The organism is Paraburkholderia sp. CI3 (assembly GCF_050436505.1).
GTDB classification, from domain to species: Bacteria; Pseudomonadota; Gammaproteobacteria; order Burkholderiales; family Burkholderiaceae; genus Paraburkholderia; species Paraburkholderia tuberum.
This window is the reverse complement of sequence record NZ_JBNDMI010000002.1, coordinates 687036-802378: the sequence shown is the minus strand read 5'-3', so window position 1 is coordinate 802378 and position 115343 is coordinate 687036. Positions and strand designations below refer to the sequence as shown.

General features: G+C 63.3%; 99 protein-coding genes and 10 pseudogenes (1 of these 109 only partly in view). 52 read left to right on the top strand and 57 right to left on the bottom strand.

Features of this window, described 5'->3' with window-relative positions; genetic code table 11:
• Window positions 1-375 precede the first annotated feature (375 nt).
• The 4 genes from OKW29_RS06540 (at window position 376) to OKW29_RS06525 (ending at window position 4865) form a co-directional block, all read left to right on the top strand.
• A complete protein-coding gene (locus OKW29_RS06540) occupies window positions 376-852 on the top strand; it encodes a response regulator (protein WP_429290403.1) in 477 nt (158 codons plus the stop codon).
• A gap of 190 nt (window positions 853-1042) precedes the next feature.
• A complete protein-coding gene (locus OKW29_RS06535; protein ID WP_090809927.1) occupies window positions 1043-1603 on the top strand; it encodes a (2Fe-2S)-binding protein in 561 nt (186 codons plus the stop codon).
• Window positions 1600-2607 (top strand): FAD binding domain-containing protein, encoded by a 1008-nt coding sequence (locus tag OKW29_RS06530; RefSeq protein WP_429290402.1) that lies wholly within the window; start codon window positions 1600-1602, stop codon window positions 2605-2607. Before OKW29_RS06535 ends, OKW29_RS06530 begins: the two co-directional genes overlap by 4 nt.
• Complete coding sequence (locus OKW29_RS06525; RefSeq protein ID WP_429290401.1) at window positions 2604-4865, top strand: xanthine dehydrogenase family protein molybdopterin-binding subunit; 2262 nt, start codon at window positions 2604-2606, stop codon at window positions 4863-4865. The genes OKW29_RS06530 and OKW29_RS06525 overlap by 4 nt, the downstream gene beginning before the upstream one ends.
• A gap of 71 nt (window positions 4866-4936) precedes the next feature.
• On the opposite strand, the gene OKW29_RS06520 is transcribed toward OKW29_RS06525, so the two are convergent.
• Entirely contained in the window at window positions 4937-5359 is a 423-nt protein-coding gene (locus OKW29_RS06520) for a PRC-barrel domain-containing protein (protein ID WP_429290400.1), read from the bottom strand.
• A 295-nt stretch (window positions 5360-5654) separates the two neighbouring features.
• On the opposite strand from OKW29_RS06520, the gene glgX reads away from it, so the two are divergent.
• Together glgX and OKW29_RS06510 are read left to right on the top strand one after the other, a co-directional pair.
• Entirely contained in the window at window positions 5655-7868 is a 2214-nt protein-coding gene (glgX, locus tag OKW29_RS06515; protein WP_187628050.1) for a glycogen debranching protein GlgX, read from the top strand.
• Window positions 7869-8019: 151 nt separating this feature from the next.
• Window positions 8020-8196, top strand: coding sequence for a DUF2934 domain-containing protein (locus OKW29_RS06510; protein ID WP_184035182.1), 177 nt, complete (start codon window positions 8020-8022; stop codon window positions 8194-8196).
• 264 nt (window positions 8197-8460) lie between these two features.
• On the opposite strand, the gene OKW29_RS06505 is transcribed toward OKW29_RS06510, so the two are convergent.
• Window positions 8461-8634: a hypothetical protein gene (locus OKW29_RS06505; RefSeq protein WP_184035179.1), complete on the bottom strand. Its 174-nt coding sequence runs from the start codon at window positions 8632-8634 to the stop codon at window positions 8461-8463.
• A gap of 63 nt (window positions 8635-8697) precedes the next feature.
• Window positions 8698-10308, bottom strand: coding sequence for an FAD-dependent oxidoreductase (locus OKW29_RS06500; protein WP_429290399.1), 1611 nt, complete (start codon window positions 10306-10308; stop codon window positions 8698-8700).
• A 251-nt stretch (window positions 10309-10559) separates the two neighbouring features.
• Here OKW29_RS06500 and OKW29_RS06495 point away from each other — a divergent pair, with 251 nt between their 5' ends.
• The 4 genes from OKW29_RS06495 to OKW29_RS06480 all read left to right on the top strand — a co-directional run bounded on the left by OKW29_RS06495 (window position 10560) and on the right by OKW29_RS06480 (window position 14341).
• Window positions 10560-12719, top strand: coding sequence for a response regulator (locus OKW29_RS06495; RefSeq protein ID WP_429290398.1), 2160 nt, complete (start codon window positions 10560-10562; stop codon window positions 12717-12719).
• Window positions 12707-12889 (top strand): hypothetical protein, encoded by a 183-nt coding sequence (locus OKW29_RS06490; protein ID WP_429290768.1) that lies wholly within the window; start codon window positions 12707-12709, stop codon window positions 12887-12889. Before OKW29_RS06495 ends, OKW29_RS06490 begins: the two co-directional genes overlap by 13 nt.
• Before the next feature lie 281 nt (window positions 12890-13170).
• The gene (locus OKW29_RS06485) at window positions 13171-13827 is read left to right on the top strand and encodes a hypothetical protein (protein ID WP_429290397.1); all 657 of its coding nucleotides are present in this window, start codon (window positions 13171-13173) and stop codon (window positions 13825-13827) included.
• Window positions 13828-13855: 28 nt separating this feature from the next.
• Window positions 13856-14341 carry a hypothetical protein gene (locus OKW29_RS06480; protein ID WP_429290396.1) on the top strand — a complete coding sequence of 162 codons (486 nt, stop codon included), beginning with the start codon at window positions 13856-13858 and terminating at the stop codon, window positions 14339-14341.
• Window positions 14342-14633: 292 nt separating this feature from the next.
• On the opposite strand, the gene OKW29_RS06475 is transcribed toward OKW29_RS06480, so the two are convergent.
• The 3 genes from OKW29_RS06475 to OKW29_RS06465 all read right to left on the bottom strand — a co-directional run bounded on the left by OKW29_RS06475 (window position 14634) and on the right by OKW29_RS06465 (window position 16506).
• A complete protein-coding gene (locus OKW29_RS06475) occupies window positions 14634-15653 on the bottom strand; it encodes a class I fructose-bisphosphate aldolase (protein WP_184035168.1) in 1020 nt (339 codons plus the stop codon).
• A 97-nt stretch (window positions 15654-15750) separates the two neighbouring features.
• Window positions 15751-16170, bottom strand: a complete 420-nt coding sequence (locus OKW29_RS06470; RefSeq protein ID WP_429290395.1) for a secondary thiamine-phosphate synthase enzyme YjbQ — start codon at window positions 16168-16170, stop codon at window positions 15751-15753.
• 15 nt (window positions 16171-16185) lie between these two features.
• Window positions 16186-16506 carry a thioredoxin family protein gene (locus OKW29_RS06465; RefSeq protein WP_429290394.1) on the bottom strand — a complete coding sequence of 107 codons (321 nt, stop codon included), beginning with the start codon at window positions 16504-16506 and terminating at the stop codon, window positions 16186-16188.
• Window positions 16507-16678: 172 nt separating this feature from the next.
• On the opposite strand from OKW29_RS06465, the gene OKW29_RS06460 reads away from it, so the two are divergent.
• From OKW29_RS06460 to OKW29_RS06440, 5 genes are all read left to right on the top strand, one after another.
• On the top strand, window positions 16679-16975 hold the full coding sequence (locus OKW29_RS06460) for a DUF2628 domain-containing protein (protein ID WP_184062253.1): 297 nt from the start codon (window positions 16679-16681) through the stop codon (window positions 16973-16975).
• Between the two features lie 78 nt (window positions 16976-17053).
• Window positions 17054-17551, top strand: a complete 498-nt coding sequence (locus OKW29_RS06455) for a hypothetical protein (protein ID WP_429290393.1) — start codon at window positions 17054-17056, stop codon at window positions 17549-17551.
• 244 nt (window positions 17552-17795) lie between these two features.
• Window positions 17796-19139, top strand: coding sequence for a sugar efflux transporter (locus OKW29_RS06450; protein ID WP_429290392.1), 1344 nt, complete (start codon window positions 17796-17798; stop codon window positions 19137-19139).
• 216 nt (window positions 19140-19355) lie between these two features.
• Window positions 19356-20390, top strand: a complete 1035-nt coding sequence (gene gnd / locus OKW29_RS06445; RefSeq protein ID WP_429290391.1) for a phosphogluconate dehydrogenase (NAD(+)-dependent, decarboxylating) — start codon at window positions 19356-19358, stop codon at window positions 20388-20390.
• A gap of 74 nt (window positions 20391-20464) precedes the next feature.
• Window positions 20465-21163, top strand: a complete 699-nt coding sequence (locus OKW29_RS06440; RefSeq protein ID WP_184062245.1) for an HAD family hydrolase — start codon at window positions 20465-20467, stop codon at window positions 21161-21163.
• 51 nt (window positions 21164-21214) lie between these two features.
• Here the strand turns inward: OKW29_RS06440 and OKW29_RS06435 are convergent, their stop codons facing one another.
• Together OKW29_RS06435 and OKW29_RS06430 are read right to left on the bottom strand one after the other, a co-directional pair.
• The gene (locus OKW29_RS06435) at window positions 21215-21745 is read right to left on the bottom strand and encodes an ankyrin repeat domain-containing protein (RefSeq protein ID WP_429290390.1); all 531 of its coding nucleotides are present in this window, start codon (window positions 21743-21745) and stop codon (window positions 21215-21217) included.
• 114 nt (window positions 21746-21859) lie between these two features.
• Window positions 21860-21988, bottom strand: coding sequence for a hypothetical protein (locus OKW29_RS06430; protein ID WP_260335472.1), 129 nt, complete (start codon window positions 21986-21988; stop codon window positions 21860-21862).
• 220 nt (window positions 21989-22208) lie between these two features.
• On the opposite strand from OKW29_RS06430, the gene OKW29_RS06425 reads away from it, so the two are divergent.
• Together OKW29_RS06425 and OKW29_RS06420 are read left to right on the top strand one after the other, a co-directional pair.
• The gene (locus tag OKW29_RS06425) at window positions 22209-24602 is read left to right on the top strand and encodes a phosphoketolase family protein (RefSeq protein WP_429290389.1); all 2394 of its coding nucleotides are present in this window, start codon (window positions 22209-22211) and stop codon (window positions 24600-24602) included.
• Window positions 24603-24615: 13 nt separating this feature from the next.
• Entirely contained in the window at window positions 24616-25767 is a 1152-nt protein-coding gene (locus OKW29_RS06420) for an acetate/propionate family kinase (protein WP_429290388.1), read from the top strand.
• A 15-nt stretch (window positions 25768-25782) separates the two neighbouring features.
• On the opposite strand, the gene OKW29_RS06415 is transcribed toward OKW29_RS06420, so the two are convergent.
• Entirely contained in the window at window positions 25783-26037 is a 255-nt protein-coding gene (locus tag OKW29_RS06415) for a BON domain-containing protein (protein WP_429290387.1), read from the bottom strand.
• A 195-nt stretch (window positions 26038-26232) separates the two neighbouring features.
• Here OKW29_RS06415 and OKW29_RS06410 point away from each other — a divergent pair, with 195 nt between their 5' ends.
• Window positions 26233-26928, top strand: a complete 696-nt coding sequence (locus tag OKW29_RS06410) for a YceH family protein (protein WP_187629109.1) — start codon at window positions 26233-26235, stop codon at window positions 26926-26928.
• A gap of 49 nt (window positions 26929-26977) precedes the next feature.
• Here OKW29_RS06410 and OKW29_RS06405 read toward each other — a convergent pair whose 3' ends face one another.
• From OKW29_RS06405 to OKW29_RS06380, 6 genes are all read right to left on the bottom strand, one after another.
• A complete protein-coding gene (locus OKW29_RS06405; protein ID WP_429290386.1) occupies window positions 26978-27496 on the bottom strand; it encodes an SLATT domain-containing protein in 519 nt (172 codons plus the stop codon).
• 22 nt (window positions 27497-27518) lie between these two features.
• Window positions 27519-28562: a rod shape-determining protein gene (locus tag OKW29_RS06400; RefSeq protein WP_013091688.1), complete on the bottom strand. Its 1044-nt coding sequence runs from the start codon at window positions 28560-28562 to the stop codon at window positions 27519-27521.
• 146 nt (window positions 28563-28708) lie between these two features.
• Window positions 28709-29566, bottom strand: a complete 858-nt coding sequence (locus tag OKW29_RS06395; RefSeq protein ID WP_187616728.1) for an IclR family transcriptional regulator — start codon at window positions 29564-29566, stop codon at window positions 28709-28711.
• Window positions 29567-29656: 90 nt separating this feature from the next.
• The gene (locus OKW29_RS06390; RefSeq protein WP_018425118.1) at window positions 29657-30385 is read right to left on the bottom strand and encodes an SDR family NAD(P)-dependent oxidoreductase; all 729 of its coding nucleotides are present in this window, start codon (window positions 30383-30385) and stop codon (window positions 29657-29659) included.
• A 13-nt stretch (window positions 30386-30398) separates the two neighbouring features.
• Complete coding sequence (locus OKW29_RS06385) at window positions 30399-31700, bottom strand: MFS transporter (protein WP_184062229.1); 1302 nt, start codon at window positions 31698-31700, stop codon at window positions 30399-30401.
• Between the two features lie 106 nt (window positions 31701-31806).
• Window positions 31807-32328, bottom strand: a complete 522-nt coding sequence (locus OKW29_RS06380) for a 2,4'-dihydroxyacetophenone dioxygenase family protein (RefSeq protein ID WP_429290385.1) — start codon at window positions 32326-32328, stop codon at window positions 31807-31809.
• A 328-nt stretch (window positions 32329-32656) separates the two neighbouring features.
• Here OKW29_RS06380 and OKW29_RS06375 point away from each other — a divergent pair, with 328 nt between their 5' ends.
• A complete protein-coding gene (locus tag OKW29_RS06375; RefSeq protein WP_429290384.1) occupies window positions 32657-34075 on the top strand; it encodes a trypsin-like peptidase domain-containing protein in 1419 nt (472 codons plus the stop codon).
• Between the two features lie 63 nt (window positions 34076-34138).
• On the opposite strand, the gene OKW29_RS06370 is transcribed toward OKW29_RS06375, so the two are convergent.
• The 7 genes from OKW29_RS06370 to OKW29_RS06340 all read right to left on the bottom strand — a co-directional run bounded on the left by OKW29_RS06370 (window position 34139) and on the right by OKW29_RS06340 (window position 45022).
• Complete coding sequence (locus OKW29_RS06370; RefSeq protein ID WP_429290383.1) at window positions 34139-35620, bottom strand: efflux transporter outer membrane subunit; 1482 nt, start codon at window positions 35618-35620, stop codon at window positions 34139-34141.
• Entirely contained in the window at window positions 35613-38810 is a 3198-nt protein-coding gene (locus OKW29_RS06365) for a multidrug efflux RND transporter permease subunit (RefSeq protein WP_429290382.1), read from the bottom strand. Before OKW29_RS06365 ends, OKW29_RS06370 begins: the two co-directional genes overlap by 8 nt.
• Before the next feature lie 11 nt (window positions 38811-38821).
• Entirely contained in the window at window positions 38822-40030 is a 1209-nt protein-coding gene (locus tag OKW29_RS06360; RefSeq protein WP_429290381.1) for an efflux RND transporter periplasmic adaptor subunit, read from the bottom strand.
• 367 nt (window positions 40031-40397) lie between these two features.
• A complete protein-coding gene (locus OKW29_RS06355; protein ID WP_429290380.1) occupies window positions 40398-41864 on the bottom strand; it encodes an amino acid permease in 1467 nt (488 codons plus the stop codon).
• Between the two features lie 361 nt (window positions 41865-42225).
• Window positions 42226-42954 carry a hypothetical protein gene (locus OKW29_RS06350; RefSeq protein WP_429290379.1) on the bottom strand — a complete coding sequence of 243 codons (729 nt, stop codon included), beginning with the start codon at window positions 42952-42954 and terminating at the stop codon, window positions 42226-42228.
• A gap of 316 nt (window positions 42955-43270) precedes the next feature.
• Window positions 43271-44713 (bottom strand): ISNCY family transposase, encoded by a 1443-nt coding sequence (locus OKW29_RS06345; protein ID WP_429290378.1) that lies wholly within the window; start codon window positions 44711-44713, stop codon window positions 43271-43273.
• 120 nt (window positions 44714-44833) lie between these two features.
• Window positions 44834-45022 (bottom strand): hypothetical protein, encoded by a 189-nt coding sequence (locus OKW29_RS06340; RefSeq protein WP_429290377.1) that lies wholly within the window; start codon window positions 45020-45022, stop codon window positions 44834-44836.
• 171 nt (window positions 45023-45193) lie between these two features.
• On the opposite strand from OKW29_RS06340, the gene OKW29_RS06335 reads away from it, so the two are divergent.
• On the top strand, window positions 45194-46216 hold the full coding sequence (locus OKW29_RS06335) for an oxidoreductase (RefSeq protein ID WP_429290376.1): 1023 nt from the start codon (window positions 45194-45196) through the stop codon (window positions 46214-46216).
• A 227-nt stretch (window positions 46217-46443) separates the two neighbouring features.
• On the opposite strand, the gene hydA is transcribed toward OKW29_RS06335, so the two are convergent.
• The 5 genes from hydA to OKW29_RS06310 form a co-directional block, all read right to left on the bottom strand.
• Window positions 46444-47901, bottom strand: a complete 1458-nt coding sequence (hydA, locus tag OKW29_RS06330) for a dihydropyrimidinase (RefSeq protein WP_090811231.1) — start codon at window positions 47899-47901, stop codon at window positions 46444-46446.
• A gap of 42 nt (window positions 47902-47943) precedes the next feature.
• Window positions 47944-49446, bottom strand: coding sequence for an NCS1 family nucleobase:cation symporter-1 (locus tag OKW29_RS06325; protein ID WP_429290375.1), 1503 nt, complete (start codon window positions 49444-49446; stop codon window positions 47944-47946).
• Window positions 49447-49499: 53 nt separating this feature from the next.
• Window positions 49500-50780: an NAD-dependent dihydropyrimidine dehydrogenase subunit PreA gene (gene preA, locus OKW29_RS06320; RefSeq protein WP_429290374.1), complete on the bottom strand. Its 1281-nt coding sequence runs from the start codon at window positions 50778-50780 to the stop codon at window positions 49500-49502.
• Window positions 50781-50819: 39 nt separating this feature from the next.
• Entirely contained in the window at window positions 50820-52214 is a 1395-nt protein-coding gene (locus OKW29_RS06315) for an NAD(P)-dependent oxidoreductase (RefSeq protein ID WP_429290373.1), read from the bottom strand.
• A 127-nt stretch (window positions 52215-52341) separates the two neighbouring features.
• Complete coding sequence (locus OKW29_RS06310; RefSeq protein ID WP_429290372.1) at window positions 52342-53607, bottom strand: Zn-dependent hydrolase; 1266 nt, start codon at window positions 53605-53607, stop codon at window positions 52342-52344.
• Window positions 53608-53951: 344 nt separating this feature from the next.
• Here OKW29_RS06310 and OKW29_RS06305 point away from each other — a divergent pair, with 344 nt between their 5' ends.
• From OKW29_RS06305 to OKW29_RS06290, 4 genes and pseudogenes are all read left to right on the top strand, one after another.
• Window positions 53952-54671, top strand: coding sequence for a TetR/AcrR family transcriptional regulator (locus OKW29_RS06305; protein WP_429290371.1), 720 nt, complete (start codon window positions 53952-53954; stop codon window positions 54669-54671).
• Window positions 54672-54967: 296 nt separating this feature from the next.
• Window positions 54968-55132: pseudogene (locus tag OKW29_RS06300) on the top strand (PfkB family carbohydrate kinase); the annotation flags it as partial.
• Between the two features lie 147 nt (window positions 55133-55279).
• On the top strand, window positions 55280-56239 hold the full coding sequence (locus tag OKW29_RS06295; RefSeq protein WP_429290370.1) for a dihydrodipicolinate synthase family protein: 960 nt from the start codon (window positions 55280-55282) through the stop codon (window positions 56237-56239).
• Between the two features lie 65 nt (window positions 56240-56304).
• Complete coding sequence (locus OKW29_RS06290; protein ID WP_429290369.1) at window positions 56305-57420, top strand: LacI family DNA-binding transcriptional regulator; 1116 nt, start codon at window positions 56305-56307, stop codon at window positions 57418-57420.
• 579 nt (window positions 57421-57999) lie between these two features.
• On the opposite strand, the gene OKW29_RS06285 is transcribed toward OKW29_RS06290, so the two are convergent.
• Window positions 58000-58194, bottom strand: a complete 195-nt coding sequence (locus OKW29_RS06285; RefSeq protein WP_429290746.1) for a hypothetical protein — start codon at window positions 58192-58194, stop codon at window positions 58000-58002.
• Window positions 58195-58732: 538 nt separating this feature from the next.
• On the opposite strand from OKW29_RS06285, the gene OKW29_RS06280 reads away from it, so the two are divergent.
• Together OKW29_RS06280 and OKW29_RS06275 are read left to right on the top strand one after the other, a co-directional pair.
• The gene (locus OKW29_RS06280) at window positions 58733-59203 is read left to right on the top strand and encodes a YbhB/YbcL family Raf kinase inhibitor-like protein (RefSeq protein ID WP_429290368.1); all 471 of its coding nucleotides are present in this window, start codon (window positions 58733-58735) and stop codon (window positions 59201-59203) included.
• 201 nt (window positions 59204-59404) lie between these two features.
• A pseudogene (locus tag OKW29_RS06275) lies at window positions 59405-59902 on the top strand (transposase); the annotation flags it as partial.
• 24 nt (window positions 59903-59926) lie between these two features.
• Here the strand turns inward: OKW29_RS06275 and OKW29_RS06270 are convergent.
• The 6 genes from OKW29_RS06270 to OKW29_RS06245 all read right to left on the bottom strand — a co-directional run bounded on the left by OKW29_RS06270 (window position 59927) and on the right by OKW29_RS06245 (window position 67229).
• On the bottom strand, window positions 59927-62707 hold the full coding sequence (locus tag OKW29_RS06270; RefSeq protein WP_429290367.1) for a LuxR C-terminal-related transcriptional regulator: 2781 nt from the start codon (window positions 62705-62707) through the stop codon (window positions 59927-59929).
• Between the two features lie 55 nt (window positions 62708-62762).
• Entirely contained in the window at window positions 62763-63482 is a 720-nt protein-coding gene (locus tag OKW29_RS06265) for an IS6 family transposase (protein WP_429290745.1), read from the bottom strand.
• Between the two features lie 110 nt (window positions 63483-63592).
• Complete coding sequence (locus OKW29_RS06260) at window positions 63593-64465, bottom strand: metal ABC transporter permease (RefSeq protein WP_260336598.1); 873 nt, start codon at window positions 64463-64465, stop codon at window positions 63593-63595.
• A gap of 2 nt (window positions 64466-64467) precedes the next feature.
• Window positions 64468-65379, bottom strand: a complete 912-nt coding sequence (locus OKW29_RS06255) for a metal ABC transporter permease (protein WP_429290366.1) — start codon at window positions 65377-65379, stop codon at window positions 64468-64470.
• A gap of 6 nt (window positions 65380-65385) precedes the next feature.
• Window positions 65386-66207 carry a metal ABC transporter ATP-binding protein gene (locus OKW29_RS06250; protein ID WP_429290744.1) on the bottom strand — a complete coding sequence of 274 codons (822 nt, stop codon included), beginning with the start codon at window positions 66205-66207 and terminating at the stop codon, window positions 65386-65388.
• A 5-nt stretch (window positions 66208-66212) separates the two neighbouring features.
• Window positions 66213-67229, bottom strand: coding sequence for a metal ABC transporter solute-binding protein, Zn/Mn family (locus OKW29_RS06245; RefSeq protein ID WP_429290365.1), 1017 nt, complete (start codon window positions 67227-67229; stop codon window positions 66213-66215).
• Window positions 67230-67456: 227 nt separating this feature from the next.
• Here OKW29_RS06245 and OKW29_RS06240 point away from each other — a divergent pair, with 227 nt between their 5' ends.
• Window positions 67457-68464, top strand: a complete 1008-nt coding sequence (locus tag OKW29_RS06240) for a CobW family GTP-binding protein (protein ID WP_429290364.1) — start codon at window positions 67457-67459, stop codon at window positions 68462-68464.
• A gap of 103 nt (window positions 68465-68567) precedes the next feature.
• A complete protein-coding gene (zigA, locus tag OKW29_RS06235; RefSeq protein WP_184071862.1) occupies window positions 68568-69758 on the top strand; it encodes a zinc metallochaperone GTPase ZigA in 1191 nt (396 codons plus the stop codon).
• An 80-nt stretch (window positions 69759-69838) separates the two neighbouring features.
• Here zigA and OKW29_RS06230 read toward each other — a convergent pair whose 3' ends face one another.
• Together OKW29_RS06230 and OKW29_RS06225 are read right to left on the bottom strand one after the other, a co-directional pair.
• Window positions 69839-70186, bottom strand: coding sequence for a hypothetical protein (locus tag OKW29_RS06230; RefSeq protein WP_090811191.1), 348 nt, complete (start codon window positions 70184-70186; stop codon window positions 69839-69841).
• 256 nt (window positions 70187-70442) lie between these two features.
• The gene (locus OKW29_RS06225; RefSeq protein ID WP_429290743.1) at window positions 70443-70892 is read right to left on the bottom strand and encodes an ArsR/SmtB family transcription factor; all 450 of its coding nucleotides are present in this window, start codon (window positions 70890-70892) and stop codon (window positions 70443-70445) included.
• Between the two features lie 354 nt (window positions 70893-71246).
• Between OKW29_RS06225 and OKW29_RS06220 the strand changes: the two genes are divergently transcribed.
• Together OKW29_RS06220 and dmeF are read left to right on the top strand one after the other, a co-directional pair.
• On the top strand, window positions 71247-71522 hold the full coding sequence (locus tag OKW29_RS06220) for a metal/formaldehyde-sensitive transcriptional repressor (protein ID WP_429290363.1): 276 nt from the start codon (window positions 71247-71249) through the stop codon (window positions 71520-71522).
• A gap of 8 nt (window positions 71523-71530) precedes the next feature.
• A complete protein-coding gene (gene dmeF / locus OKW29_RS06215; protein ID WP_429290362.1) occupies window positions 71531-72760 on the top strand; it encodes a CDF family Co(II)/Ni(II) efflux transporter DmeF in 1230 nt (409 codons plus the stop codon).
• Between the two features lie 206 nt (window positions 72761-72966).
• On the opposite strand, the gene OKW29_RS06210 is transcribed toward dmeF, so the two are convergent.
• The 3 genes and pseudogenes from OKW29_RS06210 to OKW29_RS06200 all read right to left on the bottom strand — a co-directional run.
• Complete coding sequence (locus OKW29_RS06210) at window positions 72967-73569, bottom strand: SCO family protein (protein WP_429290361.1); 603 nt, start codon at window positions 73567-73569, stop codon at window positions 72967-72969.
• Window positions 73570-73775: 206 nt separating this feature from the next.
• Window positions 73776-74024 carry a DUF1016 N-terminal domain-containing protein gene (locus OKW29_RS06205; protein ID WP_429290360.1) on the bottom strand — a complete coding sequence of 83 codons (249 nt, stop codon included), beginning with the start codon at window positions 74022-74024 and terminating at the stop codon, window positions 73776-73778.
• 44 nt (window positions 74025-74068) lie between these two features.
• Window positions 74069-74200 (bottom strand): annotated as a pseudogene (locus tag OKW29_RS06200) (DNA-binding protein); the annotation flags it as partial.
• Between OKW29_RS06200 and OKW29_RS06195 the strand changes: the two are divergent.
• Window positions 74169-75353 carry a tyrosine-type recombinase/integrase gene (locus tag OKW29_RS06195; protein WP_429290742.1) on the top strand — a complete coding sequence of 395 codons (1185 nt, stop codon included), beginning with the start codon at window positions 74169-74171 and terminating at the stop codon, window positions 75351-75353. The pseudogene OKW29_RS06200 and the gene OKW29_RS06195 overlap by 32 nt on opposite strands.
• A gap of 15 nt (window positions 75354-75368) precedes the next feature.
• Here OKW29_RS06195 and OKW29_RS06190 read toward each other — a convergent pair whose 3' ends face one another.
• From OKW29_RS06190 to OKW29_RS06175, 4 genes and pseudogenes are all read right to left on the bottom strand, one after another.
• Entirely contained in the window at window positions 75369-75614 is a 246-nt protein-coding gene (locus tag OKW29_RS06190; RefSeq protein ID WP_429290359.1) for a hypothetical protein, read from the bottom strand.
• Between the two features lie 305 nt (window positions 75615-75919).
• Window positions 75920-77917, bottom strand: a complete 1998-nt coding sequence (locus OKW29_RS06185; RefSeq protein ID WP_429290358.1) for a PhoX family protein — start codon at window positions 77915-77917, stop codon at window positions 75920-75922.
• Between the two features lie 182 nt (window positions 77918-78099).
• Window positions 78100-78438: pseudogene (locus OKW29_RS06180) on the bottom strand (hypothetical protein); the annotation flags it as partial.
• A gap of 95 nt (window positions 78439-78533) precedes the next feature.
• Complete coding sequence (locus tag OKW29_RS06175) at window positions 78534-79463, bottom strand: LysR substrate-binding domain-containing protein (RefSeq protein ID WP_429290357.1); 930 nt, start codon at window positions 79461-79463, stop codon at window positions 78534-78536.
• Window positions 79464-79789: 326 nt separating this feature from the next.
• On the opposite strand from OKW29_RS06175, the pseudogene OKW29_RS06170 reads away from it, so the two are divergent.
• The 4 genes and pseudogenes from OKW29_RS06170 to OKW29_RS06155 all read left to right on the top strand — a co-directional run.
• Window positions 79790-80566: pseudogene (locus OKW29_RS06170) on the top strand (winged helix-turn-helix domain-containing protein); the annotation flags it as partial.
• 1105 nt (window positions 80567-81671) lie between these two features.
• Window positions 81672-82140 (top strand): annotated as a pseudogene (locus OKW29_RS06165) (IS6 family transposase); the annotation flags it as partial.
• Window positions 82141-82425: 285 nt separating this feature from the next.
• Window positions 82426-83538, top strand: a complete 1113-nt coding sequence (locus tag OKW29_RS06160) for a BMP family ABC transporter substrate-binding protein (RefSeq protein ID WP_184033114.1) — start codon at window positions 82426-82428, stop codon at window positions 83536-83538.
• Between the two features lie 26 nt (window positions 83539-83564).
• Complete coding sequence (locus tag OKW29_RS06155) at window positions 83565-84101, top strand: nucleoside deaminase (protein ID WP_429290356.1); 537 nt, start codon at window positions 83565-83567, stop codon at window positions 84099-84101.
• A gap of 350 nt (window positions 84102-84451) precedes the next feature.
• Here OKW29_RS06155 and OKW29_RS06150 read toward each other — a convergent pair whose 3' ends face one another.
• Entirely contained in the window at window positions 84452-85519 is a 1068-nt protein-coding gene (locus OKW29_RS06150) for a purine-nucleoside phosphorylase (protein ID WP_429290355.1), read from the bottom strand.
• 262 nt (window positions 85520-85781) lie between these two features.
• On the opposite strand from OKW29_RS06150, the pseudogene OKW29_RS06145 reads away from it, so the two are divergent.
• Window positions 85782-86069: pseudogene (locus OKW29_RS06145) on the top strand (DDE-type integrase/transposase/recombinase); the annotation flags it as partial.
• 154 nt (window positions 86070-86223) lie between these two features.
• Here OKW29_RS06145 and OKW29_RS06140 read toward each other — a convergent pair.
• Both OKW29_RS06140 and OKW29_RS06135 read right to left on the bottom strand, forming a co-directional pair.
• Entirely contained in the window at window positions 86224-86649 is a 426-nt protein-coding gene (locus OKW29_RS06140) for a GlcG/HbpS family heme-binding protein (RefSeq protein ID WP_429290354.1), read from the bottom strand.
• A 24-nt stretch (window positions 86650-86673) separates the two neighbouring features.
• Window positions 86674-87687, bottom strand: coding sequence for a zinc-binding alcohol dehydrogenase family protein (locus tag OKW29_RS06135; protein ID WP_429290353.1), 1014 nt, complete (start codon window positions 87685-87687; stop codon window positions 86674-86676).
• Window positions 87688-87783: 96 nt separating this feature from the next.
• Between OKW29_RS06135 and OKW29_RS06130 the strand changes: the two genes are divergently transcribed.
• Complete coding sequence (locus OKW29_RS06130) at window positions 87784-88713, top strand: LysR family transcriptional regulator (RefSeq protein ID WP_429290741.1); 930 nt, start codon at window positions 87784-87786, stop codon at window positions 88711-88713.
• Window positions 88714-88765: 52 nt separating this feature from the next.
• On the opposite strand, the gene OKW29_RS06125 is transcribed toward OKW29_RS06130, so the two are convergent.
• Together OKW29_RS06125 and OKW29_RS06120 are read right to left on the bottom strand one after the other, a co-directional pair.
• Window positions 88766-89053, bottom strand: a complete 288-nt coding sequence (locus OKW29_RS06125) for a hypothetical protein (RefSeq protein ID WP_429290352.1) — start codon at window positions 89051-89053, stop codon at window positions 88766-88768.
• A 164-nt stretch (window positions 89054-89217) separates the two neighbouring features.
• Window positions 89218-89532 (bottom strand): annotated as a pseudogene (locus tag OKW29_RS06120) (DUF72 domain-containing protein); the annotation flags it as partial.
• 247 nt (window positions 89533-89779) lie between these two features.
• Between OKW29_RS06120 and OKW29_RS06115 the strand changes: the two are divergent.
• Window positions 89780-90379: a LemA family protein gene (locus OKW29_RS06115; protein WP_429290351.1), complete on the top strand. Its 600-nt coding sequence runs from the start codon at window positions 89780-89782 to the stop codon at window positions 90377-90379.
• A 52-nt stretch (window positions 90380-90431) separates the two neighbouring features.
• A complete protein-coding gene (locus OKW29_RS06110) occupies window positions 90432-92381 on the top strand; it encodes a M48 family metallopeptidase (protein WP_429290350.1) in 1950 nt (649 codons plus the stop codon).
• Window positions 92382-92463: 82 nt separating this feature from the next.
• On the opposite strand, the gene OKW29_RS06105 is transcribed toward OKW29_RS06110, so the two are convergent.
• Window positions 92464-93381 carry a mechanosensitive ion channel family protein gene (locus tag OKW29_RS06105; protein ID WP_429290349.1) on the bottom strand — a complete coding sequence of 306 codons (918 nt, stop codon included), beginning with the start codon at window positions 93379-93381 and terminating at the stop codon, window positions 92464-92466.
• 436 nt (window positions 93382-93817) lie between these two features.
• On the opposite strand from OKW29_RS06105, the pseudogene OKW29_RS06100 reads away from it, so the two are divergent.
• The 6 genes and pseudogenes from OKW29_RS06100 to OKW29_RS06075 all read left to right on the top strand — a co-directional run.
• Window positions 93818-94141, top strand: a pseudogene (locus OKW29_RS06100) (hypothetical protein); the annotation flags it as partial.
• On the top strand, window positions 94134-94391 hold the full coding sequence (locus tag OKW29_RS06095) for a helix-turn-helix transcriptional regulator (protein WP_429290348.1): 258 nt from the start codon (window positions 94134-94136) through the stop codon (window positions 94389-94391). The pseudogene OKW29_RS06100 and the gene OKW29_RS06095, both read left to right, overlap by 8 nt.
• A gap of 242 nt (window positions 94392-94633) precedes the next feature.
• Window positions 94634-95119, top strand: a complete 486-nt coding sequence (locus OKW29_RS06090; protein WP_429290347.1) for an Hcp family type VI secretion system effector — start codon at window positions 94634-94636, stop codon at window positions 95117-95119.
• Between the two features lie 12 nt (window positions 95120-95131).
• A complete protein-coding gene (locus tag OKW29_RS06085; RefSeq protein WP_429290346.1) occupies window positions 95132-95650 on the top strand; it encodes a DUF2778 domain-containing protein in 519 nt (172 codons plus the stop codon).
• The gene (locus OKW29_RS06080; protein ID WP_429290345.1) at window positions 95631-95894 is read left to right on the top strand and encodes a hypothetical protein; all 264 of its coding nucleotides are present in this window, start codon (window positions 95631-95633) and stop codon (window positions 95892-95894) included. The genes OKW29_RS06085 and OKW29_RS06080 overlap by 20 nt, the downstream gene beginning before the upstream one ends.
• A gap of 130 nt (window positions 95895-96024) precedes the next feature.
• Window positions 96025-96171 (top strand): hypothetical protein, encoded by a 147-nt coding sequence (locus tag OKW29_RS06075; protein WP_429290344.1) that lies wholly within the window; start codon window positions 96025-96027, stop codon window positions 96169-96171.
• 95 nt (window positions 96172-96266) lie between these two features.
• On the opposite strand, the pseudogene OKW29_RS06070 reads toward OKW29_RS06075, so the two are convergent.
• Window positions 96267-96509: pseudogene (locus tag OKW29_RS06070) on the bottom strand (SDR family NAD(P)-dependent oxidoreductase); the annotation flags it as partial.
• A gap of 115 nt (window positions 96510-96624) precedes the next feature.
• On the opposite strand from OKW29_RS06070, the gene OKW29_RS06065 reads away from it, so the two are divergent.
• Both OKW29_RS06065 and OKW29_RS06060 read left to right on the top strand, forming a co-directional pair.
• Window positions 96625-97599, top strand: coding sequence for a LysR family transcriptional regulator (locus tag OKW29_RS06065; protein ID WP_429290343.1), 975 nt, complete (start codon window positions 96625-96627; stop codon window positions 97597-97599).
• Window positions 97600-97798: 199 nt separating this feature from the next.
• Window positions 97799-98656, top strand: a complete 858-nt coding sequence (locus tag OKW29_RS06060) for an MBL fold metallo-hydrolase (RefSeq protein WP_429290342.1) — start codon at window positions 97799-97801, stop codon at window positions 98654-98656.
• Window positions 98657-98836: 180 nt separating this feature from the next.
• Here the strand turns inward: OKW29_RS06060 and OKW29_RS06055 are convergent, their stop codons facing one another.
• Window positions 98837-99769 (bottom strand): LysR family transcriptional regulator, encoded by a 933-nt coding sequence (locus OKW29_RS06055; RefSeq protein ID WP_184068182.1) that lies wholly within the window; start codon window positions 99767-99769, stop codon window positions 98837-98839.
• Between the two features lie 189 nt (window positions 99770-99958).
• On the opposite strand from OKW29_RS06055, the gene OKW29_RS06050 reads away from it, so the two are divergent.
• The 3 genes from OKW29_RS06050 (at window position 99959) to OKW29_RS06040 (ending at window position 105899) form a co-directional block, all read left to right on the top strand.
• Entirely contained in the window at window positions 99959-100759 is an 801-nt protein-coding gene (locus OKW29_RS06050; RefSeq protein WP_429290341.1) for a putative hydro-lyase, read from the top strand.
• 149 nt (window positions 100760-100908) lie between these two features.
• On the top strand, window positions 100909-102216 hold the full coding sequence (locus OKW29_RS06045) for an MFS transporter (protein ID WP_429290340.1): 1308 nt from the start codon (window positions 100909-100911) through the stop codon (window positions 102214-102216).
• A 50-nt stretch (window positions 102217-102266) separates the two neighbouring features.
• Window positions 102267-105899 (top strand): hydantoinase B/oxoprolinase family protein, encoded by a 3633-nt coding sequence (locus OKW29_RS06040; RefSeq protein ID WP_429290339.1) that lies wholly within the window; start codon window positions 102267-102269, stop codon window positions 105897-105899.
• Between the two features lie 83 nt (window positions 105900-105982).
• Here the strand turns inward: OKW29_RS06040 and OKW29_RS06035 are convergent, their stop codons facing one another.
• From OKW29_RS06035 to OKW29_RS06010, 6 genes are all read right to left on the bottom strand, one after another.
• Complete coding sequence (locus OKW29_RS06035; protein WP_184033060.1) at window positions 105983-106336, bottom strand: DUF1428 domain-containing protein; 354 nt, start codon at window positions 106334-106336, stop codon at window positions 105983-105985.
• A gap of 561 nt (window positions 106337-106897) precedes the next feature.
• Entirely contained in the window at window positions 106898-107278 is a 381-nt protein-coding gene (locus OKW29_RS06030) for a helix-turn-helix domain-containing protein (protein WP_184071904.1), read from the bottom strand.
• A gap of 35 nt (window positions 107279-107313) precedes the next feature.
• Window positions 107314-109269, bottom strand: a complete 1956-nt coding sequence (locus tag OKW29_RS06025; protein WP_429290338.1) for an ABC transporter ATP-binding protein — start codon at window positions 109267-109269, stop codon at window positions 107314-107316.
• On the bottom strand, window positions 109269-110261 hold the full coding sequence (locus OKW29_RS06020; RefSeq protein ID WP_429290337.1) for an ABC transporter permease: 993 nt from the start codon (window positions 110259-110261) through the stop codon (window positions 109269-109271). The genes OKW29_RS06025 and OKW29_RS06020 overlap by 1 nt, the downstream gene beginning before the upstream one ends.
• Window positions 110258-111211, bottom strand: coding sequence for an ABC transporter permease (locus tag OKW29_RS06015; protein ID WP_090811123.1), 954 nt, complete (start codon window positions 111209-111211; stop codon window positions 110258-110260). Before OKW29_RS06015 ends, OKW29_RS06020 begins: the two co-directional genes overlap by 4 nt.
• Window positions 111212-111343: 132 nt before the next feature.
• Complete coding sequence (locus OKW29_RS06010) at window positions 111344-112924, bottom strand: ABC transporter substrate-binding protein (RefSeq protein ID WP_429290336.1); 1581 nt, start codon at window positions 112922-112924, stop codon at window positions 111344-111346.
• Between the two features lie 316 nt (window positions 112925-113240).
• On the opposite strand from OKW29_RS06010, the gene OKW29_RS06005 reads away from it, so the two are divergent.
• Both OKW29_RS06005 and OKW29_RS06000 read left to right on the top strand, forming a co-directional pair.
• Entirely contained in the window at window positions 113241-114131 is an 891-nt protein-coding gene (locus tag OKW29_RS06005) for a GNAT family N-acetyltransferase (protein WP_184071912.1), read from the top strand.
• A 260-nt stretch (window positions 114132-114391) separates the two neighbouring features.
• On the top strand, window positions 114392-115343 hold the 5' portion of the coding sequence (locus OKW29_RS06000; RefSeq protein WP_429290335.1) for an aspartate aminotransferase family protein. Its footprint extends 449 nt past the window's final position; the window shows 952 of its 1401 coding nt (coding positions 1-952); its start codon is at window positions 114392-114394; its stop codon lies off the right edge, out of view.

Here is a 115343-nt window from a genome sequence, read left to right as displayed (position 1 = left end):
GACCGCGTCATCGATTCGCGCCATCAGCGCGCAAGCGGCATGCATTGCGTGGCCCCCCAATCCGTTGAAATTGCGGATAACCTGCGACGCCCCGGAACGAGGCGGATAGCACAAAGACAGAGCGTCAATCGATGTTGCGCAGCGCGCACATCGTAGGCGCCGTCATTCAAACGCCGTGATGAATGGGCACGCTGAATCCCGCATTCCAGCTGATTGAAACGCTGGAATGCGCGACGAGGCGTGCTGGCCGCGGCATCGTCCGATGCGAAGCGGGAATAACAAAAAGCTGATCGTAGTCCGGCAAAAGCAATGGGATCGAATCTTGCACGTGTGGCGCGGATGCCCTTCAGGGCGAATGTAAAAGGGCGAGAAATAATGACAGTGTTCAACGACAACGTGGACAGCAGCGACGACGTGCTCGTATGGCGGCCGATCCGCTATGCGATGGCCGCGCATCGTCGTGTGCTGGTAGTCGACGATTACCGGGAAGCGGCCGATGCGCTGCAAATGCTATTGATGGCCGACGGCTTCGAATGCCGCGCGCTCGACGATCCGTTTGCCGTGTGCGAGACCGCGCGCGAATGGCAGCCGTTCGCGGTGGTGCTCGACATCAAGATGCCTGGACTCGACGGGCTCGAACTCGCGCGGCAGCTGCGCGCGCATCCGCAGACTTCACACATGCTGCTGGTCGCGTGTACCGCGTTTGCGTCGCGCGACGATCGCGCGCTCGCGAAGGCCGCCGGCTTCGACGCGCACTGCGCTAAACCGTTGACACCCGAGCGTCTGCTGCGCGTGCTCGAATCAGCGGCGGCGTTGCATGCGGCGGAGCCATCATCTGAATCACGTTGTTAGCGAAAACTTACTGACAGTTCTGTTATTTCTGCACGGTCGTCGCCAGAAAATCGCACTCGTCGCTCTGCGAATCTGTTTGTCATCAATCTGCCATCTATCTGCCATCTGTCCGGCGCGCAGCAGTTTCCTCTCGCTATTGCACGCAGGCCCACTCGTTGCTGAAAGTCCGATGACGTGAGGAGGAAATCCAATGGCTACCCCCGATGCTGAAACCGCCCGGGCCGACGCACCCGCGTCGCATGCATTGACGTTCGAGATCAACGGCGAGACGCGGCGCTTCGACGTCGAAGCGTGGACCTCGCTGCTCGATCTGCTGCGCGAGCATGCGCACCTGAGCGGCACCAAGAAGGGCTGCGATCACGGCCAATGCGGCGCTTGTACGGCGATCGTCAATGGCCAGCGGATCAATACCTGCCTCGCGCTCGCGGTCGTGTACGACGGCGCATCGATCACGACGATCGAAGGTCTCGCGAACGGCGACACGTTGCATCCGCTGCAGCAGGCGTTCATCGATCACGACGCGTTCCAGTGCGGCTACTGTACGCCCGGACAAATCTGCTCGGCGCACGCGATGCTCGAAGAAGGACATGCGCGCTGCGCGGACGATGTGCGCGAGCAGATGAGCGGCAATCTGTGCCGCTGCGGCGCGTATCCGAACATCGTCGCGGCGATTCTCGACGCTGCGCATTTCGGTGACGATGACGCAAGGCAAGACAGTGCGGTCGCGAATAAATCTGGAGCGCGGCCATGAACCGCTTCTCGTACACGCGCGCCGATGCGGTGCAGGATGCGCTCGAACGGCATCGTTCGGACAGGGGCGCCGCGTTCCTCGCGGGCGGCACGAATCTCGTCGACCTGCTGCGCGAAGACGTGGCGCGGCCGGCTTTGCTCGTCGACATCAACCGTTTGCCGCTCAGGCAGATCGAAGCGTCGGCGCAAGGCGGCCTGAAGATCGGCGCGCTCGTAACCAATAGCGCGCTCGCGTATGACGATACCGTCGCGACACGCTACCCGCTGCTCGCGAAGGCGATCCTGGCGGGCGCTTCGCCGCAGATTCGCAACGTCGCGACGGTCGGCGGCAATCTGCTGCAACGTACGCGCTGCTACTACTTCTACGACATTGGCACGCCGTGCAACAAGCGCGAACCCGGCAGCGGCTGTCCGGCGCTGCACGGCGTGAACCGCATTCACGCGATCCTCGGTGCGAGCGAGCACTGCATCGCCGTGCATCCGTCCGATATGTGCGTCGCGTTGGCGGCGCTCGGCGCCACCGTGCATCTGATCGGCAACGACGGCGCACGCACGCTGCCGTTCGCGGATTTTCACCGGCTGCCCGGCGATACGCCGCAGATCGACACCAACCTGCGCGACGACGAACTCGTGACCGCGATCGAACTGCCGCCGCAAGGCTTTGCCGCGCATCACGCGTACGTGAAGGTGCGCGACCGCGCATCGTATGCGTTCGCGCTGGTGTCGGCCGCGGTCGGCGTCGAACTCGATGACGAGGCGCGGATCGTCGACGCGCGTTGCGCGCTCGGCGGGGTCGCGCACAAGCCGTGGCGCGATCCCGCCGCCGAAGCCGCACTGCGCGGCGCGACGCTGAACGCGCGAACGTTGCGCGATTTCGCGGCGACGCTGCTGCGCGGTGCGCGCGCTCAGCGCGACAACGCGTTCAAGATCGAACTCGCGGCGCGCGTGATCGTGCGCGCCTTCGGCGAGGCCACACAACGTTCGTTCGAGGAGGCCGCGCGATGAACCGTGCCGATACCTTGCCTTGGGCAGGCAGCCCGAAGCCTGCCACCGGCGTGCCGCATTCGCGTGTGGACGGGCCCGTCAAAGTGACCGGCGCCGCGCAATATGCCGCCGAGTTCTGCGTCGAAGGGCTCGTGTATGGCGTCGTCGTGTCGGGCACGATCGCGACAGGCAAGATCGTGTCGATCGATACCTCGGCCGCCGAGGCGCTGTCCGGCGTGCTGCTCGTGCTCACGCATCGCAAGCGCCCGGCGCTGCCGTCGGACGTCGACGCGTTCAAGGACATGGTCGCGCCCGGCGGCACGCCATTGAGGCCGCTGTGGGACGAGCGCGTGTGGTACAGCGGGCAGCCGGTTGCGCTGGTGGTCGCGCAATCGCTGGAACTGGCGCGCTACGCGGCGTCGCTGGTGCAGGTGCGTTACGAGGCCGGCTCGCACCAGACCGATATCGAAGCAGCGTTGACGAGCGCCGTGCCGCCGTCGGCCGAGAAGGGCGGCTTCGATCCGCCTCCGCCCGAGCGTGGCGACCCACGCAAGGCCTTGGCCGATGCAAAGGCGCGCGTGGACGCGTTCTACACGACACCACCGGAGTATCACAATCCGATGGAAATGCACGGATGCACCGTGGTGCCCGATGCGCAAGGACGCTTGACCGTCTATGAAAAGACTCAGGGCGTCGTCAATACGAAGGGCTATCTGACGCGTGTGTTCGGTTTGAAAGACGACGAAGTGCAGGTGGTGTCGCCGTTCGTCGGCGGCGCGTTCGGCTCTGGCTTGAGGCCGCAATATCATCTGGCGCTCGCGGTAATGGCCGCGCGCGAACTGAAGAAACCCGTGCGCGTCGCGCTGACCCGGCAGCAGATGTTCACCTTCGCGCATCGTCCGCAAACGGTGCAGCGCGTCGCGCTCGGCGCGTCGGCGGATGGCCGCCTGCAGGCGGTGATCCACGAGGCGGTGTCGGAAACCTCGCGCTACGAGGACTACTGCGACGTGGTGGTCAACTGGGCGGGGCAGCTGTATCGATGCGACAACGTGTCGATGGGCTACAGGGTCGCGAAGCTCGACGTGCCGACACCGGCCGACATGCGCGCGCCCGGCGCGACACAAGGGCTCTTTGCGCTCGAAGTCGCGATGGACGAACTGGCCGAGGCATTGCGGATGGACCCGCTCGAATTGAGGCTCGTCAACTATGCGGAGCGCGACGCGAACAGGAATCTGCCGTTTTCGAGCAAGGCGCTGCGCGACTGCTATCGGGAAGGCGCGGCCCGCTTCGGCTGGGCGGGGCGGCCGCTCGAGGCGCGCGCACGCCGCGACGGCAACGAGTTGATCGGCTGGGGCATGGCGACCGGTGTGTGGGACGCGATGCAGAACGAAGCGGCCGCACGCGCGGTGTTGACGCCCGATGGCCGCGTCAGCGTGTCGAGTTCGACCGCCGATATCGGCACCGGAACCTACACCGCGATGACGCAGATCGCCGCCGACGCGCTCGGCGTGCCGCTCGGCGACGTCAGCTTCGAACTCGGCGACACCCGGCTGCCGAAGGCGCCGATCGAGGGCGGATCGTGGACGGTGTCGTCGGTGGGCAGCGCAGTCGATGCCGCGTGTACGCGCCTGCACAACCGTCTGGTTGAACTGGCGCGCGAACATGGTGGGGCACGGTTCGCGTCGGCGACTCGCGAACACGTGCGGCGCGAGCGCAACCGGCTCGTGTGCGGCCCACACGAGGACGACTCGATCGCGATTGCGACGCTGTTGCAGCGCGCCGGGCTGGACGAACTCGAAGAGCAGGCCAGCGTGAAGCCGCACGAAAAACAGCAGGCGTATTCGATGGGCACGCATTCGGCGGTGTTCGCCGAAGTGCGCGTCGACGAAGCGCTCGGCACTGTGCGGGTGACGCGCGTGGTCAGCGCGGTCGCGGCGGGACGCATCGTCAATCCGAAGACGGCGGGCAATCAGGTCGCGGGCGGCGTCGTGTGGGGCATCAGCATGGCGCTGCACGAGCACGGCCAGTTCGATCACGCGCTAGGACGCCAGATGAATCACAACCTCGCCGAATATCACATGCCGGTGAATGCCGACATTCACGAGATCGACGTGCTGTTCGTCGACGAGCGCGATGACATCGTCAATCCGCTCGGCGTCAAAGGTGTCGGCGAAATCGGCGTGGTGGGCGTGGCCGCGGCAGTGTGCAACGCGATCTGGCATGCGACCGGCAAACGCATCCGCGATTTGCCCATTACGCCCGACAAGCTGCTCGGCTGACTACGCCCCTGAACGCCTGTGCATGGATGGCCCGTTGCCGCGTCGATCGATTCGACGCGGCAACGCCGCGCTCAATTCGCGTACTTGAACTCCGGCAACGCCTCGAGCGATTTCTTCGTCGCCTCGGGCAGCACGACGCGCCGGTTGTCGATCTGCAGATCGTTGAACGGCACGGCGACCAGATGCTTGCCCATGCCGAGAAAGCCGCCGACCGACAGGATCGCATACGTGGTGCGCTCGGCGCCCGGCGACACGATCAGATCATCGAGCGTGCCGATGTTGTCCTTGTTGCGGTTGTACACGTCCGCGCCCGACAGCTTCGACGCGCGATAGCCGCTCGCGAGCTGCACGACGTCCGTGCGTTTTTCGGTGATCGCCTGCGGCGCGCCTTGCGCGAACGCGCTGCCGCACGTGCCCAACGCGGAAATCAGCGTAATGGCGGCGAGAAGCGATGCGGAAGCGGCCAGCGGTGTGATCTGCGTGTTGCGCATCATCTGTGTTCCTCCCGGTTTGGTGTCGTGGCGTATCGACGGCGCGCAATGCGTGCGCCTTGCCGGTATGCTGCAAATCTCATGCCGCGACTTTGAGCTGAGGGAAAGCGAGGCGGATCAGGCCCATAAGTTGCTACACGCACCGGCGCGCTGCTTGCGCGCGGTGCCATGTCCGGCGCGCGGGCCTCGAATGCCTACACTGGAACAATGAGCAGCAAAGAACACGTGGAAAGGCAGTTGAAAAAAACACATGCATGACCCTGAGATACCAACCTCCTTGCAGCCACTGAGAACACCTATGTCATCCCCAGCCAGCTACTCGACGCGCATTGCCGAAGGCACGCCTTTTCCGCTCGGCGCGACATGGAACGGCAGTGGCGTCAACTTCGCGTTGTTCTCCGCGCACGCAACCAAAGTCGAACTGTGTCTGTTCGATGAAACTGGCCAACACGAACTCGAACGGATCGAGCTGCCCGAATACACCGACGAGGTATGGCATGTGTTCGTACCGAATCTGAAACCGGGTGCCGTCTATGGATATCGCGTGCATGGTCCCTACGAGCCCGAAAACGGGCATCGCTTCAATCCGAACAAGCTGCTGCTCGATCCATATGCGAAGGCGCACATCGGCGAGCTTATATGGGCGCCGGAAATCTTCGGCTATACGCTCGGCTCGGAAGAGCTCGACCTGTCATTCGATGAACGCGACAGCGCGCCTTTCGTGCCGAAGTGCAAGGTGGTTGACGCGAATTTTTCGTGGAGCCATCCCGAGCGCAACGCGCTGCCGTGGGAGCGCGTGATTCTCTACGAGACGCACGTGCGCGGCTACACGAAACGTCACCCGCGGGTGCCTGAGCGATTGCGCGGCACGTTCGCGGGTCTGGCGCAGCAGCCGGTGCTCGACCATATCCGCAGCCTTGGCGTGACCTCGGTCGAGCTGATGCCGATCCAGACTTTCGTCAACGACAGCCATCTGCTCGACAAGGGTCTCACGAACTACTGGGGTTACAACACGATCGGCTTCTTCGCGGCCGATCCGCGCTTTTTCGCGTCATCGACCGAGTCGGTCGGCGAATTCAAGGAGATGGTCGACCGCTTTCACCAGGCCGATCTCGAAGTGATACTCGACGTCGTGTACAACCACACGGCCGAAGGCAACGAACGCGGCCCGACGGTCTCGTTCAAGGGCATCGACAACGCGTCGTACTACCGGCTGATGCCCGACGAGCCGCGCTACTACATCAACGACACCGGCACCGGCAATACGCTGAACCTCTCGCATCCGCGTGTGCTGCAGATGGTGACCGACAGCCTGCGCTACTGGGTCACCGAAATGAAAGTGGACGGCTTCCGCTTCGATCTCGCGACGATCCTCGGCCGCGAAGATCACGGTTTCGACGAGGGCGGCGGCTTTCTCGACAGCTGCCGCCAGGACCCGGTGCTCTCCAGCATCCGGTTGATCGCCGAGCCTTGGGATTGCGGCCCCGGCGGCTATCAGGTGGGCGGTTTTCCGCCGGGCTGGGCCGAATGGAACGATCGCTTCCGCGACACCGCGCGGGCGTACTGGAAGGGCGACGAGGGCACCGCCGCCGATCTCGCGACGCGCGTCACCGCGTCGGGCGACAAGTTCAATCATCGCGGCCGGCGGCCGTGGGCGAGCGTGAACTTCATCGCCGCGCACGACGGCTTCACGCTGAACGATCTGGTCTCGTACAACGACAAGCACAACGAGGCAAACGGCGAGGACAACCGCGACGGCCATTCGGACAACAAGTCGTGGAACATGGGCGTCGAAGGACCGACCGACGACGCCGACATCCGCCAGCAACGCGAGCGCCAGAAGCGCAATCTGCTCGCGACGCTGCTGCTGTCGCAGGGCACGCCGATGATCCTCGCCGGCGACGAATTCGGCCGCACGCAGCAGGGCAACAACAACGCGTATTGCCAGGACAACGAGATCAGCTGGGTCGATTGGGATGCGATCGACGACGACGGCCGCGCGCTGACCGAGTTCGTGCGCAATCTGACCACGTTGCGCCACCGTTTGCCGGTGCTGAGGCGCGGCCGTTTTCTGACTGGCGAATACAACGAGACGCTCGACGTGACCGACACGCGCTGGCTATCGCCGGACGGCACCGACATCACGGGCGAGCAGTGGGCCGATCCGGCGATGCGCTGCTTCGGCCTCGTGATCGACGGCCGTGCGCAGGCGAGCGGCATTCGCCGTCTCGCGTCCGACGCGACCTTGCTGCTGGTGCTGAACGCGTATCACGACGTCGTCAACTTCACGCTGCCCGACATTCCCGAGGGCGATTTTTGGACCTGCCTCGTCGACACCAACATGCCGGTGCGCGCCGAGCTGCCGCAATTCAGCGCGGGCGATGCCTACCAGGTGACCGGCCGCTCGCTGCTGCTGTTCGCGCTCGAAGCGCCGAGCCGCGCGACGCAGCGCGTGTTCGACCGCCTCGAAGAGCAGTTGACTTCCGACGAAGGCGACTCCGCGCCAGGCTAGTGCAGGCTGGCGAGCGACGCCAGCCCCGTTGCAAAAGCGGGCCGCAGCACAGGTACAAGGTTTGCTCCTTCTGTCGTTGACGATACGCACGCGTCTCCCATCTTCGCCACGGCAGGCGCGCGCACGCAAACGGCCAAGCTGGAGTGAACAAATGGAACAGGAACCGAGCGTCGAGGAGCAGATCCGCACGCGCGCCTACTATCTGTGGGAGCAGGCGGCCGAGCCGAAGGGCACGCCCGAGCAATACTGGGAGCAGGCCCGCAGTGAGATCGAGAAGGAGGCACCACCGGTCGAGAGCGGGCCGGTGTCGGGTGATTCGATGAAATAGGCATTGCTCAACGGGATTGAGTAATAAGACTCCGAGCCGGCGAACCGCGTGCGGCTCCGGGACCGTTTTTCCATGCCCGATCTTCGCTCCGCAACATGAACGACACACCCGAGCCGCGCGGCACGAGTGCCGCCTCGCGCAGCGTGCCGTCGCATCGATGCGACGCGAACGGTGATTGCGCAGCCCCAGTTCGAGGATGGCCGATAGGTGGTTTTCCTGAGCAATCGTTGCTGATGCGTCCCGGCATCGCGGCTTGTTATCCGCCTATTGACCGGCGGGCTTGTCGTGCCCGCCCTTCGACTTGTCCTGCTCCGGCTCGATCTTCGTGGTGCCGCCTGTCGAAGGCGGGTCGCTAGCCGGGAAGCTGTCTTCGACCTGCTTGTCGATCTGCTGCTCGCTCTTTTCCGAGTGCGGATGCTTTTCCTTGTTTGTCGTCATGGTGGCTCCTTGCTCCAGGTTGAACGTCAAGACATCGGATCGCGCGAGTCCACGTGCGCATCGTCACGACGCCGCCGCTTCCGGCGCGCCGATGATCGCGAGCGCGTCGGCCCGCGACAGCCCGCCGCGCATCGCGTCGGAAAGCCGCGCGGTCAGCGCTTCGCGCTCGCAGGCGAACACCGCGTCGACGTGGCCGTCGCGCACGTACAGCGCGATGAACTGGTGACGATCGAAGTCGCCATCGACGACGATCTCATCCCACTCGCTCGCGTGGCCGAGGTATTCGAAGTTCTTGCCGTAGTGATAGGTCCAGAAGAACGGCACGTCGGCATAGCGATTGCGCAAACCGCACATGTTCTGCGCGGCGATGCGCGCATGCTGCTGCGAGACGCGCCAATGCTCGATACGCACCGGCTCCTGGTTCTCGTGCAGCGTGAACACGGCGATATCGCCGGCCGCATACAGACCGCACGCGGCGTTCATGCCGGCATTGACGACCACGCCGCCGTCCTTCTGCAATGGCAGTCCTTCGACAAACCCCGTAGCCGGCGCAACCCCCGTGCCCAGCAGCACGACATCGGCCGCGATGGCCTCGCCGCCGGCGAGCATCACCGCATGCACATTGCCTTCCTCGCCCTCGAGCGAAGCGACCTCGGCGTCGAGATAAAACTTGACGCCATTGCTTTCGTGCAGCGCGCGAAACATCTGGCCCGCGCGCTCGCCGAACTGCTTCGCGAACGGCACCTTGTCGCGCGAAATCACGGTGACGGGCACGCCGTGCTTGCGCAACGCGGACGCGACTTCGAGGCCGATGAAGCTGCTGCCGAGAATCGCGACGCGGGTTTGCGATGCATCGTCGCCGAGCGCGTCGATCAACGCGGCAGCATCGTCGAGGTGTCGAAGCACATGCACGCCGCCGAGTTCGCAGCCGGGCATGTCGGGCACTTTCGGCACGCTGCCGGTCGCGAGCAGCGCGGTGTCGTATTTCAGCGGCTCGATGCTCTGCTCGCTACCACCCGCGCCGGCTTCGAAATGGATCGTGTGCGCAGGCACGTCGAGCCGCGCGACCTTCGCGACAATGCGCTCGATGCCGTGCGTGTGCAGCCAGTCGGTCGGCAGCAGCGGCGGCACGTCGGCGGGCGTCATTTCAAACGAGGGGACGAATTTGCTCAGCGAGGTGCGGTCATAGGGCGCGTGCGCTTCGTCGCCGATCAGCGTGATGCGGCCCTCGAAGCCGAACTCGCGTAACGCGGCACAGGCAGCGGCGCCGGCCGCGCCCGCGCCGATTACCACGTAGTGCTTGTCTTGCGCGGTGGCATCGGGCGGGGATGTGTGCGCCGCCGGTGCCGCCGCGGCGATTTTTTCCGCCGACACGAGCACGTCGTCGCCATCGAGCGTGACCGGGTAGCGATCGAGCGGCAGCAGCGCGGGCGGCTCGAGCACGTTGCCGGTCGCGACGTCGAACGTACCCTTGTGCCATGGGCAGATGATGCGGCCGTGGCACAGCGCGCCCTCTTCGAGCGGGCCCCCGGCATGCGGGCAATCAGGCGAGTACGCCCGTACGGTGTCGCCATCGCGCACCAGCAGAATCGGCGTGCCGTCCACGATCACGCGCACCGCGCGGTCCGCTGGCAATTCCGGGAGCCGCGCGACGCGGCGGGCAGTCGTGGACATGGTGAGGCCTCGCGCAAGAAAGAGCTCGCGCAGCGCACGCAAACGCGTCGCGAGCGGTGACGGAAGTACGCTTGCCATCAAGCAGCGATAAGGCAGCAATCGTCGTGCCCGGACGCGTCGGCGGAGTGATGCCGTGAAGCTGCTTGGGAAGATAGGCCGAGTTGCGGTAAATTTCGAGACAGGGGAATTAGCGCGCGAACAGCGGCGTGCGAATTCACAGGCAATGCCTTCCTTGACCGTATGCAACTTTCATGGAGCAGGTGACCGTGCAGCGTGCAGAACGTGTCGCAGTCGATGTGCCGATGCCGTCACGCAACTTCGCCGCGACGCGGCGCATGCTGCTGATCTTGCTGGCCGTGTCGATCGTGTTTCCATTGGCCTGCCTCGTGGGCTATGGCTACTTCGACTACCAGCGCCGCATCTCCGATGCGAACGATATGATCGACCGCATCGCGCGCGTGGCGCAGGAGCAGGCCATCAAGGTGCTGGATTTGAACCGGCAGATGGCCTCGCGCGTGATCGAGCTGCTCGGCAATTCCGACGACGCGCAGATCCGCGCGCGCGAGCGCGAATTGCACGAGCGTCTGCAGAGCATCGGCGGCGACTTTCCGCAGGTGGCGTCGATCTCGCTGCTCGGTGTGAACGGCCAGTTACTTGCGTCGAGCCTCGCGTATCCGGCGCCGGCGATGACGATCGGCTTGCGCGACGACTTTCTCGCCGCGAAGGCGATGCGTCCGCAGCCGTATTTCTCGCTGCCGATGTTCGGCGCGCTGTCGAAGATCGACGTGTTCACGACCGCAATCGCCCGCACGGGTACGGACGGTCAGTTTCTCGGCGCGGTCACGGTGGCGCTGCGCAACGAATATTTTTCGCGCTTCTATCGCGAGCTGACCAACGGCGATCCGTCGCTCGCGCTCGCGCTGTACCGGCAGGACGGCAATCTGCTGGTGCGCTATCCGCCGTGGCCGGCCGGCGCGCGGCCGTCGATGCACAGCGCGTTCATGGCCGCGTTGCGCGACAAAGAGCTGTTCGGGCACGTGCGTCTGAATTCGACCGTCGACGGTGTCGAGCGGCTGCTCGCGTTTCGCCGTGTCGGCGACTATCCGTTGTATGTGATGAGCGCGTACGCGACGTCGTCGATCGTGGCGGCGTGGCGCACGCACTTTCTGTTGATCGCGGCGCTGACGGCGATGCCCTGCATCGCGATCTGGTGGCTCGTGCTGTATTCGCTGCGTCAGCTCGAGGCGGAGCGGCGCGCGTGGGAGCGGTGGCAGGGCGAGGTCGCGATGCGTCTGTCGGCCGAGGCGTCGAGCCGGCAACTGCAGCGCATGGGCGCGCTGGGCAATCTGGTCGCGAATGTCGCGCACGATTTCAACAACCTGCTGATGGTGGTGTCGGCGAACATCGAGCTCGCGCGCCTCAAGCATTACAACGATCTCGAGAAGGAAGTGCATGCGGTCGAGCGTGCCACGGCCACGGCCGAAGCGCTGACGCGGCGTCTCTTGAGCGTCGCGCGCAAGCAGCCGCTGAAGCAGGAGCCCGTCGAGCTTGCGCGCTGGCTGCCGGCCGCCGTGCCGCTGATCGACGCGGCGCTCGGCGACACAGTCGAACTGGCGTTGCGCATGCCGGAGAACCTGTGGCAGGTGCTCGTCGATCCGACCGATCTCGAGTTCGCGATCGTGAACATCGCGATGAACGCGCGCGATGCGATGCCGCGCGGCGGACGCTTCGTGATCCGCTGCCAGAACAATCGGCTGGTCAGCAGCGATACGCTGTTGCCGGACGGCGAGTACGTGCTGATCGCCTGTTCCGACGACGGCGAAGGGATGCCCGAATCGGTCGCGCGACGCGCGTTCGAGCCGTTGTTCACGACCAAGCTGCGCGGCTCGGGCACCGGCCTCGGGCTCGCCCAGGTGCTGTCGATGTCCGAGCAGGCCGGCGGAACCGCGAAGATCGACAGCGTGCTGGGCAGCGGCACGACGGTGCGGATGTTTCTGCCGCGCTATCGTGAGCGCGCCGCGCTGGCCGGCGCCGATGCGCGCCAGCCGCTGCCGACCGCGGCCGGGGCCGTGCTGCTCGTCGAGGACAACGAGGACGTCGCGGCCGGCGTGACCGCGGTGCTCGAAACCTTCGGCTGCGAGGTGCATCACGAGCCGACCGCCGACCAGGCGTTCGACGTGCTGAACGCCGGCGAGCGGTTCGAACTCGTGCTGTCGGACATCCAGATGCCGGGCAAGCTGAACGGTATCGACCTGGCGGAGAAGATCCGCAGCGCGTGGCCGTCGCAGAAGATCGCGCTGATGACCGGTTACGCCGACGAGCTCGACCGCGCGCGTCGGCTCGGCATTGCGATACTCGCGAAGCCGTTCAATATCGACGAACTGCATGCGCTGGTGGCTTGCGGCACCTGAACACCAACGCCGCGACCTCGACACGCGAGGGTGGCGATGCGGGCGCGACCGGGGAGACCACGCCTTCGACTCACCATCACATGAAGAAGCATTCGAAGTCGAAGAAGCCCATGACCGACTCGACGAATACGCCGGGCGCCGACGCGAGCAGCGATACGAAGGGGCAGTAAGCGCAGCGTGTCAAGGCAGAAGGGCCGCTGGAGTCGCGCGTCGGCTCCGGCCGTTTTTCTGTGCCCGCAGTCCCCGCCAGAGCCCGGCACCGTCGGCAACGGGGGGGTAGGGTTTTATGAGATGGTGCCATGTTGCACAATCGGGCCTCGTTAATTGACTGTGAGGCACGATGACTTCACCTTTTCGCGCTCCTCGCCTCGACGTCCGTGAAAGACGGCACGGACATTTCTTCTGGCAGAGCGTTCGCAAATCGATCTACCTTCACATTGAGTCGCCCCGCATGTTTGACGCGGACCGCTGGTTTCATTTTGCCCTGCCCGCCGGCGCACCCCGCGCGGGAAACGACGACCTGGCGCAAGGCATGGAGGAAGCGCGCGTAGCGTGGCTGCAACACGCCCCCTCGATGCTGCTGTCCCTCCAGTCGTACGAGCTGCGCGATGTGCTTGGCCGAAGTGACAACCGATTCGATATGCGCCGGATGGACGACCATGAGGTTGCAAAGGCCCTTTACAACGAAGTGCAGAACGGTGGCCTGCTCTTTGTGCCGGAGCGGGAGGATATGCGCAAGTGCGTGCGGGCGATACAGGAGCAGCGAGAAAAGGGTTCCAGGCAAGCGCCCGCGCGCGCGCAACAGCCAGCCGACGCGGACATGGCAAAGCTTCTTCGTAGCAACAGCGCGCGCGTGCCGCAGAATCTCGCCAATGTAAAGCCGTTCGAGTACACACCGGACGCGGCAAGTGGCGACATTGAGGTACTGGCGGGCGCCGAGGGAATGCCGGGTAATAATCAGGCGCAAAACAGGCAGACTCGTGACGTAGCAACTGCCTTGGGCCTCAACAAAAATCAGGCGCAGCAGCTTCATCGGGAAATTGGCGGTCAACGGCTCGGCTATCACGAAATAATGGAACGCGCCAAAGATATGTTCAACTTGTGGTAACGCGGCCAACAAACAGTGGAATTACCGAATGATTAACACACGAGACGAGATTGAGCGCCGCCTGTCAGCTGTTGAAGGACTGCCGATAAGTGCGGTACATCATGCAGCAGGCACACTGACGATGCAGTTTGGCTCCCTAAGACCGGTAGCCAATTTCAAAGGTGCGATCAGGCACGTTGGGGAGTGGTCGTTACATATCCAATGCAACTGGAAAATAGAACAGGCTGGCAGTGCGATTGCAACGCAAGATGATCTTTTCGGTCCCGATGAAAAGGCACACCGTTCGGCTCAGCGTATTGACGATTTGCTGGTCAAACAGGGCCCTGCCATTGTGAAAGGCGTATCGGGAAGCGAAGAAGGCGGTGCAGACATTTTACTGTCCAGTGGCTTGCGGCTTGTCATCAGCCCGAACAGTGCACCTGACGAAGAAGACTGGCGCTTTTTTGACCCAACCTCCGATGCGAAGCACTTTATCATCGAGGGCGGCAAGGTTGATCCCTGGTCTTTATCGTGACGAACGTCGCCAGGAAAAGGCAAATCTCGGCGTTGAATTACCTGCAAAGCCCGTAACAATCGCTGAGGGGTCAATTGGTACTGTCGGCGTTTCGTGCGTACTTATCCGCGCACCTGTCGGCCAGCGCATCCAGGGATGGGACACGGCGACCTGATGCAGGTGCGCCGTGCATGGGCGAAGTCGCAAGCGCTGTGATATGTGCAGGATGGATGTTATGCGCGGACGGGATCCAGAAGCCTTTTTCCACAGCTCCCGGGTTGCCTGCGCCCGCGCCCGGGTTCCATCCCTGGGTTCAATCCTTTTCCATCGCCGCGTCGTACTTGCCGAGCGCGGCCGCGCCGTTCAGACGCGCGCGCTTGAGCAACGCCTGCTGCGCTTCCTTCACGTTGGCCGGCTGTCCGCGCCACGCATTCAACGGCGGCTCCTGCAACGCGCGCCCGTACGAAAAGCTCAGATTCCACGGCAGCGCACCGAGCCGGTTCATCGCACTGAGATTGGCGGTAGCCTCCTCGGGCGACTGTCCGCCCGACAGGAACACGAGACCGGGAACCGAAGAGGGCACCGTACGCATCAGCACGCGCACGGTCGCCGCCGCGATATGCGCCGTGCTCGACTGCTGCTGATGCTCGGAGCCGGCCAACACCATGCTCGGCTTCAGCACGATATGCTCGAGCACCACGCGATGCCGATGCAGCGCATGAAACACCTCGTGCAACACGGCCTCGGTGACTTCCGCGCAACGCTCGATCGTGTGCTCGCCGTCCATCAGCACCTCGGGTTCGACGATCGGCACGATGCCGGCTTCCTGGCTGATCGCCGCGTAGCGCGCGAGCGAATCGGCGTTCGCCTCGATCGCGAGCCGGCTCGGCAGGCTCGCCGTGATGTTGTAGACCGCGCGCCACTTCGCGAAGCGCGCGCCTTGCCGCTTGTAATCGGCGAAGCGTTTGGCGAGACCGTCGAGGCCTTCGGTGATCTCGTCGCCGGGAGCGAGCGCGAGCGGCACCTTGCCGAGGTCGACCTTGATGCCGGGCACGATGCCGTTTGCCGCGGCCACCTGCGGGAACGGCGTGCCATCGTCGGCTTTCTGGCCGAGCGTTTCTTCGTAGAGGATCACGCCGCTCACGAACTCGCCGAGGCCGGGCGTCGTCAGGAGCAGGTTGCGATACGCGCGACGGTTTTCCTCGGTCGATTCGAGGCCGATCGTCTTGAAGCGTTTGGCGATGGTCGGGCCGCTTTCGTCGGCGGCGAGAAGACCCTTGCCCGGTTGAACCATCGCCTTGACGGTGGCTTGCAGCTCGCTACGGGTGTCCATGAGGTGTGCTCCCTTGGGTAGGCTCCGTTCGATGCGGTGTGCGGAGAAGTGCCGGTGACAGTTTCCTTTGCGTGACGAGTGGGTGCGAAAGCGGGCTTCATTCGCCGAGCAGATGCAACACGATATCGCGCGGCTGCGGGTGACGCCGATGTTCGAACAGATACAGCCCCTGCCATGTGCCGAGCACCATCCTTCCATGCTCGACGGGCACGGACAACTGCACCTGGGTGAGCGCCGTGCGCAGATGCGCGGGCATGTCGTCGGGGCCTTCGGTGTCGTGCTCGTAGCGCGTGTCGTCCTCGGGCGCGAGGGTCTCGAAGTAGCGCTGCAGATCTCGCCGCACGGACGGATCGGCATTCTCCTGAATCAGCAGCGACGCCGACGTGTGCCGGCAAAACAGCGTCAGCAGACCGGTACGGATGTCCGTCTCGTCGACGAAGCGGCGCGCGTCGTCGGTAAATTCGACGAGGCCGCGGCCGCGGGCCTGGACACTCAGATGATGGATGACCTGGCGCATGACGGAGCTCGAATCTCAGAGCGACGCGAACGCGTCGTCGATATCCTCGGCGCTGCGTGGCCGCACCACGCGCGCGACCTCGGCGCCGTCGCGCATCAGCACGAGCGTCGGCCACAGTTTGACCTTGAACGAGCGGCCGAGCGTGTGGCCGGGGCCGTCCTCGATCTTCAGATGCCGCAGGCCCGCGTGCGGCGCGAGCGCCTGGCGAATCGATGCCTGCGCGCCTTGGCAATAGCCGCACCAGTCGGTGCCGAACTCGACGACGGTGACGCCGGGCAGCGAGTCCAGCTCGGCGCGGGTCGGTCCTTTCGGGGAATAAGCTGTCGGCGAGGTCATGCATGCTCCGCTGCTGATCGTGATCTGCCAAGGGTAGCAGCTATGCCGCGGATCGTCAGCGCGGCGGCCGTATGCTGCCGATGCGCGCGGTGTCGCCGCGGCATGTTAAAAAGCGGTGCGCGCGTGCTCGACCGATCGACGCGCCGCGTCATCGCACGGAACCTCGCAAAACATGAACACACGAATCTATCTGCAACATCCGCAACACCAAGACGCTATCGCGGTCGCGACCGGCTTCAGCTGGGGCGCGTGCCTGCTCGGCTTCATCTGGGCGCTGTCGAAGAGAATGTGGTTCGCCGCGTTCGTGATGCTAGGCATCAACGTGATCCTGCTCGGCATCGGTCTGTGGGGCGAGACGGCCGATCTGATCGGCTTCGTGCTGTCGATCGTGTTCGCGTTCGCATGCGGCGCGTATGGCAACCGGTGGCACCGCTGGACGCTCGAACAGCGCGGCTACGTCGTGGTGTGATGCGTTCGCGCTGGAGCGGGGATTGCTGCGCGCAGGAATGTGATCGAAGTTGAGTTCAATCCGTCATGGAGGCGTTTCATGCTCATTGCATCGGCAATCGCAGGTCTTTCGGCTGATCGGCTTTCGACGCGCTGCGCGCGGGCGGCCGCGCTGGCTGCATCGTTGGTCATGTTGGTCATGTTGGCCATCGCGCCGCTCGCGCACGGCGCCGACGCGGCGCCCCCCGCCACGATTGCGGCCACCCCAGCCACGGCAGCCTCCGCCCCCGCCGACGACACCTTCCTGCTGACGATCTTCCTGCGCCACGACGAATCGAAGCCGCTGCCGAAAATCAACGATCAACTGCGCGAGCAGGGCTTCTTCAAGACCTTCCCGCCGCCAGGCATCGAAGTCGTGTCGTGGTACGTGATGATGGGCATCGGGCAGGTCGTGACGCTGCGCGTGCCCGCGAGCCGGTTGCGCGAAGTGAACCGCGCGATCGAATCGACCGCGTGGGGCGGCTATCACACCGAGTTCTATCCGACCTACGACTACAAGGCGCAGGCGCAGCAAATGCGCGCAACTGAGGGCAAGTAGCGTTGAGCGTGCCAGCAGCTTGCCGCTAACGGCACGCATCGGCACGCATCGGCCCGGCGCGGCGCGAGTCGCCGGATGCATCCGCACGTTTCTCACGGATTTGGGACAGCTCTTAGCGGGTTTACGCGAGCCGCGCTCCGGGTCGATAATGCCCCGGTCGTTCCGGCCCCCTGCCTGCGACGCCTAACGTGCCTTCGAGCGCTTCGCTGCGTGTCGAGGCCCGCTCCACCTGACCCACCGCCCCGTGTTGAAAACTGCGCGTTTTTTCGACCTGCTTCGCATTCCTGGCTTCAAGCCGCTCGCCGCCGCCACCCTGATGCTCGGTGTGGCGATGTCCTTCACCGCACCGTATCTGTCTCTGTTCGGCATCGAACGCGCCGGCATGACGCCGTTCCGGCTCGGCGTATTCATGACGCTGATCGCCGCGAGCGGCGTGCTCGCGAGCACGGTGGCGGGGCGCTGGAGCGACCGGAGCGGGCGGCATCGACCGTTATTGCTGGCGGCGCTCATCGCAGCCGCGCTCGGCTACCTGTGTCTGTGCGTGGTGCGCGATTACCGGCTGCTGCTCGTGGTCGGCATCGTGTTCATCGGCGCGGGCGGATCGGCGATTTCGATGGTGTTCTCGTTCAGCCGCGCGGCGCTGCCGGTGCCCGACCCTGCCGAGCGCGTGTTCGCGAGCGCGACGCTGCGTACGATCCTCTCGGCCGCATGGGTGTTCGGGCCGGCGGTCGGCGCGCTGGTGCTCGCCGCGACGAGCTTCACCGGACTCTTCCTGTTCGCGGCCGCCAGCTTCGCGACCTGCGGCTTCATCGTCTGGCGCATGGAGGAGCCGCAGAGCCATCTCGGCGATCACACGGTCGAGGACACCGCGTCGGAGCCGTCCGCGTCGATCACGGTGCCTCCGCTGAGGCAGCCCGGCGAGGACGCGCACGAAACGCTGCCGGTCGCGTCGGCGAACGACATCCTGCGCTCGGTGACCGCGCTGACCTTGCTCGGCCTCGCCGCGAACGCGACGATGATCGTACTGCCGCTGTACATCGTGCATGGGCTCAACGGCACGCATCTCGACGTGTCGGTGATGCTCGGTCTCGGCGCGCTGACCGAGATCCCGATGATGCTCGCGCTCGGCGCGAAGTCGTCGTCGCTGCACAAGCCGAACTGGCTTGCCGCGTGCGCGGCCGTGCATGCGGTGTACTTCGTCGCGATGTCGCTGGCGGGCAACGTCAGCGTGCTGATCCCGATGCAGATGCTGAACGCATTCGTGGTCGCCGTGACCTCGTGCCTCGGCATGACCTACGTGCAGGATCTGATGCCGCATTCGCCCGGGCGCGCGACCGCGCTGTTCTTCAATGCGGCGCGGGTCGGCTCGATCCTGTCGGGCGTGCTGTCGGGGCTGCTCGTGCAGGCGTTCAGCTATCGCGGCACGTTCCTGTTCTGCGGACTGCTGGCGCTGTGCGCGCTGGTGCTGTTCGCGGTGCCCGGCTATCGCTATCCGCTGATGTGGCGCGCGGTCAAGCGCGTCGCGGCCGAGCAATACGCGAAGCTGGCCGCCCGCCGCGGCACGCGCGTGCCCGAGCGTAGCGAATGACACGTGAGCTCGCCGCGTTCGCTTTCGTGCGGATGCGGCGCGCCTCCAGTTGCGTGGAACTTTGAGCCGCGCTGCGCCTCTGCAAAAAAGTGCGGCTTGCTTCGATACATGCGGCGTAGCTCGCGACACAGCGTCTATGCTTAAGGGCAGCCACGCCGCCGCAACACGACGACCGGAAAATCGGGCAGCGCAACGCAGCATCTTTCGGAGCGAGCCATGCAGCTAGGCATGATTGGATTGGGACGAATGGGCGCCGACATGGTGCGGCGCCTGACCAGGGGAGCTCAGCAGTGCATCGTCTACGACGTGCAGCCGGCGGCGATCGACAGGCTGAAGCAGGAAGGCGTGGCCGGCGCGAGCTCGCTCGAAGACCTCGTCGCGAAGCTCGACAAGCCGCGCGCCGTGTGGCTGATGGTGCCCGCCGCCGTGGTCGACGCGACGCTCGACAAGCTCGTGCCGCTGCTCGAGCCGGGCGATGTCGTGATCGACGGCGGCAACTCCTACTACCATGACGACATCCGCCGCGGCCAGCAACTCGGCGCGCGCCAGCTTCATTACGTGGACGTCGGCACGAGCGGCGGCGTCGCGGGGCGCGAGCGCGGCTACTGCCTGATGATCGGCGGCGAGGCTGAGGTCGTCAAACGGCTCGAACCGATCTTCTCGACGTTGGCGCCCGGCGTGGGCACGCAGAGCGCGACACCGGGCCGCGCGGCGGGCGCGAGCACCGCTGAGCAGGGTTTTCTGCATTGCGGCCCGCAAGGCGCGGGGCATTTCGTCAAGATGGTTCATAACGGCATCGAGTATGGGCTGATGGCCGCCTACGCCGAGGGTCTGAACGTGCTGCGCCACGCCGACGCCGGCCGGCACGCGCGCGAGGCCGATGCGGAGACGTCGCCGCTGCGCCGTCCCGAGCTGTATCAGTACGATCTGAATCTCGCGGATATCGCCGAGGTCTGGCGGCGCGGCAGTGTGATCGGCTCGTGGCTGCTCGACCTGATCGCCGGCTCGCTCGCCGGCGACACCGAACTGAAAGGCTACGCGGGCCGCGTATCGGATTCGGGCGAGGGGCGCTGGACCGTCACGGCGGCCATCGACGAAGGTGTGCCGACACCGGTGCTCAGCGCGGCGCTGTTCGCGCGCTTCAGTTCACGCGGAGAAGCCGATTTCGCGAATCGCGTGCTGTCGGCGATGCGGCACGATTTCGGCGGCCACGCGGAAAAACCCGTTGCGCCAGACGGCGGGCTGAAGTAGCCGAGGCCATCCACGCGTGCGCTATTACGCCGATCCGCCAAACCGTCCCGCCGAACTTGCCACAAGGAACCCTGATGCCAGTCACCTCCGCCACGCCGCACGACGTCGTGTTTCTGTTCGATTGCGACAACACGCTGCTCGACAACGATCACGTGCTGCAGGATCTGCGCGCGCACATGATGGGCCAGTTCGGCGAAGAGAACAGTGCGCGCTATTGGGAAATCTTCGAGAACCTGCGCACCGAACTCGGTTACGCCGACTACCTCGGCGCGCTGCAGCGCTACCGGACCGAGCATCCACGCGACACGCGCCTGCTGTTGATGTCGTCGTTCCTGATCGAGTATCCGTTTGCGAACCGGCTCTATCCGGGTGCGCTCGACGCGCTGCGGCATCTCGGCAAGCACGGGCCGACGGTGATCCTGTCGGATGGCGACGTCGTGTTCCAGCCGCGCAAGATTTCGCGCTCGGGCTTGTGGGACGAAGTCGACGGGCGCGTGCTGATCTACATCCACAAGGAGTTGATGCTCGACCAGGTGATGGAATGCTATCCGGCGCGCCATTACGTGATGGTCGACGACAAGCTGCGAATCCTGAGCGCGATGAAGAAGGCATGGGGCGCGGAGCTGACCACCGTGTTTCCGCGCCAGGGACACTATGCGTTCGATGCGAAGGAGATCGCGAGCAATCCGCCCGCGGACGTGACGGTCGGGCGGATCGGCGAGTTGGCGGAGATCGACGTGCAAACGCTGTTGCGTAGCGCGAAGGGCAACTAGGCGGCGCCGCGCGCGTGGTGCGGGCGCCGTTTCATGGGTGACATCGCGGGCTCACGCGCCCAGCGCTTTCAGGCGCGCCTCGGTATCGGCCGCGCCCATCCGTGCGGCGGCATCGGCCGCGCTGACGCCGTTCGCGTCGCGCGCATGCGGATCCGCGCCGTGCGCGAGCAGCAGATCGACGATCGCGGTGCGGTTGAACATCGCCGCGATCATCAGCGCGGTACGGCCATCGGGCGATGCGCCTTCGACGTCGGCGCCATGCGCGAGCAAGGTTTCGATCACCTTGTCGAAGCCCTTGAACGCGGCGCCCGCGATCGGCGTCTGGCCCGCGTCGTTGCGCAGGTTCGCATCGGCGCCCCGGTCGAGCAGCGTGCGCACCGCGTCGACGTGGCCGTGGTAGCTCGCGAGCATCAGCAGGCTGTCGCCGCGCTCGTTGCGCAAATTCGGCGGCACGCCTTTCTCGATGACGGCCGCGAGCATCGTCGCATCGCCGCGCCGCGCGAGGTCGAAGACTTCGCGCGCGAGCGCCTGCAATTCGGGATCGGGTTGCGATGCGGGCGGGTTGTCGGTGTGGTCGGTCAAGGCACTCTCCTTGCGATGAATGAGCGGCGTGTTGCCAATGCCGCGCCCGGTCTTTCAGCGAGCATACACATTCCGTGGCGCTCGCGTTCGCACGCTGGCAGCCGCGCCGCTGTGCTAGACGTGGTCGAACAGCTTGACCAGCAGCCCGAATATGCCGATCGGTATGGCGACCGCGAGGCATGTGAACACGAGCGTAAGGACCAGGACCACGAGCACTTTGAGCGCACTGGGAGATGTCGACATGGCGGCCATTGACCTGAGACAGGAAATCACGAAAAGAAAGCAGACAGCGCAAGGAGTTGCAGCACGAATGCCACATTCAGCGCGACATACTGCGAGTGGTAGAAAGCATTCGCCCCCGTTTGAGCAGCTTAGTACATTCGACTCGCACCGCCCGGCTTCGTTTCGAGTGCGCGGCATCATCCGCCAACCAGCCTGACAGTTCTTTTCGAGGAGTGACGCCATGGCCGAAGCAACCTCGCATCCCACCCCACCGCAAGTTCTGGATCCCGATACGCTGCGCAACCTCGACCGCTACTGGCGCGCATGCAATTACCTGTCGGTGGGCATGATCTATCTGCGCGACAACCCGTTGCTGCGCGAACCACTGAAGGCCGAGCACATCAAGAACCGGCTGCTCGGCCACTGGGGCTCCGACGCCGGCCAGAGCTTCGTGCTCGTGCATCTGAACCGGCTGATCCGCAAACACGATCTCGACGTGATCTTTCTGTCCGGCCCCGGTCACGGCGCCCCCGCGAGCCTCGCGCACTGCTACCTGGAAGGCCACTACTCGGAAATTTATCCGGACCGCAGCGAGGACGAAGCCGGTATGCGGCGCTTTTTCCGGCAATTCTCGTTCCCGGGCGGCATCGGTTCGCATTGCACGCCCGAAACGCCGGGCTCGATTCACGAAGGGGGCGAACTCGGCTACAGCCTGTCGCACGGCTACGGCGCCGCGTTCGACAACCCTGAGCTGATCGTCACCGTGATGATCGGCGACGGCGAAGCGGAAACCGGCCCGCTCGCCACGTCGTGGCATTCGAACAAGTTCCTGAACCCGATCCGCGACGGCGCTGTGCTGCCGGTGCTGCATCTGAACGGCTACAAGATCGCCAACCCGACGCTGCTCGCGCGCATTCCGCGTGAGGAACTCGAAGCATTGATGGTCGGCTACGGGCACAAGCCGTATTTCGTCGAAGGCGACGATCCCGACACGATGCATCAGCAGATGGCCGCGACGCTCGAACAATGCATCGACGAAATTCGCGCGATCCAGCAGCATGCGCGGCAGAACAACGACACCACGCGCCCGCGCTGGCCGATGATCGTGCTGCGCTCGCCGAAGGGCTGGACCGGGCCGAAGGAAGTCGACGGTCACAAGGTGGAAGGCTCGTGGCGCTCGCATCAGGTGCCGGTGGCCGATGCGGTGAGCAATCGCAAGAGTCTGCAGATCGTCGAGGATTGGCTGCGCAGCTACGGCCCCGAAACGCTGTTCGACGCGAACGGCCGGCTCGTCGAAGAACTGCGCGCGCTCGCGCCCGAGGGCGCGCGCCGCATCAGCGCGAATCCGCACGCGAACGGCGGACTGTTGTGCAAGATGCTCGACATGCCGCCGTTCCGCGACTACGCGGTGGCCGTGAAGAAACCGGCGGCGGCGTATACGTCGCCGACCGCGGTGCTCGGCACGTTCCTGCGCGACGTGATGCGCAACAACATGTCGAACTTCCGGCTGTTCGGTCCCGACGAAACTTCGAGCAACAAGCTGCACGCGGTCTATGAAGCGTCGGGCAAGACCTGGCTCGCCGCGCTCGAACCGGGCGACGCCGACGGCGGCGAACTGTCGCCCGATGGCCGCGTGATGGAAATGCTCAGCGAGCACACGCTCGAAGGCTGGTTGGAAGGCTATGCGCTGACGGGCCGTCACGGACTCTTCGCGACCTACGAAGCGTTCGTGCACGTGATCGACTCGATGTTCAACCAGCACGCGAAGTGGCTCGAAAAAGCCAAGCGCGAGCTCGGCTGGCGGCAGCCGGTGCCGTCGCTCAATCTGCTGATCACGTCGATCGTGTGGCGCCAGGATCACAACGGTTTCACGCACCAGGACCCCGGTTTTCTCGACGTGGTCACGAACAAGAGCCCGGACGTCGTGCGCATCTATCTGCCGCCCGACGCGAACTGTCTGCTGAGCGTCGCCGATCACTGCCTGCGCTCGCGCGACTACGTGAACGTGATCGTGTCCGACAAGCAGCCGCACCTGGACTATCTCGACATGGACGCGGCCGTCACGCATTGCACCAAGGGCATCGGCATCTGGGACTGGGCGTCGACCGATCAGGGCGTCGAGCCGGACGTCGTGATCGCGTGCGCGGGCGACATCGCGACGATGGAAGCCCTCGCCGCCGTGCAGATCCTGAAGGAGCGCTGCCCGACGCTGAAGATCCGCTTCGTCAACGTGGTCGATCTGTTCCGCCTGATGCCCGAGCATGCGCATCCGCATGGACTGTCCGACCGCGATTTCGATTCGCTGTTTACGACCAGCAAGCCGGTGATCTTCAACTTCCACTCGTATGCGGCGCTCGTGCACAAGCTCACGTACAACCGTCAGAATCACGGAAACATGCACGTGCATGGCTATGACGAGAAGGGCAACATCAATACCCCGCTCGAACTCGCGATCATCAACGGCGTCGACCGCTTCACGCTGGCGATCGATGCGATCGATCGCGTGCCGTCGCTGCGCGGCGTCGGCGATCATACGAAGGAGTGGCTGCGCGGGCAGATCATCGAGCATCTCGCGTATGCGCACGAGGAAGGGATCGACAAGGAGGAAATCCGCAACTGGACGTGGAAAGGCTGAGCGAGGAGGCGCCATGCACGACCACGATCAGGAACGGACGATCCTCGTGCTAAACAGCGGGTCGTCATCGCTGAAGTTCGGGCTGTTCGCCCACTCGGCCAACGACGAAACACTGTTGCTCGAAGGCGCGGCCGAGGGCATCGGCCGTGACGACGGCCGCCTGAGGATCAGAGCGGCCGATGGCCGCGTGCTGTTGCAGCAGGAGCACTTGCTCCAATCGCAGACCGAGGCGTTGCAGGCGCTCTCGCAGGTGCTCGTGCAACAGCATCATGCGCGGCCCTCGGCGGTGGGGCATCGCGTCGTGCATGGCGGTCCGCATCTGCGCACGCACCAGCTCATCACCGACGACGTGCGCCGTCAGTTGCGCGACGCGCTGCACTTCGCGCCGCTGCATATCCCGCCGGCACTCGCGCTCATCGATGAAGCCACGCAGATCTTCGCCGACGCGCCGCACTATGCGTGCTTCGACACCGCGTTTCACGCGACGCTGCCGCCGCGTGCGGCGCAGCTCGCGTTACCGGGCCGTTATGCGGACGCTGGTGTGATCCGCTATGGCTTTCATGGGCTGTCGTATGAATCGCTGGTCATGCAGCTCGGCGCGGCGTTGCCGTCGCGAGCGGTGTTCGCGCATCTCGGCAATGGGGCGAGCCTGTGCGCGCTGCTCGACGGCCGCTCGGTCGATACGTCGATGGGCCTGACGCCGACCGGCGGCATCCCGATGGGCACGCGCTGCGGTGACCTCGATCCGGGCGTGCTGCTGTATCTGCTGCGCGCGGAACGGCTCGACGCCGATGCGCTGGAAGCGCTGCTCAATCGCCGCAGCGGGCTGGCCGGTTACGCGGACGGCGAAAGCGACATGCAAGTGCTCGAAAAACGCGCGGCGGCCGGCGACGCGCGGGCGTCGCTCGCGCTCGATGCTTTTGCGACCGCGGTGCGCAAGACGATCGGCGGGTACGCGGCACTGCTTGGCGGCATCGATCTGCTCGTGTTTACCGGCGGGATCGGCGAGCACAGCGCCGAGGTTCGGCGGCGCGTATGCGATGGGCTTGCGTTTCTTGGGCTCGTCGAAAACGACCCGGCGGGCAAGGTGAGGGTATTGCACACCGAGGAGGAAAGGCAGATCGCGCGGCATTGCCGGGCACTGCTGCAAGTGGGCGGGAGCTGAGCCGCCTGACTGAGGTCAGCCCTTGCGGACGACGGTCCGGTCCGCGACTGAAGTGACGCCGAACAGACGCGTCACGTCTTCGAGCATCGCGGCGCGCTGTGCTTCGCGCTGAAGCTCGCCCGACAGCGTGATGCGCCCCCGCGCGACCTTCACGCGCACGGCGCGCGGCGGCACGGCCGAATCCCACGCGAGACGGCGCGCTGCTTCGGCGGCGATCTGCGCGTCGGTCAGGCGGGCAGATTCGCTCGCTCTCGAGCTTGTGGACCGCATGGCGTCTCCGCGAAACAGAATGTCGATCAACTCACACTAGCAGATGTGGCGGGTTTTGCCGGCGTGCGCGCTTCGCCGCCGGCGCAGATTCGCTCGCCGCGCCGGGCTCGCCACGTTTATCATAGTGCCCACCTGACAGAACGCGCCGTCCAGCCGCGAACGGCGCGCGCATCTTCCACGAGACCTCGCAATCCCATGAATTCGACTCCCGACGCTCCTTCCCGACCCTCGCTGCGCGCGCTGACCGCGCTCGAAGGACGTGTTCTCGGCGTGCTCGTCGAAAAACAGCACACGGTACCCGACAGTTATCCGTTGTCGCTGAACGCGCTGACGCTCGGCTGCAATCAGAAGACCGGCCGCGCGCCGGTGATGAGCGCGACCGAGGCCGAGGTACTGACCGCCGTCGACGGCCTGAAACGCCTGAGCCTCGTGTTCGAGGGCAGCAGCAGCCGCGTGCCGCGCTTCGAGCACAACATGAACCGCGTGCTCGGGCTGCCGGGACAGTCGATCGCGCTGCTGACCACGCTGCTGCTGCGCGGCGCGCAAACAGCCGCCGAATTGCGCCTGAACAGCGCGCGCCTGCATGGCTTCGCCGATATTTCGTCGGTCGAGGCGTTTCTCGACGAGCTGGCCGCGAACGATCCGCCTCGCGTCGTCCGGCTGCCGCGCATGGCGGGCGAGCGTGAGAATCGCTGGATGCATCTGTTGTGCGGCGAGGTCAGCATCACCGAAGCCGCGCAGTCCGCGCTCGCCGAGGACGACAGCGTGCCGCTGTCGGCATTCGAGGCGCTGAAGGCCGAGCAGAAGCGTCTCGCCGATGAAGTCAGCCGTCTGCAGGCCGTCGTGCGGCGCATGGCGACCGAGCTGGGTATCAGCGCGGACGATCTGTGATCTGAAACGGAAACGAAAGCGAAGGCGAAGGCGCGCCCGGCCGCCTGTTTCACGCATCACGCCGGCGCGGCCTATCCGCCAGCAACGTGCGCTGCGTGCGACAGAAGATCCGCGGCGGCACGTTCGGCGAGTCTTCGGCGAGACGGTCGAGTTCGGTACGGATCCCGGTGAGGTAGTGCGCTTCGCGCGCATCGGCGTCGCCGGCAAACACCGCTTCGAGCCGCCGACGCACCGCGCCATAGCGCGCACCGGCCGCGCGATGCTTCTCGGCACGCTCCGCATAGCGCAGGAACGTCTGCAACGCGGCCGAGATCGCCGCCGCCACGCTGACGAGCCCAACGACTATCCGCATCTCGATCGACACCGGCGGCGCGCTCAACGACGCGAACACCGCCGTGCCGACGAACGCGGTCAGCGCGGTCACGAGCCAGCCCATGCGGCGCTCGCGCGCCGACAGCAGATCCGCCATGTCGTAATGGCTCATCTGCGATTCGCGCGCGCGGCGAATCCATTTCAACAGCAGCTCGGTTTCGTCGACGGGCGGCTCGTAGGCGGGCAGGGTCGTCATCGTTCAGCGTTCGGCACGCGCATCAATCGTAGGAAAACGAGCTGCCGAACTTCTCGATCCGCTCCAGCGCCATGCCCGAGCCGCGGACGACGCAGGTCAGCGGCGCCTCTGCAACGAACACCGGCAGGCCGGTTTCCTCGGCGAGCAGACGGTCGAGGTCGCGCAGCAGCGCGCCGCCACCCGCGAGCGTGATGCCGCGCTCGGCGATGTCCGCGCCGAGTTCCGGTGGCGTCTGTTCCAGCGCGATCTTCACCGAAGACACGATCTGATTCAGCGGATCGGTCAGCGCTTCGAGGATTTCGTTGCTCGACACCGTGAAGCTGCGCGGAATGCCCTCGGACATGTTGCGGCCTTTGACTTCCATCTCCATGACCTCGGAGCCCGGAAACGCGGAGCCGATTTCCTTCTTGATCGCCTCGGCGGTCTGCTCGCCGATCAGCATGCCGTAGTTGCGGCGGATGTAGTTGACGATGGCGTCGTCGAACTTGTCGCCGCCGACGCGCACCGAGCCTTTGTACACAATGCCGCCGAGCGAGATCACGCCGACCTCGGTGGTGCCGCCGCCGATATCGACGACCATCGAACCGGTTGCATCCGACACCGGCAGGCCGGCGCCCGTCGCCGCGGCCATCGGTTCCTCGATCAGATAGACCTGCGAGGCGCCCGCGCTATGCGCGGCCTCCTTGATCGCGCGGCGCTCGACCTGGGTCGAACCGCACGGCACGCAGATGATGATGCGCGGCGATGGCGCAAACAGCCGCGACTCGTGCGCCATCTGGATGAAGCGCTTGATCATCTGCTGGGTGATGTTGAAATCGGCGATCACGCCGTCTTTCATCGGGCGGATCGCCTCGATGTTGCCCGGTACCTTGCCGAGCATCTGCTTCGCTTCGCGGCCCACGGCGAGGATGATTTTCTTGCCGTTCGGCCCGCCTTCCTGGCGGATCGACACGACCGACGGCTCGTCGAGAACGATGCCCTTGCCGCGCATGTAGATCAGCGTGTTCGACGTACCGAGGTCGATTGCCAGGTCGTTGGAAAAGTAGCCGCGCAGAAAACCGAACATGCGTATTCCTGTCTTTTCGAAGGCGGGCGCGTGAGCGCCGCCGGGAGCTTGTCGGGGTCTGCCGCTTGCACGCGGCGGGCGGCCAGAGCGGCCGCGCGACAGCAAGAATAGCAGTTTATCGGCGGGCGCGGCCGCACTATCGTCCGCTATCTGCCGCTCGCCGGCCCCAGCCGCGCCGCAATCGTGCGGCATGCCGCAAGCAGCGGCTCGATGTAAGTGGCTTGCACATCGTCGCGTCGGCGGAAGGTCGGCATGCTGATGCTCACGCAGCCGGCCGCGCGGCCGTCCGGGCCGCGAATCGCGGCGCCGTAGCAGCAGATCGATACTTCGTTCTCCTCGCGGTCTTCCGCGTAGCCGCGTTGCGCGGTCGCGTCGAGCTCGCGGCGCACGGCGTCGAGGTCGGTCAGCGTGTGCTCGGTGAAACGCTCGAGCGGCGCGTTCTTCAGCAGCGCCTCGCGCTCGGCCACGCTGAGTGTCGCCAGATACGCCTTGCCGACCGAGCTCGACGTCAGCGACACACGCGTGCCGATGCGCGATGCCATGCGCACCGCGTGCGGGCTTTCGAGCTTTTCGATGTAGACCATCTCGCCCTGGCTAGGCACCGCGAGGTGGATCGTCTCCGATGTGAAGTCGCGCAACGCCATCAACGCATCGACGGCCGCGAGCCGCAGGTCCGAGCGCTCCCAGCTATGGCTCGCAAGGTTGATCAGGCGCGGTCCGAGGCCGAAGGTGTTGCCGCTGCCGCTCGCGACGATCAGCCCTTCAGCCTGCAAAGCCGCGACGATGCGATGGACGGTCGGGCGTGGATAGCCGCTCGCCGCGCTCAGCTTCGCGACGTTGGGCGGCGTTGGCGCATCGGCGATCAGTTGCAGCACCGCGATGAACTTCGAGAACGCGGCGGCGCCGGCGACGGCCTTGGAGTCGGCTTTGTCGTCGGCGTGCCCGACAGCGTCATGGCCGGCGGCGCCGGCGTGGGAACGGGGTTTGGAAGCGGAACTCGACATCACACAGAGGCAGGGCAGAGCAGGGGTACGCAATTATGCCTTTATCGATGGCGTCGAACGACGGCGGCGCCGCTTCACGCGCCGACTCGATCACGCGACGAGATATCCGCCGTCGACCGGCACGATTGCGCCGGTCATGAACGACGCCGCCGGCGAGCACAGGAACACCGCGACCTGCGCGACTTCCTCCGGCGTGCCCCAGCGACGCAGCGGCGTACGTTCCAGAATCGCCAGCGAGCGTCCATCGTCGTCCTGCAACGCCTGCGTGAGCGGCGTTGCGATCCAGCCCGGCGCAACCGCATTGACGCGAATGCCGTCGGCGGCATAGGCGATCGCGAGCGACTTCGTTAGCTGCGCCACCGCGCCCTTGCTCGCGCTATAAGCGGGCACGAGACCGCCGCCGAAAAAACTCAGCATCGACGCCGTATTGACGATGCAGCCCGCCGACGCCTTCAACGAGTCGCGCGCGGCGGCGCATACGCGCATCGTGCCGTTGAGATTGATATCCATCACGCGTTCGAACACGTCGAGCCGATGTTCTTCGACGCGGCTGATCACGCCGGCGCAGTTGACCACGATGTCGAGACGCTCGAACGCGTTCACCGCGGCCGTGACGGCGTTGCCCGAGCGGACATCCAGCGTGACGCGCGCAATCTCGCGATTGAGCGTATCGGGCGTGCCTTCGGGCAGCGGCAAACCAGCCGCCACCGTGTGCGCGCCAAGCTGCGCGAGCGTGTTGGCGATCGCCGCGCCGATACCGGACAAGCCGCCGGTCACGAGCGCGGTCTTGCCTTCGAGGAGCTGGTTCTGGAACGTCATGGGAGAAGCCGCCTCAGGTGGGTTGGGTCTCGATCGAGCTCGCGAGCGGCGCGGGCGCCACTTCCTGGACGACGAACAGATAGACGAGCGCCGCCGCGAACGCGACGGCCGCGCTGATCAGCAGCGCGTTGACGAACGAATGCGTCCGATCGACGACGATGCCGGTGATCACCGGCGCGAACGAGCCGCCCAGATAGCCACCGAAGTTCTGCATGCTGCCGAGCGACGCCACCAGATGTCGCGGCGCGGCGACGCTGACGAGCGCCCATGCGCTGCCGCTCGACAGGTTCACGAACAGCATCGCGAGCGACACGTAGACGATCGCGAGCGTCGTGCTTGGTGTGTAGGCGGCCGGCACCGTGAATGCGGCCGCGCCGACGAGACCGACGCACAGCGGCCACTTGCGGCTGCGGATCGGCGCCATGCCGCGCTTCAACAGATAGTCGGCGATCACGCCGCTGCTCGCCATGCCGATCGTGCCGAACACATACGGAATCGCGACGAGCCAGCCGGTGTGCGCGATGCTCAGATGACGCTCGCGCTCCAGATAGCCGGGCAGCCACGTCAGATAGAGCCACACCATGTAGATCACGCCCATGAAGCCGAAGATCATGCCCCACGTGTTGCGCAGCTTGAACAGCGCGCCCCATTCGGACCAGCTGAGGCCCTGCGGATTCTCCTGGCCGGTCGCGCCTTCGTTCAGATGCGCGGTTTCTTCTTCGGTCAGCACGATTTCGCTGCGATTGCGATAGACGAGGTACCACGCGAGCGCGACGACAACGCCGAGCACGCCCATGATGACGAACATCGTTCGCCATCCGAAGGAAAGCATCAGCACCGTGAGCAGCGGCGGTGCGATCATCGGCGCAATGGTGGATGACGAGATGAAGGTGCCGATCGGCGTGCCGCGTTCGCGTACCGCGAACCATTCGCTGACGACTTTCGCGCCGGCCGGAAACAGCGGCGCCTCGGCGATGCCGAGCACGACGCGCGCCGTGAGGAAGTGATTGAGCGTCTGGATGAAGCCGCCCGCGACCTGGGCGATCGACCACACGAGCATGCCGAGGCCGAGCATCACGCGCGATCCGAAACGGTCCAGCAGCGCGCCGACCGGCAACTGCGCGAACGCATACGACAACGAGAACGCGGACAGAAGCAGCCCCATCTGCGAAGCGGACAGATGCAATTCCTCGCTGACCAGATGATTCGCGATCGACAGCGTGCTGCGGTCGAGATAATTGACGATGCCCGCCACCGTCAGAAAGACGACGGCGACCACCTGGATACGTTTCAGACGCTGCGACTTCTGAAGCATGTTTGTCTCCTGCGCAATGGGTCCTGCTGTGTGGGAATGGTGTTGCCGTACCTGTCGGTATTGCGGTGTCCTGGCTGTTGGTTCCGTTGGGGGCTTGCGCGGCGTTTTACCGGACGAACTGCTCGACGTAGTCTTCGCCGAGGCCCACCGCCGCGTAGTGCTTGCGGCACATGTCGATCTTCGTGAATACGTCTTCGTAACCGGTGTAGTTCCCGTACGGATCGCAATAGAACATCACGCCGTTGACCTGGAAGTACGTGATCATTTCCTCGACGTCCTCGGGCACATATAACGTATGCGTTTCGCCCGGCGGCTCGAACACGTAGCTGCCTTCGGTCGCGACCCAGTCATGCTCGAGATAACGCCAGCGGCCCTTGAGCACCATGCCGTGCACGGCCTGCGGATGACGATGCCGGCTCAACACGCCCGAGCGGCGTACGCGCAGCAGATTCATCCAGTATCCCTGCGACGCATTCAGGCATAGTGGCCGGAACGACACGTTTTCTGCCTGCGGGACCCACACGCGTTCGTCGGTCGGAATCGCGAAGGGCACGACGATTTCCTTTTGCGCTTCCTTCGGGAACGGCAGCTGGTACGGCGTCAGGTCGGATTGATTGGCCTCTGGCATGGGGAAATTCCTCGCGAAGTGTGCAGAAAAAAGAAATGTCCACATTGTGGATAAAAAGTCCACGATATGGTTATTATCGGAACCGGTTTCGGCGGGGTCAATCCTGGGGAAATTACTGGTCAGGCACGATAAAGCGACGCCGCACTCGTTCTCGAATCGCGCGAAAGATGCACGTGTTGCTATCTCATAAAAGCCGCACGACACGCAAAAAGCGCCTAAAGCAAGGCCTGCGCGCGCATTCTGATCGAACACCATCTTTAAGTCTGCTTTAAGTGGAGGCCACTACATTACGCATCCACCACGTAACCCTCCGCAAGACTCCCTGACTATGACCACCAAAAACTATTGGCGCGGTAGCGCCGCGATCTGCGCTGTCCTCGCAATCGGCGGCGCGTATGCTCTCAGCCATCGCAATGCCGATGCGTCGGTGAACGACGCGCAGGGCCCGACGTCGTCGCTGCACGCGGCGGCGGATATCGTCGGCTCGCGCTCGTCGGCACCGGACTTCTCCAGCATCGTGACGCGCTATGGCCCGGCGGTCGTGCATATCGGCGTGAAAGAAGCCGCGTCGGTCGACGAGAACGGTCAACGCAAGAGCGGCGGTGAAGCGCTCGGCTCGGGCTTCATCATTAGCCAGGACGGGTACATCCTGACCAACAATCACGTCGTCGACGGCGCGACCAGCGTGACCGTGAAGCTCACCGACGGCCGCGAATTCCACGCGCGCGTGATCGGCAAGGACAAGGCCTCCGACGTCGCCGTCGTCAAGATCGACGCGACCAATCTGCCAACCGTGAAGATCGGCAACCCGGACAGCAGCAAGGTCGGCGAATGGGTCGTGGCGATCGGCTCGCCCTACGGCTTCGACAGCACGGTGACCTCGGGCATCATCAGCGCGAAATCGCGCTCGTTCTCCGACGATAGCCCGATCCCGTTCATCCAGACCGACGTGCCGGTCAACCCGGGCAACTCGGGCGGTCCGCTGTTCAACCTGAACGGCGAAGTGATCGGCATCAACTCGATGATCTACTCGCGCACCGGCGGCTTCCAGGGACTGTCATTCGCCATCCCGATCGACGCGGCGATGCACGTGAAGGACCAGCTCGTGAGTACCGGTCACGTGAGCCGCGGCCGCATCGGCGTGGGCGTGCAGCCGCTCAGCGCCGACAAGGCCAAGGCGCTCGGCCTCGACTCGACGGGCGGCGCACTGGTCGGCTCGGTCGATCCGAATGGTCCCGCGCACGCAGCCGGTCTGCGCCAGGGCGACGTGATCGTCGGCGTGAACGGCAAGCATATTGGTAATACGACCGAATTGATCGGTCAGGTCGCGCAACTCTCGCCGGGCAGCAAAGCGACGATCAGCGTGTGGCGCAACGGCGGCGAAAGCAAGCTGGCGGTGACGGTGGGCGCGCAGCAAGCGTCGGACATGGCGTCGGCCGCGCCACGCGAAGAGCAGCAGGAACAACCGCAGCAGCAAAACCGTCCGCGTCTCGGCGTCGCCGTGCGTGCGCTGACCCAGGACGAACAGCAGCAAGCGCAGCTGCCGGGCGGCGTGGTGGTGCAGCAGTCCACCGGTCCGGCCGCCGAAGCCGGCATTCAGGCGGGCGACATCATCGTTGCCGTCGACGGCAAGGTGATTCACGGCGTCGAGCAACTGCGCCGCATGATCGCTCAGGCGGACGACAGCGTGTCTGTCACCGTGGTGCGCGATGGTGAACAAGCATCGGTCGACGTAACGCTTGGCTGATGAGTAGAACCCGCCGGTGCAATGCCGGCGGCGGGCACGACGCGCTGCTGTGGCGCGCGTGCCTCAGTTGGACGGGTGGACCCCCTCAGCGTGAGACGTGCTTTGCGTGACGTTCCGCGGCTCGTCGGGCCCGCCCCCCAATGCGACGTAAAGCGACACCCCGTTCTGCAAGGCCGTCGCCCGAAGCTGGATCAGCTGCTGCTCGGCGGCAAACTGATTGCGTCGCGCATCCACCACCTCGAGATAGATCGAGATCCCGTTTTCGTAGCGCAGCTCCGCCGTTTCGGCGAGTTGCCGCTGCGCCTGCACCGCCTGTTCCTGCGCCGCGATCTGTTCCTTGTAGCGTTGTCGCGCGACCAATGCGTCGGACACTTCACGAAACGCGTTCTGCACCGTGCGCTGATAATCGGCGACCAGTTCGTCGCGTCGCGCGCGCGCCTGCGATAGTTGCGCCTGGCGCTGTCCCGCATCGAAGATCGGCATGCCGACCAGCGCGCCGAACGACCACGCCTGCTTGGCCGGCACGAACAGATCGCCGAGTTCGGGCGACACATATCCGAAGCTACCCGTCAGCGCGATGCGTGGAAAAAAGTCCGCACGAGCGGCGCCGATGTCGGCATTGGCTGCGCGCAGTTGCTGCTCGGCCTGCTGGATGTCCGGCCGGTCGATCAGCAGTGCGGAGGGCAGGCCCGCATCGAGCTCGCGGAACTGCGCGGCGTCGGCGATCGGCGGCGCCGGCGGTAGCGACCCGCTGAGCGGCCCGCCAATCAGCACCTCGAGCAGATGGCGCTGCTGCGCGGTGGTCCGTTGCAGCTCGGCCAGCTGCGTCTGCGCCTGCGTGACCAGAATGGCCGCCTGGTCGTAATCGACCATCGACGTGACGCCCGCGTCGAGCCGCATCTTCGCGACTTCCAGCGCGTAGCGCCGACTGTCGAGCGTCTGTTGTGCAAGCTCGATGCCTTCCTCGCCCGAGCGGATCGCGTAGTAGTTCGACGCGACATTGCCGATCAGCGACAAACGGAACGCGTGCTGCGCGTCGACAGTGGCCAGATATCGACGCCGCGCGGCTTCGCTGGTGTTGCGCACGCGCCCCCAGAAGTCGAGTTCGAACGACGTCACCGCGGCCTGCACGTTGTACTGGTTGAACTGGACCGAGATGTCCGTGTTGTCGAACTCGGGATCGATCGAACCGAGTGGCGCCCTGGTGCGGGTCGCACCCGCGTTCGCGTTGACCTGCGGCAAACGCGCGGCGTTCTGGATGCGATAAAACGCGCGCGCCTGCTCGATGTGCGCGATCGACGCGGCGAGATCGCGGTTGTGCTCGAGCGCCGCCTCGATCAGCAGCTTCAGTTGCGGATCGGCGAAGAAGGTCTGCCAGTCGACTTCGCTTGCCAGATGCGCGGTGGCCGGATTGGCGGTCTCCGTCGTGTCGAAACGATCCGCGATCGGCAATTGGGGCTGCTGATAGTTCGGCGCAAAGTTGCAGGCGGCGAGCGAGCAGCAGAAGAGGGGCAGCGCGAGGCGCACATGAAGGCATTTACGCATCGCGCTGCCCTCCACCCGAATCGCGCGGCATGCCTGTCGGCAGATCGTCATCGTCGAGATCGATGCTGCGTTTCTTGCGGCTCAGCCAGCGTCGCGCGGCGACATAGAACAGCGGCGTAAAGAAGATGCCGAACATCGTCGCGGTCAGCATGCTGCCCATCACGCCGGTGCCGACCGCGCGGCGGCTCGCCGCGCCCGCGCCGGTCGCGAGCACGAGCGGCAGCATGCCCAACACGAACGTGACGCTCGTCATCAGAATCGGGCGCAGACGCTGCTGTGCGCCGCTTTTGGCGGCGGCTAGCGCGTCCCTTCCTTCGGATTCCTCCTTGATCGCAAATTCGACGATCAGAATGGCGTTCTTCGCGGCAAGGCCGATGATCGTCACGAGGCCGATGTTGAAATACACGTCCGCGGACAGTCCACGCAGCATCGTCAACAGTACCGCGCCGATCACGCCGAACGGGATGATCAGCAACACCGCGACCGGAATCGCCCAGCTCTCGTACAGCGCCGCGAGCAACAGGAACACGACCACGAGCGACAGCCCGAGCAGCATGCCGATCTGGCCGCTCGCCTGTTTTTCCTCGAGCGCGGTGCCGGTCCATTCATAAGCCAGGTTGCCGGTCAACACGTGCGACGCGATGCGCTCCATCTCGGCGATCGCCGCGCCGCTCGAACGGCCGGGCGCGGCCTGACCCGACAGTGTCGCGGACGGAAAGCCGTTATAGCGTTCGAGCTGCTGCGGTCCGGAAATCCAGCGCACGCGCGTGAACGCCGAGAACGGCACCATCTCGCCGCGGTTATTGCGCAAGCGCAGCGAAGTCACGTCCTCGGCACGCATGCGTTGTTCGGCGTCCGCCTGCAACAGCACGCGCAGCACGTTGCCCTCGAACACGAAGTCGTTCACGTAGTTCGAGCCGAACGTCAGCGCAAGCGCCTGGTTGACCTGACCGATTTGCAGGCCTAATGCGCGCGCCTTCACGCGGTCGATCTCGACATACAGTTGCGGCGCTTCCGGCATGCCCTCGGCGCGCACGCCCGCGAGAACGGGGCTTTGCGACGCCTCGATCATCATCCGCCGCGCGGCCTGTTGCAGCGCTTCGCCGCCGATGCCGCTGCGATCCTGGATCTTCATCGTGAAGCCGGTCGCGTTGCCGAGCGACGGAATCGGCGGCGGGTCGAGCGCAAAAATGATCGCCTCGGGAATCTGCCGAAACGCCGCATTCGCGCGACGCACCAGCGCGCTCGCCGAATTGGCCTCGCCCGAGCGCTCGTCCCACGGCTTCAGATCGACGAAGGACAGAGCCGCCGATTGCCCCTGGCCAAAGAAGCTGAAGCCCGTCACGGACGCGACGTTGCGCACTTGCGGCTGGGTCCGCAGAAACGCCTCGACCTGGTCGATCGCGTGCTGCGTGCGCTGGTCGGTCGAACCCGGCGGGCCGGTATACGTAATGAAGATATGCCCCTGGTCCTCGGTCGGCAGAAAGCCGGTCGGCAGCCGCGTGAAGAAAAACACGGTGATCGCGCAGGCCGCGACGAACACCAGCAGCCAGCGCAGCGGCGAGCGCAGCATCGCATCGACGCCCACGATATAGCGTGTGGTGCCCGCGTCGAGCCCACGATTGAAGCCGTCGAACACGCGATGCAGCAGACGCGAAGCCGCGTTCTTCGGCCGCTCCTTGGCGGCCGCCTCGCTGCGCAACAGCGCCGCGCACAACGCCGCGCCGAGTGTCAGCGCCAACATCGTCGACAGCAGGATCGACACCGCGAGCGTGACCGAAAACTGCCGGTAGATGCCGCCCGTCGAGCCCGGAAAAAACGCCATCGGAATGAACACCGCGACGAGCACCAGCGTACTCGCGATCGCCGCGCCCGATATCTGCCCGATCGCCTTCACCGTTGCGCGCGGCGCACCGAGCCCTTCCTCGCGCATGATGCGCGCGACGTTTTCGACGACGACGATCGCGTCGTCGTTGAGGATACCGATCGCGACCACCATGCCGAACAGCGACAGAATGTTGATCGACAGCCCGAACAGGTAGAGCCCCGCGCACGTGCCGATCAACGCGATCGGCACCACGATCGTCGGGATCACGGTCGCGCGCCAGTCCTGCAGGAACAGGAACACCACGACCGTCACGAGCAACAGCGCCTCGACCATCGTGCGGATCACGCCCTGCACCGAGGTCGTGATGAACGGCGTGGTGTCGAACGGCACGGTCCACGCGACGCCGCGCGGGAAGATCGGCTGCAATTCGGCCATGCGCTGGCGCACCGCGTTGGCGACTGCGAGCGCGTTCGCGCCGCTCGCGAGCTGGATCGCGATCCCGGCCGACGCCTTGCCGTTGACGGTCAGGCGGTTGCCGTAGCTGTCGTTGCCGAGCTCGACGCGCGCGACGTCGCCGACCCGCACGGTCGAGCCATCCGGATTCGCGTGCACGATGATTTCGCGGAACTGCTCGGGCGTCGTGAAGCGGCTTTGCGTGACGATCTGCGCGGTGAACTCGGAGCCCGGCGCGATCGGCTGATCGCCGAGGCTGCCGCCCGCGGTCTGGCTGTTCTGCTCCTGGATCGCCTGCAACACCTCGCTGGCCGACAGCCCAAAGCCCGCGAGCTTGCGCGGATCGAGCCAGATCCTCATCGCGTACGACGAGCCGAACAGTTGCACGTCGCCGACGCCGTCGATACGGCGCAGCTCGTTGATGATGTTGTTCGACGCGAAGTTGCCCATCGAGACGGCGTCGGTGGTGCCGTCGGTCGCCTGCAGTGCAAGCAGCATCAGAAAGCCCGACGACGCCTTCGTCACGCTCAAGCCGATCTGACGGACTTCGAGCGGCAGGCGCGGTTCGACGCGGCTCAGACGGTCCTGCACCTGAGTGCGCGCGATGTCGAGATCGGTGCCGGGCTTTAGCACCACGGTGATCTGCATCGTGCCGTTCGAGCGGCTCACCGACGACATGTACAGGAAATTCTCGATGCCGTTCATCTCGTCTTCGACGATCGACGTGACGGTACGCTCGAGCGTGCTCGCGTCCGCGCCGCTGTAGACCGCGCTGATGGTGAGCGACGGCGGAGCGACGTCGGGGTACTGCTCGACCGGTAGCAGCGCGAGCGCGATCGAGCCGAACAGCACGATGAAAAGGGCGATGACCCACGCGAAGACCGGCCGGGCGACGAAGAATCGATTCATCGGCGAGCCCGTCAGTGCGCGGTCGAAGCGGGAGCAGGGGACGCGGCCGAATGCGCCGCTGGCGACGCATCGGGGGCGGGCCGCGCGTCGACCCGTTGACCGGGCTGCACCTTCTGCCAGCCATCGACGATCAGGCGCTCGCCGGGCTTCAGACCGTCGCGCACGGTCCAGCGTCCTTCGCCCTGCTCGCCGAGATAGATATTGCGGCGGACCACGGTGCCGTCGTCCGCGACCAACGCAACGCTTGCAATGCCGTTGTCGAGCTGCACCGCGCGCTCGGGAATACGGATGCCCCGCACATTGCCCGCCGCGATGATGCGCCCGCGCACGAACTGCCCCGGCAACAGCGTGCGGTCCGGATTCGCGAACTGCGCGCGCACCGTCTGCGTACCGGTCGACGGATCGACGACGAGATCGGCGAAGTCCAGAAAACCGCGCTCGTTGTAGACCTGGCCGTTGGCAAGGATCAGTTGCACCTCGACGTGCTTCATCCTGGTCGGCTTGCGCGCGCCCGACTGGATCTGCTGCTGGAAGTCGAGCATCGCGGTATTCGACTGCGTGAACACCGCGTTGATCGGCGTCAGTTGATTGACCTGCGTGAGCAGCGTGGCGGCGCCCGCGCTGACGAGCGCGCCTTCGGTGACGAGCGCGCGGCCCGCGCGTCCGGCGATCGGCGTGCGCACGATGCAGCGATCGAGCCGCAATTGCGCAAGCGAGACCGCAGCTTGCGCATCGGAGACAGTGGCCTGCGCCTGCTGCATCGTCGCGAGCGCGGCGTCGTATTCCTGCGCGCTGACCGCATGACGGCCGACGAGCGGCTTGAAGCGGTCCACCACCGACGCCGCGTTGTCGCGCACGGCGGTCGCGCGCGCGAGCGCGGCCTGCGCCTGCTGCAACTGCGCGCGATAGTCGCTCGCGTCGATCTGGAAGAGTGGGGCGTTGGCCGGCAGGTCCGTGCCTTCCTGATAGAGCGTGCGCTGGACGATGCCGTCGACGCGCGCGCGAATCTCGGCGGTGCGCACGGCCTCGATGCGACCAGGCAACTCGACGACATCGGCGACAGGGGTGGTGGAAACCGTTTCGACCAGCACGGGAACCGGTGGCATCGACGCGGCGGTGGGAGTCTGCGACCGGTCGTTGCAGGCGGCAAGCAGGAGCGGCAAACCGGTGATCAGAAGCGATACGGCACGACTACGCAGGCGGAGTGCGGAGCAAAGCAAGAGAAACTCCTTTGATCAAGGCAGTCTTTTTTGCGCGTGAGATCGGTGACGGTTTTAACGGTTTGCGGTCGAATTAACTATTCAGAACGTGTGTGGGTGCGTTAATGCGGGGAAAAGATTTCTGTTGATCCTACCGTGTCTGGGTGGCTTGTCAATTTATTCTTGGTGGTCGCGAGTGGAATGGACTCGCAACGACCAGGCGGCGCATGCGGTGGGCACGAGCGGGTGATTCCCGCTCGCAGACGAGGTGTTGAATGGTAATTGTCAATTACATGTCAATTGTCATCCGGCAATTGCCGCAATTCAAAGGCATGCAATTGTCATCGAAATCGAGGCGCCCCAAAAAATATTCCGAGTCGCCACACACTCACGTACGTTTGCGCTCCGGATGCCGCAACACCGAATGGTTACGGCCGTATGACAGATAAATCGTCATGCCGATCACGAGCCACACGACGAGCCGCAGCCACGTGACGAGCGGCAAGCCGACCATCAGCAGCAGGCAGAACAGGATGCCGAGCACGGGCACGACCGGCACGGCGGGCGCCCGGAATGGACGCGTCGCCTCGGCGTCGCTGCGCCGCAGATAGATCACCGCGCCACACACGAGGACGAACGCGAAGAGGGTGCCGATGCTGACCATCTCGCCGAGCACGCCGATCGGTGTCAGCGCCGCGACGATCGCGACGACGGTGCCGATCAGGATCTGACTCAGATAGGGTGTATGCAGACGCAGATGGACCCTCGAGAAAAAGTGCGGCAACAAACCGTCTTGCGACATCGTGAAGAAGATGCGGCTTTGTCCATAGAGCAGCACGAGTATCACGGTGGTCAGCCCCGTCAACGCGCCGATTTTGATCAGGATCGAGAACCACGTGAGCCCGATCGCGTCGACGCCCTTGGCGATCGGATCAGGAACGTTCAGCTCGGGGTACGGAACGAGGCCGGTCAGCACGCCGGCGACGAGGATGTACAGCACCGTACAGATGATCAGCGAGCCGAGAATGCCGATCGGCATGTCGCGCTGCGGCTGTCGCGCTTCCTGCGCGGCGGTCGACACCGCATCGAAGCCGATGAACGCGAAGAACACCACGGCCGAGCCGCGCAGAATACCGCTCATGCCGAAACTGCCGAACTGGCCGGTATTGGCAGGAATGAACGGATGCCAGTGTTCCGGCTTGATGAAAAACACGCCGATGGCGATAAACGCGACCACCACGGTCAGCTTGATCGCGACCATCACGTTGTTGAGCCGCGCCGACTCCTTCGTCCCCAACACGAGCAACGTGGTCAGGATCGCGATGATCAACACCGCCGGCAGGTTGATCACGCCGGTGACCGTCGAGCCATCGGCCAGTTTGACGATGGTGCCGGGTGCCGCGGCGAGGGTAGGTGGAACGTCGATGCCGACGTTGCGCAACAGGCTCACGATATAGCCGGACCAACCGACCGCGACGGTCGCGGCGCCCATCGCGTACTCGAGGATCAGGTCCCAGCCGATGATCCACGCGAAGATCTCGCCGAGCGTCGCATACGTGTACGTGTAGCTGCTCCCGCACACGGGCAGCATCGCCGCAAGCTCCGAATAGCACAGGCCGACGAACGCGCACGCGATGCCGCCCAGCACGAACGACAGCGTGATGGCCGGCCCCGCGAACTGCGCGGCGGCGGTCCCCGTCAGCACGAAGATGCCTGCGCCGATGATCGCGCCGATGCCCATCGCGGTGATACTCGTCGCGCCCAGCGTTTTCGACAGGTGACGGCCTTCTTCGACGTCGGCGCTGGCGACGATATCAGCAACGGTTTTGCGTGCCATGTAACCGGTAGCGGCCATGATAAGTCGTCCCTTTTCAGTGTTGATCAGGCACGAACCGGTTAGGCTGCCATCGGCTCGTGGAGCACGACAAAAACATCCGTCGCCGCGCACGGCAATGGCCACGGCAAGTGCGGAGAAAGCATCTAACGGAAAATTCAGTCTATGCCGGATTAAAGGCAAAGTGAAATCCGCTTGCTTTGTCGGCGCGCCAGGGCAGTGCGATGGCTGACGCGCGCAGCGCCGGGCGTGCCGCGGGCCGTGGTGCATTTGTGCATTGCGATCGCAAGCAAGGCCTCTGGTTCGATTCAGGAGGACTTACGATGTGCGATTGCGGAATCGGCAAGCCAACGTGGGCGATTTCAGGCTTGCGGGGTGGACCTCAGCCGATCCGTCCGCGCCGCAGCACGCCGCTCAGACCGAGCGAGTGGCCTGGGTCGTAGTAGTGAATGAGGAGCGTGCGCCGCTGTCCGTTCTGTACGTCGAAGTTCGCATGCTGAAGTGCGAAGCCGTTGAATTCATAGACGCTGCCCGGCTTGACCGGAATGCGTTTGCAGTTGCCGACACGCAGATCATGCAAGGTATGCCAGCTGCGCCAGCTGAGCGGCAGGCTGTGCAGGAAGCCATGGCGTATCTTGCAGATCATGTTGGTCAGCGTCGTTACGGACAGGCGCGGCTTGCGGTACATCACGAGGTCGCCGTTGTGAACTCCGTCGGGTGCGAGCTGAAGCGGAATCAGCAGCGTTAGCAGGTGCGAGTCGTAGTGGCGGCAGTGGCTCTCGGTCAACGAAGTCTTGCTCGCACAGCGCAGTACGTGGAACGGCTCAGTCGGTAAGTTTGTCTGACCGAACTTCGCAGCCATCGCGCGCGCATTCGCGCAGATCGACTGCTCGAGTTCGCGAAAGGCCTGACCGCGACGCAGCATCTCCGCAATCTTTGCGCCGGACTGCGAGCGCGGTGCCGTCGTGCCAAACAGGTGGTCGATGAACTCATTGATTTCGACGATCGACTCCTGCGGAATCACGTCATCAAAAGACCTCAAAGCGACGCTTTTGTCGATTCGAATCTGTTTAGTCTCTGTATGTCCACGCACGTCTGTCAGGGTGTCCATAGCCCAAATTTCCATTCGCTTTTTATTCTACGACCGTATTGAAAAATATCCCCTCCGAGGCGCGCACAATGTGCGCCAGCGTACATAAAGTCCTCAGGCGATTGAGCTCGATCATTAAATCTAAAGTCGGATTCATCTGACAGCTTTTGTAAATCTCGTTGGGCCGATTTGGAAAATGCTGCGACTGCGACGATTCAGCTTTGCCCAGGTACGACATTACAGCTTTGCCGCTACATCACATGTCGAGGCCAGATTGAAATGTCGGGGTCTTATCTAGATACAGATGTCGGGGTTGAGGTCGATTCTGGGTGTTGGGCTAGGGTTGTCTTGCGGTCCTTTTATATCTCTCTGGAGGGGTTTTTAGCACCGAGCCTCCCGGGTTCTGGTGTGTCCCCATGACTGCCGCATTCCAGTCATCGAGCGTCACTTCGCGCTGCTTCTTCGTGCCAGGTAGCCGCGCCTTCGCACGCACGGGTTCACCGCGGTTCGTGCGTGACGGTGAGCCGGAGATCCGGCGGTTGTCGCGCTGCGCCTGGAGCGCCTGCGCGACCTGCAGCGCATGACCAAGACGCTTGTGCTCGATCACCGCGCCCTGGTCGATCTCGGCAAGCTTGTCGTACTGGACACAGGGCAGGGCGATACCATCGGCACGGATCTCGAGGCGTCCGTCCGGATACTCCCACACGTCGATATAGCGGTGAATCAGCCTGCGGTTGGCCGGCGTATCGTCAAGCAGCCAGATCACGCGGTCGTTCAGCAGCGTCAGGGAATCCGAGACCTTGCGCAGAACCCGCCAGGTCAGGACCGCGTCGAGATCCTCGTCAGCGCGCACGGGTCGATGCGCATCGAAAGCGCTGCGTGGCGGCTTCGCAAAGCGCGCGTTATAGGCTGCCATGAACGCGGGCGCCCAGGCGTTGGCAGCCTCGATGGTGCTGATACCGCGCAGCCGGAGCTCCTTGACGAGCCGGTCCTGCAGCGTGAGGTGGGCGCGCTCGACGCGTCCCTTGGCGGGGCTTGAGTTCGCGCAGAACGTGTCGATGTTCAGCTCGTACATCGCCCGGCCGAACTGTGTAACACCTTTACCCGCTGTCTCCGAGCGTCGCTTCACGTAAAAGACGCTGGCCTTGTCACTGTAGAACGCCACCGGCTTGCCATGCTGCTCAAGATACGCGCGCGTCGCCTCAAAGTAGCTGAAGGTCGATTCGGTCGACGTAAAGTGCAGCATCATCAGGCGGCTCGTGGCGTCATCGACGTACACCAGCAGCGTGCAGGCCGGCGCCCGGTCCTCGAACCAGCGATGGTCGCTGCCGTCGATCTGCACCAGCTCACCCAGGCATGCACGCCGCGCACGCGGCTGGTAGATCTTCGGTGGCCGCTGCCGACGCGGTACCCACAGGCCGGCGTCCATCATCAGGTGCCGCACGGTTTCCTTCGACAGCACGAGGCCATGACATTCGCGCAGCTTCTCGCACGCCAGCGTCGGCCCAAAATCGGCGTAGCGCTCGCGAATGGTGGTCAGGGCCCGCACGGCCAGTCCTTCATCGAGCTTCCGGTTGCCGGGCGACTTGCGCTTGCGTGAAGCCAGTCCCGCCGCGCCCGATTCCCGGTATCGCGTTACCAGCCGCTCGACCTGACGCACGGTCAGACCCAGTCGCCCGGCGGCACGCCCTGGCTTGAGCCCCATGTCCACCACGGCCTGGATCACCTTCAGACGGTCGAGTTCGCGCATGTTCAATGTCACCAGTGCGGCTGGGATCATGACTGGCTCCTGCGATCACGCTGCAAAATGCCAGCTTGCCAGCCACGATAAAACACGACATTTGTATCTTGCTAGAACACGACATTCTCATATTGCCGCTACATCACAAATGTTGATAATTTATCTTATGTCAAATGTAGTTGCGCATCGACGCAACTGCAGGAGACGATCACGCACATTTGCCAGTTCTCCGCTAGCGGTCATGCGCCTGCCGAGCTTGAGGGCTTCTTCGAGGACGGTTTCCGGCAAGGCCTTTCCGGCAAGAACCGGATCATTTATCAGGTCCGCGACGAGACCGTTTTCGTTCATCTCGTGGTCGACGCTCGACGCGACCTGCCCTCCCTCCTTCAGAGAATCGTGCTTCGGCTGATGTAACGGGTCAGGACGGCCGCCTTGCGTTTCACACGCATTGCATGCGCGCGCTACGCGCCCGACTCAGGAAGCCGCCGGATCCGTGCGAAACCCGAAAATGTCCAGCACATGCGGCGCGCGTGCAACGGGTATGCTAATCAGCATTCTCTCCGGCTAACGGCCTTCCCTCGACAATCGCCAATGAACCAGAACAAACAATGGAGCATCGACGACATCACGCCTCAGCACGGCAAACGCGTCATCATCACGGGGGCCAACAGCGGCATCGGCTATCACGTCGCTGCAATACTGGCTCGCACAGGCGCGGAAGTCGTACTCGCCTGCCGTGACGAACAGCGCGGCGCCGATGCCCTGTCCCGTCTGCAGAGGGAACTGCCCGCCGCCCGATTGCGGCTTCAACGACTGGATCTCGCAAGCCTTGCTTCAGTGCGCGCCTTTTGCGATCGCGAACTCGCGCAATGCCGGCCGCTCGACATCCTCATCAACAATGCGGGCGTCATGGCGCCCCGCCGACGCCTCGAAACGGTCGACGGCTTCGAATTGCAGTTCGGCACCAATGTACTCGGGCATTTCGCCCTGACGCGCCTGCTGTTGCCTGCGCTCGAGATGGCGGCAGGAGCGTCTGCCGAGCGGCCGCGCGTGGTCACGGTTGCCTCTATCGCACACAAGACCGGGCGGCTCGACTTCGACGACCTTCAGGCAACCCGTCGTTACCGTCCGATGACCGCCTATCGACAGTCGAAGCTCGCCAACCTCATGTTCGCGTTCGAACTCGATCGCCGGTTGCGCGCCGCACGATCGCGCGTGATGTCCGTTGCCGCGCATCCCGGCGTTGCCAATACGAATCTGTTCCGTGCCGACCATTTTGCCGCAAGCCCGATCGTCCGCTCTGCGCTAGGCGGACTGATCGATATCTTGTTCAACAGTGACCAGACCGGCGCGCTTTCCACGCTCTATGCCGCAACCGCGGCCGATGTCGTCGACGGCGGCTACTATGGTCCGCTCGGATTGTTCGAAACACGTGGTCGAGACGTGGGACCAGCGAACGTCGCCAGTCAGGCAAGAAACGGAACCGATGCAAGACGCCTCTGGCAGGCCTGTGAATCGCTGACTGGAACAGCGACCGGATAGCGCATGGATCGCGGAACGCGGGAAACGCTAACCGCGAGATACGGATTACTCATTCAACGATGACCGCACCCCGGCTCGCGCTTTTCTCATATCTGATCGCTCAATGGCGAACTCCGACACAGATAAAAAACGCCGACCGGTTTGCACTCGAACTACCGGGGCGCAACGCGAATCCTGTCGCGTCGAGCCCCCGATTTCCCCTGCAGTGCCTCCACGCGTTGCCGTGTTTATTGTGGCGCGTCACCTTCGCGATGCACCGGCTGCGTCTGCTTCAGGCTCTTCGCGAGGCGCGACGCCTGCAGATAGCCGGGATTCGCGGGCCGCTTCAGATAACGCCCGGCTCCGCGCCGCGCGCGCAGGTCGCCGTCCGCCCACACGAGTTCGCCTTGTGAGACGGTGTGTGTCGGCACGCCGCGAACCGTCATCCCTTCGAACACGTTGAAGTCCACGTTCTGATGATGCGTCTTGACCGATATCGCGCGCGTGGCCTCGGGATCCCAGACGACGAGATCGGCGTCGGCACCCACGGCCACCGTGCCCTTGCGCGGGTACAGGTTGAAGATTTGCGCCGCATTGGTGGAGGTGACGCGCACAAATTCGTTCGGCGTGAGCCGGCCGGTGTTCACACCTTGATCCCACAACACCGCCATGCGATCTTCCACGCCGCCGCAACCATTCGGAATTCTCGTGAAATCATGGCGGCCCATGGCTTTCTGCGAAGCGCAGAACACGCAGTGGTCGGTTGCGGTGGTGTGCAGCAGGCCGCCCTGAAGCCCGCGCCAGAGCGCGTCGCGATGCTCCTGGGTACGGAACGGCGGACTCATCACGTGGGCGGCGGCGCGCGTCCAGTCCGGGTCGCGATAGACCGACTCATCGATCACGAGATGCCCCGCGAGCACTTCGCCGAAGACGCGCTGCCCTTCGCCGCGTGCGCGCGCGATCGCCTCGAGCGCGTCTTTCGCCGAGACATGCACGATGTACACCGGCACTCCGAGCACCTGCGCGATGCGGATGGCGCGATTCGCTGCCTCGCCTTCGACTTCGGGTGGCCGTGAAAGCGGATGCGCCTCGGGCCCCGTGAAACCGCGCGCAAGCAACTGGCGTTGCAACTGGAATACGAGCTCGCCGTTTTCCGCGTGCACGGTAGGCAGCGCGCCCAGTTCGAGTGAGCGCGCAAAGCTGTTCACGAGAATCTCGTCGTCGGCCATGATGGCGTTCTTGTAGGCCATGAAGTGCTTGAAGCTCGAGACGCCATGCTCGTTCACGAGGAGCCCCATGTCCCGATACACGCTTTCATCCCACCACGTCACCGCCACGTGAAAGCCATAGTCGGAAGCGGCTTTCTCGGCCCAGCCGCGCCACTCGCGAAAGGCGTCCATCAGCGGTTGCTTCGGGTTGGGGATGACGAAGTCGATGATCGATGTCGTGCCGCCCGCAAGCCCCGCCGCCGTGCCCGTGTAGAAGTCGTCGCTGGCGGTCGTGCCCATGAAGGGCAGCTCCATATGCGTGTGCGGATCGATGCCGCCAGGCATCACATATTGGCCACCGGCGTCAACCACGGTCGCGCCCGCAGGCGCGTCGAGGTTCTCGCCAACGCTCTGGATCACGCCGTTTTCGCAGAGCACGTCCGCACGCCAGCTCTTGTCTGCATTGACGACAGTGCCGCCTCGAATCAGGATCGCCATGATGCCAAGTCTCCTTCAGTTGAACATTCACGCTTGAAACGCTCACGCGCTCGCAACACCTGGGCGCCGGCTCTTGCCGAGCTTCATCATCACGCCATAGACGAGCGCCGCAATGGCGAGTCCCACGAACCACGCATAGGTGTAAATGCTTTTGAACGCATCGGGCACGGTGGCAAACGCATTCGGGAACGCGACATTGAGAAAGCCCGGCAGGTTCGGCAGCACACCTGCGATCAGCGCGATCACGGCAGCCGGATTCCAGCCGTTCGAGTAGGCGTATTCGCCGTTTTCCTCGAACAGCTGGGCCGTGTCGAGGCGTGTGCTGCGAACGAGAAAGTAGTCGACCATCAGGATGCCGGCCACAGGCCCAAGCAGCGCCGAATAACCGACGAGCCACGTGAAGATGTAGCCCTGGGTGGTGGCAAGGATCTTCCACGGCATCATCACGATGGCGATACCCGCGGTGATGAGACCGCCCGTCTTGTACGAGATGCCCTTGGGCCAGAGGCTCGAGAAGTCGTAAGCTGGCCCGACGAGATTCGCGGCGAGATTGCAGCACATCGTGTCCAGTGTGAGGATGATGAGCGCGATGCCCACACCGACGCCCTCCATGCGACTCGTGAGGTCGATCGGGTCCCAGATCGCCCTTCCGTAAATCACAACCGTTGCCGAGGTCACGACCACGGAGACCACCGAGAGCAACGCCATCGGAATGGGCAGGCCGATGGCCTGGCCCACGAACTGGTCTTTTTGCGTTTTTGCGAAACGCGTGAAGTCGGGAATGTTGAGCGCGAGCGTGGCCCAGAAACCCACCATGGCCGTGAGGCTCGGCCAGAACGTCGCCCAGAAGAGGCCCGCCTTCTTGCCGCCGGCAGCGAACTGTGACGGTTGCGACAGCATCGAGCCCACGCCGCCTGCCTTCGAACATGCCCACCACACGAGCACTGCGCACATCACCACCTTGATGGGCGCGGACCAGCTTTCGAGCCAGCGGATCGAATCGGTGCCGTGCAGGATGAAGTACAGCTGGAACACCCAGAAGACGAGGAAGCAGCTAGCCTGTCCGATCGAAATGCCGAGCCACGGCAGTGCGTCGCCCACCAGCGCGTTGTGCGTGAGGATGTTGACGAGCGTATAGATGGCGCTGCCGCCAAGCCATGATTGAATGCCGTACCAGCCGCACGCCACGACGGCGCGCAGCATGGCTGGCAGCTTGGCGCCCTGGGTGCCGAACGACGCTCGCACGAGCACCGCATAAGGAATGCCGTACTTCGTACCCGCATGACCAATCAGCAGCATCGGCATGAGCACGATCAGATTGCCGAGCAGCACGGTTAGCACGGCCTGCCATGGCGCCATGCCCTGCTCGGTGAGGCCGGCGGCGAGCATGTAGGAGGCGATGTTCATCACCATGCCTACCCATAGTGCCGCGAAGTGATACCAGCGCCATGTGCGCTGCGCAACGCCGGTGGGCGCGAGGTCATCGTTGTATAGCTCGCTTTCGGCGCGGCGCGCATTGGCGTCGACTGCAAAGGGCTGGCTCATGACGTGGGTTCTCCGTGCTTGTCGTGGGTCCGGCTCGATCCGGCTTCGAAATGTCAGGCGGCTTTCGGGTCGGCGACACGCGCCGGATTGTTCGGGTGCGTGGTCCAGTTCTCGTAGCGCTCGCCCGAATCGACACGCTCCATCGTGATGCATTGATCGACCGGGCAAACATGCATGCATAGATTGCACCCGACGCAGTTCGCATCGACGACCTCGAAGTGGCGCTTGCCGTCGCGCGTGGCGGTGATCGCCTGATGCGAGGTGTCTTCGCAGGCGATATGGCAGAGCCCGCACTGGATGCAGCGGTCCTGATCGATACGCGCCTTGATGTCGTAGTTGAGGTTCAGGTATTGCCAGTCGGTGACGTTCGGCACGGCGCGGCCGCGAATCGCGTCGAGGCTGGCGTACCCTTTGTCGTCCATCCAGCTGGAAAGGCCGTCGATCATGTCGCTGACGATCCGGAAACCGTAGTGCATCGCCGCGGTGCATACTTGCACGCTGCCCGCTCCCAGCACGATGAATTCCGCGGCGTCGCGCCAGTCGGAAATGCCCCCGATGCCAGAGATGGGCAAGCCTTGCGTTTGCGGGTCGCGCGCAATCTCCGCGACCATGTGCAGTGCAATGGGCTTCGCGGCAGGACCGCAATAGCCGCCATGCGTGCCCTTGCCGTCCACGGTGGGCAGCGGCGCCATGACGTCGAGATCGACACCGACGATCGAGTTGATGGTGTTGATGAGCGAGACGCCGTCCGCACCACCCTTCATCGCCGCGCGCGCGCCGTGACGAACGTCGGTGACGTTCGGTGTGAGTTTCACGAGGCAAGGCAAGCGCGTGCCTTCCTTCACCCAGCGGGTGACCATTTCGATGTACTCGGGCACCTGACCCACCGCCGCGCCCATGCCGCGCTCGCTCATGCCGTGCGGACAGCCGAAGTTCAGCTCCACAGCGTCCGCGCCAGTGTCTTCCACCTGAGGCAGAATCCACTTCCAGTCGTGCTCGTTGCAAGGGACCATCAGCGAGACGATGAGCGCCCGGTCGGGCCAGTCCCGCTTCACCTGCGCGATTTCCTTCAGGTTCACGTCGAGCGGCCGGTCGGTGATGAGCTCGATGTTGTTCAGACCCGCCATGCGCTGGCCGCGCCAGGTGGTGGCGCCATAGCGCGAGCTTACGTTCACCACGTGCGGGTCGAGCCCGAGCGTCTTCCAGACCACGCCGCCCCAACCCGCCTCGAAGGCGCGATTGACGTTGTAGGCCTTGTCGGTGGGCGGCGCGGAAGCGAGCCAGAACGGGTTGGGCGAATGAATGCCGGCAATCGTGCAGCGCAAGTCGGCCATGATGCGACTCCTTCGTTTTATCTGGATTCGGTGTAGCTATCACGCGGCTCGGGCGGCCCTGGCGGACTGACTCGCAAGGAAGCGGTCGATCGCGTGCGCGGCAAGCTTGCCGTCCTGCACGGCCTGGACGGTCAGATCGGTGGCGCCGTGGCCGGCACAGTCGCCGCCTGCGAAAACGCCCGCAAGGGACGTGGCGCCGTTCGCATCCACCGCGACGCGCCCGCCTTCCTCGGTGAGTTGCAACCCGTCGAGGCCTTCGGGTAACAGCGTTTGGCCGATTGCCTTCAGCACCATATCGGCCTCCACGCGCACGATCTCCCCAGTGCCGCGCAATGCGCCGCTCATATCGAGCCCGGTGCGCTCGAATTCCACGGCCCGCACCTGCGTGTCGCCGACGATTCGCAGCGGCTTCATCCACTCGGCCAACGTCACACCCTGGCTACGCGCGAATTCCAGTTCGGCCCAGGTGGCGCTCATCTGCGCCGCGCCGCGACGATAGGCGAGCGTCACTTGCTCCGCGCCCAGCTTGCGGCTTTGCACGGCGGCGTCGATTGCCGTATTGCCGCCTCCGAGCACCACCACCTTGCGACCGACGGGCACGCTGGCCAGATCGTCGGCCTCGCGCACGCGCGCAATGAAATCCACGGCATCGAGCACGCCGTCGAGCAGTTCGCCTTCGATGGAGAGCGTATGCGTGCCGCCAAGGCCCACGCCGATGAACACCGCGTCATACGCCGCGCGTAACTCCGCAAGCGTCACGTCATGCCCCAGTCGCTGGCCCTGGCGCAGTTCTATCCCGCCAACGGAAAGAAGCCACCGCACTTCGCGCTGCGCGTAGTCGTCGACGGTCTTGTACGCCGCTATGCCGTACTCGTTCAGGCCGCCCGGATGTTCGCGCGCGTCGAAGACGCTCACGCGATGCCCGGCAAGCGCGAGCGTGTGCGCGCAGGCGAGACCCGCGGGACCCGCGCCGACCACGGCAACACGACGGCCTGTTTCGCTGGCCCGCGTGAACAACGCAGGTGCACCGGCGGCTTCGCGGGCCATCTGGAAGTCGGTGGCATGACGTTGCAGCGCGCCGATCTGAACGGGCTCGCCATCCTGATGATTTCTCACGCAGGCGCCTTCGCAGAGAATCTCGGTCGGGCACACGCGTGCGCACATGCCGCCCAGCGGGTTCGCGCTGAGGATATCGCGCGCCGCGCCCTTGAGATTGCCGTTGCCGATCTTGCGGATGAAACCGGGAATGTCGATACCCGTGGGGCACGCGTTCACGCAAGGCGCGTCGTAACAGTAATGACAGCGGTCGGCGGCGATCACGGCCGCATGCGCGGAAAGCGGCGGCGCGACGTCGGCGAAATTGCAGCCCAGTTGCTCGGCACTGAGACGGCCTGGCGCGATGCCGTTGGCGGCATTCGAGGTGGTCTGGGACATCCGGATGCTCCTTGCGCGGCGAAACACGGGTCCGCCGGCCGTGTGCGTGACGTGCGCGGCCGGTACGTGGGGAATCGTTGGAAAGACAGCGCGGCGCTGAGACCGCTTGCGTTCGATCGAAATTGCGTCAGCCGGGCTCGCTCGCGCGTTCGAGCATGGCGTGCAGCAACACGTTCGCGCCGGCTTCGATCCATTCGATCGTCGCGTCCTCGACTTCGTTGTGGCTGATGCCGTCGATGCACGGTACGAACACCATCGAGGTCGGCGCGACCGTCGCGAGATAGCACGCGTCGTGACCTGCGCCCGAAACGATGTCGCGATTCGAATAGCCGAAGCGCTCGGCCGCCGCGCGCACGGACTTCACGCACGCCTCGTCGAACGGCACGGGCGCGTAGTAGAAAATCTGCTCGACGTCGGCTTCGAGCTTGCCCTGTTCCGCGATCTTCGCGATGCCTTCGCGCAGCTCGGCGTTCATCTGCGCCAGCACCTCGTCCTGCGGATGGCGAAAATCGATGGTGAAGAACACGCGGCCCGGAATCACGTTGCGCGAATTCGGATGCACCTGCATCATGCCGACCGTCGCGCACGCGAGCGGCGCATGACGCAGGCCGATTTCGTTGACGAGCTGCACGACGCGCGAGGCGCCCAGCAGCGCGTCGCGGCGGCGCGGCATGGGCGTAGGCCCCGCGTGCGCCTCCTGGCCCGTGAGCACGACTTCGTACCAGCGCTGACCTTGCGCGTCGGTGACCACGCCGATCGTCCTGTTTTCGGCCTCGAGTATCGGCCCCTGTTCGATGTGCAGTTCGAACGCCGCGTGAATCTTGCGGCCGCCGCACGGCAATGCGCCCGCGTAGCCGATGCGCTGCAATTCCTCGCCGATGGTCTTGCCGTCGACGTCCTTGCGCGACAGTCCGTACTCGAGCGCAAACACACCCGCAAATACGCCCGAGGCGACCATCGCCGGCGCGAAGCGCGAGCCTTCTTCGTTGGTCCAGATCACCGTTTCAACAGGGCGCTCGGTTTCGATGCCGTAATCGTTGAGCGAGCGAATCACTTCGAGGCCGCCGAGCACCCCATAGATACCGTCGAAGCGCCCACCGGTTGGCTGCGAGTCCGCGTGCGAGCCGGTCATCACGGGCGGCAGGTCGTTGTTGCGCCCCGCGCGGCGCATAAACACGTTGCCCATCTGATCGACACTGATCGTGCAGCCCGCCTCTTTCGCCCATTGCACGATGAGATCGCGGCCCTGCTTGTCGAGGTCGGTCAGCGCAAGACGGCACACGCCGCCTTTGGGCGTGGCGCCAATCCTGGCCATCTCCATCAGGCTGTCCCACAATCGCTGACCGTTCACGTGGATCGCGGTCGTCAGCGCGGCTTCGCTTACTGCGTTCATGCGTGTTCTCCTGTCCGTGCTTGTCAAACGTGCATGCATGCCACCGTGTTGGGGCACGAAGGATCACAACGGTGCACGTCTCGATGGCACTGCGCTGCCCCTGAAACCCAGCCCTTCGAATCCTGTCCGATTGGACAGGTTTTAGACGAGAAACTTCGCGAATTCAATGCGGAGTTACGAGCGAGAAGCGTGCCATTGATGCTGCAGTGCGTGAAAAAGCCAGCCGTCCGTGCTGCGCGTTTCTCCGGATGTCGGTGAATTCGCGGCGCACTTGCATCGTGGCTACAATGATTCCGGCATGCGCGCGGCCGCCGCGCTCCTTTTCTCTTCCGAATGGACCGAACATGCGCGACGACGAACCCACCACGCGAGCCGCGCCCCTCGCGACGCGCGGCACCGTGCAGGCGCGACGAGCCGCCGACACATCGCACAAGCCACATCGGCGCAAAGCCTCCATTCGTGCGTCGAATGAATCCCATCTACTCGCCTGTGCCGAAGCCGTGTTCGCCGAACGCGGCTTCGAAGGCGCGAGCACGGCGCTGATCGCCGAGCGCGCGGGTTTACCGAAGGCGAATCTGCACTATTACTTCCCGACCAAGCTGGCGCTGTACTGGCGCGTACTCGACGATGTGTTCGAGGAATGGAACGCCGCCGCCAACCTGTTCGATGCAAGCGACGATCCGGTCGAGGCGATTGGCGGCTACGTGCGCGCCAAGATGGCCCTGTCACGGCGCCGCCCACTTGGATCGAAGGTGTGGGCCAACGAAATAATCAGCGGGGCGCTGCACATGCAAGAGATCCTGCTCGAACGCGTGAAGCCGTGGATGGACACACGCGTGAAGCTGATCGAGCGATGGATAGCCAAAGGGTTGCTCGCGCCCGTCGACCCTCGGACGCTCCTCTTCATGATCTGGGCGACCACGCAGCACTACGCCGATTTCGAGGCTCAAATATGCGCGCTCTCGGGCAAACGCGCGCTCTCGACGAAGCGCTTCGAGGCTACGACGGAAGAAGTGGTGAGCATGATCCTGCGGGCGAGCGGAGCGCGATCGCCGGTCCGATGAATTGTTTTGGGGAGTTTCCCTGATGACGTCATTTTCTCGTTGCCCCGGTCACTGTTTTTCGCGTTAATGTAAGCGCTAACACGTCCAACAGGCAGCAATACCAACTTCATTCAGACATGTCATCGTCAAAAATGCTCGAAAATGTAAGCGCTACTATTCAATCTGCGGACCGGCATTCCTGGGACCGAATCGTCGTGGTCGGCATTGCGAACATGGATCTCGTTGTCCACGCAGAGCGACTTCCGGCGCGCGGCGAAACCTTGCTCGGTGGCGCGTTCGCTACATTCGCCGGCGGGGGCGGCTTCGCAGCCGAGCGCGTGCGCGGCGCGAGCATCCGCGGCGCGATCGACTTCGCTCAGCGAGCCGCGGCGCTCAGCGTCACGCGTGAAGGCGCGCAGGCATCCATCCCGACACAGTTCGAAGTGCGGGCGCAACCCACGTTCGCGGCGGCGGTTTCATAGACCCGGCTGCGCGACGTCCAGCAGCCTGCGCGGGCCGATGCGGCCGACGAGGCCGGCGCCGATCGAAAGCGAACCGGAACCGGCCAGTCCGGCACCGGCACCCGCTTGATGAACTGCCCGTTCAACCCTGCTAAGGACAACACCGACATGACCCTCCCCACTTCTTCGACGCGCTCGTCGCAAACGATCGAAGGCATCGTGCGCGTGATGCTGACGCCTTTCGACGACGACGGCGCCATCGACTATGCCGGGCTCGAACGGCTGATCGAGTGGTATCTCGCGCACGGCTCGGACGCGCTGTTCGCCGTGGCGCAGTCGAGCGAGATGCAATTTCTCAGCCTCGCGGAGCGCGCGGCGCTTGGCCGCTTCGTGGTCGAGCGCGTGGGCGGCCGCGTGCCGGTGGTGGTCTCGGGCCATATCAGCGATGATCCCGACGCGCAGGCCGAAGAGCTGAACGTCGCCGCGGCGACCGGCGCGGACGGGATCGTGCTGGTGACGAACCGGCTCGATCCAGCCCGCGACGGCACGCAAGCGTTCTCAACGAACTTGCGCCGCCTGATGAGCCGCTTGCCTTCCGACATACCGCTCGGGCTATACGAATGCCCGGCTCCCTACCGGCGCCTGCTATCCGACGACGAGCTCAAGATGTGCATCGACACCGGCCGCTTCGTGATGTTGAAGGACGTGAGCTGCGATCTCGACACGGTGAAGCGCCGCGTTGCCCTGGCGAAGGGTTCGCCCATGAAGATCCTTAACGCGAATGCCGCGATTGCCTGGGATGCGATGAAAGCCGGATCCGCGGGATTCAACGGCGTGTTCACGAACTTCCATCCGGACCTGTACAACTGGCTGCGCAATCGCGCCGACGAGAACCCGGCGCTCGCCCGCGAGCTCTCGATCTTTCTCGTGGTCGCGGCGGTATCCGAGGCACTCGGCTATCCGGCACTCGCGAAGATGTACCACCAGCGCATCGGCACGTTCCAGTCCATTCGCTGCCGCGCGATCGACTACGACGTGCGCGAACGCTTCTGGGCGCTCGACGCGGTGCTCGACAAGATCGTCGAAGGTACCGAGCATTTCCGCTCGCGCATCGCAGCGGGGGCCTGACGGATGCGCCGTTGTGTCGCGCCGCGAGTAAGATGACGGGCTCCCTGCACGAAACCTGAACGTCGATGCCTCGCTCTTCCGCCTCTGACTCTGCTCTCGAAGAAAAACCGTCACCTGCCGGGCGGGCGGCCGGGGCGCGCTCCCGCCGCAGCACGGGGCGCACGGTGCTGTCCGACGTGGCGAAGCTCGCGGGCGTGTCCACGGCGACGGTATCGCGCGTCTACAACGAGCCAAGCAAAGTGTCGGACAGCGTGCGCGAGCGCGTCGAGCGGGCTGCGCTGGAGCTGAACTGGTTTCCGACTGCAGCCGGACGTGCGCTCGCATCCACACGCAGCCACATTGCGGGCATCGTCATTCCGACGCTCGATGATCAGGTGTTTGCCTCGCAGGTGAGCGGCATGCAGGCTGTGTTCGCCGCGCGCGGCATCACGCTTTTTCTCGGGTGCTCGAACTACGATCCTAAAGAGGCTCTCTCCCAGGTTCAAGCGATGCTCGCGCGCGGCGTGGAGGCGATCGCGGTGGTGGGCGAAGCGCATCCGCCGGAGCTCTTTGATGCGCTGCGAGTCTGGCGCGTGCCCTACGTCGTGCTTTACGCGTGGCGCAAAGGCAGTCCGCACGATTGCATCGGCGTTGACAACCGCGCCGCGTATGAAGCGATCACCGAGCATCTCGTCGCGCTCGGTCATCGGTCGTTTGCGGCCTGCATCCAACCGACACGCGACAACGACCGTGTGCAGGCGCGGCTCGCAGGCATCCGCATCGCGCTGGAGCGTCATGGCCTCGCGGTACGGCCGGACCACCTCGTCGAAGGTGAATCCACGCTCGATTTTGGCCGGCGCGCGTTGCGCTCGCTCTGGCAACAGCCGGGGCCGCGTCCGACAGCGATCATCTGCGGCAACGATCATATTGCGCTCGGCATTTTGCGGGAGGCGGAAGAGTTGGGCATCGCCATTCCCGAGCGACTTTCGGTCACCGGCTTCGACGATCTCGCGATCGCACGCGAAGCGCGCCCGCCCCTCACGACGATGTACGTGGACACACGCGAGATCGGCATGGTCGCCGCGAGGCATCTGCTCGACGCGCTGGACGGCCGGGCAACGCGACAAGGATATGCGCTGCCTGCGGTGTTAAAAGTACGCGGGTCAACAGGGCCGTATCTCGATGCGGCTGGCAAAAGATGATGTCCTCGTGTGCGCTTGCGGAAGCAGACGTGCATTTTTCGAAGAATTGCTTATCGCTATTAGGCCAGCCGGCTTTGCAGGAAGGTTGTCGCTTTCATGTACCGAACGGCATGAACGGCTGAAAGCTCAATGACGGCGTTGAGTCCAGAGGCGGCGCGAGTACTCAAACGTCTGAATCATCCGCTCGCGTTCCGTGCAAAAAACTGGTCTCGCCGACTTGGATATCCCGCCAAGCGCCCTATACTTGAAGAGAGCCGCGCGGAAGCCGGCCCCTGATGCAGAAGCGGACGAGAAATCGTTCATTGGGGCGCGGTAGCGGGGCCACGGAAACGCCCGCGTGAATAACGCGGGCGTTTTCTTTTTTGTGCCCCGATCGTGCAGCCGCCCTGCCCTATGGCATGGTGCCGAAGGAATGGTGGTCCGATGTCCGCGGGGTGCGCCAACGCAAGCGTGTGCGCATTCCACCCCGGCGACTACGAGGAAGTCGAAGATCCGAGGGCTCGTTGGTACTTCGCGGTTCGTCGGTTGAGGCTAGCTGCTCGCTCCAGTCCCAGCCGACACGCGGCAGGTTTCGACTTCTCAGTGTATGCGCGCGAGGTTACGAAGGAGCGAATCGCCGTCCTGCGTCACGCGAGGTCGCACTGCCCCGCAGGCAAGCCTCTCCATGGTGACGAGCTGACGTTCAAGCAACGTATCGAGTTCTTCCCGCTCGGCAATGTGGTCAGCCGAATCCCTGACCAGCATCAATGTCGCAAATTCATGGGCGCTGAGCATGCTTGCCTCCTGATAGCTTAAGTAGGTGCTGTATGGATTGTGTTGGCTGTGGCACTCGCTTTTGACGTCGCCTGCCGATGGCGCACTCGCTGCAATGGCGCGGGGAGTCGATGGTAGGGAGAGCGCAGCGGCGCGGCAATCCAGGGTCGTCCCGCATATTGGGTCGATTGGGGAGTGCCGCACTGCAACAGATGCGGCGGCGATCACGCAAAAACGGGTTTCGGCACGCTGGAGATCGGGAGGATCATTGACGTAGCCGTTCGGGCTGTAAGCCGCCTTCTCGAGTTGAGCCAGTTCGGCCGCCAATGACTACAATTTAGGGATCGTCGCATTCCCCAAGGAGGCTGCCATGACTCAATCAATGATCAGTTTTTGGGTTGGCCTTGTGGTTCTCGTTGTCGTTGCATCGGCCTTGTCCAGGCGCTACAGGCGCGATCACCCGGGAGAGAGCCTGAGTCAGTGGCTCGACACACATCATATGAGCTGGATGCATCGCAGGCACTAGCTGGCAGCGCGGGCTGACGCCGAGGAGCGCACCATGGCCTTCACCCTCACCTCACAAGCTTTCCACGAAGGAAGCGAGATTCCTCGGCGCTACACCTGCACGGGCGCGGACGTCTCCCCACCGCTCTCGTGGTCCGGGGTACCCGCCAACGCGAAAAGCCTCGTGCTGATCGTCGACGACCCCGACGCGCCCGACCCGGCCGCGCCACGGATGACATGGGTCCACTGGGTGCTTTACAACATCCCGACGACGACTCCTGGTGTTCAGGAGGGCGTCACTTCGGGCGCGCTTCCGGCTGGCACACTTGAAGGCACCAACGACTTCCATCGCACCACGTATGGCGGCCCATGCCCGCCCACTGGCCGTCATCGGTATTTCCATAAGCTCTACGCGCTCGACACCGTGCTGCCCGATCTTCACAAGCCCACAAAGGCGGCGTTGGAAAAGGCGATGCAAGGCCATGTCGTGGCGCACACCGAACTGCTCGGCACATCCAAGAAGTAACACGCAGACCCCTGGACGCTACTTGTCCGGGATTGTCGATTGCGCGTCGATGCTGCGCAAGCTCGTTCACGTCGCATTCGGTGTTATCAGGTCAGGCAAGTGCTTCGATCCCGAACTACAAAATGCTTGACGGGGACCACAGTATCTATTCTGACGCCGGGGGGGTGCGGCATGAACAGCGTTGCTGTCGCAAAAGGGTGAATGAAAGCCTACTCAGCAGAAAGAAAAGAAGCGTTAGTGCGCCGCATGATGCCGCCAGAAAATGCGCTGGTTTCGGCGCTGGCCATAGAACCGGGGATTACAGAACAGACGTTGTACACGTGGCGCCGACAGGCCAAAGGACAAGGAGTCGCAGTGCCGGGCGATGGGAAGAATCCCGAAGGATGGTCTTCGGAAGACAAGTTTGCGGTAGTGCTGGAACCGCGCCGCTCAACGCAGCGGAGCTGGCCGAGTATTGCCGCCGCAAAGGTCTTTATCCCGAACAGATTGCGGCGTGGCGGGCTGCTTGCCAGGCGGCCGACGCGAATGCTGCCGAGCAGGCGCGCGAGCAGCGTCATCAGTCGAAAGATGACAAGAAGCGCATCCAGCAGCTTGAGAAGGAATTGCAGCGCAAGGAGAAGGCGCTGGCGGAAGCGGCTGCGCTTGTGATTCTGAGAAAAAAGTCCAGGCGATCTGGGGATGTCCGCGCCGAATCTGGTGAGGGCTATTGCATATGGCTCGCCACTACATGGCCGCGCGGCGCTCTCCTACCCCAGGTCCAAAAACTCTCTGTACGGCGTCAATTCGCGAATTTACGTCGAGCTTTTCGAAGATATTTTTCAAATGCCACTTGACCGTCTCGGGTGCAAGTTTCAACGACCGGCCGATTTCCTTGTTCGAAAGACCGCGGGCAACGCACTCGAGTACCTCAAACTCCCTCGCACTAAGAACATCCGGTGACAGCGGCACGGCCTCAACATGCGCGGGCGACGCAGCCGGTGAATTGCCGAAGGCATCAAAAGCTGTAAGCAGCCTGTCGACATACGCCGTTTCTGCCGTAGGAACATTCGCTGAAGCCAAGCGAAATTGCTGTAGCAACGCGCGCACGGGTGGCCCCTCATCCACGAAGCTGTTAATCATGCCGCTCTGCCTTCCGAGCCGTAGCGCTCGTTCGAGCGCACCAAGCGCCTTTTCGGACGCTCCACATTGCGCGAGCGCGCATGAGAACAGCAAGGAAACCACAGCCTCCGAATAGCGCCTGCCCGTAGCAGCCAGAGTATCAAGCAAAGGTGTGAGAAGCGTGACGGCTTCATCTGCACGATCCCCGGCGATCAGTACGCGAGCCTGCAGGAGACAATAGCTTGTCCAGGTGTCTACCGCGCACCCAGTCAGCCCTTCGCACATCATTGGCACGCTCTTGCTCAGCTCGTCGGCGATCTGCCTCGCTTGAGCAACGTTGCCTTCTACAAGGAGCAATCTTACCGTTTCGGCATCCAGCGCCAACTTCAGACGTAGCCAGTGTCGGGTTACGGCGGCCTGTCGACCGTCTTCGAGAATAGCCAGCGCCGAACCCATCTCCCCGTCGCGCCACAGCAAGCGTGCTGCAGACAGTATATGGCGCATCAAACCAGTTAGCGGCGAGGTTTCCAGTGCAGCGGTCGTGCGGCCCGCGATCATCCTCCGCGCTTCAGGCAGTTCGTTGCACTCATAGTAGATCGCAGCAAGGCAACTGGCCGCCCAGGTCGCGCAGGATGACGAGTGGCCCCATGCTTTTTCGATGCGGTGGAACATCGCCTCAAAAATTCGCCTTGATTCAGACAGCTCGCCATGCACAAATGCAGCAACACCGAACGACGAGCGTCGAAACATATCCGAGTAGTCGGGCTCCTGACCCTGTTCAACTCGCTCGCCGACGGCGTCGCGTATTTCACGTATCTGGTCGAACCTGCCCCTGTGCATCAAGCCGAAGAGCTGCGCGTATTGCGCGCAGCGCTGCACCCACGGCGCCGTAGGCGCCATTGAGTTTTGAGCAGCATGGCCTAGTTCGAGTGCCCGCTCGCTGTCCTCTACCATAGAGGCAATCAGTGCGCTGACCGCGTTGATCTCCGCCAATGCCGCTTCCTCTACCATGCGGGTATCCTTGCGACGCCCCCGAAAGAATTCGTCGGTAATAGCAGCAATTTCCCTCGAGGCGGCGTCCGGCTGAATCGAGAACACGAGCGCCCATGCTTTCGTAAGGCGCAAACGAAGCCGTCTCTGGATGACATCCGGTGGCAGTTTTCCGATCCATCCTAGCAACGTGTTCAACTCACCGCGCTCGAGCATCTCCGTCGCACAGTTTTCAACCCACTGTGCCGCCTGCTCGAGTTCGCCTGCAGCCAAGGCATGTCTGACTGCCTCGGGCCAAAGACGTGCTCCTGCAAACCATTGGGACGCACGACGGTGCAGCAACGGGACGTGTTGCGGCATCTGGCGAAGAAGGCGCCGACGAAGTGCGTCGGACAGGAGCGCATGATAGCGGTACCAGTGCCGTGTTTCATCCAGCGGCCGGATGAACACGCTGTGCCGCTCGAGCCAGTCGAGTTGGCCCCCGCTTCCACTTCCCTTGCCCATGATGGCATCGCACAACTCAGGGGCGAGTCGTTCAAGAATCGACGTGTACAGCAGAAACTTCAGCATATGGGGCGGCAGATGTGCGAGCACGGTATCGTTCAGGTACGAATCGATTCCGGAGCTGACTCCGACCAGCGCACCGGCGACCTTGGCCGCATCGCCCACATCGCGTAGCGCAAGAGCAGCAAGTTGCAAGCCAGCGACCCACCCCTCCGTTGCCTCGTTCAGCAACTCAACACTGGTCCGGTCAAGCGGCACGGTGCCTGTCCGGTCAAAAAATGCCTGCGCATCGGCGATCGAAAAACGGAGATCGTCGACATCAATACGTACTAGTTCCTCTGGAGCTCGAAACTGACCAACTATCAAGGCCGGTTCACCTCGCACCCCGAGCAGGATATGCATGTTCTCGGGGGCATAGCGAAGCAGACGGGAAGTAATCGCAAGAACTGGTTTCGCAGTCAGACGGTCGGCGTCATCCAGCACGAGGAAAACGCGCCTACCGGATGCAGCGATCCCGTTCAGGAGTAGCGAAATGACCGTTCTGATAGGAGTCAGCGGATCGTTATTAAGGATCTGTTGCGCTTGCGAGGCAATTTCCGCCGAGGCCCTGGCGAATGCGGCCACCAGGTAAGCGCAGAACTGCTGCGGATCATCGTCTTCTGCGTCGAGGCTGAGCCATGCAACAACATGCTTTCGCTGCGACAGCGCTTCACACCAACCAGCAAGCAATGTCGTCTTGCCGAACCCCGCCGGGGCGGTCACGACGGTGATGCTGCGAACCGGCTGCTTACGCAACCACTTAAGCAACACGGATCGTTGCACGCAGCCAGACGGAAGACGGGGCGGGAGCATCTTGGTCTGAATCAGCGACACGCTCCATGGGCGATCGGTACTGTCTGAAGACGCATCCATGTTTGTCCTCTACTGGCCCCCAATCCAGAAATAATAGCGCGAAATTTTGCCAGCGCTATTGCTGCGACCCATTGCTCACCGCTCCGTCCAGGTCACTCAGCAGACTGACATCAGACCCGCGACCCCGCCGCACCGTCTGCCCCTTGGAGATCATAGGCATGAGTTCAATGCCACTCAACAAGATGCGGGCACAGCGAAAATCCTTGAATCCCAACATGGGTCGGGTACGGCGCTTGATCGCCCGATGGTCTTGTTCCACGATATTGTTGAGATACTTGGCCTGACGGATCTTGATGGGCGTCTCACGCCCGGCGTTCACGGCGTTCAGCCCGGCCAGATTGGCACCGCTCTTGTCGATGGTTACGGTTTCGGGCGCGCCATTCTGATCGATGGCCTTCTCGAAGTACCGTCGGGCCGCTTCCTTGTCCCGCTTGGCTCGCAGCAAAAAGTCGACCGTGTTGCCTGCCTTGTCGACGGCGCGGTAGAGATACTTCCATGTGCCGCGGACCTTCACATAGGTTTCGTCCATCCGCCAGCTCTTGCCGACCGGACGCTTGCAGCGGCGGAACGCCTTTTCAAGCACTGGCAGAAGCTTGATGGCCCACCGATGCACGGTCGAATGATCGACCGCGATCCCGCGTTCGGCCATCATCTCCTCGAGATTGCGCAAGCTCAGCGGGTAGGCCACGTACCAACGCACGCACACCAACATTATCTCGAGCGGATAGTGCAACCGCTTCAGCACTTCGGCTACCGCCGGACTCAGCGCTTTCATTGCCATTCACATCATTCTGTTAGGTCCCGCAGCATACCAGCCTCCGCTATTGCAACAGAACCCACATTCGACGAGGACCGCACGTCGCTTGCCGCGATTGAGGCCAAGTCTCATGCGCTCGGCTTCACGCCGGTTGGCGGTCCCGTCAGCGAGCCGACTGGTGCCTCCGAGGCCGGCCGTTCGTCGTGGTGGCGCGCGAAGGCTCGTGCCCGGGTCCAGACCTGCCCCACTCCGTAACAGGCGGCCCCAAGCATGCCAACGAAGAAACCGACTGGCCAGTTGGAGACATAGGAGAGGGCGATCGATGTCCACACCGTGACGAGCGAAATTCCAACCGACACGCATATCGCAAGAATCGGCCGGTCAGTCAGCGAGCGGGCCGCAGCCGCGGGTCCAATCATCAGGCTGAACACTAGCAGCGCGCCCACTACCGGGAGCGCCATTGCCGTCGCAAGCGCCAGGATGCTCATGAACGCGAGTTCCATCGCGCGGCTCGATACGCCTCTCGCCTTCGCCAGATCGGGCGATACCGAACTGAGCAGGAGTGGCCGGAAGAGCACAACCGCAACCGCAATCGAGAACCCGCTGATCGCGGCAACCGGCGCGAGATCGGTGTTGCTCACGCCCAGTACTTCGCCGAAGAGAAGGGCATAGACCGCTTGTGAATACTCGCTCGTCATGCTCAGGAACAGCGCCCCGAAGCCTAGCAGCGTGACGAGGCACAAGGCGGTTGCGACTTCGTGTCTTCCGCGCCGGCTCAGCCAACTGATTCCGATCACGCCGAGACCAGCGAAGACGATCAGGCCGAAGAGCGGATTGATACCGAGCAGGCTTGCCGCTGCAGCACCCGGAAAGGTGCCGAGCGGCAAGGCGTGCGCGGCGAACGAGGCGCCTCGAATCACCACGAAGAAACCGATGAATCCGGCGACCGCTGCTACGATGCTCGCCACGATCCACGTGTTGGTCATGAAGCTGGAGAACATGGTCAGGCCTCACCCGGTTCACGGGCGTTCAGGGCGATCCGCGCGCCCGTTGGGGGCTTCCGTGCAGGTCCGGCGCGACCTGTGATGACATACAGGGCGAAGATAAGCGTCACCACGAAGAAGCTCACTGGCCAGCCGTGCCCGGGGGTCCAGTAGTAGCTGTCGTACGCGAGGAGGATGCCACCCCAGGTCGTGCCCAGGCCGATTAACGCGGACAGACCCGTGGCCCAGCCTGGCCGCTTTGCCGCCCTCAAGGCGATCGCCGCCGGACCTATCAGGAGTGCGGTCGACAGGATGGCGCCGACCGTAATAGCTGATAGGGAAACGGCCAGCGCCAATACCAGCAGGTGCAGGAGTCCGACCGTCCGAACCTGCACGCCCATGACCGCAGCCAGCTCTGGGTCAACGGAGCTGAGCAGCAAGGGACGATAAAGCACGCCCGCGGCAATCAACGCCCCCGTGCCCACCGCCAGTGCGAGCGGAATGATCGATGCCGGAATGGCGAACATTGATCCGAACATGACGGTGATCGCCGCTCCAGTCGTGCTTTTCGATGTCACGTCGAGGTAAAGAAACAGCGCGGCAAGGCCAAGCCCCGCGCCCAGCACGACGCCGGTCACAAGATCGCGCTCACGGGCGCGGCGCACCCGCACCAGTTCCATGCCGCCCGCTGCCATGACCGCCATGATGAGAAATCCCAGCAACGGGTTGATGCCGAGCAGGAACGACGCAGCACCGCCCGCGCTGCTCACATCGGCCAGCGTGTGGCCGGCGAAGGACTGGCTCCTCATGACGGTGAATACGCCAATTACGCCGGACACGACGGCGGCGCCGCCGCCGACTACCATCGCGGTATGCACCGGTTCGCTGCTAAAGAAGCCCGGTTCAAAGATGAGGGTGAGCAGGGAATCCATCTCGAATCAGGGAACCTGCACAATGTGGGCGGGGTCTCGCCGAACGGCGGCAAGCATTTCGGCCTCGGTGCCGGCGGCAATCACCAGCACGCGGCCGTGCACGCGGACGACATCGATGTGATAGCCGTACAGTCTGCTCAGGACCTCGGTACGCACCACTTCGTCCGTCGCCCCGCTCGCTGCGTGGCCATTGGCGAGGTAGACGATCCGGTCCATCACCGGCAGCAAGGGATTCATGTCATGCGCCGAAAGCAGGACCGCAAGCCCGTGCTCGACGCTCAGGCGGCGCAACAGCGCGACAATTTCGGCGACGCTGCGCATGTCGAGGTTGGCCAGAGGTTCGTCCAGCAACAGCAGCCGCGGACGGCGAACCAGAGCGTGTGCGATCAGTACCCGCTGCTGCTGGCCTCCGGACAGTTCCCCGATGCGCTGGTCCGCGAAAGGCTCTGCATCCACGGCTTTGAGCATCCCGTCGACCGCCTCGCGGCGTTTTTTCGACGGTAACGGCAAGCCGAGCCTGTGGCCCTCGAGGCCGAGCGACACCAGATCCCGCGCACGCATCGGGAGGTAGGGGTCGAGCGCGATCTTCTGCGGGACGTAACCCACCGAGGTCAGGTTGCGCCCACCATCGATCCTGATGCTACCTGCACTCGCTACCTGGAAGCCGAGGATCGTACGCAGCAGCGTGGTCTTGCCCGAACCGTTCGAACCGATAAGGCCGCAGAACTCTCCCGCTTCCAGCCTGAAACTCACGTCATGTAGCACGCTGTGCCCCGGGAAAGAGACGCTCACCCGGTCGACCGCAAGGACCTCGTTGCCAGGGCACATGCCGCTCACTGCACAGCCTGCAAGGTTTCGGTGGACACTTTGGAAGTCACTGCCTTTTCCAGCGCATTGACTTCCGCCAGCATCCACGACTGGTAAGTAAAGCCGGGGGTTGGCATGGTCTCGTAGACGCCGACCACCGGAATACCATTTTTCCTGGCCAGATTGAGGAACGACTGTGTGAGCGCATCCGTGACCTGCTGGTTGTAGACGAACACCTTGACCTTGTGGTCCGTGAACAGGCTGTTCTGTTTCGTCACGTCCTGCGGAGAGGGATCGGTGCCGTTCATGATCGCCGCCTGCAGGCTGAAGGGTGTGGCGATATCGGTGCGGACCGCTTCGAGCATGTAGTTGGCGACCGGCTCCGTCACCGCGACAGGCGTTTGCGCGTAGTGCGCCTTGAACGATGCAATTGCAGCCAGCCAGGGCTTGAGTGATGCGTCGAACTTCTTCACGTTGGCTTGAAAGTAGGCTGCCTGCGCGGGGTTCAATGCGGAAAGGTCCGCTGCCACTGCCTTCGCAACCGCCGGCATGGTTTTCGGGTCGTACCAGAGATGCGGGTTCGGCGTGCTGTCGGGCAGGCCGAGCAGGTGTTGGGCGTCGATGACCTTGCGTTTGTTGTTGGGCGCGGCTGCGATGATCTTGTCGGCCCAGGCGTCGTATCCCACGCCGTTCTTGACGATCAGATCGGCGCAAGCAAGCTGCGCTGCCACCTTCGGGTTGACCTCGAACGTGTGTGGATCCGTATTGGGATCCGTTTCGATCGCGCTCACCTGAACGTACTTGCCGCCGATCTGGGCGATGACGTCGGCGTACTCGTTTTCGACACCGATGGCGTTGATTACGCCAGCCGCTGCTGATGCCGCCATGGCGCTTCCCTGATGCACGGCAAGCAGTACCAATGCAGCCGAAAGGCTACCGATGGGCTTTAGTGCGGCGCGCCAAACAAACCGGTCTGGCTGTCCTGAACTCCAGGATGCGCGGTGCTGAACGGAGTTGCAAAGCCTGGCGGCGATTTTTTTCATTGGCGTTCCTGGCACGAAAAATAACAATCCGACAGGATTAGATACGTTATAACATAACACATATGGTGTCCAGCGTTCCCGGCAGACAGACTGGCCGTCCCGGAGCGTGGCATCAGCGAAGCGGGCTGTCACCGCATGGGGGCATCTCGACCGTAACCATTTGCTCAGCGCCCGGGCACCTCGACGGGCGAACATGCTTGAGCGCGTGCCGCTCACAGGAGAATGCAATGCAAGATGCAACCGGCTTCCAGCGTATCCCGACGACCATCCTGACCGGCTTCCTCGGCGCCGGAAAAACGACCTTGCTCAACCGCATCCTGACCGAGCATCACGGCGGACGCGTTGCGGTCATCGAAAACGAGTTCGGCGAAGCGGGCATCGACAACGAATTGCTGGTGCAGGACGGTAACGAGCAGATTGTCGAAATGAACAACGGCTGTATCTGTTGTACGGTGCGTGGCGACCTGGTGCGCATTCTTTCGACGCTCGCCGCGCGACGGGAGACAGGAGAACTCGCGTTCGAGCGGGTCATCATCGAGACAACGGGACTTGCCGATCCGGCGCCCGTCGCGCAAACGTTCTTTGTTGACGATGTCGTGCAGGAGAAATACCTGCTCGACGCCATCGTGACGGTGGTCGACGCACGGCATGGCGGCGAGCAGCTCGACGAACATCACGAAGCGCAGGAGCAGGTCGGATTCGCGGACCGTATCCTCGTATCCAAGGTGGACCTCGTTGGCGAAGAGCAGGCGCAGCAACTGATGCGCCGGTTGCGGCAAATGAACCCGCGCGCGACGATCAGGCCGGCACATTTTGGCGAGACGGACCTGAAGCAACTGCTCGACATCCGCAGCTTCAGTCTGGATGCCATTGTCGACATCGAGCCCGATTTCCTTGAAGACGTTTCGCACGAGCATGACGACGATGTGACGTCCTTCGTCTACCGCGCTACTGCGCCTCTGGATCGGGACAAGCTCGAGGCGTTCTTCAGCGCCATGGTTGCGATCTATGGTGCCGCGATGCTGCGCTACAAGGGTGTGCTGAACCTGGCGGGTGTCGACCGTCGCGCAGTGTTCCAGGGCGTACATATGATTTTTGGCGCGGATATCGGTAAGGCCTGGGCCGCGAATGAAACGCGCGAAACCCGGATTGTTTTCATCGGCAAACAGTTGCCACATGATCTTTTCAAGGCGGGCCTCGACAACTGTATGGTTGGCGAAGTCCTGCAGAACTGACACGAAGGATCGCGCCTGCTTGCCGCGCACCCGCCTCGGCCAGCAGGCTGGCCGTGTCGATTCATGCGATCTTCTTCACCACGTTTGAGGCTCCACTTTTCCCATGCACAAACTCCCCGTCACCGTACTGTCCGGCTTTCTCGGCGCGGGCAAGACCTCGCTCCTGAACCACGTCCTGAATAACCGCGAAGGCAAGCGGGTGGCCGTAATCGTGAACGATATGTCGGAAGTCAACATCGACGCTCAGCTGATTCGTGACGGCGGCAGCCAGCTCTCGCACATCGACGAAAAGCTCGTCGAAATGAGCAACGGTTGCATTTGCTGCACATTGCGCGAGGACCTGCTGATCGAGATCCAGCGGCTCGCGCGGGAGAAGCGCTTCGACTATCTGCTGATCGAATCCACGGGCATATCCGAGCCCTTGCCGGTGGCGGAAACCTTCACGTTTCGCGACGAACAAGGTCACAGCCTCTCGGATATCTCTCGCCTGGACACGATGGTGACGGTCGTCGACGCCTATAACTTTGTGCGCGACTACGGTTCCCACGACTTCCTGGCGGATCGCGGCGAAACGATGGGCGGGGAAGACCGCCGCACCGTGGTCGATCTGCTGACCGAGCAGATCGAGTTCTGCGACGTGATCGTGCTGAACAAGACGGACCTTGTGAGCGCAAGCGAGTTGGAATTGCTCAAAGGCGTGCTGCGGGTGCTGAACGCCCGCGCGAAGATCGTCGAAAGCCGCTTTGGCCAGGTGCCGATCGGGCAGGTTCTCGATACCGGCCTGTTCGACTTCGAAGCCGCTGCGCAAGCGCCTGGGTGGCTCAAGGAGATGCGCGGCGAACACATTCCCGAAAGCGAACAATATGGCATCACCAGCTTCGTCTACCGCGCGCGCCGTCCGTTTCATCCGCAGCGTTTCTTCGACTGGATTCAGAGCGAGTGGCCGGGCGTCGTGCGCTCAAAGGGGTACTTCTGGCTGGCCTCGCGCAACCATGCGGTCGGCGAATGGTCGCAAGCCGGCGCGGTCTCGCGTCACGGACGCGCCGGGACCTGGTGGGCGGCCGTGCCCAGGCACGCCTGGCCGCAGGAGCCCGAAGCACAGGCTATCATCCGAAGCCGCTGGCATGAGCGTTTCGGGGATCGTCAACAGGAGCTGGTCCTGATCGGCACCGGAATGGACGAGGCAGCCTTGCGCGCGTCCTTTGATGCCTGCCTGCTAAGCGAGGACGAACTGGCCCGTGATGAAGTCGCGTGGCACAAATTTACCGACCCGTTCCCTGAGTGGACGCAGTAAGGTGTGTCCACCCAGGCAGTAACCTGGCACCATGCATACTCAATCGTATTGAGGCACTTCGCCTGCCTGGCGCCGGGCACTCAGGCGAGCTCAACCGGGCCGTGGTCGTCGCAATGATCGCCGTGCGGATGGTGCAGGTGGCCGTTGACCAGGTAGTCGACGTGATCGCCATGCGGTACCGCTTCGTGGCCGCATGCCGGCCCGTGGACATGTCCCGACTCATGACCGCCGCAGTTGGAAGTACATTGATCCGGATTTTTTGCGCTCACCTCCAGCCGGTGTTCGTCCACGTGATCGCCATGGGGATGGTGCAGGTGGCCATCGTGCAGATAGTCAGTGTGATCGCCATGCCTGATCGCAGTGTGTCCGCAGTTCGGACCATGCTGATGGTCATGATGGGCATGATGCGGTTCGTTGCAGGTGCTCATAGCAGTGCTCCTCGACTCACGTGACAGTGAACGCATGACGTGGGCTTCGCGGCGTGCCCCCAATGGGCAACGGTTAATCCGGCCAGATGTTAAAGCGATCCTCCTTGCGCACGCCGAAGTCAACGCCCTTTGTTTCCGTCTAGATGATGCCATACCCCCGATGAAGCAAACGCGTCTGTGCTTTAATTAACCGGCGCGGTGGGTTCGATAGCCGGAAAACATCGGGGCTTGCCTTGCAGGTCAGCTGCAAAACGCGTCATTCCTCCTTCGGTGGCTCATCAAATTCGGACGGCGGATGCTCACACTCGTGTTCAGCCATGTCGCTGATGACACGCTCTACGTGCTCGTCAGTTGCTACACAGAAAATCTGTTTTGCGCACCGATCGGCGCGCAGCACCCGGGCTGCTCGCAAAAGCCGCAGGTGATGGCTGACGAGCGTTTGCGCCAAGCCATATTTTGCCGCGATGTAGGAAACGCACATCGGCACGCGAAGGCATGCTGCAATTATTTTCAGGCGGGTCGGATCGCCCATCTGCCGGAACATCTCTACCAGTTCCGCGACCTGGTCGTCGGTCAACTCGGATGCCTGCATTTTTGCATTCCAAAGAGTCACGTCGCCAATAGATGACGCACCGCCGCATGCACGGAAATCGATCGGAGCCAGGTCGAACGCCGCGACGGGTTCACGTAGCGTCGCTCGCAGCATCTGAAGCACGCGGCGCAAATTCTTATCACACGAGGCTGTGTCCGGCCGGAAGCAGCCGATCACGTCAGGAAAACGTATGCCTGCTTCTTCCTGGTGACCGGACGCCGACGCGGCAATGATCGCGTGCCTGGCGCGTCCCGGTGGGACGGTGACGCCCTATCGCGTATCGTGGATTCGCTCGCACGTGCCGTCCTCGCGCAAACAAAGTCCATCCATAAAGGCCGCTGCCCGAAAGGCGAAGCCGGGTCTAATGCAGTCAAATTCTTTCAATTCGCCTTCGTTCACCGGGGAGAATTAGCATACCCCTCCACCCTTTTTGGCATATACGCTCCTGCGGTATTTCGGAGGTCATTCATGAGCCACACCATTCGTGAGAAACAGAAGCTTCTCAACCGGGTCCGCCGCATCAAGGGGCAAGTGGAAGCCATCGAGCGGGCGCTTGAGGAAGAGCGTGGATGCATCGACGTCCTGCAGCAGATCACCAGTTGTCGCGGCGCGATGAATGGCCTGCTGGCGGTAGTGCTCGAGGAGCATAACCGCACGGATCTCGTCGATGTCGAAACCCACAAAGAGCCGGCCGGCAGCGCGACTGACCAGCTCATCGAAGTCGTTCACAGCTATTTCAAGTAGAGCAGCACATGAGTGATTTCAAAGACTCGGCGTTCGGCGCAGGACACGACCACATCTTTCTGGGCGCGGCTCACGAGCAGAACGAGCGCAGGACCTGGGCGGTCATTGCGCTGTGCAGCGCGATGACGCTGATTGAAATCATCGGCGGCAATATGTTTGGCTCACTGGCGCTTGTTGCAGACGGTCTGCACATGTCGACGCACGCTGGAGCAATGCTGATTGCAGCCCTCGCGTACACATACGCGCGTAAGCATGCTGCCGACCCCCGCTTCGTTTTCGGTACTGGCGAGCTTGGCGATCTCGCGGGCTTCACGAGTGCCATCGTGCTTGCCATGATCGCAGTGCTGATTGGGTACGAGGCTGTGTCGCGCTTTCTGTCGCCAGTATCGATTCATTTCGGCGAAGCGATTCCCATCGCGGTGGTAGGCCTGTTGGTCAACCTGGCGAGCGCGTGGCTGCCCGGCGACCATCACGGGCATGGTTACGAAGACGAGGCGCAGAAGATCTTCGCTCCGTCCGGTGTGTTTGCCGTTTCCATCTCCGAAGATGGCGCTCTTCCCGTGTTCCGCATTACGCCAGCGACCGATGGTTCTCGACTGGACGCGTCGACAGTGTCTGTTACAACGGTGCGGCCTGACGGCACACTACGGGTATTCGCGCTGGTGTACCGCGGTGGCTATCTGGAATCGAAGGAAGATATTCCTGAGCCGCACGCCTTCAAGGCCATCGTGCGAATGCCGGGCGGCGAGCACGAGCTCGAATTCGAAGAGCATGAGCGCGGCCACGATGCTCATAACTCAGCGACCCGGGACCATAACATCCGGTCGGCCCACATCCACGTAATGGCTGACGCCGCGGTGTCCGTGCTGGCAATCATTGGCCTCATACTCGCGCGCACGTTCGGTTGGCTTTGGATGGACCCGCTCGCGGGCGTCGTCGGCGCACTGGTGATTGCAAAATGGTCGTACGGGTTGATGCGTGACACCGGTGCAATTCTGCTCGACATAAATCTGGACCGCCGTATGGCGGAGAACGTTCGCCATGCTATCGAGGACCGTGGCGACAAGGTGCTCGACCTGCATGTATGGCGGGTGGGCCCTGGCCACATGAGCGCGGTCGTATCGGTCGCGACCAGCGAGTCACAGCGGGATTCACGTTTCTATCATGCGGTGCTCCAGCGCTTTAAGGGGTTGTCCCATGTCACGGTCGAGGTCCAGCCTGCTCAAGCGGTGGCGTGATCCACGATGCTACTGGCGCCACACACTTGTATGTCAGGAAACCTTGCGTTGAGCGTGCATATGGATTCTGGTCGTGGCGACAACAAGCGCTCCTCCGGGCGAATCTGGCCGGAATCTCCGACGTACGTCCGACTCTATCTGTTGAAAACACCGTGGGTGCGCGGGCTCGTTCGCGGCGTCTTCAGCACCGTCGCGGGCGCCTGTCGTCAGGTCTCGTCGGCCAATTGACGCAGATCGTGCACAAATGCGTCGACCGGATCGTCGTCCGCACCGATCAGGCGTGCGTGCCCTTTCGCATCGAATATGTAGATCGCCGAGCTATGGGTTACCTCGTATCCACCGTTCGCGCGGGGCTTGTCAGCCTGGTACGCGACGCGATAGCGTTGCGCGAGCGCCTTGATCGCGCTGTCGGAACCGGTCAGGCCGACGTCGTGCTTTGCGTCAAACGCATCGACATACGCATGCATCACTGCGGGCGTGTCCCGCGCCGGGTCGACACTCACGAACAGGACCTTCACATGCTGTGCGGCGCCGCCCAGTTGATGCGTCACTTGGGCCAGTTTGGCCAGCGTCTCCGGGCATACGTCCGGGCAATGCGTGTAGCCGAAGTAGACGAGTGTGACATCACCTGCCAGGTTCGCCTGGCTAATCTGCTTGCCGGCGTCTGAGGTCAGTTCGAAATCCAGATCGGGCAAATGCCCCTGGACGTCCGTGAGCTTCCACGGCTCTTCATGGTGGCAGGCGGCAAGTGAAACAGAGAGCGTTGCGCCGACAACGAGACGCACACAGCGATCAAAGAATGGGGGCATGGATTGGTGCGGCATTGCCGTCGCAAAGATCAGGATTGGGAAGTACAGTCTATTGCGGAGAGCTTTCATTCGTCTGCCCGCGTAGTGCCTCATCCGCTTTACAACTCTCAACGACAAGGCTCCATTCGAGGGCCGTTGCGCCATAGGCCGCGTCACCCGAGCGAGCCAAAATGTCGCGCGTAAGGCGGGAAGCGAAGAGGGAATGCTTAAGGCTTCACCGGGTCGTCGATGTAGATCAGCGTCTTCAGGTGCGTCCAGCTCAATTCTCTCCGCACTGCGGAGACAATCGCTTCGTCGGCAAAAACCTCCCCAAGACGCATGCAGTGGCGCAACTGCTTGTCGCTCCAGCCGCGCCCGTATTCGGCGGTAAGCTGACGCGCCAACGATCCGATCACCTGTTGCCCGTACTCCGCGCGGGCGCCCCGCAATACCTCTGCCTCAATACGATGCCCCACCTGCCAGTACAGCAGTGTCAGTTCTGCATTGATCGCAACGGCGGCCGGTTCGCGGTCGGCGTGATCCCGAAGCGGAAGAACAGTAGCGCGCAGACTTCGCGGTACAGCTCGCGGGTCTTCGGGAATTCGCCTTTCGGGCGGTCGATTTCAGCCGAGAGGCGGGTTTCGTCGGGCAGGACGCCCCTCGATGCGCTTGAACTGTCCGCCGACCTCGACGGCCGCGATGGCAGCAACCGGGCGCGCGGGCATTCACAGATCGCTGCCCACGACGACCTGAATGCGGTCCGCGCATGGCTCGCGCGGGTCGCCGACAAAAAGACCACCTTCGAGAATTACCGCAAGGAAGCCGAACGGCTGCTGCTCTGGGCGATCGTGCAACTGGGCAAGCCGCTGTCGTCGCTCACGCACGAAGACCTGCTACTCTTCCGGCAATTCCCGAAAGACCCGTTGCCGCACGCGCGCTGGGTCGCCGACGGCGGGCGCAAATACCCGCGCCATGATCCGCGCTGGCGGCCGTTCTACAGGACGCTCCGGCCGAGTAGCCAGTACCAGGCGATGGTGATCATCAACGCGCTGTTCGCGTGGCTCGTCGAAGCCGGCTATCTGGCTGGCAATCCGCTGTCGCTGTCCCGGCAGCGCACCCGTCGCTCAAAGCCACGCATCACGCGCTACCTCGACCGCGAACTGTGGCACGAAGTGAAGCTCCATATCGACAGCTTCCCGAAGGACACCCCGCGCGAGCGGGAGCGCTATCTGCGCGCGCGGTGGCTGTTCACGCTGCTCTATCTCGGCGGCCTGCGTATCTCGGAGGTCGGCGGCAACACGATGGGCAGTTTCTTCTGCCGGCGCGATGCTGACGGTCACGAGCGCTGGTGGCTCGACGTGCTGGGCAAGGGCGACAAGGGGGGACTGGTGCCCGCCTCGGCGGAAATGATGGTGGAACTTGGGCGCTACCGGCGCGAGCGCGGGCTGTCCGCCCTGCCGTCAAGACATGAGGACACCCCGCTCGTGCTACCGCTGGGCAAATCCATGAAGCCACTTACCCGCTCCGCGCTGCACACGATCGTGAAGGCGATCTTTGCCGGCGCGGCCGAACGGCTCCACCTGCGTGGCGACGGCTTCGCGGCACAGGCGGACCTGCTCGAACAGGCCTCCGCACACTGGTTGCGCCACACCGCGGGTTCGCACATGGCCGACGGCGGCGCCGATCTGCGTACCGTGCGCGACAACCTGCGCCACGCGTCACTGACGAGCACCAACATCTACCTGCACACGCCCGACGAAGAGCGCCATCGGGAGACTGAGGAAAAGCACCGCATTGAATGGTAGGCCTTGCCTGACCGGTCAGTGGCGTGTCGCTGCGATCGGGAAAGCCAGTTCGAGCATGAAGCGGACAAAGCTGTAGGCGAACAGCAACGCAACCGGTAACGCCGCGACGACGAATGCCGGTTTCCACCGGCGCCGCGCGTGCCCCGGGCGCTCCGCATGTGCATCGCGCCGATGCTGCGCGACCGCCCACCGCAGATCGCCGCTCGCGGTATTGCACGATACGGGCCGCCGCGTCTTCTTCGCTTCCAGCGATTTCATCACCTGTTTTCTCCGGAGCGCCTTAGCCTGCTGAAAGGCCGGGAGCATGAAGGGGGTGACGGTATAGCCAGCCGACCGCAATCCGCCCCGTAGTCGCTGACTATCACCACGCAGTTGCCTGAATGCAGGTCTATGTCACAGTTCGAAGAGTGTCTTGCGAACACACAACTTTGCCTCCCGGCTCCACTGAAAAACCCCCTCCAGAGAGGGGGCGATGAACCGCTCGCGAACCGTGCTTTTCGTATCGGATCAAAGCGCCATCAATTTCCCCACAATGAGACTTGCGAGGATCTCTGCGAGCCTTGCCGTCACACCAGCTTGATCGATGTCGGGTCTGCTGTCAGATAGCCGACCGACGCGCCGAAGCGATCCCTGTAATTCGCGCGCACAAGCGGATCGAGCGTGTCCCTGAGCGCCTGTGTATGCTGGCTGCCCCAGTCGCCGGCATGCTGGAAGTTGCTCATGATGTAGGTCCAGCCGTTGAGTTCGTCGACCGCATGCAGACCGGTCGATTCGGCGCCGGCGGGTGTCGACAGCAGACGCGTGAGCTGCTTCGTGTCGACGTTGTACGCCCACAGGAAATTGTTCACGTGGTAGCCGCTGTCCTCGCCGATAAAGAGCGTGCGCAGCTTCTCCGAGAATTTCAGGTTGTCCGGGTTGGCGACCAACTCCGGGTCGGCCTTGTTGCCGAGCGCGTCGGCGGCGATGTCCTTGCCGACCAGCAGCGCGCTGGTGTGCACCGGCACCCACTCGCTGTTGATCGCGGCACCCTGGTTATCCTTCTGGCCGCCCGCGAGCTTGTGCTGAAGCACGCCGCCGGCGTTGATCGCGGCGTCGACGGAAATGTTGCTCTCCGCGTTCCAGCCCTTCGCGTTGCCCTTCACCATCGAGTCGACGATGTTCTGCAAAGCGGAGTACGCGATCTTGTCCTTGATGTTGACCGTCGTCCCTTCCATCTTCGTGAAGCCCATGCTGCCGCCCGCCAGGTAAGCGTAGCGATGGGTTTCGAGGAAAGCCGCAACCTTCTCCTTGCCCGGCATGATCCTGACCCACTGCGCGGTGCCGCCGGCGAAGATCTTCCGGTAGTTAGCGTCGGCAGGATCGGTCCACTTGACGTCGATGACGTCCTGCGGCCGATTCGACTTCGCCATGGCCTCGACTTCCGCGCTCGTCGCGTGACCCAGCCTGATCCACGTCAGGTCCGCGCCCGCCGCGGCCGGATCGACCGAGAAGCCCGCGCCCACTTTCGCCACATACAACGTGCCGGCCGACAGGTCCTTCTCGTCGTCCGCCACGAACATGAAGAGGCCGCTGTTGGTCGCGTCGTCGCCCATCAGGACCGTGCGGTTGTCCGGCATCACCTGCACCAGTTCGTGCGAAATGCGCCCGAGGCAATAGTGTTTTCTGACCGAGCCGGTGCCATCCGCCTTGACCGTGATTTCCGGCAGATGACCATAGAGATACGGGTTGAAAGCAATGTTCGTGTTGCCGTACAGGTTATCGTTGAACGCCTTGTACTGCGCCAGATTGCTCGAGCTGGCCGTGAACGCATCCGGCTCGTATTCCTCGCTCGACAGATGCGTGTTCCACGGCGACAGGCTCGCGCCGCAGGTGATCCACAGTCCATTCGCGGGCGACGTGTCGACGTTGTGATACTTGACGAGCGTCAACTTGCCGGTGGCCGGATCCTGATCCAGCGTCAGCACCGCGATCGGCGACGGGAGGCGGCCATACATGTCACTGCCGGACTGCGAGCGCGTCGTGTATTCGAACTGGACCACAGCGAACACCGTGTTGCCCTTTACGCCGGCGACCTTCGCGCCATCGATCTTCAGCAGCGACGTACCGTCCGGCGAGTCCGAAAAGAACTGGCGCCGTTGCGCGGGCACCGAATCGTCGTCGATCGGCTGGTTGTTGATGTCGAAGTATCCGCCTGCCAGCACGGTGCCGCCGTTGCCGTCCGGGACCAGATCGCCGGTCATGAAGAACGGCTGGTACGCGAGTTTGTAAGCCTTTTGGGAGCCGTCGGAATACGAAACCGTCAGGCCTGAGCCGACCGTGGTGGTTGCCATCAGCGACGGATTGGCGAGCGACGGCGCCGGCATGCTGGTGAAAGACGCCGAAGTGAAGTTCGCGACCGGGGTGGCAGGCGTAGTAGGCGTGCCGGAATTGGCCGACGGAGTCGCCAGATCGCCGCCGCAAGCGGTCAGCATCGACGCCGTGGCGATGCCGCCTAGCGGCAGCATCGGTGCACCGGCAAGTAGTTTCAGGGCCTTGCGGCGGGAAATGTCGAACGGCTCTGCCATGTTGTCGTGATCCAGGGTTCGGGTAGCGTGGGTGAATGCACAGCCGGCACGCAGTCAGCCCGAAACCATATGGTTCACGCTCGCGCCGCTATGACGCAAGGATTCTATGAAGTGAATATGAAAGTATCTTGACAGGCTTTAGTAATTTTTGAATCAGCCTGGTCAGCCGGCCTGCCCCGCCTCTAGCCCGGGCGGCGAAATTCGTTTTCGACCCAGGCCACGGCGCTCGCCTTGCTGAGCTTGAAGCTGGGCGCGACCTGCACTTGCGCCAACTGCTCGCCGAAGGTGTCGAGCGCGGTCAGCAGCGCGTACGGTTCGATGTCGTCCGCAACGATGTCCAGCGTGATGTCGAGTTCGTCGTTACCGTCCGCGCTCGCCACCCGCACTTCTTTATGGAGTTGCGCACGCAGTTGCTGCTCATGGCGGCGCAGGACTTCTGAGGCGGTCTTCACCGGCGTGTTGAACGCCGACGTGTCGAGGGGTTTCGGATCCTTCTTGTTGCGGCCCATCGTCCACGGCCCACAAGGGACAGTTGGATTTCTCCGTAACGGACGTTCAAGCGACTGGAAACGTTAAACCTCGCAAATAGCCAGGCACGGGCTGTAGTCGATCCGGGCTAAGCTTGACGCGCCCACGCAGTCTGATGCTGAGTCGCCCCGTTGCCTCCAATCTCGCCCATCAGATAATCGATGAACGACGCTATTCGCGAAGAAACGGCTGTATTGCGGTAATAGACAGCATGGATTGGCTGACGGACGTCCTTGGTCTGACGGGCGAGGATCTGCACCAGACGCCCTGTTTCGCGGTCCCGGTCGGTCATGAAATCCGACAGGCAGACAACGCCCACGCCTTCGAGCGCCAGTTGACGAAGCGTCTCGCCGCTCGATGAACTTGCCACCGGCTCGATACGGTACGGCTCACCGTCGGCACCGAGCAACGGCCAGACATTGAGCGACTCCGGTTGTGTAAAGCCCAGCAGTACGTGCTTGCCAAGGTCAGCGACCTCGCGCGGATGTCCGTGCGCCTCAAGATAGTCGGGACTCGCAAGAACACGCATGCGGCTACTGCCAACAAGCCGGCTATGCAGCGTCGAATCCTTGAGCCGGCCAATTCGAATAGCGACATCGGTGCGGCTCTCGAGTAGATCGATGATGCCGTCGTTCGTGTTCAGCTCCAGGTGAACGTGCGGATAGCGCACGCGGTAGCCTTGCACAAGCGGTGCGATCACGTGCAGCATGAAAGGCGACGCTGCATTGATCCGCAGGAGCCCCGATGGGTTTTCCCGCCGCGCGACCATCTGTTCCTCCGCGCTTTCCACGGAATCGATGATGGCGCGCGCGTGTTGAAGGAACGCGCGCCCTTCCTCGGTCAGCTCCATCCTGCGCGTGGTCCGGCGCATCAAGGTCGTTTTCAGCTTTTCCTCGAGGCGCCCCAGCATCCGGCTGGCCGCCGACACTGTCAGGTCGAGATGTTGGGCAGCTGCCGTCATCGAGCCCGTATCGACCACGGCCATGAAAGTCGCCAATTCGTCGAGGGTGATATTCATTCTTGATTTTGTTTCAAAAGAATTTTGTTTATAGACCGGTTTGTGAACAAAAGTAAAGCTGGCAGACTCGGTCCGTCAGAATCCTCAATTCCTTCGCGAGGGAATACAGCCGCCGGAGGGCGCAGGCGCGCTGTCGAGTCTGGTGAGACAAAACTTTCTCCAATGTCACGGAGATTTAATAAATCAAACAGGCTGTTTCTGGAGACATACGCCGCGACGTTCAGGCTTGCGCAGACCAGGCGGGCAACTACTCTGCTTAGCCGGAATGCGACTGACATCGGCATAAAGCCGGCGCGCAACTCACCTCGATCAATGCGAGCACAAACATGACGGTTACCGAGCGACCCGCGAATTACGGCACCAGCATGATCGATCTGGGCCGGTTTCAGATCGATTTGGAGATGCGGACGCTGCACCAAAGCGGCACGCTCGTACCTGTCGGATCTCGCGCCTTCGATATTCTTGCCGTGCTCGTGTCGGCCGCTGGACGACTCGTTACGAAAGACGAATTGTTGGATAGTGTCTGGCCGAAAACCGTCGTCGAAGAAAACAATATCCAGGTCCATCTGTCCGCGTTACGCAAAATACTTGGTGAGGATCGCAACCTGATTGTCACGATCCCTGGTCGCGGGTATCAGTTGCGACAACGACCCGTTGAGAGCCGAGCTCCTGCGGTCGAGTCCCGAGCCTTCAGACGTAGCCTGCCGCTGCGCGAAACCCGGCTCACAGGCCGCGACGCAGCCGTTCGGCAGATCAGCATGTTGCTCCAGACTACGCAGCTATTGACGCTCACTGGAGCCGGCGGTATAGGGAAGACGAGCCTGGCTATAGAGGTAGCACGGCAGGCATCGAACGATTCTTCCCGCGCTGTGTGTTTTGTCGAACTTGCCACGGCAACAACCGAAGATGCGGTCCTATGCGAGGTCGCCGAAGCATGCGGGCTGTCCACGCTCGATGCTGCAGTCGACATTGCGCAACTGGCTGCGGCGGTTTCCGGCAAACGTCTGCTCCTCGTGCTGGATAACGCCGAGCATGTGATCGACGCGGTCGCGCGGATCGTCGACGCACTCGTAGCGGCAAGCGAAATTCTGCGTGTGATGGTAACGAGTCGTGAACCGCTTCGCCTGATGCAAGAGACGGTGTACCGGGTCGAGCCACTCGATGTGCCGTCTTCGCATTCAACCCATGCGGAGATCGTCCAGTTTCCAGCGGTAAAGTTGTTTTTGCTGCGCGTCAATTCAATCCAACGGTATGCATACGCCGGCTGCGAGAAAATTCATCTCATCGGCGAGATCTGCCGCCGGCTGGACGGCATTCCTTTGGCGATCGAGCTGGCAGCGGCGCGCGTCGCTGGCCTCGGCGTTGAGGGTGTTCATCGCTATCTGCACGACCGTTTCAGTTTGCTGACGGGCGGCTACCGGACCGCTCTGCCACGCCATCAAACCTTCCGTGCGACGTTCGACTGGAGTTTCTCCATACTGAATCCATGCCATCAGTTACTGTTCAGGCGCCTCGCGGTATTCAGCGGCGGCTTTACGTTCGATGCGATGTGCGCGGTGGTGTGCGACGAGAAATACGCTGTGGCGGACGCGATCGGCGGCATCGGCGATCTGGTGGCGAAATCGCTCGTCAACATTGAGCTGGAGGGGCCGGTAAGCAGGTATCGCCTTTCCGATTCGGCACGTGCCTATGCGCTGGAGAAGCTGCATGCGGAAGGCGAGCAGAAGCTGATCGCGGCGCGCCATGCACGCTATGTCTCCCATTGCTTGCGACCGTGTCTGGCTGACAGTGTCGCTGAACAATTGGACCTGGAGATCGATTTCCGGCAGTCGCTGGATGATGCACGCAGCGCTTTCGATTGGGCGTTCTCGCAGCATGGCGATACGCGGATTGGAGTCGAGCTCGCGGCAGGTCTCACAGAGGCGCTGCTCGATGCGGGCCTGATTCACGAATGCTGCACGCGTGCTGAGCAGGCCATCGATGCGCTTGAAGAACTGCCCCCTGCCTCGGTGGACTCAGACACCGAAATGCGCGTACGTGCCACTCTCGCCTCGGCATTGATCTATGCTCCGGAGCCCGTGTCAAAGTCGGCACAATCGTGGACGGAAGTGCTGGCTCTTGCTGGCGATACAGGCGAGGGTTCTGGTGCAAATAGTGAAGGTGAATCGGTTAAAGTGTTGCCCCCCGACCCGATCTCATCATCCGACAATGAGCAAGCTCAAGAGTATGGACGAACTGTTCTCAGGCCGCCACTTCAACCGCGACGATCATTCTGTGCGTGCGCTGGTATCTGCGCTACAAGCTCAGCCTGCGTGATCTTGTCGAGATGATGGCCGAGCGTGGCCTGTCGCTGGCCCACACGACGATCCTGCGTTGGGTGAAGCGTTACACGCCGGAGTTCGTCAAGCGCTGGAACCGTTTCGGCGCGCCAGCGGGCGCGTCATGGCGTGCCGACGAGACTTACCTGAAAATCCGCGGCAAATGGGTCTATCTTTATCGGGCGGTGGATCGGGCGGGTCAGACGGTTGACTTCCTGCTCAGGGCCAAACGTGACGTGAAGGCGGCCAAAGCCTTTTTCAGCGAGGCAACCAAAAAACATCAGGGCAAGCCGCCAAAGACCATCACGCTCGATGGCTATGCCGCCTCACACCGTGCTGTGCGGGAGATGAAGGCCGATAAGAAATCTTTTCTATAGGAACCATCTCTTCAAGACCGTCTATTTGCACCAGAACCCTCGCCATACCGCCGCGTAGTGCCCCTGCTTTGGCGCGGTCTCCTATTCGAACTCCGCGATCCGCAGGCCAATTTCCCAATGGCTTCATATCCATTCCGTTATACGACACATAACGAATCAATATTTCGGCCTTGATATTGACTCACCACCATCATCGCTGACGCGACGCAGCCAGTCGTCTGGACGACTGGCGTCGTCTCCTTCCAGTTCCCCATCTTCGGAGACTCCATGAGAACAAACTTCGCTCGCGCGGTGGTGCGCTCACTGCGCCCTGCGGTTACGCTTTTAGCCGCGCTTGGCATCTATGTCGCGTTGAGCCCCACTGCCACCGCCGCGGTGCCGATGGGCGTCGCGTTCGTCTACCTCGGCAACCCCGGTGACGCTGGCTGGACCTACGCACACGAACAGGGTGTGAAGGCTATCGAAGCGAGGTTCGGTGACAAGATCAAGGTCACGCGCGTCGAGAACGTACCCGAATCCGCTGACTCGGAGCGCGTGTTTCGCGACCTCGCGAACAAGGGCAACAAGATTATCGTGGGCTCGAGCTTCGGATTCCAGGACTTCGAACTGAAGACTGCAAAGGATTATCCCGACGTCGTCTTCGAGCATGCGACCGGATACAAGAAGGCCACGAACTTTGCGACCTATGACGTGCGCACGTACCAGAGCGCCTATCTGGCTGGGCTCGTCGCCGGCTATACGACGAAGACGAATACGCTCGGCTTCGTCGCCTCGGTGCCGGTCCCGGAAGTGGTGCGCAACATTAACGCTTTCACAATGGGTGCGCGTTCGATCAATCCGAATGCGAAGGTAAAGGTCATATGGATCAATAGCTGGTTCGATCCAGGCAAGGAGAAACAGGCGGCCGAAACGCTGATTGGCCAAGGAGCCGACGTGCTGATCCAGAACACCGATTCGACGGCGACAATGCAGACTGCCGAGCAGAAGAATGTGCACGCGTTCGGTTGGGACTCGGACATGAAGAAGTTCGGCCCGAATGCCCAACTGGGCGCATGCGTGAGCTACTGGGGCGTCTACTACTCTCACCTGATCGAACAGGTGCAATCCGGCACGTGGACCAACGCGCCGACGTGGTGGGGTCTCAAGGAAAAAGCAATCGACCTCGCTGACATCAACACTGCAGCCGTATCGCCTGCCGCGCAAAAGGCGCTGGCGCAAAAGCGCGACGACATTATCGCTGGCAGATTCGATCCGTTCTCCGGACCGATCAGGGATCAGAATGGCGCGATCAAGGTGGCAGCCGGCACGTCGCTGCCCGACGCCGAGTTGCTGCGGCTCAACTGGTTCGTGCAGGGGGTCGAGGGCACGTTGCCGAAGTAACTCAGCCAACGTGGAGGAGACACACTTTGAGCCTTGTCATTTCCCCGAAACAGAACGCGTCGGCGTTCCCTGAGCAGGGGCTCGCGCCGACACGCGCGCAGATCGTCCGCCATCTGCGTCATGCAAGCGTCATCGCAGAACGTGCGATGCTGTTGGGCCGTCACCCGTTTGGCGCCATACTCGTCGGGCCTGATCAGGAGTCGGTTCTAATAGAACAGGGCAATGTCGATTCCGTCAATCATGCGGAAGCGGTGCTCGCGCGTATCGCCGCGCTCAACTTTACGCCGCAATTCTTGTGGGGTTGCACGCTCTATACGACGGTTGAGCCATGTTGCATGTGCGCAGGCACGGCATATTGGGCCAACATTGGGCGGGTGGTTTTTGCAATGACGGAAGAGCGCCTGCTGCAAGCCACGGGCAATCATGCAGAGAATCCCACGATGAGTGTGTCGTCGCGGTATGTCTTCGACCATTGCCAGAAGCGCATTGAACTGGTTGGGCCCGTGGCCGAGGTCGAGGAAGAAGTGATGCAGGTGCAGCGCAGGTTCTGGGGACGCCGATGAGCATGGCGCATCGCGGCCTTACGTTCGCATCATGCCGCGCGCGGAGCCGCCACCGCCCGCGCAGCGGCCGCCGCAGCCACCGCGCCCGCAGGGCTCAGTTCGGGCCTTGCGCAGTTGCGGCCGTTGGCCGGATCAGACCACCCGAACGTACCCCCACGCTGAGGTAGGAGCACAAATGCTGAGATGGCGCGGTCAGATCCCGTGACGTCGCATGCCGGTGCTCCGAGCACACCACCGGTCTGCGTTGGCGTAGGCGTGGCCACCGCTCGCGCCGCGGCAACTGACGACAACGGTGGGCACGAGCGCTGTGCAGACCGGCACGCGGTACCCTCCACCACGCCGCAAACGCGCTACCGCTGCGGTACGCCGTCGCGCCACTCGCCCCAATGCGTGACGATGTCCTGCACGAGCGGATTGCCCGTGAGGAACAGATTGTCGATCGCGATCGTGAAGCCGCCCTGCGACGAGTAGTTGAGCAGATTGTCCGCACTCGACTGGCCCGCGTACGGCCGGTCGAAGTCCGAGCCAGCGCGCAGCACCGCGACACGGTTCAGGTCAACGCGATGCACGGTCGCCGCGCGCGTCAGCGCCTCGAAGGTGGCGTTGTCTTCCTGCTGCGTCGTGCAATAGGTGCCCTTGCCGTCGGTCAGGATCTTCGTCCATTGCCGCGCGCGCTCGCCGAGATCGGTGCCCGACCACCAGGTATCGCCCGCCAGCGTGTCGCACTGGATCACGGTCGGCGGACGGTTCGCGGGCGCATAGCTGTATTTGGCACGGGCATCCTGCGCCCGTGCGTCGTCGGTGAGCGTCACGTGGCGCGACAGCGCGAATGCCGCGTTCGAAAGCGCCGGATTGAGCTGGAACACTTCGGTGCGATAGTCGAGCGGCGGCTTCTGCGTCGGGCCCGTCGTGTTGATGCCGAGATAGCCGGTATTCCAGCCAGGCGGAATTTCGCGTCCGTCGATTTCCCATTGAATCCCGAAGTCGACGAGCCAGTTCGCCCACGCAGCGGAACCGACGGTGCCCTGAAGCGGATCAATACCAGCGATGCCCGCCACCATGAAGTACGTATGACGCAAGTCGAAACGCGGCGAGAACGTCAGCGCCATGATCGACGCGGCGGCATTCGCGTGCCCCATGCCCGTCGTCATCACGCAGACCTCCTTGCGATTGCAGTGTACGGCAGGGTAGTCAGGAGACAGGCCCGCGACGGTGATGTCCTGCCACGGGCCGAGATGATCGAGCCACACCTGGCCTTCCGGACCGAACATCGAAATGATCATCACCTTGACCGGACGGCCATGCGACGCGCCGTCGTCCTGCGCGAAGCTGTCGTCGGCATGCGCGATGGCCGGTGCAGCTGCCGCGCCTGCCACGAGCAACGATGAAATCGCTGCACCAAAAGCACGATTTAGCATAAGAGGTCCCACCTGATATGTAAGAACTGCGGTTGCGAAACGTGAGTCGCGTGCCGTGTTGTCGACTGACGTCGTGGTTTTTTGTCGGCGTGCAGCGTGGGACCTGGGCGTGAGCCGTTCAGGTGACAGTGAGTATAAGCAGAGAAAAATCCGTATTGCCAAGCGGCGGCGAATTTTGATGCGGACGAAACGGCAACGGCGGACACAATGTACAGCGACTGGTTCTGGCGCAAATAGTGAAGGTGAATCGATTAAAGTGTTGGCAACCAAACATCAGGGCAAGCCGCCAAAGACCATCACGCTCGATGGCTATGCCGCCTCACACCGTGCTGTGCGGGAGATGAAGGCCGACGTCGAGCAGGACCACCGCCACATCAAGTCGCGGACGAATGTCATGCTCGGCTTCAACCGTTTCAGGAACGCCGCGATCACTCTGGCAGGCATTGAGTTGACGCATCGCATTCGCAAAGGCCAATTCAACCTGACGAAGCTCGGCCTCAAAGATACCGCCGCGCCCGCCGTCTGGAATGCTGTCCTGTCTGCTCGATAAGAAATCCTTTCTATAGGAACCATCTCTTCCAGACCGTCTATTTGCACCAGAACGTGCTTCCCCACCTTGGTCGAAAACTGGAGAAAGAGCACTGGCGCGAATCGGAGTCATTCCAGTGAGTGCGGCTGCCACAGATCCCGCTAGCAGCCCAGGCTTACTGCATAAACCCTGCGTGACGCAGCGCCTCCTCAGCGGCCTCATGGTCTTGCACCGATGTTCCGCCAGAAACACCGATGCCACCCACCAGACGCCCTTCGTGGAAGATCGGTACGCCACCGCCGACCGGCGTCAGCCGCGGATGGTGCGCCAGCGGGGCAACGGTGGGTTCGGCCATGTACTGATTCCATTGGTGCGTGGCCATGCCGAATGACGCGGCGGTCCATGCCTTGTCGATGGCGACGTCAACAGTCAGGAACGGGACGGAATCCGAGCGCTCGAACGCGCGCAGGTGACCGCCTGCATCGGTAATTGCGATTGTCGCGGCGAACCCGCGCGCGGCGCACGCGCGGCGTGCTTCTGCCAGCAGTGCTTGCGCGGCTTCCAGGCTGATCGTTGTCGTGCTGATGATTTGCGATGTCATGTTGATGCTCGTTCTCAGAAGGGATCAGTGGTTAGCGACGACGACCTTGCCGATCATGTCGCCCGCCTCGACCAGCGCATGCGCTTCGATGAGACCTGCGGCGTTGATGCCGTCAATGCGTCGGGTCAGGGTGTGCTTGAGGCGGCCCTGGTCAACCAGCTCCGCCGCGCGGCGCAGCAAGGCGTGTTGCCGTGCGATGGTGTCGGTGGTGAACATCGCGCGGGTGAACATCAGCTCCCAGTGAATCGAAATGGATTTCCCCTTGAACGGGCCGATGTCCAGACCCACCGGGTCGTCGATGAGTGCGAACTGGCCTTCCGGGCGCAGCACGGCGGCGATTTGCGGCACATAGGCGGCGCTGTTGTTCAGCCCGGCTACGTGGGTGACGTGCTCGATGCCGAGCGCGGCCAACTGGGGTGCCCAGGGCTGGTGGTGATCGAGGACGTAATGCGCGCCATGCGCCAACACCCACTCGCGGGTTTCCGATCGCGAGGCCGTACCGATGACGGTCATGCCAGTCAACTCGCGCGCCAACTGGGTCAGAATCGATCCGACGCCACCAGCCGCTCCAATTACGAGCAGCACGTTGTTATCGGTCGGGTCCGCGGCCTGAACACGCAGACGGTCGAACAGCAGCTCCCACGCGGTGATCGTCGTCAGCGGCAACGACGCGGCCTCTGCGAAGTCCAAGGATGTCGGCATGGGTCCCACGATGTGTTCGTCCACGGCGTGCAGTTCGCTGTTGCTGCCGGGCCGCTTGATGTCACCGGCGTACCAGACTCGGTCGCCTGGCTTGAAGCGCGTGGCCAGCGCACCGGTCGCGCGGACGATTCCCGCAGCGTCCCAGCCAGGGATGCGCGCACCCCCTTCTGGAATATCTCCACCGAGCCGGATTTTGGTGTCGACCGGGTTGACCGATACCGCTTTCACTTCCACCAGCAGATCGTGGCCGCGCAGTTCCGGCGTCGGCAGCTCGATATCCTGCAGCGCCTGCGGGTGGTTGATGGGATGGTTCTGAGAGAAGCCAATGGCCTTCATACAAGTGTTCTCCAAGGTGTTGGAGCTTATGCTATCTTTCGTCGATACGCGGATAAATACCCGCCGCACCCAAATACTTTCGGCATTTCAGTGAAAATAATTCGACTCGATGACGTTCAGATCTTCGTGCAAACGGTCGACTACGGCAGTTTCTCGGAGGCGGCGCGCCAGCTGAATATCGCGCCCGCACATGCGAGCGCGTCAGTGCAGCGGCTCGAAAAGGCGTTGGACACGCGCCTGTTCACGCGTTCGACGCGCAGCATGCAACTGTCGGAGGCCGGTGAGCGCTACCTGCCGCATGCGCGGGTCATGATCGGTGCGCTGGAGCAAGGGGAGCAGGCTCTGGCAAACGGCCGGGGGGTGCTGTCCGGGCCGCTGCGGCTGTCTGCTCCGTCTGACTTTGGTCGAAACCTGCTGTTGCCGTGGCTGGATGAATTTCAGCACCTGCACCCTGGCTTGTCGCTGCACCTGAAAATGAGCGACCGTGCGGCCGACCTCATTCGCCAGCCGCTGGATGCAGTCGTGCGCTACGGAGCGCTGCCCGATTCGTCACTTCTGGCCATGAAGCTGGTCGACAACAACCGACGCGCATTGTGTGCCGCACCGTCATACCTCGAACGGCATGGCGCACCGGCCAAAGTTGAGGACCTGCGGCGACACAACTGCCTGCGGTACGTCTGGAGCGAGCAGATACATGAACGCTGGCGCTTTACCCCGCCTGGCGGCGAACGCACAGTGGCAGTCACGGGTAATCGCATCAGCGACGATGCCGATGCAGTTCGTCGCTGGGCGATAGCCGGGGAAGGCCTTGTCTACAAGTCGCGACTGGACCTCATCGACGATCTGAAGGCAGGTCGGCTGGTGGAGTTGTTTCCGCCGGCGTATTGCGAGCCTTCCCCGCTGCACTTGATTTGTGCTCACCGTGCGCAACTGACACCGACGATCAGCGCGTTGAATGCCTTCCTGCGCGAGCGCTGCTCTGCATTGCTGGCCAGCTACCCCTCAGGAGGTTCCCGATCTGCGTAACGAAGGTCGCCCTTTCCTGATCGTCTCAATGAGTCGACCGAAGGCTCAGGCGCTAGCTCAGTGTCTTGAACTGGATACCCGGATAGGCGAGTTTTGGCATCCTGCTTTCCAGGAAGGTGCGGAGTTCCTGCACCTGCGCCGCTTTGTCGGAATCTTCCGGTCTGATGAGGTAATACGCGTCACCACTTCCAACGGCGGTTTTAAACGGCAGGACGAGTTGCCGCTCGTCGATCGCGTTGGCGCAGAGCGCCAGATCGCCTGTCGAAATACCGTGCCCCGCTGCGGCCGCAGCGATTCCCTGCTCGAGCATGTTGAAGACCTGGCCACGGGTGATGTCCACGTTGGCGAGGGGTCGGGAGTGTGAGTTCGCTGATGCAGGAAGCTGCCGTCTGGCTGCTCGATGCCGCCACCGTCAGCAATCCGTCAGGTGAACTGGCCGTTGGAATGACGACTTTGTGTGTTGCGCGAACGGCAACTCCTGGCCGAACTGCGCCTTCCGAGCCCCTACCGTTCGGCGTTGAGCAGCCGCATCATCATTCCCGCGTTGCGCTGAGCGACATCCCGATAGCAGTTATTGAACAAGACATGCGTGCGTCCGACGTTCTTCGCTACTGCCTCGATTTCCGGTGCGAGCGCGCGCAGATCGTCCTCGGAGTACTCCTGGTTGAACCGGTAGGCGGCCGACTCTACGCCGCTCCAAGTCTCCGCGTTGCGGCCATGCAGCCGCACGATCGAGAGCTCCGGCGACGTCGCCTCCCAGACGGTGTGCGCGCGCTTCGTCACTCCTTCCGGCGCATCGACAATGACGTGCACGATCCCTGGAGACGGGCACACGCCGCCTTCGTGTCGGAAGCCAGTTAGGCCGTAATCAAGTCAGCCCCAATTTTTGTCGCGGGATAGAAGTCAAGATGTGGAATGAAAGGAATTGATGGAGCACGCTTGATTCGCACTCTTTGTCTTATAACAGTTTCACGAATTGATTGAATTAAATGTCATTTCACTTATCCTACTTCCATAGTCGCGCGATGGTCCAAACCAGCAGTCCTCTCGTCGGAGGTCACGGCCAATGAGTCCCGTCGTCGTCACCCTGCTCGTGCTCCTGGGCGCCGGGCTGCTGCTCGCGCTCTGGCTCATGGGCATCTACAACAGGCTGGTGGTCGCCAGGAACCGCTTCGAGAACGCCTTCGCCCAGATCGACGTGCAGCTCAAACGCCGCTACGACCTGATTCCGAACCTGGTCGAAGCCGTCAAGGGCTACATGGGCCACGAGAGGGAGACGCTCGACGCCGTCATCAAGGCCCGCAACAGCGCGATGGCGGCCGAGCAGAAGGTCGCCGCCAAGCCCAGCGACCCGGCGGCCATGCGGGAGCTTAACCAGGCCGAGGCCCGGTTGGGCGGCACCCTGGGCCGGCTCTTTGCCCTGTCCGAGGCGTACCCGGACCTCAAGGCCAACCAGAACGTGCTCGCCCTGCAGGAGGAGCTGACCTCGACCGAGAACAAGATCGGCTTCGCCCGGCAGGGGTTCAACGATGCCGCCACCGACTACAACATCCGGCGCGAGGTCTTCCCAGCCGTCATGGTGGCCGGCATGTTTGGTTTCAAGGAAGCGTCACTGCTCGAAACCACAGAGGCCGAGCGCGCAGCGCCCAAGGTGTCGTTCCGGTAACCCGGAACCGCCACGGCTCCGTGCGCTTCACGCTCTCAAAACCGCGCCGACCATGGCCACCAATTTCTTTCAGCAGCAGGATTCGGCACGGCGCAAGACCTTCCAGCTGGTGGTCTATTTCGTCCTCGCGATCCTGATTCTGATCGCCCTCGTGTACGGTCTGTTGGTGGCGTTCAGCATGTATGGCGCTCACGAGCCAGTGTCTTGGTGGCAACCTGACATGCTCCTGCTCGCGGCGCCGGCGGTGGGCATCGTGGTCGGCGGTGCCAGCGCGCTCAGGGTGGCCCAGCTCGCTTCTGGCGGGCAGGCCGTCGCCTTGATGTTGGGCGGTAAGGAGGTGCCCGGCACGACCACCGACGCGCGGCAGAAGCGGCTGCTCAACGTCGTCGAGGAGATGGCCCTCGCTGCGGGAGTGCCGGTGCCCCCCGTATATGTTCTGCCGGACACCGGCATCAATGCCTTCGCGGCCGGCTACGCCCCGGGCGATGCTGTGGTCGCCGTCTCTCAGGGCTGCCTCGACTACTTGACCCGTGACGAGCTGCAGGGCGTGGTGGCGCACGAGTTCAGCCACATCCTCAACGGCGACATGCGGCTCAACATCCGGCTGATCGGCCTGATCTTTGGGATCATGGCGTTGTCCATCATCGGCCGCAGCCTCATGTTCGCGTCCCGCGGACGCTCGTCGGGAAGACAGGATTCCCGCGGCGGCATGGTGCTACTGGGCCTGGGCGTGTTTGTGCTGGGACTGGTGGGCGCGTTCTTCGGTCGGCTGATCATGGCAGCGGTGTCCCGGCAGCGCGAGTACCTGGCCGACGCTAGCGCCGTCCAATTCACGCGCAACCCCGACGGGATTGGGGGGGCGCTCAAGAAGATCGGCGGGCTGGCCGAGGGGTCGCGCATCGACACCCCCCGGGCCGCCGAGGCTGGTCACATGTTTTTCGCCAACGCTTTCGCCGGCGAGGGGCTCGCCGGACTGCTGGCCACCCACCCGCCCCTCGTCGAGCGCATCCGCCGGCTCAATCCCCAGTTCGACGGCCAGTTCCCGGAAGTGCGACCGGTCGGTGTCGATCGGGAAGAACTCGAAGACTGCCGCCCTAGCCGCGTCCCGGCTTTCGCCGGGGTTCCAACGTTACCGGGGCTCCCGCAAGTACCTATGCCGGTCTTGGGCTTCGCCGCCGATGCGGCGTCCCGCGTCGGCCACATTGATCCACAAGTGATTGACTACGCCCACGATCTGCACGACAGCATGCCCGAGGTGCTCCGGGTCGCCGCACAGGAGCCGTTCAGTGCTCGCGCCCTGGTCTATGCTCTTCTCATGGACCCGCGGGCGGACCTGCGGGAACTCCAGCTGACCCAGCTGAAGGCCGACGCTGAGCCCCAGGACTTCGCGGAAGCCTTGCGGCTGGTTGTCCCTGTCCAGGTACTGCCGGACACGCATCGGTTGCCGCTGCTGGACCTGACCTTGCCAGCCCTGCGGCAGATGTCGCCGCGCCAGCACCGGGCTTTCCGCGCCCAGGTCGAGATGCTGGTGATCGCCGACCAGCGGCTGAGCCTGTTCGAGTACACTCTCCGCTGTGTGCTGCATCGCCATCTCGACGCCCAGTTCCTGCCGCAGCGTCAGACGCGTCCAATGCACAGTTCGCCGCAAAAACTGGCGCAGCCGGTGGCGACGGTGTTAGCGCTGTTGGCCTGGGAAGGCCAGCCGGAACCCGACCAGGCCGCCCGGGCTTTCGATACCGGCATGCGCGGCTACATTGGCGGCGACCACACCCACCGCTTGCCGCCCCGCGAGAAATGCACCCTCGCCGGGTTCGACGCGGCCCTGCAAACGCTCGATCAATCCATCCCGGCCATCAAGCAGCGGATTGTCGCCGCCTGCGCGGGCTGCATCGTGGCGAACCAGCAGGTCACCGTCCGTGAAGCGGAGCTGCTCCGCGCCGTTTGCGACACGCTCGACTGCCCGCTACCGCCGCTCGTCGCGAGCGAATCGGACAGACGATGAACGACATTGCATGCAGGGTTTTGTCGCGGCAAGGAACGCAGAACAACTGCGATCGCCATGCCGCGGGATCGAAGAACCGGGGCTACACCCCCTGCTCCGGTTTTCTGATCGCGGATGACCCTGCCTGACCGGCGGCTGCGCCGGTGGCCGACGCGGCCGTCGCGCTCGGCACGATGTGCAATTCACGGGTGCGCAACGGCAGCGAACATTGCGCGTCGGTCAGTGTTTGACGCACCCGGCGCGCGAGTTCCCAGCGCATGGTCCAGAACATGTCCGTGTTCGACCAGACGCGGATATTCAGCACCGCCGTGCTGTCGTCGAAGCGGATGACCATCACCTGCGGCGCGGGATCGCGGAGCGCACGCGGGTCGGCGGCGGCGAGCGTGCGCAGCGCCTCAAGCGCGCGATCCACATCGTCACCGATCGAGATCTCCACTTCGAGATCGAGCCGGCGCATCGGATTACGGCTGAAGTTGCGGATCGAATTGCTCCACAACGCGCTGTTCGGCACGTATTCGCAGATGCCGTCGGGTTTGGTGAGACGCGTCGTGAACAGATTGACTTCGTCGACCGTGCCCGCGACACTGCCGGCTCCGCCCTCGATATAGTCGCCGACCTTGAACGGCCGCAACACTAGCAGCATGATGCCGGCCGCGATGTTCTGCATCGTGCCTTGCAGCGCGAGACCGACCGCAAGACCGGCTGCGCCAAGCACGGCAATGATGCTGGCCGTCTGGATGCCTAACTGCGACAGCGCACCGACGATCGCGACAATGCGAATGCCCCACAGGCCGATGTCGCAGAGGATCGGTCGCAGCGTGGCGTCCATGCGTGATTGACGCGCAAGAAGCCGGCTCAGCGACATCGAAGCGCGGCGCGCGACCCACCATCCGATCACCAGTATGCCCGCAGCGGCGCCCAGACGAATCGAGAACGCGGTGAGCATATCCAGCAGGAAGGCCCACCTGTCCGAACTGATTTCGACGAGAAGATTCTCCATGTGTCTTGACGATCCCTATATTGGACAGCGGGTAGATTGCCGCGCGCGCATCGACGGTATATGTGGACGAACTCGACTGGCTTCCGGGAATTTAACCAGATAACTTCCGTTTTGGGCATTTTCAGCGGTTAAAGCTGCGTGTTTTTTCTGAGCTGTTATCCAGATCGCTTCTGTCGTAACGGCAGCCGCCCGAGCTAGCGGCTGCCCGCCCCGAGTTCCGTGAACGGCCCCGTCGGCGTGACTTCGAGGAGACGGAAACGATGTCCTCACGGCCCGTTCGACCTTCTCTGCAGGCGTTTCGATAACCACTCAAGATACCCACAGAAGCTGGGCACAAGCCTGTGGACAACAGGCTCATGACTCGCTCAACTCATTGAGCGCATTGGTTTTCACTCACTTGCTTCCGATAGGTCGGCTGCGTCGCGGCCACACGCGTGTCGGACGAGCCGCCGTCGCCGCAGCGGCGCTCTTGCTCACCTTCATCGTGCGCGGCGCGCTGCACGTACCGATTGAAGGATCGGTCGCGCTCTTTCTCGCTGGCGCGGCGCTGCACCTGTTCACCACCACTTCGATGGGCATTTTCATGGCCACGCTCGAGCGCAGCATGCCGCAGTTCGCCCAGAACGTCATGCTCGCCGCGCCCACCACGCATTTCGTCGAGCGCGGCCAGGCCATACTCTTTCGTGGCGCGGGCATCGCCGTGGTCTGGCAACCGTTCCGGTGGCTCGCGGCGATAAAAGGTCACGCAGCGCATGAATGAGCGCCTGCTACGCCGCGCCGAGGTCGAGCAGCGTATCGGCCTGACCGGATCGACGATCTATCTGAGGATCGCGCAAGGCAAGTTCCCCAAACCCATCAAGGTCGGCGTGGCGGCGGTGCGCTGGCGTGAAAGCAAGGTCAATCAATGGATCGCAGATTGTGCGGCAGGCACATTGCAGCACAACCCGGACTCAGGCAAGGCGCAGATAAGGCCGCCAAGGAAGGCGAAGCGCCAGCGATCCGAGACCTGATCGCAGGACATCCACCCGACCCGCATCGCGCGGTTTTTTTTGCCTGCGCGCTGCGCTCGATCAGATCGCAGTCACACTTCCGATGTTTGTTAAATCACGTCAAAGTATTGATAGTGCATAGCATCCCCGTTGCAAATGCTTGCGTAGCCGGGTAAAAAATTGTCCGTTCGTAGCGCATACCTTATTAAAAATGAGGTCGTAACCATGCAGCGCTCATTTAACCATTCAAGGAAAAATTCAAGATGCCAATTCCTGCCCATATGTGGCTGAAAGATGATGGCGGCGCAGACATCAAAGGCTCGTCAACCGTTCAGGATCGCGAGGGAAGTATTGAAATTATCAGTTTCGGCCACGGTGTGAATCTGCCGGTCGATGCGGCTAACGGCAAGATTACCGGCGCGCGCTCGCACTCGCCAGTTGCGTTAGAAAAGGAGTTTGACGCTGCTACGCCTTATCTTTACAAGGCCGTGGCAAAGGGGCAAACGTTGCAATCTGCTGAGATAAAGTGGTATCGCATCAACGACGCGGGGAAGGAGGAAGTTTATTTCGTGATGCTACTCGAAGGCGTAAAGGTCTGCGGCATCAATCCTGGCATGATGAATACCAAGCTGTCACCCGACTCGCTGCTCAATCACGTTGAGGCCGTTTCGCTGATGTATGAAAGCATCACGTGGCACTATCTCGACGGCAATATCAAATACACAGACTCGTGGAATGAGCGCGGATAAGGGGGCGTGGCAATGGCTTATAACGGTAGATTTCTGGTGAATAACAAACCGTTTTCACCACTCTCCATTGATGGCTTGGGTACGTTCGACGCGTATTCGGGCGATGGTCCGTACCTCAACCGGGGCGGCTGCACGGCGATAGCTAGCAAAGGGCCGATTCCCGCCGGTAAGTATTGGATCGTCGAGCGTCCTAATGGCGGCCTAGGCTCCAAGCTTGCAGCGTGGCTAAAGGATGAGTGGAATTTCTACAAAGGGAATCCGTCGGATCACTTCGAATGGTTCGCGCTATATCGCGATGATGGACTCATCGACGATTTCACTTGGGTCAACGGTGTGCGGCGCGGTCAGTTCCGGTTACATCCCGCAGGTGGTGCGGGGGTGTCACTTGGCTGCATTACCCTGCCGAGCCGTGCGGATTTCCTGAGAATCCGTTCGGCGCTGCTGCGTACCGAGACTATCCCTGCTCGCAGTTCTGGCCTTCGCGCCTACGGAACAATTGAGGTAATCACGTATGGCAACACTTGTCCGTAGGCTATTCAAGGTCGTGCTGTTTATCGGGTTGTTTCTTATTTCCGTTCGTTATATCCCGCTATCCAATAAGTGGACAGCAAGCGAAGCGCGTGCGTGGTGGCGTGCTTCGGATTGGCTCGGTATTGAAGATCCCAGCGATTTGTATTTCGTGGTATGGCTGACTATCGAACTGATCGTGGCAGTGCTTGCCTATGTGGTGATCATCAGGCTATGGCGGCACTGTCGCGGCAAAAGGCAACGTTGAGAAATAGCGAGTGACGACCGCACTTGTCCGTAGGCTGTTCAAGGTCGCGCTCTTTATCAGCCTATTCCTTCTATCCGCGCGCTACATTGGCCGGAATGGGCCGATGCCAGCGAGTGAGGCGCTTAGGTGGGTGAGCATCGCCAACGGCCTTGGCCTGCATGAAGCCGATGATGTTTATATTCCGGTGATGCTAACTGTTTGGTTGGTCGTCGCTGTAGTGGCTTATATCGCGATCATGAAGCTATCGCGGCACTATCGCGGCAAAGAGCCACATTGAGAAATAGCGAATGATGTCCGCACTTGTCCGCAGGCTGTTCAAGGTCACGAGTCTGCGAGGTCACGCATTCACCGGCCGTTGGCGCGCGCGTCGGTATATGAGACCAGTCCAGCCTGCGCGGCTCTTTTGGCCTGCTCCTCGTCAGTTACGTCGAGGGCGACCGGCAACAGCGCAGATGATTCGCCGAGACGCTCAATGATCGCCCGAACGTTGCGTCCCGCCGTAACCACTGCATTTCCGTCCACCAGGGCCGCTTGCGCGATCAGTGCGCCTAACCCGCGTGAGGCGCCCGTAACGAAGCAGACGCGCTTGAACCGGTGCTGCGTAGCGTTGCTCATGATTTGCTCCCGTTTCGTGGTGAATGTGAAGAGAAGCATAGGGCGCGCGATTAACAGCTACCAGGCATCGAATGCTAGACTCATAATCAACCAATATTTGCGAATGGAGTCAGCCATGAATGAGGTCCGGGCGATTTCGGTGTTCGTCCGTGCAGCAACGCTCGGCAGCTTCCGTCGGGCAGCCGCAGACCTGGGCATCTCGCCGCAGGCCGCGAGCCACGCGGTCATGCAGCTCGAAAAGTCGCTTGGCGTCCGGCTGTTTCATCGGACAACGCGAAAGTTGAGCCTGACCGAAGAGGGGCAAAGACTATCGCAAAGTGTCGAGCCAGCGCTCGCTATGTTGTCGTCCGCGATTGACGATGCTCGCCGTTCAGGGGAAGAAGTTGCGGGGCCCCTACGGATAAGCGCTCCGACGGCGCTCGGGCGAACGGCGCTCTGGCCATCGATCCTTGAGTTTGCGGCGCTATACCCTGACGTGCAGATCGATATTCGCTTCGACGATCATTTCACGGACCTCGTCAGCGATCGCGCCGACGTCGGCTTGCGCGGCGGGTCCCCGCCTTCCGAGGGGGCGATTGCCAGGCGACTGCTACCGATTCAGTTGATCGTATGCGCGTCGCCAGCCTACCTCGAACGGTACGGCACGCCGAAAACCGTGGACGAGCTCGATGCGCATCGTTGTTCTGGATACCGGCGTGCGAACACCGGCAAGCAGGCGCCGTGGGAATTTATGGTGGGCGGGGAGATTGTGTATCGGGAGATGGCTGCTTCGGTCTGTTCGAACGATATCGACGCTGAAACCGAAGCGGTACTGGCCGGCGTGGCAATTGGGCAGCTTGGAAGCTTCTCGGCCGTCTCACACATCCGGGCTGGACGGCTCGTGCCTTTGCTCACTCAGCATTTGACCCAGCGCGAGTCGATTTACGTCTACTACCGTCGCCGGACGGAACAACCGCTCCGCGTGAGAACCTTCATCGACTTCATCGTTGCGCGCCTCGCGGACAACAGTCAATTTTTCCTCACAGCAGAGGAGTTGGTTACTTCGACGGGCAGAAGCGGCCGCGCCAGGAGCAGACGAAGTGCCGCGTAGGGGTGTCTGTTGCGGCAAGCGTAGCCAGCCGTGGTAAATCACGCGCCAAACGCAGACAAGGCTTCGTAGCGGGACAAGGGCGTGACGAACGAGCCGTTTCCGCCTGTACATCACTGATCGTGTAACAATCCCTCCAACGACCGCGAGACGCCAGCGAGCGTCGAGCCGGCGGATGCGCACGTCAGCCCGGGAGCATCAGATGAAGCCCATACGTAATGCCGACTCTGCTTCAGGAGAGTGGTACATCGACACTGCATGCATCAATTGCGGTGCATCTCGTCACGTCGCGCCTGGGCTGATTGTCGAGCGCAGCGACAAGAGTGTCTTCGTTCGGCAGCCGGCCACACCGGAAGAGCAGCTTGATGCCTGGCGTGCGGTGCTCGTATGCCCTACGGCGTCGGTACGCAGCGAAACGAAACAGCCTCGTCCGAACGCAGCGATCTTTCCGCAGCAGATCACATCGGACGTGTGGCGCTGTGGATTCAACGCACGGTCGTCGTTTGGCGCACATTCTTATTTTGCCGCGCGTCCGGAAGGCAATCTGCTCGTCGACTCCCCGCGCTATGCGGCGGAACTCGTGAAATGGTTTGACGGCGCTGGCGGTATTGCGCACATTCTGCTGTCGCATCGTGACGACGTCGCAGACGCGGACAAATACGCGCGTCAATTCGGCGCACGCGTCTGGATTCACCGCGAGGACGTGTCGGCCGCCCCATATGCGACGGATCTGCTCGACGACGGTTCAGCACTGAACATTGCGGCCGGCGTGCGCGCGATCCCTGTACCCGGGCACACTCGGGGTAGCGTCGTGTACCAGCTCGATGATCGCGTGCTGTTCTCGGGGGATTCGCTTGCCTGGAGCCCACGCCAGCAGGACCTCGTCGCGTTCAGGGACGCGTGCTGGTACTCGTGGACAGCGCTCACCGAATCGCTCAGCAAGTTGGCCGCGTATCGCTTCGAATGGCTGCTTCCTGGTCACGGTTGGCACGCGCATTTGCAGGCTGCGGAAATGAATGCCCGCTTGCTCGCATTGGTTGCACGCATGCGAAAGGACTGAATTCGCTGTTTTTCGCTAAAACGCGTCGTCCTTGCCCCTGTGGAAACGCTTGAACTCGAACCGCACGTGCTAAACAATCGCCTCGACCAGGATCGACGAAGTCGTCAACGATCTGGAGCGCGGGGTCGAATGACTCTTCTTGGGTCGCTTGCCGCCTCCAGAGTCCGCAAGAGCCGGGCTCTATAGCCGCTCGATCAGGCGTCGGTCTCCCTGCTCGCAGTATTCATGACACGCCGCACGTGCCGCGTTCGCTGCGCCGTGCACGAAAAGCGGCGCATCCGCGCGTCGGGACATCGACACCACGATGGACGGCGGCGAGGGCTGCAGCGGCAGTTCGACCACCTCGCCTCGCGCGATCAGATCATCGACGAACAGACGCGGAATTGCCGCCACGCCGAAGCCATCGCGCACGAGTTGCACGATCACCGAAATCGATGGCGAACCCGTAATGCGCGTATCCGCGAGCGGCACGCCGTTGGCGAGTGCGAGCTTGCTGACGATGTCCTCCAGCGCGCGATGAGGCGCCGTCCCGCGCCCGAATGTGAGGATCGGATGACGCAGCACGCGTTTCGCGAGTCCGCTGCGCGAAGGCGGTAGCAGCCCCGCGCGCGCGATCCAGTGCACCGGATAGTTCGCGAGCGCATCGCAGACGATCGATTCCTCGTCGCTGCCTTCCACGCGAACGATGAGATCGAGTTCGCCCGCCATCAGACGCCGCTGCAGCACCACGCTCACGTCCACCGCAAGCTCCACTTCGAGCTGCGGATAGTCCTTCGAGAGCCGCCGCAGATAGTCGGCAAGCCAGCTATGCACGACCGTCTCGATCACGCCGAGTCGCAACTTGCCGCGCATCGCGCCTTCATGTGACGCGGCGGCCTGCAACTGGCGCGTCGCCTCGACCACGGCCTTCGCGTAGCCGAGCAGATATTCGCCGTTCGGCGTGAGCCGAAATTCGCGGCTCTCGCGATCGACGAGCACGGTATGCAATTCGTCTTCCAGTGCCTTCAGGCGCTGCGAGATCGCCGCCGGCGTGGCGTGAAGCGCGGTCGCCGTAGTGCGGAAACTGCGCAGCTTGGCAAGCGTGACGAAGGTTTCGAGGAAGCGCGTATTCATCAGTCAAAGGTGGGCAATGCAACGGGAGCAAACCGCTCCAAAAATCTCAACGTGACTCGGGAAAACCCGCGATTCCGTTAAGAAATTCTATTCACCTGGCGCAAAGAAAACTAGCTGGCGTCAAATTTTCTTCTTTTCTATGCTTCGCCTGACGGTAGGCAAAACGCATCGCCCACCGCAGACAATCCGATGCAACCGCCAGAGCACGCTAACACCATGACTCCATCCGAATTCCGCCAGGCCGTCCGTCACCGCGACTTCCGTGGCCCGACGGCCGGCCATTGCGGCGACTACGCGCAAGCCAATCTCGCGATCCTGCCGGCTGCGCACGCGCACGATTTCCTGCGCTTTTGCCATGCGAATCCGAAGCCATGTCCGCTGCTCGGCGTGGGCGAGCCTGGCGAGTTCCGCGTGCCGATGCTCGGGCGCGACATCGACATCCGCACCGACGTGCCCGCGTACAACGTCTATCGCGACGGCAACCTGAGCGAGCGCGTCGAATCGATCGAAGCGCTCTGGCAGGACGATTTCGTCGTATTTGCAATTGGCTGTTCGTTCTCGTTCGAGCACATGCTCGCGAAGGAAGGCATCGGCCTGCGCCACGTCGAAGAAGGCCGCAACGTGCCGATGTACCGCACCAGCATCGCCAACCAGCGGGCGGGCGTGTTCGGCGGCGAACTCGTCGTGTCGATGCGGCCGCTGCGCGGCGCCGACGCGATCCGTGCCGTGCAGATCACGAGCCGCTTTCCGGGCGTGCATGGCGCGCCCGTGCATATTGGCGATCCAGCGGAACTCGGCATCGTCGATCTCGCGCGCCCCGAGTTCGGCGAACCGGTGACGATCCGCGCGGGCGAACTGCCTGTCTACTGGGCTTGCGGCGTGACGCCGCAAACGGCACTGATGGCCGCAAAGCTGCCGCTCGCGGTTGCGCACGCGCCGGGCCACATGCTGATGACGGATATCACTAACGCGTCGCTGGCTATTTTCTGACCGTCCCGGCGGCGCGCCGCGCCGTCGTGCAACAGGCGATTCACAGCACCTCGAAGCCATCGGGCCGCGCGGCCCGGAGGGAATGACGCATCCCTACGTTCGTGCGTGGCTTCGATCGTTTCCCATGCGTCTATCCATAGGAGCAGCAGATGGACAGCAAGACACTCACGGCGAGCGTCGACGATGCCGCCGACATGAAGTCAGGAACGGGAAGCCCGCAGCTTTCCTGGTATGCCGAAGCCGGTCCGCACGCGCGTCGCGCGTTCTGGAGTTGCAAGGTCGGCTACATGCTCGACGGCATGGACACGCAGATGCTTTCCTTCGTCATCCCGACGCTCGTCGCTACCTGGGGCATCTCGCTCGCGGACGCCGGCTTCATCGGCACGTTGACGCTGCTGTCCTCTGCGCTCGGCGGCTGGCTTGCCGGCATTCTTTCCGATCGCATCGGCCGTGTGCGCACGTTGCAGCTCACCGTCTTGTGGTTCGCCGTGTTCACCGGCCTATGCGGCCTCGCGCAGAACTACGGCCAGTTGCTCGCGGCTCGCGCATTGATGGGCTTCGGCTTCGGCGGCGAGTGGACGGCGGGCGCGGTGCTGATCGGCGAGGTGATCCGCGCGCGCGACCGCGGCAAGGCGGTCGGTCTCGTGCAGTCGGGCTGGGCGCTCGGCTGGGGTATGGCGGCCCTGCTCTACGCGGTGCTGTTCTCCGTGGTGGCGCCTGAAATCGCGTGGCGCGCATTGTTCCTGATCGGACTCGTGCCTGCCCTGCTCGTGCTCGCGATCCGCCGCTATGTGAAGGAACCTGAAGTATTCGAACAGGCCAGGGTTCAGCAGTACGACACTCAAGACACGCCGCGCTTCACTGAGATCTTCTCTCCCAGGCTGCTTTCGACGACGCTGCGCGCCGCACTGCTTACGACGGGCGCACAGGGCGGCTACTACGCGATCACGACGTGGCTGCCGACTTTCCTCAAGACCGAACGTCATCTCACGGTGATGGGCACGGGCGGCTATCTGGCGACGATCATCGCGGGCTCGTACGCGGGCTATCTGTGCAGCGCGTGGCTCACGGACCGCATCGGCCGCAAGCCGAACTTCATTTTGTTCGCGCTGGGCTCGATGGCGATTGCCTTCGCGTATACCTCGTTGCCGCTCACGAATGCATCGATGCTGTGGCTCGGCTTTCCGCTCGGCTTTTTCGCGTCGGGCATTTTTTCCGGCATGGGCGCGTTTCTCACCGAACTGTTTCCGACCCGTGTGCGCGGCTCGGGCCAGGGGTTTTGCTACAACGTCGGCCGCGCGATCGGGGCGCTGTTTCCGGTGCTGATCGGCGTGCTGTCGAGCCGCTTCGGCCTGGGCACGAGCATCGGGATTTTCGCCGTGGCCGCGTATGGCGTACTGATCATCGCCGCGCTTACGCTGCCCGAGACGCGCGGTCGCGAACTCGAATCGGCCTGATTTTCATCTTGCGCACACCACTACCACTTTCGCATCACGACCACGACACCATGAAGCACGATCACGCCTCCGATGTTTGCACGCCGTCCCGCTGGCAGTTCTGGATCGACCGCGGCGGCACGTTCACCGATATCGTCGCGCGCCGCCCGGATGGCACGCTCACCACGCACAAGCTGCTTTCCGAACACCCGGAGCAGTATCGCGATGCGGCTGTCGCCGGGATTCGCCATGTGCTTGGCCTGCGAGCCGGAGAACCCATTACGTCGCGCGACGTCGAGATGGTCAAAATGGGCACGACGGTCGCGACCAACGCGCTGCTCGAACGCAAGGGCGAGCCGGTAGCGCTCGTCACCACGCGAGGCTTGCGCGATGTGTTGCGGATCGCGTATCAGAACCGCCCGCGCCTCTTCGATCTCGACATCGCGTTGCCGGAAGCGCTCTATGAGAGCGTGGTGGAAATCGACGAACGCATGAGCGCGCAAGGCGAAGTGGTCGCGACGCTCGATCACGCGGCAGCGGAGCGCGCACTGCGCGAGGTCTACCACAAGGGCATCCGCGCACTCGCAATCGTGCTGATCCACGGTTATCGCCACACGTCGCATGAAAGCGAGCTTGCGGATCTGGCGCGCCGAATCGGCTTCACGCAGATCTCGGTTTCCCACGAAGTCTCGCCGCTGATGAAGATGGTCTCGCGCGGCGATACGACCGTGGTGGATGCCTATCTGTCGCCCATCCTGCGCCGATATGTGGATCAGGTCGCCAGCGAAATGCCGGGCGTGAACCTGCAGTTCATGCAAAGCAGCGGCGGACTGACACGCGCCGATGTATTTCAGGGCAAAGATGCGATTCTCTCCGGCCCGGCGGGCGGTATCGTCGGCATGGTGCGCGCGGCACAGGCAGCGGGCTTCGAGCGCGTGATCGGCTTCGACATGGGCGGCACGTCGACGGACGTCTCGCACTTCAACGGCGAGTTCGAGCGCGTATTCGAAACGCAGGTGGCAGGCGTGCGGATGCGCGCGCCGATGATGAGCATCCATACCGTGGCGGCAGGTGGCGGCTCGGTGCTCGGCTTCGACGGCGCCCGGCTGCGTGTCGGCCCCGACTCGGCGGGCGCCAATCCGGGTCCGGCGGCGTACCGGCGCGGCGGCCCGCTCGCGGTCACCGACTGCAACGTGATGCTCGGCAAGATTCAGCCCGACTATTTTCCGCGCGTCTTCGGTCCGAACGCGAACGAGTCGCTCGATCGCGAGGTCGTCGCTGAACGCTTTCGGGCACTCGCCGATGAAATCTTCGCGGCTACGGGTCAGCGTCGCACACCAGAAGAGCTCGCCGAAGGTTTCCTGGAGATCGCCATTGGCAGCATGGCTAACGCGATCAAGAAAATTTCAGTGCAACGCGGCCACGACGTCTCGCAGTATGTGCTGACGACTTTCGGCGGCGCGGGCGGCCAGCATGCGTGCGGTGTGGCCGACGCGCTCGGCATGACACGGGTGTTCGCGCATCCGCTTGCCGGTGTGCTCTCCGCTTACGGCATGGGCCTCGCGGATCAGACGGCGATGCGCGAGCGAGCGCTTGAAATCTCGCTCGACGACTCATCGCTTGCGACGCTGGAAGCCGCGCTCGATGCGCTCGCGGCCGATGCAACCGGCGCCCTGCTCGAACAGGGCGTGGACGCCGCGCGTATCACGACTGAGCGACGTGTCCATCTGCGCTATCAGGGCACCGATTCATCGCTCGCAGTGCCAGCGGGCAGCGTCGACGCAATGCGCGCCGCGTTCGAAGCGGCCTATCGTCAACGCTACGCGTTCCTGATGGCGGATACGCCGCTCATCGCGGAACTCGCTTGCGTCGAAGCGATCGGCCATTCCGACGCGCCAGTCGATGCCGGCAGCCTGCCGCAGCGCGCGGCAGGCGACGCGCCCCATGCGCAGTCGGTTGTGCGCATGTATTCGAGCGGTAGCTGGCACGACGCATCGCTCTACCAGCGCGAAACGCTGTGCGCAGGCGACACGCTCGACGGCCCGGCGATCATCGCCGAAAAGAACGGCACGACCGTGGTCGAGCCGGGATGGCAGGCGGTGCTGACCGTTCAAGGCAACGTGGTGATGACCCGCGTGCAACCGCTGCCCACGCGCCGCTCGATCGGCACCGAGGCCGACCCCGTGCGCCTCGAAATATTCAACAATCTGTTCATGTCGATTGCCGAGCAGATGGGATTGCGTCTGCAAAACACGGCGTATTCGGTGAACATCAAGGAGCGCCTCGACTTCTCGTGCGCGATCTTCGATGCTGCGGGCAATCTGATTGCGAACGCGCCGCACATGCCCGTGCATCTGGGATCGATGGGCGAGAGCATCAAGACCGTCATCGAGCGAAATCGCGGCGCGATGCGCGACGGCGATGTGTTCATGCTCAACGACCCGTACCACGGCGGCACACATTTGCCCGACGTGACCGTCATCACGCCCGTGTTCGCAGACGGTTCGGCCGAGCCGCTCTTCTACGTCGGCTCGCGCGGCCACCATGCGGATATCGGCGGAATCACACCCGGTTCGATGCCAGCCGCTTCGTCGCATATCGAAGAAGAAGGCGTATTGGTCGATAACTGGCAGCTTGTTTCAGCGGGCGTGCTGCGCGACGCCGAAACACGCGCGCTGCTCGCATCGGGCCGCTATCCGGCACGCAACGTCGCACAGAACATGGCCGATCTGCGCGCGCAGATCGCAGCGAACCAGAAGGGCGTGGACGAGCTGCGCCGCATGGTCGCGCAATTCGGCCGCGACGTGGTGCTCGCCTTCATGCAGCACGTGCAGGACAATGCCGAAGAAGCGGTGCGCCGCGTGATCGGCGCCCTCAAGGACGGCGCGTACCGTTACGAACTCGATAACGGCGCGGTGATCGACGTCGCGATTCGCGTCGATGCTGCGACGCGCAGCGCGACCGTGGACTTCAGCGGAACGTCCGTGCAACTGCCGAACAACTTCAACGCGCCGAAGGCGGTCTGCATGGCAGCCGTGCTGTACGTGTTCCGCACGCTCGTCGGCGACGACATCCCGCTCAACGCGGGTTGCCTGAAGCCACTCTCGGTGATCGTCCCGGACGGCTCGATGCTCAATCCGGTTTATCCGGCAGCGGTGGTCTCGGGCAACGTGGAGACATCGTCCGCGATTACGAATGCGCTCTATGGTGCGCTGGGCATCGTCGCGTCCAGTCAGGGCACGATGAACAACTTCACGTTCGGCGACGCGCGCTACCAGTACTACGAGACGATCGCAGGCGGCAGCGGCGCGGGCGATGGCTTCTGCGGCGTCGACGCGGTACAGACGCACATGACCAACTCGCGCCTGACCGATCCCGAAGTGCTCGAATGGCGCTATCCCGTGCGGCTCGAGTCGCACCTGATCCGCGCGGAGTCGGGCGGCGCGGGACGCTGGCGCGGCGGTAACGGCGCGATCCGGCGCATCCGCTTTCTTGCGCCGATGACCGCGTCGATTCTCTCGAACAACCGCATTCACGCGCCTTTCGGCGCGGCAGGTGGACGCGCGGGAAGGCGGGGCAGCAATCGCGTCGAGCGCGCGGACGGCGAGATCGTCGCATTGGGCCATATCGCGAGCGTCGAGATGGCCGCGGGCGACGTGTTCGTGGTGGAAACGCCGGGTGGCGGGGGGTTCGGGGAAGCGTAATGCTTCATGGACTGCGGATGTTCAATGCCGGACAGCGGCGTCGGCTCGCGTCTCACTCGAACCGGCGCCATATTTTTACGCCATCACGCGTCGACAATCACTTCGAAACCGCCATAGATTAGTCGCTGACCGTCAAAAGGCATCGGATCTTTTCCCGGTTGCAGCCGTTGGTCGGCCATCACCGCTTTCATCCCTTCGTCTCGCGACTGACGCGACGGCCAGACAACCCAGGAGAACACCACCGTCTCATCATCCTTGCGCTTGATCGCCATTGGGAACGACGTCACCTTGCCCTCTGGCACGTCATCTCCCCAGCACTCGACCACCTTCAACGCACCGTACTCCTTGAAGACGGCCGCCGCTCTTTCGGCGAACTGCCTGTAAATTTCGCGGTTGGCCGTAGGTACGGGGACAACAAATCCATCGATGTAATTCATTTGCAATCTCCTTGTTTACACACGCACAGTAGGTGCCCGTTGGCAGCGCATCGCAACACGGCCGCCCATACGCACGACGAGCGGGGAGTCAAAAAATCGACAATAGTCGTGTCGCTTTGCTCTGATAGCCTGCGGCTCTTCGAGGCATGGCGTCGGCCTGCTTACTTAGGGCCTGTTCACGCTAATAACGGGCTTGCGAACGTGCCTTTCCGCGCGTAGTGCAAGGAGAGAGGAGCGCCGTTTGGCCGAGCCAAACAAGCGACGACCGACGCCGCAATACGGGCGGAAAGGCACGTTCCCCTGTTTTAAAAAACCTTCAAGGGGCTGGCCGCCAGAAGGGCCGATCGCCGCGTCATGCTCCTTGCGAATACGTCGAGTATTCGTTGCGTCGCAATCCTTGCGCTCGGCCCTTCTGGCGGCCAGCGCAAGCCCGTTATTAGCGTGAACAGGCCCTAGGCGGTTGCCCGATGCCGAGCAGGTTGCCCACGCTATCTCTGAACCAGGTAGCTCTTTCGCCTACCCCACTGCAACGCGTCCAGCTCACCTCCATGGGCCCTCGCTTCATCTGAATGCGCTGCCCGATTCTGGCGAAGCAACGAAATGCCCCGGCGTCACGCCGACCGCGCGCCGAAAGTGTCGGCCAAGGTGACTTTGATCGAAAAATCCGACTTCGGCAGCGACCTCACAGGGCGGGACGCCGTCACGCAATAGCCGTTTAGCGTGCTGAATTCGCACCAGACACACATAACGATGAGGCGAAATACCCACCTCTTTGCGAAACAGGGTGGCGAAGCGCGAAACACTCAACCCGGCGGTGGCGGCGAGCGTCGCGAGGCTGACGGGCTGCGCGAACGAACTCTCGATAAAAGCCACGGCCCGCCTGATCGCGCGCGACATCGCCACGGTCCTGTCGCCTGCGCAGTCGTAGAAGACTCCGGTCATGTTCTATCCCCTCGCGCTACGTTTTCGTAGCGGCATCAGACCCGCACCGTGCCGGACTGCGCGAGCACGCTCGCCGCAGCAACACCGTCGGGCGGCCCGCTCTGGTATCGCTCCAGTTCCGCTTCGCTGCGATGGCACAGCACCTGCGCGCCGCTCGCGAGCGTGCGCACGCTCGGCGACGTGCGATTGCAGACACCGTCGATGCGCATCGGGCATCGCGCGAGAAATGTGCAAAGCTCCGGCTCACGGGTCGACTCACCGATCGGCGGCAACGTCTGATGACAACGCTCGCCCGCTTCTTCGAGCCAGCCGGCGCGAAGCTCCGGCGCCGACGACACGAGCAGATGCGAATACGGGTGATACGGCGGCGCCAACAACGCGTCGCGGTTGCCCGTCTCGACGCGGTGCCCCGCGTACAGCACGACGATGTCGTCGCTGATCGCACGCACCTTGGCGATGTCGTGCGTGATGAACAGATATGACACGCCGAGCTTCTTTTGCAGATCGCGCAGCAGCTCGAGAATGGCAGCGCCGACCACCGTATCGAGCGCGGACGTGACTTCGTCGCACAGGATCAACTTGGGTTCGGCGGCCAGCGCCCGCGCGAGATTCACGCGCTGTTTCTGCCCGCCCGACAGCTCTCCGGTGCGCCGCTGCGCCAACTCGGCAGGCAGGCGCACCAGGCCCAGCAGTTCGGCGACGCGGCGACGCGCGGCCTCGCCCTTCATGCCATGATAGAACTTCAGCGGACGCGCCAGCGTGCGCTCGACGGTGTGCGTCGGATTAAGCGCGGTGTCGGCGTTCTGGAACACGATCTGGATACAGCGAAACTGTTCGCGGCTGCGGCGGCTGAGGTTGGCGGCGAGCGGCTCACCGTCGAGCAGCAGATTGCCGCGCGCCATCGGCACGAGCCCGGCGATCACCTTCGCGAGCGTCGTCTTGCCCGAACCGGATTCGCCGATCACGCCTACCGTCTGACCACGATCGATCACGAGGTCCACGTCGCGCAGAATGACCTTGTGCGGCCAGCCCTTCGCGTCGGTGCGGCCGTAGCCGGCCGTCAGACCGCGCAGTTCGAGCAGCGGCGTGTTCGGCCGGGCTGCGTCGGGAGCCGCCGAGGTGGAGGCAGCCGGGGCGACGGGCGTCACGGCAGCAATCAGGCTTTGCGTATACGGGTGCGCCGGCGCATGCAGAATCTGTTCAGTGCGGCCTGTTTCGCGGATTTCACCATTGCTTAGCACGACGATGCGATCCGCCATCTGCGCGACCACCGCCAGATCGTGCGATACGTAGACGGCCGTCATTTCGCATTGGCGGATCACGCTGCGAAACGCTTGCAGCACGTCGATCTGCGTGGTGACGTCGAGCGCCGTGGTCGGTTCATCGAGGATCACGAGTTCGGGGTCGGTGATCAGCGCCATCGCCGCCATCAGCCGCTGCAACTGGCCGCCCGACACCTGGTGCGGATAGCGCCGGCCGATCGTCTCCGGCTCCGGCAGCGCGAGCGCGCGGAACAGTTCGACCGCTTTGGCCCGCGCGGCGCGCTTGCTGAGCGTGCCGTGAATCAGCGCGCTTTCGATCACCTGGTCCATGATCGGGCGCGCCGGGTTGAACGCAGCGGCCGCGCTTTGCGCGATGTAGGCAACCTTGCGGCCACGCAATCCCGCGAGCGCTTTCGGCGAGAGCCCGAGCACGTCGGTGTCGCCCACCCGGATCGCGCCGCCCGCGATGCGGCAGCCGCTGCGTGCATGGCCCATCAGCGACAGTGCGATCGTGGTCTTGCCCGAGCCCGACTCGCCGATCAATGCGAGCACCTCGCCGCGCGCAATCTCGAAGTCGATGTCATGCACGATCGTCGTATCCGGCTCGCCGGGCCGGCTTCCCACCACGCGCAGGCCCCGTACCTCGACCAGATTCGACGGCGGTAGCGGCGCGGTCCTCGAGATGGCCTCAAAGGCCGCGTGAGCACGTCTGAAAAAGGGTGCCTTCATCAGTGGCCTCCATCGGCATCAGGCATGCCCTTGCGGCGGCCATGATGCGGCAGTCCGTCGATCAGCAGGTTCACGCCGACCGTGAGCATCGCGATTGCGATCGCGGGCAGGATCACGACCGGCACGCCTTCACCGAGGCCGGCGATGTTCTCGCGTACCAGCGAACCGAGATCGGCATACGGCGGCTGCACGCCGAGACCGAGAAAGCTCAGGCTGCTCAATAGCAGCACGACGAAAGTGAAGCGCAGTCCGGTGTCGGCGAGTATCGGATGAATCATGTTCGGCAGCATCTCGAAGCACGCGATGTAGAGCGCGCTTTCGCCGCGCGCCCGCGCGACCTGCACGTATTCGAGCGTGCCGATATTGACCGCCAGCGAGCGGGCGATCCGGTACGAGCCCGGCATGTAGCTGATCGCCGCGGTCACGATCAGCAACGGCAGTGACGAGCCGAACGCGGCGACGATCATCAGCGCGAACATCTTCGACGGAATCGACGTCACCGCATCGAGCAGCCGGCTCATGGTTTCGTCGATCCGGCGGCCGGCCACGGCCGCGAGCAGCCCCAGCATGGTCCCCGTGAGCGCCGCGAGCAGCGCCGCCGCCAGCGCGAGCACGACCGTCAGGCGCATCCCGTAGATGATGCGGGTCAACATGTCGCGACCGAGGTAGTCGGAGCCGAGCGGCAGCTTCGCGCTGAAGCCCGCGAATACGTCAGGCGTGACGATCGCGCCGACCGAATGCGGCGCGAGCCACGGTGCGAACGCCGCGACGAACAACGCGCAACTGACCATCGCCAGGCCGATCCAGCCGCCGGTCGACAGGTTCATGCGTTGCGCGAGGCTGCGACGGCGCACCGGTCGAGGCGCCGGGCCTCCGCCGCCGCCCCAGGACCGCGCGGGATCGGCGCCCTGCGGCATCATGCTGCTGCGTTGCACCGGTTCGAGCGCACCGAGCCGGTGAGGCGCATCGGAAGAAGGTCGAAGAATCGTCATGTCCGCAGCCTCGGGTTCGAGATGATGGCGCACAGGTCGGCTAGCAGCACGAGCAGCAGATAGCCGAGGCAGAACAGCAGCGTGCAGGCCTGTACGAGCGGGAAGTCGCGGTTGCTCACCGCGTCGACCATCAGGCTGGCGAGGCCCGGGTAGTTGAAGATGGTCTCGACGACGATCACGCCGCCAAGCAGATAAGACAGGCTCAGCGCGATTGCATTGGCGATCGGGCCGATCGCATTCGGCAGTGCGTGGCGCAGTACGATGCGGGCGGGGCTCGCGCCCTTGAGCATCGCCATTTCCACATACGAAGAACTGAGTTGCTCGATCACCGCGGCGCGTGTCATGCGGGCCATCTGCGCGATCACGACCGCGCACAGCGTGACGACCGGCATCGCATACGCGCGCAGAAAGTCGTGCAGGCTCTCGATCTCGCCGCTGTACGACAGCGCTGACAGCCAGTGCAGCTTGACGGCCAGCACCAGCACCGCCAGCGTCGCGATCAGGAACTCGGGCGTGGCGACCAGCGACAGCGTACCGAGGCTCACGATCCGATCGATCAGCGAGTCGCGCTTGACTGCCGCGAGAATGCCCGCCGACACCGCGATCGGCACCGACACCCCGGTGGTGATCGCCGCGAGGGTCAGCGACTTCGGCAGGCGCCCTTCGATCATCTCGGACACCGGCAGATTGCTCGACAGCGACACGCCAAAGTTCGCGTGCAGCAGACCGACGAGCCAATGGAAGTACCGCAGGTATGCCGGCTGGTCGAGGCCGAACTGCAGCCGCAGCGCCGCGACCGTATCCGCCGTCGCCGACTGGCCGAGTGCGGCCTGCGCGGCATCGCCCGGCAACAGGTTGGTGATCACGAAGATGATGATCGAGACAATCAGCAGCGTCAGCGCAGTGACGGCGACGCGCCGGCCGATCAACTGGGCGATATTCCCGTTCATGGGCATGAGCTCCTCGGTTAGGCTGCGCAACACGGCGAGTCATACATGAGCCGTGCCGCTCGGGTGCGCTGCGGCTGCCTGCCGCGAGCGGCGCGGCGGGGGCCACCCGCCGCGTCCGGGCGCTTCAGCGGGTCACGCGTTCCACCACACGTACTCGGCGAAGTTGAAGCCCATCATCGCGCCGGTAGGCACGGGCTGGAGCCCTTGCAAGTGCTTGTCGTTCGCATCGAGCAGGCTCAGGAAGGTCGGGATGCCAATGCCGCCCTGCTCCGATACCAGCACCTGCATGTCGCCGTACATCTGCTTGCGTTTCGCATCGTCGGTTTCCGAGCGGGCCGCGGCCAGCAACTGGTCGAACTTCGGGTTGTTCCAGCCCGACTCGTTCCACGGGGCGTCCGACTTGAAGAACTGCGTGAACAGCACATCGGCGCTCGAGCGCGGATTGACGTTGCCGAACCCGAGCGGATGCTTCATCCAGTGCGTCGACCAGTAACCATCCGCCGGCACGCGGTTGATGTCCAGGTTCACGCCGATCTTCGCGGCGGACTGCTGCAGCAGCACACCCATCTCGATCGAGCCGTTCGCATCGGTGGTCGCATAGATCGGCGGCAGCGTCGTACCGATCGCGCCTGCCTTCTGGAAGTGGAACTTCGCCTTGTCCGGGTCGTGGGGACGCTGCGGCAGCGACGCATCGAAGTAGCGGTGTCCGGGCGGAATCGGTTGATCGTTGCCGATCACCGCATAACCGCGAAATACCGCCGAGCGGATCTGGTCACGGTCGAACAGATACTTCATGCCCTGCACGAAATCGGGGTTGCCCGTCAGTGGGTTGTCGCGGCGCATGATCAGATCGGTATAGAGGCCCGACCTGGTCTCGCGCACCTCGTAGCCCGGCGTCGCGGCAATGCGCTGCGTCGCGCGCGGATCGACGGAATTGATCAGGTGAACATCGCCGGACAGCAGCGCATTCACCCGTGCCGCGTTATCGCCGATACCGATCAGCTCGATCTGGTCGAGGTAAGGGCCGCCGCCGGTCTTCCAGAAACTGTCGTTACGGATGCCGACGGTCGAAACGCCGGGCTTGAACGTCTTCAGCTTGTACGGGCCGGTGCCGACGGCTGTCGCGAAGTCCGTCGTGCCGTCCTTGATGATCACGAATTGCGGCGTGGCAAGAATCACGGGCAGGTCCGCGTTGGCGGACGCGAGCGTCAGCGTGACTTCGTTGGGACCGGTCTGCTTCGCCTCCACGAACTGATCGGCCAGCGTCTTCACCTTCGACGCCGTTGCCGGATTCTTGTGACGCATCAGCGAGTAGACGACATCGGCGGGCGCGAGTGGCTTGCCGTCGTGGAACGTGACGCCTTTGCGCAGTTTGATCACCCACGCTTTCGCGTCGCTGGTGTCGATCGATTCGGCGAGATTCATCCTCGGCGTCAGCGACGAATCGAGCTGCGTCAGGCTGCTATAGAACATGAAGAAGCGGATGTAATCGGAGCCTGCCGAACCCTTGGCCGGGTCGAGCGTATCCGCGGTCGAGGATGCGTCGTAGGCCACCCGGATCTTGCCGCCTTTCTTCGGCGTGGGTGCCGCGAATGCCGGGCGAGCCCCCGCCAGCAGACCTCCCGCGCCGGTGGCAAGGATGCCGCCGGCGGCCAGCAAACGCATCATGTCACGGCGGCTGAAGCCGCCCGTTTTGATTGGGTCGTCGTACATGCAACTGCTCCTCACTCGTGATTGAACGCGGGGTATCCAGCATTGGTGTTCGACGGCGCTCCGCGTGCTGGTCGCGGCGCGGTGGCATTGCATGAATCGATTTAAGCACTGCAAAAAATGGCGTTGATCGCGTATCGGTGGATTCGACCATTCGAAAACACGGTTTTGAGTGGTCAAAACAGCATGATTTGCCGCTCCTGGCGTTGACCCTGATGTTCTGGACAGGACGCCCCCCCCACGATGAGAAGTTCGTACTAGTCAATCAGCGGGCAACGTGCAACAGTCGCGGCACGGCCGACTATTCACGGAGCGCCCCGTGTCCGATCCAACGCCTCACGCACGTTTCACCTACAGACGCCTGACAGCCGACGACATCCCTGCCGCTCAACGCCTGTCCGCCGCGATCGGCTGGCCGCATCGCCGTGAAGATTGGCGGTTCTCGGCGCGCACCGGGATCGGCTTCGTCGCCGAGACGGCGGGCGCGCTGGTCGGCACCGTGGTGTGCTGGAAGTTCGGCGCGGATCAGGCGACGCTGGGCATGCTGATCGTCGCGCCGGAGCATCGCGGCGTGGGTATCGGCCGCACGTTGCTCGCGCACGCGCTCGACGAGCTTGGCAAGCGTGACATCACGCTCTATGCGACCGAGGCTGGCCAGCCGTTGTGCGACGCGCTCGGCTTCGAGCGCTGCGGCGCCCTCGACCAGATGCAGGGTGCGGCGTTCCGGCCGCCGCTCGTTGCGCTGCCCGCCAACGAGCGGCTGCGCCCGCTCGGGGCGAGCGACGCGCAGCAACTCGTCGCGCTCGAATCACGCGCTAGCGGCCTCGATCGCAGCCACGTACTGCCGCCGCTGCTCGATCTGGCCGACGGTATCGCGCTCGATCGCGACGGCGAACTACTCGGCTTCTCGCTGTTCCGCCGCTTCGGACGCGGCTTCGTGATCGGCCCCGTCGTCGCCAGCGCGTTTCCCGACGCCGTGCGGGCCAAGGCGCTGATCAGCCATTGGCTCGCGCTGAACGAAGGCGCGCTGGTGCGCATCGACGTGCCGCACGGACACGGCCTGCGCGAGTGGCTAACCGGCCTCGGTCTCGCACGCTCGGAGACGGTCGTGAAGATGCGCCGGCTTGCATCCGCGCCAGCCGATGGCGAGTCGAGCCGCGCCGACCCGGGGCTGCATCAGTATGCGGTGATCGCGCAGTCGCTCACCTGAGCCAGGTGAAGCCACGCTGAACCTGAACCCGCTGCACCGCGGCGCATCTCTCTTCCACACGCAAACACGGCCGCTCATGCACGGCAGCGTTGGGGTTCGCCCTGCTATTAAGCATGCCCAGCAGAAAATGCTGTCTGCGGGGTGAAAAACGCTGCACCGACGCTCTTTAGGCTTTTTTTTGGCTGAACGGCACCCATACGGCTGTCGCTACTATCGAGGGGTGACTCTTACCTGATCGCCACGTGCGGGGAACCACCATCATGTCAAACTCATCGCTGATCGACGCCGACCGCAAGCACCTGATTCACCCGGTCATCAACTATCGCGCGCACGAGGCGCGCGGCACCACCGTACTCGAATCCGGCCAGGGCGCGTATCTGCGCGATATCGACGGCAACGAGCTGCTCGACGCATTTGCGGGCCTGTGGTGCGTGAACGTGGGTTACGGCCAGCAGAGCATCGTCGAAGCGGCGACGCGTCAGATGACGAAGCTGCCCTACGCGACCACCTACTTCCACTTCTCGTCGGAACCCGCGATCGAACTAGCCGAAAAACTGGTGTCGCTTGCGCCCGCTTCGCTGCAGCACGTCTATTTCACGCTCGGCGGCTCCGATGCGATCGACTCCGCGATACGCTTCATCACGCATTACTTCAATGCAACGGGGCGCCCGGCGAAAAAGCAGATGATCGCGCTCGAACGCGGCTATCACGGATCGTCGTCGGTCGGCGCGGGGCTCACTGCGCTGCCCGCGTTCCACCGCAACTTCGACCTGCCGCTGCCGCACCAGCACCATCTGCCGTCGCCGTATGCGTACCGTCAGCCGCAAGGCAGTGACGCGCAAGCGCTGATCGCCGCATCCGTCGCCGCGCTCGAAGCGAAAGTCGCGTCACTCGGGGCGGAGAACGTCGCCGCGTTCTTCTGCGAGCCGATCCAGGGTTCGGGCGGCGTGATCGTGCCGCCGGTCGGCTGGTTAAAGGCGATGCGCGACGCGTGCCGCCGCCTCGACATCCTGTTCGTCGCCGACGAGGTCATCACGGGCTTCGGTCGTACCGGCCCGCTCTTCGCGTGCGAGGCCGAACAGGTCGAGCCGGATCTGATGACGGTGGCGAAGGGGCTGACCTCCGGTTATGCGCCGATGGGCGCGGTGCTGATGTCCGACGAAATCTACCAGGGCATTGCAGGCGATGCGCGCGATACCGCGGTCGTCGGTC

Coding starts and splice junctions, on each gene's coding strand:
- preA (WP_429290374.1), bottom strand. CDS start 50,780: ATGGCCGACTTGCGCTGCACGATTGCCGGCATTCATTCGCCCAACCCG.
- OKW29_RS06080 (WP_429290345.1), top strand. CDS start 95,631: ATGGCAACACTTGTCCGTAGGCTATTCAAGGTCGTGCTGTTTATCGGG.
- OKW29_RS06460 (WP_184062253.1), top strand. CDS start 16,679: ATGAACACACGAATCTATCTGCAACATCCGCAACACCAAGACGCTATC.
- OKW29_RS06160 (WP_184033114.1), top strand. CDS start 82,426: ATGAGAACAAACTTCGCTCGCGCGGTGGTGCGCTCACTGCGCCCTGCG.
- zigA (WP_184071862.1), top strand. CDS start 68,568: ATGCACAAACTCCCCGTCACCGTACTGTCCGGCTTTCTCGGCGCGGGC.
- OKW29_RS06010 (WP_429290336.1), bottom strand. CDS start 112,924: ATGTACGACGACCCAATCAAAACGGGCGGCTTCAGCCGCCGTGACATG.
- OKW29_RS06250 (WP_429290744.1), bottom strand. CDS start 66,207: ATGTGCCCTGGCAACGAGGTCCTTGCGGTCGACCGGGTGAGCGTCTCT.
- OKW29_RS06480 (WP_429290396.1), top strand. CDS start 13,856: ATGATTAACACACGAGACGAGATTGAGCGCCGCCTGTCAGCTGTTGAA.
- OKW29_RS06095 (WP_429290348.1), top strand. CDS start 94,134: ATGAATGAGCGCCTGCTACGCCGCGCCGAGGTCGAGCAGCGTATCGGC.
- OKW29_RS06315 (WP_429290373.1), bottom strand. CDS start 52,214: ATGTCCCAGACCACCTCGAATGCCGCCAACGGCATCGCGCCAGGCCGT.
- OKW29_RS06150 (WP_429290355.1), bottom strand. CDS start 85,519: ATGCTAAATCGTGCTTTTGGTGCAGCGATTTCATCGTTGCTCGTGGCA.
- OKW29_RS06035 (WP_184033060.1), bottom strand. CDS start 106,336: ATGAATTACATCGATGGATTTGTTGTCCCCGTACCTACGGCCAACCGC.
- OKW29_RS06105 (WP_429290349.1), bottom strand. CDS start 93,381: ATGGAGAATCTTCTCGTCGAAATCAGTTCGGACAGGTGGGCCTTCCTG.
- OKW29_RS06365 (WP_429290382.1), bottom strand. CDS start 38,810: ATGAATCGATTCTTCGTCGCCCGGCCGGTCTTCGCGTGGGTCATCGCC.
- OKW29_RS06270 (WP_429290367.1), bottom strand. CDS start 62,707: ATGGATGCGTCTTCAGACAGTACCGATCGCCCATGGAGCGTGTCGCTG.
- OKW29_RS06055 (WP_184068182.1), bottom strand. CDS start 99,769: ATGAATACGCGCTTCCTCGAAACCTTCGTCACGCTTGCCAAGCTGCGC.
- dmeF (WP_429290362.1), top strand. CDS start 71,531: ATGAGTGATTTCAAAGACTCGGCGTTCGGCGCAGGACACGACCACATC.
- OKW29_RS06260 (WP_260336598.1), bottom strand. CDS start 64,465: ATGTTCTCCAGCTTCATGACCAACACGTGGATCGTGGCGAGCATCGTA.
- OKW29_RS06470 (WP_429290395.1), bottom strand. CDS start 16,170: ATGCGCCAGGTCATCCATCATCTGAGTGTCCAGGCCCGCGGCCGCGGC.
- OKW29_RS06485 (WP_429290397.1), top strand. CDS start 13,171: ATGTTTGACGCGGACCGCTGGTTTCATTTTGCCCTGCCCGCCGGCGCA.
- OKW29_RS06090 (WP_429290347.1), top strand. CDS start 94,634: ATGCCAATTCCTGCCCATATGTGGCTGAAAGATGATGGCGGCGCAGAC.
- OKW29_RS06355 (WP_429290380.1), bottom strand. CDS start 41,864: ATGGCCGCTACCGGTTACATGGCACGCAAAACCGTTGCTGATATCGTC.
- OKW29_RS06465 (WP_429290394.1), bottom strand. CDS start 16,506: ATGACCTCGCCGACAGCTTATTCCCCGAAAGGACCGACCCGCGCCGAG.
- OKW29_RS06255 (WP_429290366.1), bottom strand. CDS start 65,379: ATGGATTCCCTGCTCACCCTCATCTTTGAACCGGGCTTCTTTAGCAGC.
- OKW29_RS06045 (WP_429290340.1), top strand. CDS start 100,909: ATGGACAGCAAGACACTCACGGCGAGCGTCGACGATGCCGCCGACATG.
- OKW29_RS06350 (WP_429290379.1), bottom strand. CDS start 42,954: ATGGACACCCTGACAGACGTGCGTGGACATACAGAGACTAAACAGATT.
- OKW29_RS06425 (WP_429290389.1), top strand. CDS start 22,209: ATGGCCGAAGCAACCTCGCATCCCACCCCACCGCAAGTTCTGGATCCC.
- OKW29_RS06110 (WP_429290350.1), top strand. CDS start 90,432: ATGGCCACCAATTTCTTTCAGCAGCAGGATTCGGCACGGCGCAAGACC.
- OKW29_RS06060 (WP_429290342.1), top strand. CDS start 97,799: ATGAAGCCCATACGTAATGCCGACTCTGCTTCAGGAGAGTGGTACATC.
- OKW29_RS06115 (WP_429290351.1), top strand. CDS start 89,780: ATGAGTCCCGTCGTCGTCACCCTGCTCGTGCTCCTGGGCGCCGGGCTG.
- OKW29_RS06455 (WP_429290393.1), top strand. CDS start 17,054: ATGCTCATTGCATCGGCAATCGCAGGTCTTTCGGCTGATCGGCTTTCG.
- OKW29_RS06525 (WP_429290401.1), top strand. CDS start 2,604: ATGAACCGTGCCGATACCTTGCCTTGGGCAGGCAGCCCGAAGCCTGCC.
- OKW29_RS06345 (WP_429290378.1), bottom strand. CDS start 44,713: ATGATCCCAGCCGCACTGGTGACATTGAACATGCGCGAACTCGACCGT.
- OKW29_RS06030 (WP_184071904.1), bottom strand. CDS start 107,278: ATGACCGGAGTCTTCTACGACTGCGCAGGCGACAGGACCGTGGCGATG.
- OKW29_RS06410 (WP_187629109.1), top strand. CDS start 26,233: ATGAATTCGACTCCCGACGCTCCTTCCCGACCCTCGCTGCGCGCGCTG.
- OKW29_RS06510 (WP_184035182.1), top strand. CDS start 8,020: ATGGAACAGGAACCGAGCGTCGAGGAGCAGATCCGCACGCGCGCCTAC.
- OKW29_RS06020 (WP_429290337.1), bottom strand. CDS start 110,261: ATGACGATTCTTCGACCTTCTTCCGATGCGCCTCACCGGCTCGGTGCG.
- OKW29_RS06375 (WP_429290384.1), top strand. CDS start 32,657: ATGACCACCAAAAACTATTGGCGCGGTAGCGCCGCGATCTGCGCTGTC.
- OKW29_RS06305 (WP_429290371.1), top strand. CDS start 53,952: ATGCGCGACGACGAACCCACCACGCGAGCCGCGCCCCTCGCGACGCGC.
- OKW29_RS06420 (WP_429290388.1), top strand. CDS start 24,616: ATGCACGACCACGATCAGGAACGGACGATCCTCGTGCTAAACAGCGGG.
- OKW29_RS06135 (WP_429290353.1), bottom strand. CDS start 87,687: ATGAAGGCCATTGGCTTCTCTCAGAACCATCCCATCAACCACCCGCAG.
- OKW29_RS06430 (WP_260335472.1), bottom strand. CDS start 21,988: ATGTCGACATCTCCCAGTGCGCTCAAAGTGCTCGTGGTCCTGGTCCTT.
- OKW29_RS06240 (WP_429290364.1), top strand. CDS start 67,457: ATGCAAGATGCAACCGGCTTCCAGCGTATCCCGACGACCATCCTGACC.
- hydA (WP_090811231.1), bottom strand. CDS start 47,901: ATGGCGATCCTGATTCGAGGCGGCACTGTCGTCAATGCAGACAAGAGC.
- OKW29_RS06040 (WP_429290339.1), top strand. CDS start 102,267: ATGAAGCACGATCACGCCTCCGATGTTTGCACGCCGTCCCGCTGGCAG.
- OKW29_RS06415 (WP_429290387.1), bottom strand. CDS start 26,037: ATGCGGTCCACAAGCTCGAGAGCGAGCGAATCTGCCCGCCTGACCGAC.
- OKW29_RS06025 (WP_429290338.1), bottom strand. CDS start 109,269: ATGAAGGCACCCTTTTTCAGACGTGCTCACGCGGCCTTTGAGGCCATC.
- OKW29_RS06335 (WP_429290376.1), top strand. CDS start 45,194: ATGCGGCGCGCGTGCAACGGGTATGCTAATCAGCATTCTCTCCGGCTA.
- OKW29_RS06310 (WP_429290372.1), bottom strand. CDS start 53,607: ATGAACGCAGTAAGCGAAGCCGCGCTGACGACCGCGATCCACGTGAAC.
- OKW29_RS06230 (WP_090811191.1), bottom strand. CDS start 70,186: ATGAGCACCTGCAACGAACCGCATCATGCCCATCATGACCATCAGCAT.
- OKW29_RS06405 (WP_429290386.1), bottom strand. CDS start 27,496: ATGACGACCCTGCCCGCCTACGAGCCGCCCGTCGACGAAACCGAGCTG.
- OKW29_RS06540 (WP_429290403.1), top strand. CDS start 376: ATGACAGTGTTCAACGACAACGTGGACAGCAGCGACGACGTGCTCGTA.
- OKW29_RS06380 (WP_429290385.1), bottom strand. CDS start 32,328: ATGCCAGAGGCCAATCAATCCGACCTGACGCCGTACCAGCTGCCGTTC.
- OKW29_RS06495 (WP_429290398.1), top strand. CDS start 10,560: ATGGAGCAGGTGACCGTGCAGCGTGCAGAACGTGTCGCAGTCGATGTG.
- OKW29_RS06530 (WP_429290402.1), top strand. CDS start 1,600: ATGAACCGCTTCTCGTACACGCGCGCCGATGCGGTGCAGGATGCGCTC.
- OKW29_RS06535 (WP_090809927.1), top strand. CDS start 1,043: ATGGCTACCCCCGATGCTGAAACCGCCCGGGCCGACGCACCCGCGTCG.
- OKW29_RS06475 (WP_184035168.1), bottom strand. CDS start 15,653: ATGGACACCCGTAGCGAGCTGCAAGCCACCGTCAAGGCGATGGTTCAA.
- OKW29_RS06050 (WP_429290341.1), top strand. CDS start 99,959: ATGCAACCGCCAGAGCACGCTAACACCATGACTCCATCCGAATTCCGC.
- OKW29_RS06385 (WP_184062229.1), bottom strand. CDS start 31,700: ATGCTTCAGAAGTCGCAGCGTCTGAAACGTATCCAGGTGGTCGCCGTC.
- OKW29_RS06325 (WP_429290375.1), bottom strand. CDS start 49,446: ATGAGCCAGCCCTTTGCAGTCGACGCCAATGCGCGCCGCGCCGAAAGC.
- OKW29_RS06265 (WP_429290745.1), bottom strand. CDS start 63,482: ATGAAAGCGCTGAGTCCGGCGGTAGCCGAAGTGCTGAAGCGGTTGCAC.
- OKW29_RS06290 (WP_429290369.1), top strand. CDS start 56,305: ATGCCTCGCTCTTCCGCCTCTGACTCTGCTCTCGAAGAAAAACCGTCA.
- OKW29_RS06440 (WP_184062245.1), top strand. CDS start 20,465: ATGCCAGTCACCTCCGCCACGCCGCACGACGTCGTGTTTCTGTTCGAT.
- OKW29_RS06185 (WP_429290358.1), bottom strand. CDS start 77,917: ATGGCAGAGCCGTTCGACATTTCCCGCCGCAAGGCCCTGAAACTACTT.
- gnd (WP_429290391.1), top strand. CDS start 19,356: ATGCAGCTAGGCATGATTGGATTGGGACGAATGGGCGCCGACATGGTG.
- OKW29_RS06220 (WP_429290363.1), top strand. CDS start 71,247: ATGAGCCACACCATTCGTGAGAAACAGAAGCTTCTCAACCGGGTCCGC.
- OKW29_RS06500 (WP_429290399.1), bottom strand. CDS start 10,308: ATGTCCACGACTGCCCGCCGCGTCGCGCGGCTCCCGGAATTGCCAGCG.
- OKW29_RS06340 (WP_429290377.1), bottom strand. CDS start 45,022: ATGAACGAAAACGGTCTCGTCGCGGACCTGATAAATGATCCGGTTCTT.
- OKW29_RS06390 (WP_018425118.1), bottom strand. CDS start 30,385: ATGACGTTCCAGAACCAGCTCCTCGAAGGCAAGACCGCGCTCGTGACC.
- OKW29_RS06175 (WP_429290357.1), bottom strand. CDS start 79,463: ATGAATATCACCCTCGACGAATTGGCGACTTTCATGGCCGTGGTCGAT.
- OKW29_RS06210 (WP_429290361.1), bottom strand. CDS start 73,569: ATGCCCCCATTCTTTGATCGCTGTGTGCGTCTCGTTGTCGGCGCAACG.
- OKW29_RS06225 (WP_429290743.1), bottom strand. CDS start 70,892: ATGCTGCGAGCGACGCTACGTGAACCCGTCGCGGCGTTCGACCTGGCT.
- OKW29_RS06285 (WP_429290746.1), bottom strand. CDS start 58,194: ATGCTCAGCGCCCATGAATTTGCGACATTGATGCTGGTCAGGGATTCG.
- OKW29_RS06520 (WP_429290400.1), bottom strand. CDS start 5,359: ATGATGCGCAACACGCAGATCACACCGCTGGCCGCTTCCGCATCGCTT.
- OKW29_RS06015 (WP_090811123.1), bottom strand. CDS start 111,211: ATGAACGGGAATATCGCCCAGTTGATCGGCCGGCGCGTCGCCGTCACT.
- OKW29_RS06065 (WP_429290343.1), top strand. CDS start 96,625: ATGAATGAGGTCCGGGCGATTTCGGTGTTCGTCCGTGCAGCAACGCTC.
- OKW29_RS06370 (WP_429290383.1), bottom strand. CDS start 35,620: ATGCGTAAATGCCTTCATGTGCGCCTCGCGCTGCCCCTCTTCTGCTGC.
- OKW29_RS06295 (WP_429290370.1), top strand. CDS start 55,280: ATGACCCTCCCCACTTCTTCGACGCGCTCGTCGCAAACGATCGAAGGC.
- OKW29_RS06280 (WP_429290368.1), top strand. CDS start 58,733: ATGGCCTTCACCCTCACCTCACAAGCTTTCCACGAAGGAAGCGAGATT.
- OKW29_RS06395 (WP_187616728.1), bottom strand. CDS start 29,566: ATGTCGAGTTCCGCTTCCAAACCCCGTTCCCACGCCGGCGCCGCCGGC.
- OKW29_RS06140 (WP_429290354.1), bottom strand. CDS start 86,649: ATGACATCGCAAATCATCAGCACGACAACGATCAGCCTGGAAGCCGCG.
- OKW29_RS06085 (WP_429290346.1), top strand. CDS start 95,132: ATGGCTTATAACGGTAGATTTCTGGTGAATAACAAACCGTTTTCACCA.
- OKW29_RS06245 (WP_429290365.1), bottom strand. CDS start 67,229: ATGAAAAAAATCGCCGCCAGGCTTTGCAACTCCGTTCAGCACCGCGCA.
- glgX (WP_187628050.1), top strand. CDS start 5,655: ATGTCATCCCCAGCCAGCTACTCGACGCGCATTGCCGAAGGCACGCCT.
- OKW29_RS06505 (WP_184035179.1), bottom strand. CDS start 8,634: ATGACGACAAACAAGGAAAAGCATCCGCACTCGGAAAAGAGCGAGCAG.
- OKW29_RS06400 (WP_013091688.1), bottom strand. CDS start 28,562: ATGTTCGGTTTTCTGCGCGGCTACTTTTCCAACGACCTGGCAATCGAC.